This window comes from Pseudoalteromonas sp. RWi3 (assembly GCF_054960735.1).
In genome coordinates this window covers 1-115,343 of the sequence record NZ_JBHNYL010000008.1, presented here as the reverse complement: position 1 = coordinate 115,343, position 115,343 = coordinate 1, and the positions used below count along the sequence as shown (strand labels likewise).

Annotated in this window: 101 protein-coding genes, 1 tRNA gene, 1 other RNA gene and 1 pseudogene (1 of these 104 running past the window's edge); 26 read left to right on the top strand and 78 right to left on the bottom strand. The window is 39.1% G+C overall.

What is annotated here, in order from left to right; genetic code table 11:
- The 3 genes from rnr to ACFI4Z_RS12135 all read right to left on the bottom strand — a co-directional run.
- Positions 1–1,525 carry the 5' portion of a ribonuclease R gene (rnr, locus tag ACFI4Z_RS12145; protein ID WP_462670812.1) on the bottom strand. The gene continues 974 nt to the left of window position 1, outside the view, so only the first 1,525 of its 2,499 coding nucleotides appear in the window; its start codon is at positions 1,523–1,525; its stop codon lies beyond the left edge, outside the window.
- Positions 1,526–1,644: 119 nt separating this feature from the next.
- Positions 1,645–2,247, bottom strand: coding sequence for a response regulator transcription factor (locus tag ACFI4Z_RS12140; protein WP_462670811.1), 603 nt, complete (start codon positions 2,245–2,247; stop codon positions 1,645–1,647).
- On the bottom strand, positions 2,244–3,356 hold the full coding sequence (locus tag ACFI4Z_RS12135) for a sensor histidine kinase (protein WP_462670810.1): 1,113 nt from the start codon (positions 3,354–3,356) through the stop codon (positions 2,244–2,246). Before ACFI4Z_RS12135 ends, ACFI4Z_RS12140 begins: the two co-directional genes overlap by 4 nt.
- Positions 3,357–3,642: 286 nt before the next feature.
- Between ACFI4Z_RS12135 and ACFI4Z_RS12130 the strand changes: the two genes are divergently transcribed.
- The 4 genes from ACFI4Z_RS12130 (at position 3,643) to queG (ending at position 7,696) form a co-directional block, all read left to right on the top strand.
- Positions 3,643–4,506, top strand: coding sequence for a DMT family transporter (locus ACFI4Z_RS12130; protein ID WP_462670809.1), 864 nt, complete (start codon positions 3,643–3,645; stop codon positions 4,504–4,506).
- Positions 4,506–5,201, top strand: a complete 696-nt coding sequence (locus ACFI4Z_RS12125; protein WP_462670870.1) for a glycerophosphodiester phosphodiesterase — start codon at positions 4,506–4,508, stop codon at positions 5,199–5,201. Before ACFI4Z_RS12130 ends, ACFI4Z_RS12125 begins: the two co-directional genes overlap by 1 nt.
- An 83-nt stretch (positions 5,202–5,284) precedes the next feature.
- Positions 5,285–6,502 carry a methyl-accepting chemotaxis protein gene (locus tag ACFI4Z_RS12120; protein WP_462670869.1) on the top strand — a complete coding sequence of 406 codons (1,218 nt, stop codon included), beginning with the start codon at positions 5,285–5,287 and terminating at the stop codon, positions 6,500–6,502.
- Positions 6,503–6,565: 63 nt separating this feature from the next.
- Entirely contained in the window at positions 6,566–7,696 is a 1,131-nt protein-coding gene (gene queG, locus ACFI4Z_RS12115; RefSeq protein ID WP_462670808.1) for a tRNA epoxyqueuosine(34) reductase QueG, read from the top strand.
- Between the two features lie 4 nt (positions 7,697–7,700).
- On the opposite strand, the gene ACFI4Z_RS12110 is transcribed toward queG, so the two are convergent.
- The 3 genes from ACFI4Z_RS12110 to ACFI4Z_RS12100 all read right to left on the bottom strand — a co-directional run bounded on the left by ACFI4Z_RS12110 (position 7,701) and on the right by ACFI4Z_RS12100 (position 11,443).
- Positions 7,701–8,834: a response regulator gene (locus ACFI4Z_RS12110; protein WP_462670807.1), complete on the bottom strand. Its 1,134-nt coding sequence runs from the start codon at positions 8,832–8,834 to the stop codon at positions 7,701–7,703.
- An 87-nt stretch (positions 8,835–8,921) separates the two neighbouring features.
- On the bottom strand, positions 8,922–10,835 hold the full coding sequence (locus ACFI4Z_RS12105; RefSeq protein ID WP_462670868.1) for a PAS domain-containing sensor histidine kinase: 1,914 nt from the start codon (positions 10,833–10,835) through the stop codon (positions 8,922–8,924).
- 119 nt (positions 10,836–10,954) lie between these two features.
- A complete protein-coding gene (locus ACFI4Z_RS12100; protein ID WP_462670806.1) occupies positions 10,955–11,443 on the bottom strand; it encodes an N-acetyltransferase family protein in 489 nt (162 codons plus the stop codon).
- 104 nt (positions 11,444–11,547) lie between these two features.
- Between ACFI4Z_RS12100 and ACFI4Z_RS12095 the strand changes: the two genes are divergently transcribed.
- From ACFI4Z_RS12095 to ACFI4Z_RS12070, 6 genes are all read left to right on the top strand, one after another.
- Positions 11,548–12,123, top strand: a complete 576-nt coding sequence (locus ACFI4Z_RS12095; protein WP_462670805.1) for a glutathione peroxidase — start codon at positions 11,548–11,550, stop codon at positions 12,121–12,123.
- 92 nt (positions 12,124–12,215) lie between these two features.
- Entirely contained in the window at positions 12,216–12,497 is a 282-nt protein-coding gene (locus ACFI4Z_RS12090; protein WP_462670804.1) for a peptidylprolyl isomerase, read from the top strand.
- 63 nt (positions 12,498–12,560) lie between these two features.
- The gene (locus ACFI4Z_RS12085; RefSeq protein ID WP_462670803.1) at positions 12,561–13,139 is read left to right on the top strand and encodes a glutathione S-transferase family protein; all 579 of its coding nucleotides are present in this window, start codon (positions 12,561–12,563) and stop codon (positions 13,137–13,139) included.
- Positions 13,140–13,156: 17 nt separating this feature from the next.
- The gene (locus ACFI4Z_RS12080; RefSeq protein ID WP_099296181.1) at positions 13,157–13,507 is read left to right on the top strand and encodes a DUF2750 domain-containing protein; all 351 of its coding nucleotides are present in this window, start codon (positions 13,157–13,159) and stop codon (positions 13,505–13,507) included.
- 87 nt (positions 13,508–13,594) lie between these two features.
- Positions 13,595–14,275, top strand: a complete 681-nt coding sequence (locus ACFI4Z_RS12075) for a site-specific integrase (RefSeq protein WP_462670802.1) — start codon at positions 13,595–13,597, stop codon at positions 14,273–14,275.
- 89 nt (positions 14,276–14,364) lie between these two features.
- A complete protein-coding gene (locus tag ACFI4Z_RS12070; RefSeq protein WP_462670801.1) occupies positions 14,365–16,935 on the top strand; it encodes a M1 family metallopeptidase in 2,571 nt (856 codons plus the stop codon).
- 62 nt (positions 16,936–16,997) lie between these two features.
- On the opposite strand, the gene ACFI4Z_RS12065 is transcribed toward ACFI4Z_RS12070, so the two are convergent.
- Both ACFI4Z_RS12065 and ACFI4Z_RS12060 read right to left on the bottom strand, forming a co-directional pair.
- On the bottom strand, positions 16,998–17,363 hold the full coding sequence (locus ACFI4Z_RS12065) for a hypothetical protein (RefSeq protein WP_462670800.1): 366 nt from the start codon (positions 17,361–17,363) through the stop codon (positions 16,998–17,000).
- A gap of 68 nt (positions 17,364–17,431) precedes the next feature.
- Entirely contained in the window at positions 17,432–18,301 is an 870-nt protein-coding gene (locus ACFI4Z_RS12060) for a hypothetical protein (protein ID WP_462670867.1), read from the bottom strand.
- Between the two features lie 282 nt (positions 18,302–18,583).
- On the opposite strand from ACFI4Z_RS12060, the gene ACFI4Z_RS12055 reads away from it, so the two are divergent.
- From ACFI4Z_RS12055 to yjjG, 3 genes are read left to right on the top strand one after another with little or no spacing between them, the layout of a single operon-like run.
- Positions 18,584–19,483: a phosphoribulokinase gene (locus ACFI4Z_RS12055; RefSeq protein ID WP_462670799.1), complete on the top strand. Its 900-nt coding sequence runs from the start codon at positions 18,584–18,586 to the stop codon at positions 19,481–19,483.
- 56 nt (positions 19,484–19,539) lie between these two features.
- Positions 19,540–20,094: an inosine/xanthosine triphosphatase gene (gene yjjX / locus ACFI4Z_RS12050; RefSeq protein WP_462670798.1), complete on the top strand. Its 555-nt coding sequence runs from the start codon at positions 19,540–19,542 to the stop codon at positions 20,092–20,094.
- Positions 20,095–20,769: a pyrimidine 5'-nucleotidase gene (gene yjjG / locus ACFI4Z_RS12045; protein WP_462670797.1), complete on the top strand. Its 675-nt coding sequence runs from the start codon at positions 20,095–20,097 to the stop codon at positions 20,767–20,769.
- Positions 20,770–20,847: 78 nt separating this feature from the next.
- On the opposite strand, the gene lpxC is transcribed toward yjjG, so the two are convergent.
- The 16 genes from lpxC to mraZ all read right to left on the bottom strand — a co-directional run bounded on the left by lpxC (position 20,848) and on the right by mraZ (position 38,582).
- Positions 20,848–21,759, bottom strand: a complete 912-nt coding sequence (gene lpxC / locus ACFI4Z_RS12040) for a UDP-3-O-acyl-N-acetylglucosamine deacetylase (RefSeq protein WP_058560362.1) — start codon at positions 21,757–21,759, stop codon at positions 20,848–20,850.
- A gap of 96 nt (positions 21,760–21,855) precedes the next feature.
- Complete coding sequence (gene ftsZ, locus ACFI4Z_RS12035; protein WP_058560363.1) at positions 21,856–23,100, bottom strand: cell division protein FtsZ; 1,245 nt, start codon at positions 23,098–23,100, stop codon at positions 21,856–21,858.
- A 21-nt stretch (positions 23,101–23,121) separates the two neighbouring features.
- Entirely contained in the window at positions 23,122–24,354 is a 1,233-nt protein-coding gene (ftsA, locus tag ACFI4Z_RS12030; RefSeq protein WP_462670796.1) for a cell division protein FtsA, read from the bottom strand.
- The gene (locus tag ACFI4Z_RS12025) at positions 24,351–25,130 is read right to left on the bottom strand and encodes a cell division protein FtsQ/DivIB (RefSeq protein WP_462670795.1); all 780 of its coding nucleotides are present in this window, start codon (positions 25,128–25,130) and stop codon (positions 24,351–24,353) included. Before ACFI4Z_RS12025 ends, ftsA begins: the two co-directional genes overlap by 4 nt.
- Position 25,131: 1 nt before the next feature.
- A complete protein-coding gene (locus ACFI4Z_RS12020) occupies positions 25,132–26,052 on the bottom strand; it encodes a D-alanine--D-alanine ligase (RefSeq protein WP_462670794.1) in 921 nt (306 codons plus the stop codon).
- Positions 26,049–27,458: a UDP-N-acetylmuramate--L-alanine ligase gene (gene murC / locus ACFI4Z_RS12015; RefSeq protein ID WP_462670866.1), complete on the bottom strand. Its 1,410-nt coding sequence runs from the start codon at positions 27,456–27,458 to the stop codon at positions 26,049–26,051. The genes ACFI4Z_RS12020 and murC overlap by 4 nt, the downstream gene beginning before the upstream one ends.
- Before the next feature lie 50 nt (positions 27,459–27,508).
- A complete protein-coding gene (gene murG, locus ACFI4Z_RS12010; protein WP_462670793.1) occupies positions 27,509–28,591 on the bottom strand; it encodes an undecaprenyldiphospho-muramoylpentapeptide beta-N-acetylglucosaminyltransferase in 1,083 nt (360 codons plus the stop codon).
- Positions 28,588–29,763, bottom strand: a complete 1,176-nt coding sequence (ftsW, locus tag ACFI4Z_RS12005; RefSeq protein WP_462670792.1) for a cell division protein FtsW — start codon at positions 29,761–29,763, stop codon at positions 28,588–28,590. Before ftsW ends, murG begins: the two co-directional genes overlap by 4 nt.
- On the bottom strand, positions 29,760–31,085 hold the full coding sequence (gene murD / locus ACFI4Z_RS12000; RefSeq protein WP_462670791.1) for a UDP-N-acetylmuramoyl-L-alanine--D-glutamate ligase: 1,326 nt from the start codon (positions 31,083–31,085) through the stop codon (positions 29,760–29,762). Before murD ends, ftsW begins: the two co-directional genes overlap by 4 nt.
- Positions 31,086–32,168, bottom strand: coding sequence for a phospho-N-acetylmuramoyl-pentapeptide-transferase (mraY, locus tag ACFI4Z_RS11995; protein ID WP_099296164.1), 1,083 nt, complete (start codon positions 32,166–32,168; stop codon positions 31,086–31,088).
- A complete protein-coding gene (locus tag ACFI4Z_RS11990; RefSeq protein ID WP_462670790.1) occupies positions 32,162–33,550 on the bottom strand; it encodes a UDP-N-acetylmuramoyl-tripeptide--D-alanyl-D-alanine ligase in 1,389 nt (462 codons plus the stop codon). Before ACFI4Z_RS11990 ends, mraY begins: the two co-directional genes overlap by 7 nt.
- Positions 33,547–35,025 (bottom strand): UDP-N-acetylmuramoyl-L-alanyl-D-glutamate--2,6-diaminopimelate ligase, encoded by a 1,479-nt coding sequence (murE, locus tag ACFI4Z_RS11985; RefSeq protein WP_462670865.1) that lies wholly within the window; start codon positions 35,023–35,025, stop codon positions 33,547–33,549. The genes ACFI4Z_RS11990 and murE overlap by 4 nt, the downstream gene beginning before the upstream one ends.
- The gene (locus ACFI4Z_RS11980; protein WP_394193808.1) at positions 35,018–36,835 is read right to left on the bottom strand and encodes a penicillin-binding transpeptidase domain-containing protein; all 1,818 of its coding nucleotides are present in this window, start codon (positions 36,833–36,835) and stop codon (positions 35,018–35,020) included. Before ACFI4Z_RS11980 ends, murE begins: the two co-directional genes overlap by 8 nt.
- Positions 36,832–37,158 carry a cell division protein FtsL gene (gene ftsL / locus ACFI4Z_RS11975; RefSeq protein ID WP_099296160.1) on the bottom strand — a complete coding sequence of 109 codons (327 nt, stop codon included), beginning with the start codon at positions 37,156–37,158 and terminating at the stop codon, positions 36,832–36,834. Before ftsL ends, ACFI4Z_RS11980 begins: the two co-directional genes overlap by 4 nt.
- A complete protein-coding gene (gene rsmH, locus ACFI4Z_RS11970; protein WP_462670789.1) occupies positions 37,155–38,093 on the bottom strand; it encodes a 16S rRNA (cytosine(1402)-N(4))-methyltransferase RsmH in 939 nt (312 codons plus the stop codon). Before rsmH ends, ftsL begins: the two co-directional genes overlap by 4 nt.
- Before the next feature lie 30 nt (positions 38,094–38,123).
- Positions 38,124–38,582 carry a division/cell wall cluster transcriptional repressor MraZ gene (gene mraZ / locus ACFI4Z_RS11965; protein WP_462670788.1) on the bottom strand — a complete coding sequence of 153 codons (459 nt, stop codon included), beginning with the start codon at positions 38,580–38,582 and terminating at the stop codon, positions 38,124–38,126.
- A 497-nt stretch (positions 38,583–39,079) separates the two neighbouring features.
- Here mraZ and ACFI4Z_RS11960 point away from each other — a divergent pair, with 497 nt between their 5' ends.
- The 4 genes from ACFI4Z_RS11960 (at position 39,080) to ACFI4Z_RS11945 (ending at position 40,803) form a co-directional block, all read left to right on the top strand.
- Positions 39,080–39,421: a DUF883 domain-containing protein gene (locus tag ACFI4Z_RS11960; RefSeq protein ID WP_099296157.1), complete on the top strand. Its 342-nt coding sequence runs from the start codon at positions 39,080–39,082 to the stop codon at positions 39,419–39,421.
- Positions 39,422–39,429: 8 nt separating this feature from the next.
- Positions 39,430–39,879, top strand: a complete 450-nt coding sequence (locus ACFI4Z_RS11955) for a hypothetical protein (RefSeq protein ID WP_462670787.1) — start codon at positions 39,430–39,432, stop codon at positions 39,877–39,879.
- Positions 39,876–40,133, top strand: coding sequence for a hypothetical protein (locus ACFI4Z_RS11950; protein ID WP_462670786.1), 258 nt, complete (start codon positions 39,876–39,878; stop codon positions 40,131–40,133). The genes ACFI4Z_RS11955 and ACFI4Z_RS11950 overlap by 4 nt, the downstream gene beginning before the upstream one ends.
- Before the next feature lie 94 nt (positions 40,134–40,227).
- Positions 40,228–40,803, top strand: coding sequence for an AAA family ATPase (locus ACFI4Z_RS11945; RefSeq protein ID WP_462670785.1), 576 nt, complete (start codon positions 40,228–40,230; stop codon positions 40,801–40,803).
- A 16-nt stretch (positions 40,804–40,819) separates the two neighbouring features.
- Here the strand turns inward: ACFI4Z_RS11945 and ACFI4Z_RS11940 are convergent, their stop codons facing one another.
- Together ACFI4Z_RS11940 and ACFI4Z_RS11935 are read right to left on the bottom strand one after the other, a co-directional pair.
- The gene (locus ACFI4Z_RS11940; protein ID WP_462670784.1) at positions 40,820–41,791 is read right to left on the bottom strand and encodes a glutathione S-transferase family protein; all 972 of its coding nucleotides are present in this window, start codon (positions 41,789–41,791) and stop codon (positions 40,820–40,822) included.
- Between the two features lie 9 nt (positions 41,792–41,800).
- On the bottom strand, positions 41,801–42,643 hold the full coding sequence (locus tag ACFI4Z_RS11935) for a pirin family protein (protein ID WP_462670783.1): 843 nt from the start codon (positions 42,641–42,643) through the stop codon (positions 41,801–41,803).
- 158 nt (positions 42,644–42,801) lie between these two features.
- On the opposite strand from ACFI4Z_RS11935, the gene ACFI4Z_RS11930 reads away from it, so the two are divergent.
- On the top strand, positions 42,802–45,897 hold the full coding sequence (locus ACFI4Z_RS11930; RefSeq protein ID WP_462670782.1) for a bifunctional diguanylate cyclase/phosphodiesterase: 3,096 nt from the start codon (positions 42,802–42,804) through the stop codon (positions 45,895–45,897).
- Positions 45,898–45,939: 42 nt separating this feature from the next.
- On the opposite strand, the gene ACFI4Z_RS11925 is transcribed toward ACFI4Z_RS11930, so the two are convergent.
- Positions 45,940–46,926, bottom strand: coding sequence for a YihY/virulence factor BrkB family protein (locus ACFI4Z_RS11925; RefSeq protein ID WP_462670781.1), 987 nt, complete (start codon positions 46,924–46,926; stop codon positions 45,940–45,942).
- A gap of 253 nt (positions 46,927–47,179) precedes the next feature.
- Here ACFI4Z_RS11925 and ACFI4Z_RS11920 point away from each other — a divergent pair, with 253 nt between their 5' ends.
- Positions 47,180–48,214, top strand: coding sequence for a mechanosensitive ion channel family protein (locus ACFI4Z_RS11920; RefSeq protein WP_462670864.1), 1,035 nt, complete (start codon positions 47,180–47,182; stop codon positions 48,212–48,214).
- Between the two features lie 49 nt (positions 48,215–48,263).
- Here ACFI4Z_RS11920 and rnpB read toward each other — a convergent pair.
- An RNA gene (gene rnpB, locus ACFI4Z_RS11915) (RNase P RNA component class A) lies at positions 48,264–48,641 on the bottom strand.
- 42 nt (positions 48,642–48,683) lie between these two features.
- Positions 48,684–49,541, bottom strand: coding sequence for a 16S rRNA (cytidine(1402)-2'-O)-methyltransferase (rsmI, locus tag ACFI4Z_RS11910; protein ID WP_462670780.1), 858 nt, complete (start codon positions 49,539–49,541; stop codon positions 48,684–48,686).
- 61 nt (positions 49,542–49,602) lie between these two features.
- Between rsmI and ACFI4Z_RS11905 the strand changes: the two genes are divergently transcribed.
- From ACFI4Z_RS11905 to dolP, 4 genes are read left to right on the top strand one after another with little or no spacing between them, the layout of a single operon-like run.
- The gene (locus tag ACFI4Z_RS11905; RefSeq protein WP_462670779.1) at positions 49,603–51,468 is read left to right on the top strand and encodes a penicillin-binding protein activator; all 1,866 of its coding nucleotides are present in this window, start codon (positions 49,603–49,605) and stop codon (positions 51,466–51,468) included.
- A gap of 27 nt (positions 51,469–51,495) precedes the next feature.
- Positions 51,496–51,867 carry a YraN family protein gene (locus tag ACFI4Z_RS11900; RefSeq protein WP_462670778.1) on the top strand — a complete coding sequence of 124 codons (372 nt, stop codon included), beginning with the start codon at positions 51,496–51,498 and terminating at the stop codon, positions 51,865–51,867.
- 1 nt (position 51,868) lies between these two features.
- Positions 51,869–52,456 carry an SIS domain-containing protein gene (locus ACFI4Z_RS11895; RefSeq protein WP_394193794.1) on the top strand — a complete coding sequence of 196 codons (588 nt, stop codon included), beginning with the start codon at positions 51,869–51,871 and terminating at the stop codon, positions 52,454–52,456.
- Positions 52,456–53,022 (top strand): division/outer membrane stress-associated lipid-binding lipoprotein, encoded by a 567-nt coding sequence (gene dolP, locus ACFI4Z_RS11890; protein WP_462670777.1) that lies wholly within the window; start codon positions 52,456–52,458, stop codon positions 53,020–53,022. Before ACFI4Z_RS11895 ends, dolP begins: the two co-directional genes overlap by 1 nt.
- A gap of 46 nt (positions 53,023–53,068) precedes the next feature.
- Here the strand turns inward: dolP and mutT are convergent, their stop codons facing one another.
- The 4 genes from mutT to ACFI4Z_RS11870 form a co-directional block, all read right to left on the bottom strand.
- Positions 53,069–53,464: an 8-oxo-dGTP diphosphatase MutT gene (mutT, locus tag ACFI4Z_RS11885; protein WP_462670776.1), complete on the bottom strand. Its 396-nt coding sequence runs from the start codon at positions 53,462–53,464 to the stop codon at positions 53,069–53,071.
- Positions 53,465–54,137: 673 nt separating this feature from the next.
- A complete protein-coding gene (gene secA, locus ACFI4Z_RS11880) occupies positions 54,138–56,846 on the bottom strand; it encodes a preprotein translocase subunit SecA (RefSeq protein WP_462670775.1) in 2,709 nt (902 codons plus the stop codon).
- Between the two features lie 411 nt (positions 56,847–57,257).
- On the bottom strand, positions 57,258–57,737 hold the full coding sequence (locus tag ACFI4Z_RS11875) for a DUF721 domain-containing protein (RefSeq protein ID WP_462670774.1): 480 nt from the start codon (positions 57,735–57,737) through the stop codon (positions 57,258–57,260).
- A gap of 478 nt (positions 57,738–58,215) precedes the next feature.
- Positions 58,216–58,674 (bottom strand): REP-associated tyrosine transposase, encoded by a 459-nt coding sequence (locus ACFI4Z_RS11870; protein ID WP_462670773.1) that lies wholly within the window; start codon positions 58,672–58,674, stop codon positions 58,216–58,218.
- Between the two features lie 152 nt (positions 58,675–58,826).
- On the opposite strand from ACFI4Z_RS11870, the gene ACFI4Z_RS11865 reads away from it, so the two are divergent.
- Positions 58,827–60,200: an MBL fold metallo-hydrolase RNA specificity domain-containing protein gene (locus ACFI4Z_RS11865; RefSeq protein ID WP_462670772.1), complete on the top strand. Its 1,374-nt coding sequence runs from the start codon at positions 58,827–58,829 to the stop codon at positions 60,198–60,200.
- 137 nt (positions 60,201–60,337) lie between these two features.
- Here the strand turns inward: ACFI4Z_RS11865 and ACFI4Z_RS11860 are convergent.
- The 43 genes and pseudogenes from ACFI4Z_RS11860 to ACFI4Z_RS11650 all read right to left on the bottom strand — a co-directional run bounded on the left by ACFI4Z_RS11860 (position 60,338) and on the right by ACFI4Z_RS11650 (position 109,128).
- Positions 60,338–61,500 (bottom strand): IS3 family transposase gene (locus ACFI4Z_RS11860; protein ID WP_462670771.1). Its coding sequence is split into 2 segments (ribosomal slippage): positions 60,338–61,245 and positions 61,245–61,500, totalling 1,164 coding nucleotides; the frame shifts between segments, so codons are not numbered across the junction.
- 379 nt (positions 61,501–61,879) lie between these two features.
- Complete coding sequence (galU, locus tag ACFI4Z_RS11855) at positions 61,880–62,791, bottom strand: UTP--glucose-1-phosphate uridylyltransferase GalU (RefSeq protein WP_462670770.1); 912 nt, start codon at positions 62,789–62,791, stop codon at positions 61,880–61,882.
- A 425-nt stretch (positions 62,792–63,216) separates the two neighbouring features.
- On the bottom strand, positions 63,217–64,224 hold the full coding sequence (locus ACFI4Z_RS11850; RefSeq protein WP_462670769.1) for an NAD-dependent epimerase: 1,008 nt from the start codon (positions 64,222–64,224) through the stop codon (positions 63,217–63,219).
- A gap of 459 nt (positions 64,225–64,683) precedes the next feature.
- Positions 64,684–65,850, bottom strand: coding sequence for a nucleotide sugar dehydrogenase (locus ACFI4Z_RS11845; protein WP_462670768.1), 1,167 nt, complete (start codon positions 65,848–65,850; stop codon positions 64,684–64,686).
- A gap of 179 nt (positions 65,851–66,029) precedes the next feature.
- Positions 66,030–66,986 carry a DHH family phosphoesterase gene (locus ACFI4Z_RS11840; RefSeq protein WP_462670767.1) on the bottom strand — a complete coding sequence of 319 codons (957 nt, stop codon included), beginning with the start codon at positions 66,984–66,986 and terminating at the stop codon, positions 66,030–66,032.
- A 53-nt stretch (positions 66,987–67,039) separates the two neighbouring features.
- Positions 67,040–67,639 carry an adenylyl-sulfate kinase gene (cysC, locus tag ACFI4Z_RS11835; protein WP_462670766.1) on the bottom strand — a complete coding sequence of 200 codons (600 nt, stop codon included), beginning with the start codon at positions 67,637–67,639 and terminating at the stop codon, positions 67,040–67,042.
- A 73-nt stretch (positions 67,640–67,712) separates the two neighbouring features.
- Entirely contained in the window at positions 67,713–69,440 is a 1,728-nt protein-coding gene (locus ACFI4Z_RS11830) for an SLC13 family permease (protein ID WP_462670765.1), read from the bottom strand.
- 69 nt (positions 69,441–69,509) lie between these two features.
- The gene (cysN, locus tag ACFI4Z_RS11825) at positions 69,510–70,916 is read right to left on the bottom strand and encodes a sulfate adenylyltransferase subunit CysN (RefSeq protein ID WP_462670764.1); all 1,407 of its coding nucleotides are present in this window, start codon (positions 70,914–70,916) and stop codon (positions 69,510–69,512) included.
- Between the two features lie 108 nt (positions 70,917–71,024).
- Entirely contained in the window at positions 71,025–71,930 is a 906-nt protein-coding gene (cysD, locus tag ACFI4Z_RS11820) for a sulfate adenylyltransferase subunit CysD (RefSeq protein WP_462670763.1), read from the bottom strand.
- A 235-nt stretch (positions 71,931–72,165) separates the two neighbouring features.
- Positions 72,166–74,115, bottom strand: a complete 1,950-nt coding sequence (locus ACFI4Z_RS11815) for a polysaccharide biosynthesis protein (protein WP_462670762.1) — start codon at positions 74,113–74,115, stop codon at positions 72,166–72,168.
- Positions 74,116–74,322: 207 nt separating this feature from the next.
- Positions 74,323–74,670 carry a four helix bundle protein gene (locus tag ACFI4Z_RS11810; RefSeq protein ID WP_462670761.1) on the bottom strand — a complete coding sequence of 116 codons (348 nt, stop codon included), beginning with the start codon at positions 74,668–74,670 and terminating at the stop codon, positions 74,323–74,325.
- A gap of 67 nt (positions 74,671–74,737) precedes the next feature.
- A complete protein-coding gene (locus tag ACFI4Z_RS11805; protein WP_462670760.1) occupies positions 74,738–75,913 on the bottom strand; it encodes a DegT/DnrJ/EryC1/StrS family aminotransferase in 1,176 nt (391 codons plus the stop codon).
- Positions 75,914–75,916: 3 nt separating this feature from the next.
- On the bottom strand, positions 75,917–76,762 hold the full coding sequence (locus tag ACFI4Z_RS11800) for a 3-hydroxyacyl-CoA dehydrogenase family protein (RefSeq protein WP_462670759.1): 846 nt from the start codon (positions 76,760–76,762) through the stop codon (positions 75,917–75,919).
- Entirely contained in the window at positions 76,762–77,397 is a 636-nt protein-coding gene (locus ACFI4Z_RS11795) for an acetyltransferase (RefSeq protein ID WP_462670758.1), read from the bottom strand. Before ACFI4Z_RS11795 ends, ACFI4Z_RS11800 begins: the two co-directional genes overlap by 1 nt.
- Positions 77,394–77,993 carry a sugar transferase gene (locus tag ACFI4Z_RS11790; RefSeq protein ID WP_462670757.1) on the bottom strand — a complete coding sequence of 200 codons (600 nt, stop codon included), beginning with the start codon at positions 77,991–77,993 and terminating at the stop codon, positions 77,394–77,396. Before ACFI4Z_RS11790 ends, ACFI4Z_RS11795 begins: the two co-directional genes overlap by 4 nt.
- Positions 77,986–79,212, bottom strand: coding sequence for a glycosyltransferase family 4 protein (locus ACFI4Z_RS11785; RefSeq protein ID WP_462670756.1), 1,227 nt, complete (start codon positions 79,210–79,212; stop codon positions 77,986–77,988). Before ACFI4Z_RS11785 ends, ACFI4Z_RS11790 begins: the two co-directional genes overlap by 8 nt.
- Before the next feature lie 113 nt (positions 79,213–79,325).
- Positions 79,326–80,126, bottom strand: a complete 801-nt coding sequence (locus tag ACFI4Z_RS11780) for a glycosyltransferase family A protein (protein ID WP_462670755.1) — start codon at positions 80,124–80,126, stop codon at positions 79,326–79,328.
- Positions 80,123–81,241 (bottom strand): glycosyltransferase family 4 protein, encoded by a 1,119-nt coding sequence (locus ACFI4Z_RS11775; protein ID WP_462670754.1) that lies wholly within the window; start codon positions 81,239–81,241, stop codon positions 80,123–80,125. Before ACFI4Z_RS11775 ends, ACFI4Z_RS11780 begins: the two co-directional genes overlap by 4 nt.
- A complete protein-coding gene (locus ACFI4Z_RS11770; RefSeq protein WP_462670753.1) occupies positions 81,231–82,490 on the bottom strand; it encodes an O-antigen ligase family protein in 1,260 nt (419 codons plus the stop codon). Before ACFI4Z_RS11770 ends, ACFI4Z_RS11775 begins: the two co-directional genes overlap by 11 nt.
- A gap of 2 nt (positions 82,491–82,492) precedes the next feature.
- Positions 82,493–83,194 (bottom strand): sulfotransferase family 2 domain-containing protein, encoded by a 702-nt coding sequence (locus ACFI4Z_RS11765; protein WP_462670752.1) that lies wholly within the window; start codon positions 83,192–83,194, stop codon positions 82,493–82,495.
- 27 nt (positions 83,195–83,221) lie between these two features.
- The gene (locus ACFI4Z_RS11760; protein ID WP_462670751.1) at positions 83,222–84,484 is read right to left on the bottom strand and encodes an oligosaccharide flippase family protein; all 1,263 of its coding nucleotides are present in this window, start codon (positions 84,482–84,484) and stop codon (positions 83,222–83,224) included.
- Positions 84,485–84,745: 261 nt separating this feature from the next.
- On the bottom strand, positions 84,746–86,986 hold the full coding sequence (locus ACFI4Z_RS11755) for a polysaccharide biosynthesis tyrosine autokinase (protein WP_462670750.1): 2,241 nt from the start codon (positions 86,984–86,986) through the stop codon (positions 84,746–84,748).
- A gap of 14 nt (positions 86,987–87,000) precedes the next feature.
- On the bottom strand, positions 87,001–87,435 hold the full coding sequence (locus ACFI4Z_RS11750) for a low molecular weight protein-tyrosine-phosphatase (protein ID WP_462670749.1): 435 nt from the start codon (positions 87,433–87,435) through the stop codon (positions 87,001–87,003).
- Between the two features lie 8 nt (positions 87,436–87,443).
- A complete protein-coding gene (locus ACFI4Z_RS11745) occupies positions 87,444–88,562 on the bottom strand; it encodes a polysaccharide export protein (RefSeq protein WP_462670748.1) in 1,119 nt (372 codons plus the stop codon).
- A 278-nt stretch (positions 88,563–88,840) separates the two neighbouring features.
- Positions 88,841–89,020: pseudogene (locus ACFI4Z_RS11740) on the bottom strand (four helix bundle protein); the annotation flags it as partial.
- 88 nt (positions 89,021–89,108) lie between these two features.
- Positions 89,109–89,303 carry a four helix bundle protein gene (locus ACFI4Z_RS11735; RefSeq protein WP_462670747.1) on the bottom strand — a complete coding sequence of 65 codons (195 nt, stop codon included), beginning with the start codon at positions 89,301–89,303 and terminating at the stop codon, positions 89,109–89,111.
- Between the two features lie 537 nt (positions 89,304–89,840).
- Complete coding sequence (gene rfaH, locus ACFI4Z_RS11730) at positions 89,841–90,329, bottom strand: transcription/translation regulatory transformer protein RfaH (protein ID WP_462670746.1); 489 nt, start codon at positions 90,327–90,329, stop codon at positions 89,841–89,843.
- Positions 90,330–90,623: 294 nt separating this feature from the next.
- A complete protein-coding gene (locus tag ACFI4Z_RS11725) occupies positions 90,624–91,223 on the bottom strand; it encodes an SDR family oxidoreductase (RefSeq protein WP_462670745.1) in 600 nt (199 codons plus the stop codon).
- Positions 91,220–91,669, bottom strand: a complete 450-nt coding sequence (locus tag ACFI4Z_RS11720; RefSeq protein ID WP_462670744.1) for an adenylyltransferase/cytidyltransferase family protein — start codon at positions 91,667–91,669, stop codon at positions 91,220–91,222. The genes ACFI4Z_RS11725 and ACFI4Z_RS11720 overlap by 4 nt, the downstream gene beginning before the upstream one ends.
- 146 nt (positions 91,670–91,815) lie before the next feature.
- Positions 91,816–92,460, bottom strand: coding sequence for an HAD family hydrolase (locus ACFI4Z_RS11715; RefSeq protein WP_462670743.1), 645 nt, complete (start codon positions 92,458–92,460; stop codon positions 91,816–91,818).
- Entirely contained in the window at positions 92,457–93,143 is a 687-nt protein-coding gene (locus ACFI4Z_RS11710) for an acylneuraminate cytidylyltransferase family protein (RefSeq protein WP_462670742.1), read from the bottom strand. The genes ACFI4Z_RS11715 and ACFI4Z_RS11710 overlap by 4 nt, the downstream gene beginning before the upstream one ends.
- Positions 93,144–93,149: 6 nt before the next feature.
- Entirely contained in the window at positions 93,150–94,775 is a 1,626-nt protein-coding gene (locus ACFI4Z_RS11705) for an aldolase catalytic domain-containing protein (RefSeq protein WP_462670741.1), read from the bottom strand.
- A gap of 123 nt (positions 94,776–94,898) precedes the next feature.
- A complete protein-coding gene (locus ACFI4Z_RS11700; protein WP_462670740.1) occupies positions 94,899–96,311 on the bottom strand; it encodes a phosphomannomutase in 1,413 nt (470 codons plus the stop codon).
- Positions 96,312–96,324: 13 nt separating this feature from the next.
- A complete protein-coding gene (locus tag ACFI4Z_RS11695) occupies positions 96,325–97,734 on the bottom strand; it encodes a mannose-1-phosphate guanylyltransferase/mannose-6-phosphate isomerase (protein ID WP_462670739.1) in 1,410 nt (469 codons plus the stop codon).
- A 14-nt stretch (positions 97,735–97,748) separates the two neighbouring features.
- Positions 97,749–98,765 (bottom strand): glycosyltransferase family 4 protein, encoded by a 1,017-nt coding sequence (locus ACFI4Z_RS11690; RefSeq protein WP_462670738.1) that lies wholly within the window; start codon positions 98,763–98,765, stop codon positions 97,749–97,751.
- On the bottom strand, positions 98,758–100,050 hold the full coding sequence (locus ACFI4Z_RS11685) for a hypothetical protein (protein ID WP_462670737.1): 1,293 nt from the start codon (positions 100,048–100,050) through the stop codon (positions 98,758–98,760). The genes ACFI4Z_RS11690 and ACFI4Z_RS11685 overlap by 8 nt, the downstream gene beginning before the upstream one ends.
- Positions 100,044–101,210, bottom strand: coding sequence for a polysialyltransferase family glycosyltransferase (locus ACFI4Z_RS11680; protein WP_462670736.1), 1,167 nt, complete (start codon positions 101,208–101,210; stop codon positions 100,044–100,046). The genes ACFI4Z_RS11685 and ACFI4Z_RS11680 overlap by 7 nt, the downstream gene beginning before the upstream one ends.
- Positions 101,211–101,212: 2 nt before the next feature.
- Complete coding sequence (locus ACFI4Z_RS11675) at positions 101,213–102,673, bottom strand: MATE family efflux transporter (protein WP_462670735.1); 1,461 nt, start codon at positions 102,671–102,673, stop codon at positions 101,213–101,215.
- Between the two features lie 76 nt (positions 102,674–102,749).
- Positions 102,750–103,718 (bottom strand): exopolysaccharide biosynthesis polyprenyl glycosylphosphotransferase, encoded by a 969-nt coding sequence (locus ACFI4Z_RS11670; RefSeq protein WP_462670734.1) that lies wholly within the window; start codon positions 103,716–103,718, stop codon positions 102,750–102,752.
- A gap of 5 nt (positions 103,719–103,723) precedes the next feature.
- Positions 103,724–104,638 carry a Wzz/FepE/Etk N-terminal domain-containing protein gene (locus ACFI4Z_RS11665; RefSeq protein WP_462670733.1) on the bottom strand — a complete coding sequence of 305 codons (915 nt, stop codon included), beginning with the start codon at positions 104,636–104,638 and terminating at the stop codon, positions 103,724–103,726.
- Positions 104,639–104,655: 17 nt separating this feature from the next.
- Entirely contained in the window at positions 104,656–107,325 is a 2,670-nt protein-coding gene (locus ACFI4Z_RS11660) for a polysaccharide biosynthesis/export family protein (RefSeq protein ID WP_462670863.1), read from the bottom strand.
- A gap of 126 nt (positions 107,326–107,451) precedes the next feature.
- Positions 107,452–108,222 (bottom strand): DUF481 domain-containing protein, encoded by a 771-nt coding sequence (locus tag ACFI4Z_RS11655; protein ID WP_462670732.1) that lies wholly within the window; start codon positions 108,220–108,222, stop codon positions 107,452–107,454.
- A gap of 87 nt (positions 108,223–108,309) precedes the next feature.
- Entirely contained in the window at positions 108,310–109,128 is an 819-nt protein-coding gene (locus tag ACFI4Z_RS11650) for a mechanosensitive ion channel family protein (RefSeq protein WP_462670731.1), read from the bottom strand.
- 280 nt (positions 109,129–109,408) lie between these two features.
- Between ACFI4Z_RS11650 and ACFI4Z_RS11645 the strand changes: the two genes are divergently transcribed.
- Positions 109,409–109,484 (top strand) — tRNA-His (locus tag ACFI4Z_RS11645).
- Between the two features lie 669 nt (positions 109,485–110,153).
- On the top strand, positions 110,154–110,609 hold the full coding sequence (locus tag ACFI4Z_RS11640; protein ID WP_462670730.1) for an REP-associated tyrosine transposase: 456 nt from the start codon (positions 110,154–110,156) through the stop codon (positions 110,607–110,609).
- Positions 110,610–110,982: 373 nt separating this feature from the next.
- Here ACFI4Z_RS11640 and nagP read toward each other — a convergent pair whose 3' ends face one another.
- Positions 110,983–112,272, bottom strand: a complete 1,290-nt coding sequence (nagP, locus tag ACFI4Z_RS11635) for an N-acetylglucosamine MFS transporter NagP (protein ID WP_462670729.1) — start codon at positions 112,270–112,272, stop codon at positions 110,983–110,985.
- 242 nt (positions 112,273–112,514) lie between these two features.
- The gene (locus ACFI4Z_RS11630) at positions 112,515–115,163 is read right to left on the bottom strand and encodes a family 20 glycosylhydrolase (RefSeq protein WP_462670728.1); all 2,649 of its coding nucleotides are present in this window, start codon (positions 115,161–115,163) and stop codon (positions 112,515–112,517) included.
- Positions 115,164–115,343: the final 180 nt, after the last annotated feature.

Here is a 115,343-nt window from a genome sequence, read left to right as displayed (position 1 = left end):
ACTCAATACCAAGCTCTGACAAGAACTGCCTAAAGTTACCGAGCTTTTCGCCATCAGGCTCATCGTGCACACGATAAAGCGCGCTGGCTTCGTGTTTTTCAAGCATTTTAGCCGCAGAGACATTGGCTAAAATCATACATTCTTCAATTAACTTATGCGCATCGTTACGTACCACTGGCACGATTGATTCAATTTTACGTTGGGCATTAAATACAAAGCGGGTTTCTAATGTTTCAAACTCAATAGCCCCACGCTGTTGGCGCGCTGATTTGAGTGCCATATACATTTGCTGTAAATCAGTTAAATGCGGCACTACTGCTGCGTATTCTTTACGTAACTTTTCATCGCCTTGCAAAATGGCATTGGTTTTGGTGTAAGTTAAACGCGCATGCGAGTTCATTACCGCTTCGTAAAAACGATAACCAGACAGCTTACCTGCTTCTGATACCATCATTTCCGCAACCATACATAAGCGGTCAACTTCTGGGTTTAATGAACATAACCCATTAGAGAGCACTTTTGGCAGCATTGGAATAACTTGCTCAGGAAAGTACACTGAGTTACCGCGTTCAATCGCTTCTTTGTTAAGCGGCGTATTCATACCAACATAATGCGATACGTCAGCAATGGCCACCCATAAGCGCCACCCACCAGATTTTTTACGCTCACAATAAACCGCATCATCAAAATCGCGGGCGTCTTCACCGTCAATCGTTACTAATGGTAAATCGCGTAAATCTACGCGGTTTTGTTTATCGGCTTCTTCTACAAATTCACCTAAATGAGCAACTTGTTTTTCAACGGCTTCAGGCCATACATGAGGAATATCATGGTTACGCAGCGCAACTTCAATTTCCATTCCTGGTGCTAAATGCTCACCTAATACATCAACAACCTTGCCTACCGCATTCATATTACGGCTTGGGTTTTGGGTTATTTGTACTTGCACCATTTGGTTATGGCGAGCGCCTTTTTCTGTACCGGGTAAAATAATAATATCTTGCGTAATTCGAGGATCTTCAGCCACAACTACAGCAATACCGTGTTCAACAAAATAGCGGCCAACAATTGGTGCACGTTCATTGGTCAGCACTTTAATAATGCGTGCGTCACACTTACCGCCAGAGCCCCGTTTAGTGCCTTTAGCGAGTACAATATCACCGTGCAGTACCATGTTCATTTGGTGCTTGGCGATAAACCAATCTTTACCTTCACCTTCAACTTCTAAAAAGCCAAACCCGTCTCTATGGCCTATTACTTTACCTTTGGTCAGGCCTGCTTCGTCAATTAAGGCGTAGCATTTAAACTTATTAAAATATAGCTGACCATCGCGCTCCATAGCACGTAATCGACGCTTAAAAGCAATCTGGCGCTCATCATCGTTGACAGCTAACTCTTCACATAGCTGCTGAAAATTGGCAGGTTTTGCACGGTCTTTTATATGAGTAAGTATAAACTCACGGCTTGGGACAGGGTTTTCGTACTTTTCTTGTTCTCGACTGAGATTAGGATCTTGGTTTGACATTCACTATCTTGTTAATTGGTTATGTTGTTATTTTAACCCATAACCGAACAATGAGACAGGCAAAAGCTATGAAACTTTTAAGAAAGCCCATTTAGATGAGCTAAATTAACTCAAAAGGGCTATAACCAGCCTTTTTGCTTGGCTATACGTGCTGCATCAACTCGATTACTGGCATTCAGTTTAGCAATGGCATCTGATAAGTAATTACGTACAGTACCTTCACTTAAGAATAACCTTGCGGCAATCTCTGCAGTTTTCAACCCTTCACTGGCTAACTGCAATGCTTTTCGTTCTTTATCTGAAAGTGGATCGTTATCTTCAAGCGCGTTTAAGGCAAGCTCTGAATCAATCACTTTTTGCCCTGCCATCACTTTTTTTAGGGTTGCGATTAAACTTTCACTGGGCGCTTCTTTTAGCACAAACCCTTTTACACCCGCAGCCATAGAACGGCGAATATACCCTGAACGTGAAAAAGTAGTCATGATCACTACTTTGATATCAGGAAAGTCAGCATGTAATTTTTGGGCAAGCTCAATACCAGTCATGATGGGCATTTCAATATCAGTTATTACAATATCAGGCTTTAAATCGGCTATTTCTTGTAATGCTGTTTGGCCATTCGTTGCTTGACCTACTACCTCAATACTGATATCCAAACTTAATAAAGCTGCTACGGCGCCACGAACTAGCCCTTGGTCTTCGACTAAATAAACTTTGATCATATCAGCGCCCCTACCTGTAGGTATAAGGGCAAACTCACATTTAACTTAAAACTTTGCCCAGTTTGAATATGCGCCGAGCCACCTAGCTGCTCAGCCCGCTCTTTAATGCCATTTAAACCATTACCCATGGCTATTTTGTCGCACGCATCTGGATTAATTATGAAAATATTAAGTTGCTCAGTAGTTTGCTCTACATTAATTTCACATTGCTTACTAACGCAATGACGCATTAAATTTGTAACCGCTTCTTTAATAATTAAGTTAGCAACGCCCTCAACAGAGGCGGGGAGCTTATCGATATCCACTTTGAATATGACCTCAAAGCCATGTTCAAGTAAACGCTGATGAAGCGCATCAAGCTGACTATGAATGTTCAGCTGCTTTAAATCGCTTACTGCATTTCTAACATCACTCAGTAACTGTCTCGCCAACTCTGCAACCTGATCAATTTCACTATTTGCTTGCGCGTAACGCTCAGCGTGATTGAGCTTACTCGCCAGCTCTGATTTTAGCGCAATAGATGATAACGAATGACCTAATATATCGTGCAAATCACGAGCTATACGCTCTCGCTCTGCAATCGCTGCTAATTGCTCTAATTGCTGCGCACTTTGATGTTCACGCATTTTATGAATATGCTCTTTGCGCGCAGCTGCACCAAAACTAAACAGCGCAATACTTAAAATGAGTGAACCACCTAAGAAGTACTCTGGGTTGTTCACACCGGCAAAATAAGCACTTAGTAGAATGCCTAAAAAAACACAGCCAATTGCCATCCACTTAGCAAGTTTAGTAAAACTAAAGCCAGCGATATAAGCTGCAAACCCAAATAAAGTCGACGTCCCTGCTGTAAAGAAGCTAGCACTTACACAAACTAAAACCATTGCACCAAACAGTGGAGTTACGTTACCTAACTTCTTATTCACAGCCAAAATATATAGCACAATAAAAGCAATATAGAATATTAAGGTCACTGTTATATTTAGCGCACTTAATTGTGAAAAATTAAAAATTGTAGGTAGCAAATAAAAACCAGTAAAGAGTAAAGGTCCCCAGCTCCAAAAGGATTTAGTTTTAATATATTTATCTAACAGTTTATTCAAACTCATAAAAACCTACGTTACATCCAAAAAGCAACTGATATCACAGCAATATTCTGTATGGTATACATCCAAAAAACTTCATAATGCTGTGCAATTTGTAAACTAAATAAAATAGCATCATTCATACATTACTCACATTAATGCGGTTATTTGATAGATAAACTATCGCTTTTAATCTACACCCCGTGTAGTGTAAATTGTCACTAATTGAGCTGACAAATGTCATATAGACATGTTGTAAAGGCTGTATTTAGCGGCATGCTTGAACAAGTATTAATAAATAAGGGGTTGAATGCAGCCACAACAACAAAGCTTACTCTACTTGCATATTGCTGTCTTGTTATTCGGCGGTACGGCACTGTTTGCTAAATTGATTAACTTAAATGCGTTAGATATCACAGTTTATCGCGCTGCAATTGCAGGTATTGCCCTTTTATTGCTGCTCTTAATCCAAAAGAAAAACATTAAGCTTCACACCAGAAAAGATTATCTCATTGCCCTTTTTTTAGGTGTTACCGTAGGCATACACTGGGTCACATATTTTGCAGGCATGCAAATGGCTGGCGTCGCTGTAGGTATGATTGCATTTTTCACTTACCCTGTAATAACCGTGTTTATAGAGCCTTTTTTTCATGGCAATAAACCGAAGCTAAAAGACTTATTAAGTGCAGCTGTAGTTATGCTAGGGATATACTTGCTGATCCCTGATGGAGATTTTGGTAACGATGTCACCTTAGGCGTATTAACAGGCATTGTATCGGCGTTTTTTTTCGCTTTTCGAAATATCATTCATAAGCGTTATTTTAGTCAATACGGCGGACCACAAACCATGCTTTATCAAACGGTAGTGGCAAGCTTATTGTTATGTGCTTTTATTGAAGTACCTGTGATGCAAGTATCGCATTATGATTTAGGACTATTGGTCGTGGCAGGTATTATATTTACAGCCACACCGCACTCTTTGTTTGCAGCAAGTTTACAATATTTATCGGCGGCAACGGCAGGACTTATATCTTGCTTACAACCATTATATGGTACATTTTTAGCCTTTTTATTATTACATGAACAACCTTCATTACTGACTTTAGTCGGTGGAGCTTTAGTGATCAGTGCAGCGTTTTACGAAACCTGGTCAGTGACACGGAAACACAGATGATGAAAATTTTTGCTCACCGCGGCGCAAGCGGTTCATATCCTGAGAATACACAAAGTGCAATAAAAGCCGCTGTTGACATACATGTTGACGGGATTGAGGTCGACGTACAAAGCTGCTTAGATGATTACATGATAATTCATGATACGTGGCTCGATCGCACCACCAACGGTCGTGGCAAGGTAAATAACTTGACGCGTGAGCAGATTCAACAGTTTGACGCTGGCAATGGTGAATACGTGCCCACATTGTCTCAATTACTCGATTGGGTAAACAACAACACAATGATCAACCTCGAGCTTAAGCATACCTTTTCTCTTGATAAGTTTGTTACCTTGATTGAGGCTAGTGTGGCTGCGAATAAACTTTCTCGCGATAACCTTTTAGTGTCTTCATTTGATCACCATCAACTCATGTGGCTTAAACAGCAGTTACCATGGGTAAAGATCGGAGCTTTAACGGCTTCAATCCCTATTAACTATGCAGAATTTGCCCAACGACTTCATGCTTACAGTATTCATATTGATAAAAATTTTATTAACCATGAATTTGTAGCTGATGCTAAAAAACGTGATTTACAAGTTTATGCTTACACAGTCGATAAACAAGAAGATATAGAGCAAATGCTTAGGTATGGTGTCGATGGCGTTTTTACTAACTACCCTTGTAACACCAAAATGATTTTAAACTCACTATAATTATGACAAGTCTATATGCTTGAATTAAAATATAATTGAACGATACTGAGTAAAACACTATGCAACAGCCAAGTGGAACGTTAATGAGTGGGTATATGCGTATTTATAACTTTATTGAACAAAGCTTTTTTTTTACATTAACCCGAAAGATCATTGGTAACCTGAGTTTTGTATTTGCTTTTCAAGCAATTACACTTATATGGTTATACCAAAGCCTAACAACTCAAGCATCTGATACAGGGTTGTTTTGGCTGCTCACGGCGGTCATTATTATCGGCTTTATTTTTACTGTTTTTTATATGCGTTTCTTAATCGTACGCCCAGTCAAAGCTATGCGTGACACATTAACGCAAATTAATCATCAAGACGCGAATCTAGCAGCTAAGTTGCCACAATTTACTTACGATGAATTTCGTGAAATTAGTGAACAATACAATGTGTTTACAACCCACTTAAGTGAACTGCTTGCTACGACTTATCAAAGTGCCCAAGCCAGCGCGCAAAGCAATAGCGATGTCACCCACTCGATGCAACAAACAGCCTCTTTAAGTGAACAGCAAATTGATTTTAGCCAAACTATTACATCAGCCAGTAACCAAATTACCGATAGCCTGCAAGCAATCGTCGGTAACACTGACAGTGTGCACGAAATCAACTCAGAGCACCTAGGCTTTGTTAATCACTCAGCAAACGAATTAACAGAGCTTGTTACCCAAGTAAAAGCCATTGGTCAGGTACTTGGTAAGTTTTCAGAAACTATAGCCGGCCTAAAACAAAATAGTGAAAATATTCGTAGTATTTTAAAAATGGTTGAAGAGTTTTCAGATCAAACCAATCTACTAGCTCTGAACGCTGCAATTGAAGCTGCGCGTGCAGGTGAAGCCGGCCGAGGATTTGCTGTAGTCGCAGATGAAGTAAGAACATTATCAGTCAAAGTAAGTGATGCCACACGTCAAATCAGTGACTTTATTAACCAAATGGATTCATTAGTTGGGCAAACAAATAAAGAGTCAGAACAACTAATGAGTTATTCAAATCACGCGGAAGATACAATAAGTAAAACATCTCATGGTTTTACGCAAAGATTGGTCGAATTTGAAAAAAACCAGCAACAACTTCAACAAATTGTGAGTGCTGTACATCTACTCGAAAAAACACAAAACCAAACACATCAATCAGTTGAACAAATAGTTGAATTAGGTTCGCAAGCCAAAGCGCAAATCGACATTGCACTGGCAGACTGTCAACAGTCACAACAATTAAGCGAGCAAACACAGCATCAATTAAAGCGTTTTGTGTAGCCTGATGATATTTATTTGCCATTGTGTTAAGTTACGCAGCCCTTAAAACCATGATGTGCCCGCGTGACTAGCCAAACTTCAGATTACAAACAACTTGCCTTAGATATTAAACGATGGGGTGAAGAACTTGGCTTTAGCGAAGTAGGCATCACCGATATTGATTTAACTAGGCATGAAGCGCAACTACAGCGCTGGCTTGATTTAGGTTATCACGGCGATATGGAATATATGGCAGCGCATGGCATGAAACGCGCTCGCCCCGCAGAGCTTGTGCCTGGTACTCAACGGGTTATTTCGGTCAAAATGAACTACCTTCCCCCCGACGCACGCTTTGCTAAAAACCTCAAAGAAAACAATAAAGCCTATATTAGTCGTTATGCGCTCGGTCGTGATTATCACAAATTAATGCGTAATCGACTTAAAAAGCTAGGTCAAAAAATAGAACTCCATGTTGATCAATTAGGCTTTCGCCCCTTTGTAGACTCTGCACCTGTGTTGGAGCGACAATTCGCTGAAAAAGCAGGGCTTGGTTGGCAAGGAAAACACAGCTTACTCATCAATAAGGAGGCTGGATCATGGTTTTTCTTAGGTGAGTTGTTTGTTGATATCCCGCTACCTATTGATAAGCCAAATGAGTTTGAGGGCTGCGGTAAATGTGTTGCATGTATAACTCTTTGCCCAACAGGAGCCATTGTTGAACCCTATGTAGTTGACGCACGTAAATGTATTTCATATCTAACCATTGAATTGCAGGGACCTATCCCAGAGCAATACAGATCATTATTGGGTAACAGGGTATATGGCTGCGATGACTGCCAATTAGTGTGTCCATGGAACCGCTATGGTCAAATTACCGATGAAGCTGACTTCCATCCACGAAAACAACTAAAAGACAAAGAGTTACTTGAGCTATTTGCATGGGATGAAACAACGTTCTTAAAGAATACAGAAGGAAGCCCAATCCGTCGAATAGGCCATCAACGTTGGCAGAGAAATTTAGCTGTAGGGTTAGGCAATGCAAACTTTGACCAGCGCATTATTGATGTGCTCAATGACGCCCGTCAACATGCAACTGAGCTTGTTCAAGAGCACATAGACTGGGCACTAGCACAGCAGTTAAAAAAACAAAAACAGCTTCGCAAAACAGCTCGTTTAATTCGCATTGTTGAAAAAGGGCTCCCTCGAGACGCTTAAACTCTTATTTATTACTGGTCAGTAATGCTAGATCTTGTTCAATTTCGTTGAATGCTTTTTTTACATCCTGTACTGCTTCTGCTCGAGCAACTGATTTTTGAATTGTCTGATCTACTTTTTGATAAATAAACACCTCTTGATCCTCATCTAACCCCATGCTTGGAATACGCTCTTCTAACTCTTCTTGCAACTGTTTAAAAACAGCTTCATTGCTTACACGGTTAGTATTGAGTAAATCGATCAGATCATGAAATTTTCTATGAAGCATTTCAACAACATCATTAAATTTAGCTTGTTGAGACTCTAATTTCTGCCGGGTTAATATCGCGCGGAATTGCTGCTCAGTCACACTGACTAAAAAACAAACATGGTCACGAATACGGCCATGTTTGTCAGGGTCATGGTCCGGCATATTTAAAATCAGCATACTGATCAATTCGTAATTAACTAAAATGCGGTGGGAAAACTCATGTAACCGCCCTTTATTTTTAAGCATATCAAATAGCTCAATTACAATCGGAGAGCAATTACCATATGATGCAAAGTGTTCTGGCGGCGCATCATCAAACCTAAACTCTAGATTGCTTTGTAAATCAAAAGTCTTGAGGCAACTTACCAATGCACGCCCAAGTTCTGGCACATTATCAATTAACGCTATACTCTCTATATAATTGACGATTTGACCCATTTCACTGCTATTTGCCATCGCATTAAAGGCCGTAGACGTTGCATCTTCAACTTGTTGTTCTAAGTTTTCTTTTTCCAAAATCACTTGGTTTAAGTGCTTGAGCTTTGCTTTTAGCTCATTTTGCCCAAATGGCTTAACAATGTAATCTTCAGCCCCTACTGAGTATCCTTCCATACGCTCTTCAACAGTGCCTCTGGCAGATACAAACATAACAATGATATGAGATGTGTTAGGGTTATCTTTCAAGGCTTTACATACTTCATACCCATTCATTTTAGGCATACTTACATCCAGTAAGATGACCTGTGGTGCAAAGTCTTCAACAACGGCTAAACACTCTGGTCCACTGTTTGCTAACTTTAATTCAAACTGTAAGTCTTCTAATATCTCTTCAATAATTTCAAGATTATAAGGCTCATCATCTACAGCTAAGACTCTCGTTACAGACATAATAATTCATCATCCATTATCATTACATGTTAATAGTCTAGTCCCTATATTCATTCTTACAACAAGACTATCATATTTGTTTTTTGCTCAATCTATACTTACAATTTTTAAAGGCAACATAATTCGGATTGTTGTCCCCCCGTACTCATTATTATGTGCAGAAATCGTTCCTTTATGAAGTGAAATGAACTCTCGGCACAGTGCAAGCCCAAGTCCAGTACCTCCCGAACCATTATCGGTTTTACTACTTTGTACAAATTTAGAAAAAACGTGCTCTAACTCATCTTCAGGTATCCCTACACCACTATCTATTACCTCTATCACTGCCATATCCTGCACAAGATTGAGCGTAATAGTGATAACACTGTGCGAATCACTAAACTTTAATGCATTACCTAAAATGTTTCGCAGCAGTTGGTTTATTTGCTCTTCATCACATTGCGCCGAGACTTGCGTTATAGGGCTCTGGAATTTAATGTCGATACCCTTTTCCATTGCCGTACCTGATACATCATCAATCGCGGTTTTAATAATATAGCTCAGTTCATGTTCTTTAGGATTAAATGGAAACTTACCTACATCTAACTTAGATAAATCAAGTAAGTTATTTAATAATGAAAGTAAGCGCTCCCCACTGGACTCAATTCGAGTAAAATACTTGAGTAATTTATCGACCGCTAGCTCGCCTTTTTTAAGCTTATCCAAGCCAAATCGGGCAAAACTAAGTATTGAATGCATAGGTGTTCGCAGCTCATGAGACATGTTTGCTAAAAACTCTGACTTACTGTGGTTTGCCGCTTCTGCCAAATTTTTAGCGTGCTCCAACTGTGATGTTCGCGCTCTAACCTCTTCCTCAAGCATATCTTTGGCTTCGAGTAACAAATCTTCTTTTTGTTTAAGATGTGTTACGTTTTTAAAGATAACAGCTAATGCAATCTCACCATGGTGATCAATTTCGTTAAATGAGCCAACTAATGGAATGCCAATTCCCTCTCCTCTGGGCAAATACAAATCGCAACTAAACTGGCGGTTAACATTAAGCGTAGAAATTTTTTTGCTAATTTCCTCAGCAGAAGGCTTATCCAATAGGTTAAACACATTGAGCCCCTGAAAATCGTTACTAGCTAAGCTAAATAACGAGCAACATGCATCATTAGCCTCTATAATTTTGCCATTTAGTTCGAAGAGCATGATCGCATCAGGTGTGTGTTTATAAATGACTCTCAGTAGACTATCTTTTTCGATTAATGCATCAACCGTGTCTTGAAGCCGCTCAACTAGCTCAGTATTGTGCCGCTTTAATAACTCTGTTTGCCAAAGCTTGTGAACTGACTGCAATAATGCATTTTCATCAATCGGCTTAACTAAAACATCCTCAACACCTTGGCGTATCGCTTCAATCATAGATACTTGATTAGGCTTCGAGGTAAATAGTAAGCAACGGCATTGAGGCTGAGTTTGCTTCATTTTCGCAAATATTTCGAGGCCAGAGCCATCTGGTAAGCTAAAGTCGCTTAGTAAAAGGTCAAATTTATGCTCTTGCGCTGATGCGATTGCTTCTTTGTAAGTATTAGCTGATATTGTTTGTATATGCGCCCCGATAAGGCTACTTTTTACTTTTTCAAGCCGCTCAGGTAGGTGATCTACAAGCAACACTACTGGCAGTTGTAGAATATAATCAGGGCCGAGATCTAAAATACTTTCAAGTAACGAACTAATCTCTTTATTGGCAAAAAAGGGGTAAATAACGACTGCATTAGGAATAAGCTGGTTTAACTCGCTAAACGCATTTAGTTGATCACCGTTTTCAGCCTTTGGCGCCAAAAGTAAATAGTTATTATTAGTTACTTTGTGAAGGAATGAATTGACTACATTAAGCGGAACACCATGAGCGATAACCGTTAAATCATAATAATCATAAACAATCTCTTCGCTTAGCATTGAGTAATGCACAAGATCAACGTCACACTGGATCAGCTCTAGTAAAACCTTTAGCCGCATTGCTATAACACTGCTACTATCGACAATTAAAATTTTACGCACACTAGATCCTTCTTATGAATAAACTATATGTAAAAGCGTAGCTTAAAAATATAGATTTAACATAAATGTGTGTGTTTTTAATCCAGACGCTTACCTAATATAGACAGGCTGTAAGCATTCCCGTCCATGATTGCTACGTTAGGCAACAAGCCCCATTGCTCATAAGCAAACTTTTGGAACAAATAAATACTAGGTAAGTTATGACTGAATATGAAAGCGAGTAGGACTTTTATATCTAGTTCTTTTGCTTTGTGCTCTGCAAAGTTTAGCAACTTTTTACCTAGCCCCTGCCCTTGAACTGTTGAGGTGATATAAATACTTATCTCGACGGTGCCATCATAAGCAGGGCGGCCATAAAAAGATTTAAAACTAAGCCATGCAACAACAGTGTTATCTTGCTCATACACGTATATTGGGCGTTTATTAGTGTGGCTGTCAAACCATACCTGTTTGTCTGATACACTCACCGGCTGAGTATCTGCTGTTACCATCCGACTTGCTATCGTTTCGTTATAAATCGCTACAATCGCCGGCAAGTCATTTTTATTAGCAATTCGAGTTATCATAAGGTTTACTTGTTGTTGATCTGTTTATCGCATAGTAACGTAAGATTTCCACTGACTCTAGCGCAAAACGATGGCTTTTATACGTACCTTAAAGGAATCTAAAAATGGTAAAAAACATACTACTGAGTACCGCAATAATTAGTTTTAGCCTGCTGGCTAATGCTGAGCCGATACAAGTCACTAATATGCAAAATGTGCAAGGCTGCAATGACTTTACCAATGTCAGCATACGTAAATTACGCTCAAAAGAGACTTTAGATTTATGTCAATTTAAGGGCAAACCATTATTAATTGTAAATACGGCAAGTAATTGCGGATTTACTTCTCAATTTAAAGGGTTAGAAGAGGTTTATCAGAAGTATCAAGATCAAGGCTTGGTAGTGCTGGGTTTTCCATCCGATGATTTTTTTCAAGAAGAAGACGATGAGAAAGATGTCGCAAAGGTTTGCTACATTAACTATGGTGTAACCTTCCCAATGTTTGCAACCAGTGAAGTACGTGGTAGTGATGCCAACCCAATATTTAAGCACTTGAACGAGCAAACCAGTTCACCTAACTGGAACTTTTATAAATACGTTGTATCGGCAGATCGCACTAAAGTTGAGCGTTTTAACAGTAAAACAAAGCCAAATTCAGAAGAGTTAACCCAAGCAATTGAACTTGCTATTTCAAAGATTTAAAAAATTTATACTAGTACTAATGGTTGAATATAGACTAGACTAGAAAGCATACAACCTTGTTTGAAAAAAATACAATTTTACCGGGAGATTTTATGACAGTAGCAAGTGCAAGACACATATTAGTTGATAGCGAAGCGCAATGTTTAGATTTAAAAGAAAAGATTGAACAAGGCGAAGATTTTGCCGAATTAGCCAAAGCACATTCAAACTGCCCTTCTGGTCAAGATGGTGGTGCACTGGGTGAATTTGGTCCAGGGATGATGGTACCTGAGTTCGACAAGGTCGTATTTTCAGCACCAATCAATCAAGTACAAGGGCCTGTTCAAACTCAGTTTGGGTATCACTTACTTGAAGTAACCAGCCGCACAGAATAAAAGAGTCTGTACACATTAGAACATATAAAGCCGCTCATGCGGCTTTATTTTTAAGGATTGAAAATGCAGCTCATAGGTTCAACTACTTCACCTTACGTTCGTCGTATACGAATATGGGCCTTACTTCATGACCAGCCTTTGGAGTTTACTAATTTAAATATTTTCTCAGAGGAAGATCGCCAAGTACTCATCAATAATAACCCAGCTCGTAAGGTGCCGATACTAATTGATAATGAACAAACCATCACCGACTCAAACTCAATCATGCGTTATTTACTCGTCAAACATCAATGTGCACCATTGAATTGGCAACAAGAAGGTCTACTTACTATTATTAATGCCTGCAACGATTCGCTAGTCGAGATATTACTTTGTCATCGCTCTGGGTTTGATACCTGTGAAGATAAATTATTTTTTAATCTTCAAAACGAACGTATTGTTGAAACATTAAGCTATTTAAATAGTCATTTAACTGATGAGCAATTTATTAGCTGTGATTGCCTTGTCATCAGTTTATACTGTTTACTTGATTGGATTTATTTTCGTGATTTGCATGATTTAACGCCTTTTACTCAACTGGTTGCGTTTCATCATAGATACAGTTTCCAAGCAAGTGCCAAGCAAACCGATCCACGTAATTAATATTAAAAGGTAAACACATGAGCGATATCGAAATTGAATCAGAACTAGTTAGTTTTGTAGAAAAAGCACGTCAAACTGAACAAGTTTGGGCGCTAGGCGCTGAAGACGGCGGCTTTGTTGTTTGTGAATCTAACCAGTTTGAGAACACCGATGTGTTACTCCTGTGGGAAAGTGAAGCAGCAGCAAAAGCACAATGTAAAGAAGAGTGGACTGATTACAGCCCAGTTGAAATAAACCTTGATGAATTCTTAGATGATTGGGTTGAAGACTTAAAAGAAGACGATGCACTAATCGGCCTAAATTGGAATGACGATCAAGTATGTGTTGAAATCGAACCTGTTGGCCTTGCTCGCGCATTAAGTGAGTAAATTTAAACACATAGTAAACACGCTAGTTTATTTGCTGGGTAAAATTTGCTATAAACTAGCGTAAATCCATAGTCTCAGGGTATTACGTTGAAATCCCATTTAGGTCGGCGCCCATTTTCTGCAATGGAACTACATACCCTTTCTCATGGCTATATCTATGGTGACCACCGTATTCCTAGAGAACAGCCGAAGCATTGGCATTTTTGGCTTCCTTTACTGGCCTACTATACAGGCGCATATAGCGACGAAATAGGCCACTTACAGCTAACAGATATAGTCAACCATGATGGCATTTTATGCTTTGACTTCCATACCCATGGAAAAATAAAGCATCGTATAGTGCCTGTTCACAAAGCTTTATTGGAAGCTGGCTTAACAGATTACATTACATTATTAAAACAACGTAATGAAACACGACTGCTGTTTGACTTACCCTCAAAGTCAGGACGGTATAGTGAAAAAGTGCGTATTTGGTTCTCTGGTGAAGGGGAGCGAGCTGGCTACCTACAAAAATGCGATATCCCTACCGTTGATCAGCTTGGAATGAAAACCGCGATGAGCAGTCTACGGCTCAACTTTGAGCAACAAATTCGTATTTTTGCCATGCAAGCAAACTCCAAAGATGCTTTTAATTACTTGATGGGCTTTATTGACTATCCAGAAGACTCTTTTGCTAACATTCAGTTGTTAGACACTGTGTTGCAACAAGTACGGAATATTAACCCTCATGTTCATTGGGAACGCTTTACTGCCCGCTTAAGCGCCTGACAAACTTTGTTACTATCTAGTCCATTACTCTGTACGTTAAAACTGCTAGGATGTAGTAAAATTCTAACAAGAACAGTTCAGGGACTCTTATGTTTATAAAAAGCTTACTCACGCTTAGTGTGGCTATTGCAGTAAATGCAGCTCATGCTAATGAATACGTCATCGAAAAACTCGCCAAGCCAAGTTCTCAACAGGTTTCACTGACCTTAGACCCAGCTCAAGATACCTTTAGTGGTCAAACCGAAATAGCACTAGAAGTACTTAAGCCGACTAAATATATTGAGCTCAATGGTGTTGACTATGCAACCCAAATGGTGCAGCTACTGGGTAAAGAAAACTGTGACTTAAATGCTCAAATGCTAAAAACTGGCAAAGTAAAACTTGCTTGTGAACATCAAATTCAACCTGGCAAATACACCTTAAAAATTGATTTTACAGCCCCTTATAATCGAAAAAGTGTAGGGCTATATAAAACAATTGATCAAGGCACGCCTTATTTGTTTACACAATTTGAAATGAGTGACGCTCGTCGTGCATTTCCAGTATTTGATGAGCCAAGTTATAAAATTCCATTTCAGTTGACCATAACAGCACCAAGTTCGCAAAAAGTTTATGCCAATACGCCAGAACTAAAAACCACTATAAATGGCGATATGACGACGCACTTTTTTGATAAAACACCGCCAATTCCATCATACCTTGTTGCGATGGCTGTAGGGCCATTTGAAGAGCGTGAAGTCAAAGGCATGCCTATCCCCGGGCGTATAATTACACCGCAAGGCAAAATACATTTAGCCGAATATGCTGAACAAAATATGCCTCGCGTATTAGCAGCACTTGAAGAGTATTTTGGTAGCCCGTACGTTTATAAAAAGCTGGATTCTGTTGCAGTACCTGAATTCCCGTTTGGCGCAATGGAAAACTCAGGCCTTGTTACCTACCGTGAAGACATTTTATTGGTCGACCTTGCAACTGCAACACGCAGTAAAAAGCAGCGCAACGTGTCTATAATAGCCCACGAACTTGCACACCAATGGTATGGTAACTTGGTTACTATGAAATGGTGGAATGACTTATGGTTAAATGAAGCGTTTGCAAGTTGGATGGCCGCTAAAATCACCGCACAGTTAAACCCTGAATTTGAATCACATTTAGATTTACCACAAAATCGAGTGATGGCTCTAGATGCCCGTTTAAGCACTAAACCAATTCGCAAACCAATTAAAACAGAAGCTGATATTATGGATGGCTTAGGTCTTGCCTACAGTAAAGGCAGCGCTGTGCTTTCAATGGTTGAAAATTGGATTGGCGAGGATGCATTTCAAAAGGGTATTCAAACCTATTTAAAGAAATTCTCTTACAAAAATGCAGAAGCAGCTGACTTATGGCAAGCATTGGGTGATGCCTCAAATAAGGATGTGGCAGGTGTATTAAAGTCATTCATTGAGCAATCATCGTTCCCACTTATTAAAGTAAGTCAGCAAGGTAAAACAATTACGATAAACCAAAGCAGATTCACTAATGCGGGTGTTGATGCGCCTGAACAATTATGGAATGTACCTGTTGCAATTAAATATGGTGCGGGTGATAAAGTAAGAACATCCAATGTACTGCTTAATCAAGAAACACAAAAGATCAAACTAGACTTTACCCCTGAGTGGATCTACCCAGATCAAGGCGCTTTGGGTTATTACCGCTGGGTGCTAGACGATAAGCAATTTGCTGCTTTAATTGAAAATGCGGCCGAGCAATTATCTGTTCGCGAACGTCTTGCTTTATTATCTGCTGCGGATGCACTTTTAGATGCTGGTGTAATTTCTGCTGCACATTTAATGCAAACACTTGAAACCTTTGTTAGCGACAAACATCCACGTGTTGCCAGTACTGCCCTTGGGTATCTTGCATCACAGAAACGCACATTTGAAGATGAAAGTAATAAAGAGTTATGGCCTGCTTTTATTCGTAAAAGCATCACACCAGCAGCTAAACAGTATGGCTTAACAGCTAAAATAAATGAGGATGCAGCGATTGCTCAATTGCGCGCACAAGTTGTTTCACGTCTAGGTTTTGATGGCGAAGATCAAAGTGTAATAAACACTGCAAAAGCGCAAGCACAGGTTTATTTAAACAATCCTGAAAAAGTAGACCCTTACTTAGCCTCTACCTATTTAAACTTAGCGGCATATCATGGTGATAAAAATCTTTTAGACGCCTACATAAAGACCTTTAAGATCACTAAAGATCCACAAGTGCGAACTAAAATGCTTGCTGCGATGAGCTATTTTGGCAACCCTGAACTACAAACTATGGTGCTTAATTACAGTTTAACAGATGATGTAACTGCATCTGATATGCGTACAATTATGTCTGGTCAAAAGTACACTAACGCTCGCGACGCACTCTTTATTGAATGGATATATGCAAACTACGACAAAGTAGTTGCTAATTTACCGCCGTTCTTTGTGCCTAACCTCCCGTATTTTACAACGTCAGGATGTGATGCAAGTAGCTTAAAGAAAACCAACACATTCTTTAATGATAAAATTGCCGATGTGCCAGGTTATGCGCGAACATTAAGTAAATTATCAGAAAGTGTGGACAATTGCATAGCGCTTAAAGAGCGAGAGCTTTCTTCAGTAAACAGCTTTTTAAAACGTTAATTTATACCAAAAACAAAAACGGCAAGCGATTAACTTGCCGTTTTTATTGCCTGTCATTAAAGCTAGCCATTAATGATTTTAACCAGTTGAGTTATAAACGTTTTAGCTCCTTCAACGCTTGTCATTTTAAAACCAATACCGTAATGAATAGGATTTGCACTTTTAAAGATACGCGTCGGAAAGCGGGTCATCTCACTGCTGTGAAAAAAGCCTACAATTCGGCTTACTCCATCCATTGCATCAAAATCATCGCTAAACACTTCAAGTGCAGGACGCAGCACTAATTTTGTCTGCCCAGCTTCAACATGTAAATAAATCGCCTCTTTTGAATTAGGTAACATGTATTCAGAGATATTTTTTATCTTAAAGTTACTTCGGCATGCCAATGCAACAAGTTGTTCATGAATTTGCTCAGGTGTAGCTGTCATGGATATCCTTAATTCTCAGTAGATTGTTAGCTATCTGTGATTTTACAACTGGAGGTTAACCCCCAAAACTATTGACTGCACACGAATGCAAGCTGGTCATTATTATAACTTAAACGGGTGATCTGTGTGGTGCAATAAGGCGTCAAATCAAGCCACAAAGATACACTGTCAGGCTCGCTGACGCTGCGTTTATAAATACGATTATGGAGTGAATAAATAACGGTATCATCATTGGTAAATGCATAATCTTGTACACTATCTGGTAAACGAAATATATCACTGACAGCTTGAGTACTCGGGGAGTAGCTGGCTAGCCAGTTCTGACCCTCTTTGTTGTAACTAAAAGTAAACGCAGACAATGTTGTGTTAAACGTAAGTGTTCGACCTATATCTTTTGCAACTACGTTACCTTTAGCAGCTGCCACTTTAGTATATTGCAATGTATGTGGTTCGCCTAAAATGAACATCACCACATCATTATCACGCCCCCATGCATGGTAGCCAACGGGCTCTATCCATTCAAAAATACGGCGTGGCTGTTCGTTTGACTCAAGCGGGTATTGCCACAATTTTTGCTGACCACTCGCTTCCACCACAATCGCGGATAAGGCGTCACCTGAAGGGGTTAAAGTTGGCGAGTATTCGCTAACTGGACTATTGGTAAGGTTATAACTCTGCTGATCCGCAAAACTATAAAATACTAAATCAGTTTGACTTAACTCTTGCTCTTTAACTTCTTGAGTAAAGTAAATGCCTTTTTCAGTCAGCAGGGGTTGGTTGTTATAACGGTCTGCCGATGTAATTCGGCTTACCTGTAAACCATATTCAGTATTTAAAGTTGCGAGTAATATTTCACTTTTCGGCATCGCACTGTTTGCAACTAATGGTAATAACAATGCCGTCAGGGCAAGTCCTTGTCGTACTAAAGTCAATTTTATTGTCTCTTTGGTTATTATTATGGGTTCTATCATAGCGCTATTTTGGGCCAATTCCCAAATCTGTTGCTCATAACCCTGTTCAAGTCTCTTCTCCTTTGCTTTTATTATAGTGCTGGGTATTCATCGTCATTTTTCAGTTCGAGGCTTTTTCCGAATAAACACATTATAGTCAATGTGTTGAGCTTTACTGGTGGACATAATAGATTCACTTAGCTATATGCTACTTGACCTACCCCCTTGCTACACTTTATAACTAGGGGGCTACTTAAAACGAGAATAACTATGTCAGCTAAACACCCTATCATTGCAATCACAGGTTCATCTGGTGCGGGAACCACCACCACAACAAATGCCGTGAAGCATATTTTTCGCAGCTTAAATATTGCTGCAGCTTTTATAGAAGGCGATAGCTTTCATCGCTACACACGCCCAGAAATGGATAAAAAAGTACGCGAAGCACAGCAAGAAGGTAAACATATTAGTTACTTCGGCCGTGAAGCAAATGACTTTGGCGCACTAGAAGATCTATTTAGTAACTATGGTGAAACAGGAGCAGGTAAGCTGCGTCGATACCTACATACCTTTGACGAAGCGGTACCGTATAATCAATTACCCGGTACCTTTACACCATGGCAAGACTTGGAAAACAATACTGACATTTTATTCTATGAAGGATTACACGGGGGAGTAGTAGATCAAGATCACGACGTCGCTAAACATGTTGATTTACTTATTGGCATGGTGCCTATTATTAACCTTGAGTGGATCCAAAAACTAATTAGAGACACATCTGAGCGTGGCCATTCTAGAGAAGCGGTGATGGGTTCTATTGTGCGCAGTATGGATGACTATATTAATCACATTACACCACAATTTTCTCGCACTCACATAAACTTTCAACGTGTGCCTACGGTTGATACATCTAACCCTTTTAGCGCCAAAGATATTCCTTCACTGGATGAAAGCTTTGTGGTGATTCGTTTTAGAGGAATTGATGATGTGGACTTTCCTTATTATCTCCAAATGATTGAAGGCAGCTTTATGTCGCGGATAAACACCTTGGTGGTGCCTGGTGGCAAGATGGGCCTAGCCATGGAGCTAGTATTAACCCCACTCATTAAAGATATCATCTTAAAAAAACGCGCCCTTGCAGACTTATCACCCATTGATATTCCTATTTAAAATATACTTTTAAGTTATATGCGATACACTACCGCTTTGTGATGAAGGAGTAGTGTATGGCACCTAAAACTAAAATACTCAACATTATTGTTGGCTCAAAAAACCCTGTTAAAATCAATGCAGCCAAACATATTTTCACTGCACTTTTCCCTGAGCACGAAATCAAGTGCATTGGTATACACGCCCCTTCTCAAGTGCCTGATCAACCCATAGGCGAAGACGAAACCCGCACTGGAGCGCAAAATCGCGTAGCGTATGCACAACAACATCATCAATCTGATTTTTATGTCGCTATGGAAGGAGGCGCTGCCAAATTTAGTTACGGACCTGCAACCTTTGCCTTTGTGGTTATCGCCGATTCAACAACCAAAAGTATTGGGCGCAGCTGCAATTTACCCCTACCTCAAGTGCTCTATAATGCATTGTTGGAAGGCCAAGAGCTTGGCGATGTAATGGATGATGCGTTTAATACCCAAAATATCAAGCAACAAGGTGGCGCAATCGGCTTATTAACAAATAATCATGCAACACGCCAAAGTACCTACACTCAAGCGCTCACATTAGCTATGGCGCCCTTCTTGCACCCTGAACTTTACAAAAAGGAGGTGTAAATGAAATACACCCATGTTTTATTTGATGCCGACGAAACGTTATTTAGCTTCAATGCATTCGAAGGCCTAAGACGTATGTTCGCAACCCACGATGTAGATTTTACTCAGGCAGATTATACCCATTACCAATTAACGAATAAGTCTTTATGGCTTGATTATCAAAACAACAAAATTTCAGCAACGTACTTACAAGTCACACGGTTTAGTGAATGGGCCGATAAGCTTAACGTGCCTGCGCAACAGCTTAATAATGACTTTTTAACTGCGATGGCTGAAATTTGTGAGCCTTTACCAGGCGCTAAAACGCTGCTTAAAAAGCTCAAGCCACACGCCAAGTTAGGTATTATTACCAATGGCTTTACTCAGCTACAAGCACGACGTTTGGAGCACACTGGCTTAAAGGATATGTTTGACTGGCTAGTTATTTCTGAGCAAGTAGGAATTGCAAAACCCGCGGTTGAAATCTTTGATCACACCTTTAAATTAATGGGTAACCCTAATAAAGAAAACATTCTGATGGTAGGCGACACTGCAAGCAGCGATATCCTAGGCGGTATGAATGCTGGTATTAATACCTGTTGGTTGCAACACCCAGGGTCTGAATTACCACCAGCAATTACGCCAACGTATAGAATTACTGAACTGGTGCAATTACAGCATTTATTGGAACTGTAAGAGCTGCGAGTTATTGAAAGTTAAGCAAAAAAAATGACGCTATCAAGCGTCATTTTTTATAACTGTTAGTACAAGCAATTAAGCTGTAGCTACTTCTAAGCCTGGTGCAGGCATAGTTACAGGCGTTTCAAATGTTGCCCACTCCCATGCTGACTCAGTTGCCATGATTTTACGAAGTAGTTTATTATTTAAGTCGTGACCTGATTTATAGGCAGTAATTTTACCTAAAATGTTGTGGCCCGTCATAAACATATCACCAACACAGTCTAGTATTTTATGCTTAACAAATTCATCGCTGTAACGTAGACCATTTGGGTTAAGTACTTTAAACTCATCCAATACAACTGCGTTATCCATGCTGCCACCAAGTGCTAGGTTATTAGCATGCATGTACTCAATGTCTTTCATAAAACCAAATGTACGTGCGCGACTGATCTCTTCAGTAAAGCTTTGCGCCGTAATATCTAAACCGATACGTTGGCGGCTTTCATTGATTGCCGGGTGATCAAAAGCAATTTCAAAGTCGATATGAAAACCATCATATGGTTCAATTTCGGCCCATTTATCGCCTTCTTCAATACGTACTTTTTCTTTAATACGAATAAAGCGTTTAGCAACTTTCTGCTCTTCAATTCCGCCTTTTTGTAACAAGTAAATGAATGGTAATGCACTACCATCCATAATAGGCACTTCTGAGCTGTCTAATTCAACAATTAGATTATCAATTCCCATTGCTGCTACCGCCGCAATAAGGTGCTCAGTTGTTGATAAGCGAACACCATCTTTATTTGTTAAACAGGTACACAACTGCGTATCACCAACGGCTTCAGGTGTTGTTTCAAAATCAACAACCGGATCAAGGTCGACACGACGAAATACAATCCCAGTATTTGCGCTCGCAGGTCGGAGAGTTATTGTGACCTTCTCACCTTTATGAAGTCCAATTCCTATGGCTTTGACTACTTCTGCAATCGTACGCTGTTTAATCATAGGTTCGCTCACTTATAGTTACAGTTAGACGGCGGATAATATCACAGATACGACCAGCTGCCAAATTTGTTCACTTTTTATGCAAATTATTTTTGCTTAATCAGCCTGTTTTCTTAAAAATGCTGGAATGTCGAAGTAATCACCACCTTCTGACTTATCCGATTTATTACCACTTTCAGTGGTTTTTGCACTGCCACTTTGAGCCGTCATGCCTGAATCTTGTTTTTCTGTCGCTGACGCATTATCGATTTCATGGCTACTGCTACCTTGGCTAGCAAAGCTTGGTACATACATACTGCTGCTTGTCTGGCTCGTTGAGCTTGCTACATCAGAACCTGATGCTTTTTTAAAGCCATTATCAACAATACCAAATTGCGGACGACGATCGCCACCTAGACCTGTTGCAACAACTGTTACTCGTAGCTCATCAGTCATTTCTGGGTCAATAACAGCACCCACAACAACCGTCGCATTTTCAGATGCTAATGCTTTTACATGATTACCGACGATTTCAAATTCTTCAATCGCGATATCCATACCCGCAGTAATGTTAACCAAAATGCCTTTAGCACCTGTTAAATCAACATCTTCTAAAAGCGGGCTTGAAATAGCAGCTTCTGCAGCTTCTTGAGCACGATCAGGACCTGATGCTGAAGCAGTTCCCATCATTGCGGTACCCATTGCTGACATTACAGTACGTACGTCGGCGAAATCCACATTGATCAAACCAGAGCGTGTAATTAATTCGGCAATACCTTGTACAGCACCAAATAACACATCGTTTGCTTTAGCGAAGGCATCTAACAGTGTAGTCCCTTTACCTAAAACTTTAAGCAATTTATTGTTAGGAATTGTAATAAGTGAATCTACAATTTCTGACAATTCATTAATACCTTGTTCAGCAGCAGCTGCACGCTTTTTGCCTTCAAAGTCAAACGGGCGTGTAACCACTGCTACCGTTAAAATACCTAAATCTTTCGCTATTTTAGCAACAACAGGCGCTGCGCCTGTGCCTGTACCACCGCCCATTCCGGCTGCGATGAATACCATGTCGGCACCTTCAAGGCTGTTGCGAATAGTTTCTGCATCTTCTTCTGCCGAGCTACGACCCACTTCTGGATTTGCACCGGCACCCAAACCAGAGGTGATTTGCGTACCAAGTTGAACTGTGATGTCTGCTGATGAATTACGTAACGCTTGCGCATCTGTATTCGCAGCAATAAAGCGTACACCTTCAATTTGTTGTTTTACCATGTGCTCAACAGCGTTACCGCCGCCACCGCCCACGCCAATTACTTTTATTACAGCTTCTTCGCTGTGTTGTTCCATTATATCAAACATGTTTACTCTCCGACTTGAGTACTAAAACTCGCCTTGAAACCACTTAGTAATGCGGTTCCACCAATTGTTATCACCTTCAGATTTCGACTTTTGTGCATTCATCGATTGCATTGTACGGCCGTATTGCAATAAGCCCACCGCCGTTGCATATGAAGGATCATCAACATAATCTGTTAAACCAACCATCCCGATTGGCTTACCTACTCTTACTGGCATTTGGAAAATATCTTCAGCTACTTCCATGGCGCCTGCCATTTTTGCACTGCCACCTGTAATAACAAGTCCAGCTGCAATTTGGTCTTCTAATCCTGAACGACGGATTTCTTCCATCGCCAGTTCAAATAATTCTCTAAAACGCGGCTCTACAACCTCAGATAACGTATGGCGCGACATCAATCTAGCTGGACGCCCACCTACACTAGGTACTTCAATTGTATCTTCACTACTAGCCATCTGGCTGCTTGCACATGCATATTGTACCTTGAGAGACTCAGCGTGTGATATCGGCGTGCGGAATATTTTTGCAATATCACCAGTAACCTGGTTACCCGCAACCGGAATAACGGCAGAGTGACGTAAAGCACCATTAATATAAATAGTGATATCCATTGTACCACCACCAATATCAAGTACCGCTACACCCAGCTCTTTTTCGTCATCTGTGAGAACAGAGTAACATGACGCCAGCGCTGTAAATATTAACTGGTCTACCTCTAAGCCACAGCGTTCAACACATTTCTCAATATTTTTAGCCATGTCATTTGAACACGTAATAATGTGAGCTCTGGCTTCCATTCGCACACCACTCATGCCCAGCGGGTTTTTAATCCCTTCTTGCATATCAATGCTGTACTCTTGCGGTAGCGCATGCAGCATCTTGCGCTCGGCCGATATTGGCACTGAACGGGCTATATGAATCACATTTTCAACATCTTCTTCTGTGACTTCGGTATTATTGATAGCAACAACGCCATTTTCATTTTGACATTGGATATGTTTACCTGAAATCCCCAAGTAAACAGAGCTAATACGGCAGTCTGCCATTAACTCAGCTTCATCAATTGCACGACGAATCGATTCAGACACTAAATTAAGGTCATTCACGCCGCCTTTATCCATACCGTGGGATACTTGGCTGCCAATTCCAACAATACTGAGCTTATTATCTGCGGTGATTTCACCAACCGTGGCCACCACTTTTGAGGTGCCAACGTCCAATCCAATCACTAGGTTTCTTTCTGCTGACTTAGTCATGCCTTACTCTTATTTTGTAATTGTGCTTCTTCCAGGAGCTTCCAGCTCACTGCAAGGCCGGTATCATACCGTAAATCCACTACGTCTACTTGTGCATCTGCACGCTTTTCCATACGTGGGTAGACATCTATAAATCGCTGTACCCGCTTTGCTTTTTCTTTTCGGCCTAAATTCAGGCGAATACCATTATCAAGCCAAAGCTGCCAAGAAAACCGTTCCGATAAAGCTAAACTCGTTAACTTTAATTGGTTTAAGCTCAGCATATCATCAAATTGTTGATAGGCTGTCCACGCTTCGTGCTCACTGCCTTCTGGGCCATATAACTGCGGTAACTTTTCATCAAGTTGTTCACTGTTTGCTTGGAATACCTGACCTTGCTTATTCAGCAACAGATCACTATTCCATACAGCAACCGCTTGATGTTCAACTACATACACCTGCAGTGTATCTGGCCACTGCTTTCTAACAGAAGCGGTTGCAACCCAAGGTAACTCTTGCACTAAATGCTGAACGTGGGTCACGTTCAAGTCAAAAAAGCTGGTTAAATCGGCCTTTTTTATTGCCATTATAATGGCTTTTTCATCCGTATACTTTGGTTCACCAAGCACTGCTAAATGCTTTATTTGCGCGTCTTTATTGTCCACCAGCCACTGCTGAACCCCACTGGTGATCCGCACTAAGCTAATCAGCACAATCAGAAAAAAACTAATGCCAAAAATCAGCGACCAATTAAGTTGCTGTTTTAACTGCGTTGCTTTTTCCAAAAGGGGATGCATTTTAAAGTGTTTGCTCCAAAATGCGAACAACTAATTGTTCAAAAGTTGCCCCGTTTGCTTTTGCGGCCATCGGCACCAATGATTTTTCTGTCATGCCTGGTACAGTATTAACTTCAAGCAAGTAAAAATTCCCTTGCTCATCTTGCATAGCATCAACCCTACCCCAGCCACTTGCGCCAACCAAATCAAATGCTTGCAAAGCTATGTCTTGCAATAGTTTGGTCTGTTCTCCAGATAAATCCGCAGGACAATGATATTGGGTTGTTGTTGATTGATACTTAGCTTGATAATCATAGAATCCATTCGGTGTAGTCATTTCAATCACGGGCTGTACGTCATTACCAAGCACTGTTACTGTAAATTCACGACCTGTTATCCATTGTTCTACTAACACTTGGTTATCAAACTTAAACGCTTCTGTTAGAGCTAATTCTAATTCTTGTGCTGTATTGGCTTGTGCCATACCAATACTCGAGCCCTCATGAGATGGCTTAACCATCACCTTCTTAAGCTCGCTCATAATTGCTTTAGTATCAAAACCTCGTTTGCTATCAACAACTGCGTATGGCGCTGTACTTAGCCCTGCTGATTTAAACAGGTGTTTACAACGAATTTTATCCATCGCTAATGCCGAACCTAAAACATTGCTTCCGGTGTAGGGTAAGCCCATAAACTCAAGGGCGCCTTGAATGGTACCATCTTCTCCACCACGGCCATGCAAAGCAATAAATACCCGGTCAACGCCAAGCTCTTTTAATTGCCACAATGGCTGCTCTTTTGGATCAAAAGCAATCGCATCAACACCTGCACCTTGCAAAGCACTCAATACTGCTTGACCCGATCTGATAGACACTTCACGCTCCGCTGAGTCGCCACCCAATAGCACTGCAACCTTGCCAAATTGTGTATTGAGTTGTGTCATACTTCTACCTGCTTTAAGTGTTCAATCGACAACTCTGTTGCCGCTAACTGTTTAACTAATTGACCTATATTACCAGCCCCTTGCGTTAAAACTAAGTCATTGTCTTGTAATATATTCGCTAATACGCCTGCAAGCTCTGAATTACTGGCTATGTGTAATGGCTCTTTGCCACGCTGACGTAAACTTCGGCATAAACTCTTGCTATCAGCGCCGATAATAGGCTCTTCACCTGCACTGTAAACATCTAGCAGTAATAGCTGGTCAACATCAGCAAGTACTTTAACAAAGTCCTCGTACAAATCACGGGTACGACTAAATCTATGCGGCTGGTAAATCATCACTAAACGCTTATCAGGCCACCCTTCACGTACTGCTGCAATGGTCGCAGCAACCTCTGACGGGTGGTGACCATAATCGTCAACGAGCATGACATTACCGCACTCATTTTCAAACGTACCATAGTGTTGGAAACGGCGACCAATCCCTTCAAACTTATCTAAGGCTTGTAAAATTGCTTGATCCGAAATATTTTGATCTTTTGCAACTGCAATAGCAGCTGTCGCATTTAACGCATTATGTATACCAGGCATATTCAGCTGAATCGTTAAATCATTACCTTGCTTGGTAAGTACCGTAAACGTACAGGTATTGCCTTGTTGGCTAAAGTTGAGCATACGGTAATCTGCATCAGCAGACTCACCATAGGTGATCACAGGTCGAGCAAATCGTGGAATTAGTTCTGCCGCAACGTCTGAATCAATACACACCACAGCTAAACCATAAAATGGCAGATTATGAATAAACTCCACATATGTGTCTTTCATCTTCTCTAAACTACCACCGTAGGTATCCATGTGATCTTCTTCGATGTTTGTGATCACGGAAACCATAGGTTGTAAATGCAAAAACGATGCATCGCTTTCATCGGCTTCTGCTATCAAAAAGTCACTTTTACCTACTTTTGCGTTACTGCCGGCACTATTAAGTAAGCCGCCAATAATAAATGTCGGATCGAGCCCTGCTTGGGCATAAATGCTGGCTATTAAGCTTGTTGTTGTGGTTTTACCGTGCGTGCCAGCAATCGCTATACCGTGGCGAAAACGCATTAATTCAGCAAGCATTTCAGCACGGCGCACAACCGGAATACGCGCAGCTTTCGCAGCTATAATTTCAGGGTTTGTTTCGTCAATAGCGCTTGAAACTACAACAACATTCGCATCCTTCACGTTACTTGCATGGTGGCCAATAAACACTTCAGCACCGGCTTTAATTAAACGCTCTGTCATAGCGCTATGAGCTATATCTGAGCCTGTAATACGGTAGCCTTCAAAAGCCAATACCTCAGCAATGCCGCCCATCCCGGCGCCACCGATACCAATAAAGTGGATAGTGTCGATTCGTCGCATTGCTGGTCGTGATGGATTATTTACGCCAACACTTTGTTTATTTAATTCGTTCACACAATTCTCTTTTTATCTGTTACTTGCTCACAGTGCTGTGCAACATGCGCTGTGGCATCAATGGTAGCTAACGCTTTTGCGCGCTGCGCCATCTGATCTATTAATTTTGGCTGTTCTAAATAAGGTCTCAAAGTATCGACAATATTTGCCTGGTTAAATTCCCCTTGCGGCATTAATAATGCAGCTTCAACAGCAACTAAAAATTGCGCATTTGCAGTTTGATGGTCATCAACTGCATGCGGGAATGGCACAAATAAAGCCATTTTTCCAGCAGCAGCAATTTCACTTACCGTGAGCGCTCCTGCACGGCAAATAACAATATCCGCCCAGCTATACGCGGCATCCATATCATCAATAAATTCAGCAGCCCTTACTTGCTCTGGGCTAAATGCATGCTCTTTATAGCCTTGAGTAACCCCATCGAGGTGACCTTTACCTGTTTGGTGCCAAACATTTATCTCGCTTATTTGAGATAATGCCTTAAAGGTCGAAGGCAGTGTGCTATTGAGCACCTGAGCCCCTAATGAACCACCCACAACTAATACGTTAATTGGGCTTGATGCATGTCGAACTGCGACCTTTGCCACACTTTGGCGAACAGGATTGCCAACCACTTCACTTTTGCCACTTTCAAATGCACTAGGAAATGCAGCAAGCACTTTATTTGCAAACTTTGCCAGCCACTTATTACTCATTCCAGCTACTGCATTTTGCTCATGGATCACTAATGGAATTCCTAAGCTTCGCGCTGCAACACCTGTAGGGCCGGTTACATAGCCTCCCATGGCTAAAACCACATCTGGGCTATGCTTTTTTAAAACTTTGCGCGCTTGCATGATGGCATTAATAACCATAAAAGGCGCTTTAATTAAGCGCTTTAAGCCGTTACCACGGACGCCTTTAACATTAATAAAATCAATCGCAATATCATGCTTAGGCACGACTTGCGCTTCCATTCTATCCGCGGTACCAATCCAACTTACCTGCCACCCCTCCTGTTTAAGGTATTGCGCAACAGCAATGCCAGGAAAAATATGTCCGCCCGTACCACCGGCAACGACGATTAACTTTTTACTCATCGCTTACCTCCTCGGGATGTTGCTTGTTTAGTTGCCATCTTTGTTTCAAAATCAACGCGGAATAAAATCCCCGCGGCAATGGTCATTATCAACAAGCTGGAACCACCATAAGATACAAAAGGTAACGTTAATCCTTTAGTAGGCAAAATGCCGGCACTGGCGCCCACATTTACCATGGTTTGAAATGCAAACCATATTCCTATTGCGAGTGAAAAATAGCCTTCGTATTCTTTGCCACACTTCAATGCTTGCTGGCCAATTAACAACGCTCTGAATACTAAAACACAAAAAACCGTTAAAATACTTAAAACGCCAACAAAGCCAAGCTCTTCACCTATAACAGCAAAAATAAAATCGTTATGCGCTTCGGGTAAATATTGTAACTTTTGTACGCTATTGCCTAGCCCTTGACCAAACCAGCCACCTTGGCCATACGCCATTAGAGATTGTACCAATTGATACCCTTTACCAAATGGGTCATCCCATGGCTCCAAAAAGCCAACCACACGTGCCATACGGTAAGGCTCAACAATAATTAACAATACAACTAAACCTATGCCCGTTAAAATTAACGCAAAGAACTGCCATAATTTAGCGCCAGCTAAAAACAATAAGCCCACGGTAGTGACAAACATCACAACAACCGTCCCTAAATCAGGTTGAAGTAAAATCAAGAGCGCATACACTGCAAATACCGCGATAGGTTTTGCAAAGCCTTTTATGTTTTCTTGTACCTCTGCACGTTTTCGCACAAGGTAACCGGCGATATAACTAAAAAAGTACAGCTTAGCAGCCTCAGCAACCTGAAAACCAATAGGGCCAACCGGTATCCAGCGCTTAGCGCCATTTACTTCTCGACCGACGATTAACACAATAACCAGTAGCACCATGCCCAATATTAATAAATAGGGGTTTGATCGCTTCCACCAGTCCATCGGCACACTGCATGCAATCCAAAAAAGCACAAAGCTCATGGCTAAAAACATGCTATGTCGAATAGTGATATGGTAAGGATTATCAAATAAGCGTTCTGCCGTTGGCATTGAGGCACTGGTAACCATCACAAAGCCAACGCCAATGAGCATGATCACGCAGTACAACAAAGGTACATCATACAGTTGTGCAGATTGCTTTGGGGTTAAAGCATCACGGATATCAGCCAGTGCGATCATAACTCACCCGAGTGAACGCACTCGACGAAATGTTCGCCACGCTGCATATAATTATTGTACATATCAATACTTGCACACGCTGGCGCCAATAAAACATAATCGCCGTATGTTGCTAATTGCTTTGCAAGATTCACAGCCTCTTGCATTGAGAGTGTTAAATGCCCTTTATCTGTTAATGCAACAAGCGCACGTGCATCTTTACCAAAACAAATCAGTGCTTTTACTTTATCTTGTAAATGAGGCTTGAGTGCATCTAAATCTGCGCCTTTGGCATCACCACCTGCGATCACAATTAATTGGTGTGCTTGCTCTGATAAACTATCAATAGCAGCAATGGTGGCACCGACATTCGTAGCTTTAGAGTCATTGAAATACTTTACCCCATGGCGTTCCGTAACATACTGACAACGATGAGCAAGCCCTCTAAATGCTGAAAAAGCGTTAGCAAATTGTACCGCTGAAATGTCAAATGGCTGCAATAATGCCATAACTGATAGCGCATTAAGTTGATTATGACTCCCCTCAACACTCAGGCTACTAACAGGCAAAATAGCTTTACCGTGAGCAGTAAAGTAAGGCTCACCGTTTAATGTTGATACACAATAATCCGCGTCAGATAGAGCAAAGCTCACTTGCGGGTTTACATCGGTATGAGTGGCTGAATCATTTTTGTTAACTACAGCCAATGCTGTATTGGTATAAATCGTTTGTTTAGAGTTTATATATGCTTGATAGCTAACATAACGGTCAAGGTGGTCTTCTGATACGTTTAGCACTGTAGCGCTGGTCGGTTTTAAGCTGGTCGAAGTATCGAGCTGAAAGCTTGAAAGTTCAAGTACATACACATCAAAGTCACCTACTAACAAATCAAGTACAGCAGTGCCAATATTACCGCCTAAGCCAACATTAAACCCTGCCGCTTTGAGTACATCATAGGCAAGAGTAACAACCGTTGATTTACCGTTAGAACCGGTCACCGCGACTACTGGTTTATCATTTAAACGCGCAAACAACTCTATATCACCAATCACTTCAACACCCGCTGAAATGGCGTCCGCCACTGCAGGTATTGTTAAACTAAGGCCTGGGCTGATAATTATAATATCGGCTGTTGATAAATTGGCACGGCCTAAATCACCAAAGTGAGTATCAAGCTCAGGTGCGTTGCTGTGTAACCAATCTATACCTGGGGGTGACTGACGGCTATCAACCACTGTTGGTGCAATATTATGAGACAATAAAAAACGCACAATGCCCAGACCGGTTACACCGAGTCCGAGCACTGTTATACGTTTATTTTGTATCTCGTTTAAATAGCTCATTTACCTAATCTTTAATGTTACTAATCCTGCCAGCACAAGTACGATCGATATAATCCAAAAACGTACAATAACGCGGGGTTCTGGCCAGCCTTTTAATTCATAGTGGTGATGAATTGGCGCCATTCTAAATATTCGCTGGCCTCTTAATTTATAGGAACCGACTTGTAAAATAACGGACAAGGCTTCCATAACAAATACACCGCCCATAATCACTAGAACTAACTCTTGGCGAACAAGTACAGCAATAATTCCCAGGGCACCACCTAGCGCTAATGAACCCACATCGCCCATAAATACTTGTGCTGGGTACGTGTTAAACCATAAAAAGCCAAGTCCAGCACCGACAATCGCAGTACAAACAACAACTAATTCACTTGCTAAAGGTAAATGCGGAATATGTAAATAAGCAGAGAAATTAACGTTACCTGTTAAATAAGCAATAATTGCCAAGGCCGCCGCCACTAAAATAGTCGGCACGATTGCTAGGCCATCTAAACCATCGGTTAAGTTCACCGCGTTCGATGTGCCCACCACAACAAAGTAAGTCATTACGATATAAAACAAACCTAATTGCGGTAATACATCTTTAAAAAATGGCACAACAAGCGAGGTTTCATTGGCGTGATTTGCGGTAAAAAACAAGGCACAAGCAACAACCAACGCTATCACTGATTGCCAAAAGTACTTCCACTTAGCAATTAGCCCTTTAGGGTCTTTACGAATAACCTTTCGGTAATCATCCACAAAACCAACAATACCCAGTGAGCCAATAACAAACAGCGTTGCCCATACATACTTGTTAGCTAAATCAGCCCATAATAATGTACTGGTAAAAATAGACGCTAAAATTAACAAGCCACCCATGGTTGGGGTGCCTTTTTTAGATAAGTGAGATTCAGGCCCATCATCGCGCACGACCTGACCAATTTGCATTTTTTGTAAACTACGTATCAGTTTAGGGCCAAAATACAAAGATATTAATAAGGCGGTTAAAATACCGAGTACAGCGCGTACTGTAAGGTAAGAAAATACATTAAATGCACTGTAATATTGGGTTAAATACTCTGCCAACCACACTAACATGTTGGTGCTCCATTACTGCCATTTTGCTGGCTGTTAACTAAATCTTGTACAAGTAATTCCATTCGAGAGCTGCGCGATCCTTTCACGACGATAGTGGTTTTTTGTGATTTCTCAGTTAACCGAGCCTGCAATTGCTGTAACAACTGTTCACGGCTGGAGAAGTGACGATTGGGCTTTTCAAATTCATCACTGGCGTACTTACTCAATACACCTAACGTGTAAAGCTCATCAATACCTTTTTGTTTTGCGTATTCACCCACTTGTTGATGATACATGCGAGCCTCTTCACCAAGCTCCCCCATATCACCAAAAGCTAAAATACGTTGACCTTCAATATCACTCAATAAGTCAATTGCGGCTTTTACAGACTGAACATTCGCGTTATAGGTATCATCGATTACAGTTAGCTTATCGCTTACTTTAATCATATTTACTCGCCCTTTGACTTCACCCATATTAGCAAGTGCATAAGCAGCACTTTTCAAGCTAACGCCAAACTCAGAGGTAAGCGCAGTTGCAATGAGTGCGTTCATTACATTATGTCGGCCAGGTAATGCTAGCTTTACTTTTACTCGCTCAGCAGCAGTGCAAATATAAAATGATGCGTGGGCTTGTTCATCAAGCGACACTTCCTCAGCCCATACATCAAGCTTTTGTGTGCTTGAAAGGCGTTTGATTTTTTCTTTAGGGAGTTTATCTAGCCAGGATTGACTAAATTCACTGTCGCAATTAACAATCGCAATTCCGCCAGATTTTAAGCCGTCGTAAATCTCACCTTTTGCTGTAGCAACGCCTTTGAGTGAACCAAACCCTTCAATATGAGCCGCCGCGACATTACAGACTACAGCCACATCCGGTTTAGTCATTGCTGCGGTATACGCTATTTCACCAATGTGATTAGCGCCCAGCTCAATAACTGCATATTGATGTTGCGGCTCTAATCTTAATAAGGTTAGAGGCACACCAATATCATTATTGAAATTGCCTTTTGTTGCCAGCACCTCACCGTGGCCGTCAAGAATTGCCGCACACATTTCTTTAACTGTGGTTTTACCGACGCTTCCTGTAATTGCGATAGTCTTAGGTGCAACACTCGCCATCACTGCAGCACCAACTTTACCAAGCGCTAAACGGGTATCAGCAACTAAAAACTGAGGAATATCTACATCTACTTTGCGGTGAACAATAGCGCCAATAGCGCCTTTACTTTTTGCTTGCTCTACAAATTTGTGACCATCGAAGTTAGGCCCTTGTAGCGCTAAAAACACCTCACCATCGCACAAAGTACGGGTATCGGTATTAATGTTCTTTATCGTTTTATTATCACTTGGGCTTTGCGTTGCTAACACGTTAGCAAGCCAATCAAAATCCATAGGGATCATAACTGCGATCCTCTTTTTTGTTTTTTTAAGGTGTGTTGTACAAATTTACGATCGCAGAAATCTATGCGCTGAGAACCGATAATTTGATAATCTTCATGGCCTTTACCGGCAATTAAAACAACTTCATTTTCTTTTGCGTTATTAATAGCAAACTCAATTGCAGCACCACGATCCGCTTCTAAATATGCGTGATGCGGATTATCCAACCCCGCTGCAACTTCTGTCATTACTTGCATTGGGTCTTCACTGCGAGGATTGTCACTGGTGATAATCACTTTATCTGCATTTTGTTCAGCAGCGCGTGCCATTATCGGTCGTTTACCTTTATCACGGTCGCCACCACAACCAAACACACAACTCACTCCGCCAGGAACATGTTGCTGTAGTGCTTGCAGTGCTAATGCGAGTGCATCAGGTGTATGTGCATAATCAACAATACACGTTGGTTGGCCTTGCTCACTGAAAGCCTGCATGCGCCCAGCAACCGGTTGTAAGCTAGCGCAACCTGCCGCCAAAGCTTCAAGCGGGTAACCTAAACCTAACAAGGTCGCAATGGCAGCGGCTAAGTTATACAAGTTAAATTCACCAAACAGTGGGCATTGTATCGCGATATCACCCCAACTTGTAGTTAACTGTGCCGAAATACCCGCTTTGTGGTAATTTACATCGGTAAAATATACAAACTTTGCACCGGCTGGCACCAAACCTTTACGGCCATAACAAATCAAGTTTGCAAAATCATATTGTTCTAACCATTGTTGGACTTGGTTGTCATCTTGGTTTAAAACAATCAATTGAGAATCAAAATCGCGAAATAGCATTAATTTAGCTTGTGCGTAACTGGCCATATCGCCATGGTAATCGAGGTGATCACGCGAAAGGTTAGTAAATACAGTCGCTTTAAATCGACTGCCCGATACACGGTGTTGCACTAATCCATGCGATGAAACTTCCATCGCCACCAGTTGCTTTTCCTGTGCCACAAGTTCAGATAAAATTCGTTGTACTTCGACACATGAAGGCGTGGTGTTTATCAATGGTGTTAACGAGTCTGGCTCGCCATATCCTAATGTACCAATAATTGCTGCAGGCTTTGCACAATAGTTGGCTAGGTGAGCTATCATTGCGGTAGTTGTAGATTTGCCATTGGTGCCAGTTACACCCACTAAATCTAGTTGTTTACTGGGCTTTCGATAAAAATGACTAGCTAGGGCTGGAAGCTTTTTATCCAAAGCTGATGTTAAGTATAATTGTTCAAAATCACTGTCAAACTCACATAAGCGATCTGCAATAACCGCTACAGCGCCGTTTTTAATCGCTTGATCTATAAATTGCCCGCCATCTAACTGATGGCCTTTAATAGCAACAAATACATCGCCCGGTTTTACATCGCGGCTATCTAAGCGCAGCTCATTTACCATCAAGCTCGTTGCATCTATTTCAATGTGTTTTAATATTGTGTGTAAATCACGCACCATCATCTTTGCCCTTCACGTAGGCCACAGAACCTTTATCTGGCGCTACGTTTAAAATTCGTAAGGAATTGGAAATTATTTCAGCAAATGCAGGTCCAGCCGTCGCACCGCCATAATAAACATCTCCACCGGGCTCATTGATTAACACTACAACAGCTAAACGTGGATTACTCGCAGGTGCTATGCCTGCAAAATAGCCAACATATTCGTCACCGTAACCGCCTACTGCCGCTTTTTTAGAAGTACCTGTTTTCCCAGCTGCACGATAACCGTCTACTTTGATACGGCTTGCAGTGCCTCCGTCTTCGAACACGCTTTCCATCATATGCACAACGGCTTCAACATCTTTTTGTTGAAATACCCGTTCCCCTTCAGGGATAGAGTCTTGCTTTAATACGGTGAGCGGTCTATTAACCCCCCCCGCACCTAACATGGCATAAAAGCGAGCCATTTGAGCAGTACTAACAGCAATATTATAACCGAATGATAGTGCGGCAATTTCATGATCAGACCAACGACGATTTGGGTAGAATAAACCACTACTTTCACCGACCATACCGGTTCCTGAATCAATACCAAAGCCTACTTTTTGATATAAACCTACAAAGTAATCTTTAGGTACGTCTTGGCTCACTTTCGTGACACCCATGTTACTTGAATACTTTAGAATATCCCGTAGCGTCATATCACCATGATTGCGCGTATCTTGAACTAAACTTCCACCTAATCGCATCCAGCCTGGGTAGGTATCAACGGTATCCTCCGGTTGGATTGTGCCGTAGTCTAATCCAGCTAAAATGGCCAGAGGCTTAACGGTTGAGCCTGGTTCAAACAAATCTGTAATCGCACGATTACGACGCTTATGAGGCGCTGCATCGGTTAGATTATTAGGATTAAAAGAGGGGCTGTTAACCATTGCCAGCACTTCACCGGTTTTCACATCAACTACCATGGCTGAGCCTGAGGTGGCTTTATAAGTCAAAACGGCTGATTTAACGGCTTTGTAAGCTATTGCTTGAATACGCTGATCAATGCTTAGCTGAATATTTTCAGGCTCTACTCGCTCTCTTTCATCTAGTACTTCAACCTCTCGGCCTCGCCCATCTTTACGAATTGTACGGCGACCTTCCTCACCCGTGAGAGCATTTTCATAGAGCTTTTCAATACCTTCAATGCCTTTACCATCGATATTAGTAAACCCTAATACATGGGCGGTCACTTCACCAGCAGGATAATAGCGCTTAGACTCATCAAGTAAATGAATCCCCGGTAAGCGTAAATCACCAATATAATTTGCAACAGCAGGGGTTACTTGGCGCTTAAGGTATACAAAACGTCGAGTTGCATCATCACGTAAGCGGCTGTTTATTTTTTTCGGTTCAATGCGTAATACATCGGCGAGTTCCCGCCAGCGTAAGTCATTTTTGTAATATAGCGCGACACGTTGATTAAGCAGGGCTTTATTTTCACTAAGCGCCTTTTGATCCTCGCCATTTTTGCGTGCCTGCCTAAGCACTTTTGCAACTAAAGATTTATGAAGGGCTTTTGGGTCTGCATACACACTAACCACAGGTACACTGACAGCTAGCTCTTTACCATGACGGTCAAAAATCATTCCTCGCTGAACATGCAGTTTTTCAACTCTCACCGTGCGTTTATTACTTTCAGAGCGTGCTTTATCAGGCTCAATAACCTGAAGATAAGCAGCACGAGACATCAAAGTTACAAAAACAAGCAGCACAACAGAGCACACCAGCATAAAACGCCATGTGATCAAACTATTTACTGGTTTTTTCGCTCTGCTTCTCATGGCAGTGTTATCACCTGTTCATCTTGGCTTGTTGGGCGTTTCATTTTTAGCTGCATAATCGCAATTTCTTCGATACGCGCATGCTGCGAATAAAATTCTTCCTCAACAAGCAAATAGCGCCACTCAAGGTCAAGTTCATCTCGCTCTTGTAGCAATTCATCTTGCTCTATCAACTCTTGCCGAGCGAGGTGGGTAATTTGCACCACACTCAAACTAGATGCGAATATCACAACCAACAAGGCCGAGGTTAGCTTATTTGCTCCTAGGCCTTTTAAAATTTCTAAAAATAAGTTGGGCTGGCGATGATTCGCTTTTGGTTTCATCCCAACCTCTGTGCAACCCTAAGCACTGAACTACGCGAACGTGGATTACGCTCAATTTCATCTTGGCTTGGCTTGATAGCTTTACCCACTGCTTTTAACGTCAGATTTTTATTTATTTGTGCATCTGTTAAAGGCAGACCTCTGGGTAATGCTGCTCCCTTACTCTGTTTTTTAATAAATTGCTTAACGATACGATCTTCTAGTGAATGAAACGAAATAACTACTAATCGACCACCAGGCTTCAAAACATCAATAGATGCTTGTAATGCTGTTTGAATCTCTTCTAATTCACTGTTGATATAAATTCTAATAGCTTGAAAAGTACGTGTTGCAGGGTGCTTAAACTTATCCTTCACTGGCACAGCTTCGTCAACTAAATCAGCCAGTTGCTTTGTTGTTGTAATCGGTGTGTGCTCACGTACTTCGAGTACTTTGTGCGCAATACGGCGACCAAATTTTTCTTCACCATACGTTTTTATAACGTGAGTAATATCTTCAAGTTCGGCCTCAGCAAGCCATTGCGCCGCGCTACGACCGCTGGTTGGATCCATGCGCATATCTAATGGACCATCTTTCATAAAACTAAAACCACGATCTGCATCATCAAGCTGTGGTGATGACACCCCAATATCTAATAAAATGCCATCGACTTTACCCAACAGATCGTTTTGCTGTGCAACCTCGTATATATTTGAAAACCGAGTGTGAGCAATAGCAAATCGGCTGTCATCGGCAAATTTTTCAGCTGCTTTTATAGCTTGTGGGTCTTGGTCAATTGCCTGCAGGCGACCAGTATCACTTAATCGCGCAAGTATTTGCCCTGAATGTCCGCCACGGCCAAATGTACCATCCATGTAAATGCCGTCTGGCTGAATTGCGAGAGCATCGATGGTTTCGTCCATAAGCACGGAAATGTGTTCAAATTGCGCTGTCATTAGTTATTAATTGCCTTTTTTATTAGCTACTCAAAGTGAGAAGTTGTCTAGATCCGGGCTTGATTCAAAATCACCGAGCATTTCAATTTCGGTGTCTTGACGCATCTGTTCATTCCAGCGCTCTTCATCCCAGATCTCAAATTTATTCATTAACCCAACTAACATTATCTTTTTGCCTAAATCAGCATGAGCACGTAATGACGGCGCCAGCAAAATTCGGCCATTTTTGTCGAGTTGGTATTCTGTTGCATTCCCTAATAACATGCGCTGCATGCGCCTAGCTCGTGGATTCATATTAGAAATTTTCGCAAGGCGTTGTTCTATATCTTGCCACTGAGCAAGCGGATACAACCATAAACAAGGCTCATTCAACGCGATGGTACAAATCACAGTGCCCATATCTTCAGACAGCAGCTCGTTTCGATACTTGGTTGGTACCGCAAAGCGTCCTTTGTCATCCATACTGAGCGAACTCGCACCGCGAAACATAAAAGCCTACAGAAAATTTTGTTGTTAACTGGCTAAAATTAGTTTTGATCCAATTTGATCCACTAAAAACCACTTTTTACCACAGTGCTCCAGTTTAGGGCTTGACAAGCCATTTTGTCAAGTCAGCAAAACTCTATAGTTGACTGTGCAAGCCAGAAAAAATAAGGCCTCGCACAAAGCTACTGAATTATGTGGGAAAAAGTGGAATACAATAAAAAAATATTTTTTTCTACTGATCAAGCTAACTAAGGCTCAACGACTGGTTACTGAATAAACGATGAATAATTACAAATAATCAACTTCATTAACGTACCGATTTTATCTGTTGTAAAGATTACTTAATCGACCTGTAATTATTACTGTTAAAAGTTAAATAAATATTAGCAGCCTCACAACAAAAAACCATAAGTCACTGAATGTAAATAATTTAGTTTTTTGGTATGGAAACTGCTGGTAATTAGTCACACTTGTTTTTAATTATTTAAGGAAGGAATATTATGGCTACAGCAGCTACAAACTCAAAAGCGTCAGTTTCAACTAACAGTAAAGTTGATCCTACTTTACCAACAAGCGAAGCTCCGCTCACAGAAAAAGCAACTTCTGCTGCACACAGCGCAGTTGACGCTTTATCAACAAGAGCCGCAACCGCAGAACAAAGTATTCGTGAAGGTGCTACTAGCTCTGCTGAAACGTTATCAGAAAAGCAGCAAATTGCCCGTGAAAAAATCACACAGTACAGTGGTAAAACACGCCAACTAGCCTCTGAGAATCCGCTTGCAACAGCAGGAATCGCATTTGCTGCAGGCATGTTAGTTACTGCATTATTCAACCGTAAGTAAGCTTAATCATGTCTCATTCTCAACACGCAAGTGAGAAACAGCAACATGCCACTGATCAATCTGATACGGCTGATCAGTGGCAAGTTCATCTCGAAAAGATTTCAGACTATTCCAAGCAGCTTTATAGCGATTACAACGCACAAGCAAAAACCTGTAAAAACATTGCTGCTGCCGAATGGCATCTCTCAACACGCTCACTAGCGCTTACTGTTATTTTGTTGGTATGTTTTGCCGGCGGGTTGGTGCTACTTTGGGCTGGGTTACTTGCAACAATAGGCATTGCTATTTTCGCCTTCAGCGAATCTTTATGGTTAACAGCGGGTTCTTTGATTGCATTACAGCTGCTTTGTCTTACTTGGCTTTGGAAAAACATAGGGTATATCAGCGGTAAAATCGGGTTCGATAAATCGCTCCGCAGTCTTCGTCAGCTATTAAATATTAATAAGGATGACTCATGATCATTGATTACTTCATCAATAAGCCACAGCGAAGGGTGGAAAAACTCACTGAAAAGATGGATTTGCGCGATGAACTTAAGCGTCAACATCATCAAGCATTAAACTACCGACTAAAACGCTTCGCAGTTACCAACGTCGGAATTGCAAGTGCATTTACAGCAGGAATGGGCTATCAAGCATTGCAAAACAATGATTCAAACAAAAGCAAACTGAGTAAACTCAGTAAATTCACCTGGCTTTTAAGGTTACTTTAATATGATCCGAATCATTTAAACACACAATTTAGCTTCTCATTTTTGCTCAATTTTATTATCGTAAAGCGATTACGATAGTAAGTGAGTCTTAAAAGTGAAAAAGCGCATTGTATTAACAGGGGGTCCTGGCGGTGGGAAAACAACTGCTATTGATTTATTACGCCGAGAGTTCTCCAAACAAATAGTTGTAGTCCCTGAGTCCGCAACCATGTTATTTTCTGGCGGCATAAAACGAAACGATTCTCCACAACTTATAAATGCACATCAGCAAGCCATTTTTAACCTGCAAAAGCACCTAGAACATATTCAACGCACTGAACATCCTGACCGATTAATGCTCTGTGATCGCGGTAGTTTAGACGGTCTAGCTTATTGGCCTGGCGAAGCTAACGCTTTTTTTGATTGTCTCAAAACAGATTTGCAAACAGAGCTTACTCAATATGATGCCGTTATTTTTTTTGAAACGGCCGCTAAATCAGGGCAAAGCATCCATAGTAATAACCCGGTGCGAAACGAATCTGACAAACAAGCCATACTACTCGATGACAAACTACAAGAAATCTGGTCTCAACACCCTAACTTCAACTTAGTTAAAAGCTCAGAATCTTTTATTCAAAAAGTGATGTTTGGCATCGAAACCATTAAAAAAGTAATGAAAAGTTACAATTGATTTAAAGCCACACAACTTAACCTCTATTATGTGGCTTTAGATAATCAATATTAGGGCCGTTTGGTACAATCTGCGTTGGATTAATCATTGTATGGCTAAAATAGTAATGTCGCTTAATATGATAAAAATCAACCGTTTTCCTCACAGAAGCAATTTGATATAGCTCGCGCAGGTAATTGCTCATTGCAGGGTAACTTTCAATGGTGCGTAAATTACATTTAAAGTGACCAACATACACACTATCAAATCGGATTAGAGTCGTGAATAAACGCCAATCAGCTTCAGTGAGCGTATCCCCCACTAAATAACGGTTTTTTTCTAAGCGGGTTTCTATGTTATCAAGCGCACTAAATAAGTTATCAAATGCGTCGTTGTATGCCTGCTGCGTCGTAGCAAACCCAGCTCTATATACCCCATTATTGATGTTGTGATAAACAAAGTCGTTTATTTCGTCTATTTGCGAGCGCAATTCATGCGGATAAAAATCCAAGGTATTGCCAGTTAAAGTATCAAAGGCTGAATTAAACATACGAATAATCTCAGCAGATTCATTACTAACAATCCGATTAGTTTTTTTATCCCACAATACAGGAACAGTTACTCGCCCAGAGTAATCAGCTTTATGTAAAGCATAAATTTGATGCATATAAGCTTTATCAAATAAATCATCTCCTGAACTGTGGTTAGATTTATCAAACGTCCAGCCATGTTCAAGCATATCAGGACTGACCACCGACACACTAATATAGTCTTCGAGCCCTTTTAAATGACGAAATATAAGCGTACGGTGTGCCCATGGACACGCCAGTGACACATACAAATGATAACGCCCTTTTTCAGCTTTAAAGCCAGCCTCCCCTGTTTTTCCAGCACCGCCATCAGGCGTCACCCAATTGCGTAGTTGAGCTGCTTCACGTTTAAATTCACCTTGGTTGTTATCAGTGTCATACCATTTATCATGCCACTGACCATCGACAAGTAAGCCCATAATAATCTCCTATAAAGTACCAAATTTACCGGTTTGATAATCTCGAACGGCTTGTTGCAACTCAGCTTCGGTCGTCATAACAAACGGTCCCATGTGTGCAATTGGTTGGTTAAGCGGCTCACCCGCAAGCAGTAATACACCCGCGCCCTTGCTTGAGCTAAAAGCAATAGCACTTTTTAGTTGTAAAATAAGCAAGCTACCAGCTTTAACCGTTCCCGCTTGCTCCGTATCAATTTCGCCTGTATGAACATAAATCATCACTTTTGATTGAGCTAAAGGCGGATGTGTAAACTGAGTATTTGCAGGTAGTGTTACATCAGCCAACATGCCATTCGCCGCTAAACCTTGTAAGCTTGAAATTTGCTGATCATCAGCAAACTGCCAACTACCAGCTAATGCAGTTAACTTAACACCTTGCTCATCTTGCTTCACGGGCGCTGGCGAGGTTGTTGTGTCTTGATATTTTGGCGCCCTTAACTTGTCTGCGCTTGGCATATTGAGCCAAATTTGAAAGCCATGCATACCTTCTTTTGCATCTGCCAGTGGCATTTCACTGTGAATTACCCCAAAGCCTGTACTCATCCACTGTACATCTCCCGCACGAATGGCTTTTTTATTTCCCATTTGATCCTGATGTTCAAAACCACCTTTAATGATATAGGTGAAAGTTTCAATCCCGCGGTGCGGATGGGCAGGAAATCCGCCCATAAAGTCATTTTGATCGTTTGACTTTAGCTCATCAATCATTAAAAAAGGGTCTAGGTGCTTGCCATCAAAGCCAGGAATACGACTAATGTTGACTCCATCACCATCGCTGGTAGCGTAACTTGATAGGGTATTTAATATTTGCATGATTGCTCTTATATGCTTAACTTAAGTTAATCTTAGTCATATCAACTCAAAACAACCATTGCATAAATTAGTATCAATCATTCGCTTAAACAGAATGATTATTAACCTTATATTTTATATGGTTATTTTTTAGTTTTTTAGATACAATTTTGCCCCAAATGAAAATAATAAAGAGTATCATTATTTTATCTTTATCATTAAAAACTCGTCTTTATCGCTTATTCATTTTATTAAGCTTACCTGGCATTGTGGCTATTTTATTTAGCCTTTGGTATGCAAAAGAGAATGTACTCAAAGAAAGTCGTATGCAAGCACTTGCTATTGCCCAGCAGCTTACTGCACAGCAAGCAGGCTTATTAAATGAAGTAAAAAATTTTACTGTTCAACTTGCAAGCTTGGATGATTTTTCAGCCCCGCTAAAAGAGGGGTGCCCAGCCTATTTAAAAAAAATAAGTGCGCTCAACCTGGAAATAGCCAATATTGGGATTATTGATTTAACAGGAGAACCACGCTGTTTATTAAGCGGTATGAACAAGAACATCAATATTAGTGATCGTCAATATTTTAAAAACGCCCTTGCTACGAAAGATTTTGCGATCGGTTTTTTTCAAAAAGATCGAAGTTTAGATACCCTCACAGTTAATTTTGCATACCCACTGCTTGATGAAAATCAGACTCCCTATGGCGTAGTAGTGAGTGTTATTACTTTAGATTGGTGGAGCAAAAAACTAGCAAGCTTTCACCTTCCTCAAGGCACACTTGCGATTATTACCGACAGCCACAACCGAGTTTTAGCAAATTTCCCTTATGATGCACAAAGGTTTGGTAATAACATCAACGAATACGGTTTCAGTGATGCAACATCAGGCTTTAACAATATTGTTGATTTTAACGGTGTTAATCACGTACTCCATAAACAACAAATGTACAAAGATGAAGTAAATAACACGCTCAATGCCTATATTGCTATCCCTTTTGATAAAGACATTGAAAATGCAAACCAGCTTTTTATTAATGCCCTAATCACGTTCATTATTATTATTTCGATAATGTGTGTGTTTGCTCACTTACGATTAAAAAAAGCAATACTTACTCCATTAAAACAACTAACTTGCGCCATTCAAGAGCTTGCCAAAGGATATTTACCAAAACAATTTAGCCTAAAAAGCCCTGAGCTCAACTCTCTATACAAACACTTTGAAGAGATGGCGCAAACACGCTTAGCCGCTGAAGCACATGTAAAACGCCAGCATAGCGAGTTAAGTAGCTTACTCAGTGCATTACCTGATACTTATATCCGTATTAATATTCATGGTGATGTGCTTAATTTAGGGGGGCAAGTTTCACGCTTAAATAAACCTGTGTATGCCAATTCCAAACTACATTTACGCGATTTACTCGACGAAGAGAAAAGCAAACAATTACTACAAAACTTACCTACAGGCAAAGAGACAGCGCAATTTGAATTACAAGACTCAGGTGAGAATCCAAAGCACGTTTACGAGGTAAGAATTAGCGCTAAACCTAATAGCAACGAATACACCTTAGTATTACAAGACATCACGCTTAGAAAACGTGCAGAAAAAGACTCTCACCTTGCCTCTTTAGTCTATGCCAATAGTAGTGAAGGCATGGTGATCACCGATCCGAACGCCATTATTTTGGATGTTAATCCCGCTTTTTGTGAGGTCACTCAATACCGCAAAGATGAAGTACTAGGTAAACCCATTGCTATTCTAAACTCAGGAAAGCACAAAAAGTCTTTTTACAAACAAATGTGGCAGATGATTGAGCAATCGGGTCGCTGGCAAGGTGAAATACAAAATAGGCGTAAAGATGGTGAGCTTTTTACCGAATGGCTGACTATCGATACTGTTTATGATGAACACGCTAAGCCTCACCGCCGCGTGGCAATTTTTACCGATATCACAGAAAAAAAAGCCGCCGATGAATTAATATGGCACCAAACACACTTTGATCATTTAACTAATTTGCCTAATAGAGTTGAGTTAAAAGACCGATTAAATCAACGATTGAGTAAAAATTACAGTAAAGATTCGCCGCTGGTTATCATGTTACTGGATCTTGATCACTTTAAAGATATTAACGATACTCTAGGCCATTTTTATGGTGACGAATTACTTAAAATGATTGCGCACAGGCTAATGGAAACAAATCAAGATATTGATTTTATGGCCCGAATTGGTGGTGACGAATTTGTTATCGTGCACACAAAAATTATAAGTGAAGATCACATTAAAAAAGTGGCAAAAGATCTACTTCAAGCTATGTCGCAACCATTTCTGCTCGAAGAAGAAGAAATCTTTATTGCAGCGAGTATAGGTATTGCGATTGCCCCCACAGATGGCGACTCATGTGAGCAACTACTCAAGGCCGCAGATCAGGCCATGTTCCAAGCCAAACAAAATGGTCGCAATTGCTACGAGTTCTTTAGTTTAAAACTGCGTGAACAAGCACAGCATAGAATGGAATTACTAAAAAGCATGCGCTACGGTATTGAGCAGCATGAATTTGAGCTTTATTATCAGCCAATTGTCGATCTTAGTTCAGAAAAAATCCATAAAGCTGAAGGATTAATGCGCTGGCAACACCCAGTTCAAGGCCTTATTAGCCCTGCCCAATTTATTCCACTCGCTGAGGAGTCAAGATACATCAATCCACTTGGTCAGTTCGCATTTATCAAGGCACTGCAAACACTGCAAACTCTTCGCAGCATTGATAACAGCTTTCAATTGAGTGTTAATGTATCCCCCGTACAGTTCAGTTGTTTAGACAGTGGTTTAGATAGGTGGCCACAGCTGCTGCACGAAGCCAACTTACCGCTCAATGCTATCGTTGCAGAAATCACAGAAGGCCTGATGATTTCAAAAGAACCTCTAACACAGCAGCGACTTAAATCATTAGAGCGGTCAGGCATGGAATTAGCGCTCGATGATTTTGGCACGGGTTACTCTTCTCTTGCTTATTTGCAGCAAATGGATGCAGATTATTTAAAAATAGACAAATGTTTTGTTGATGACATAAAAGAAGGGAATCAACAGCTCGCTCTATGTAAGGCCATTATCAATATGGCTCATCAGTTTAATTTAAAAGTAATTGCAGAAGGAATTGAGACTCGCGAGCAACACCACTTATTGCTGCAACTAGGCTGTGACTATGGACAAGGCTACTTGTTTTCAAAACCATTACCTGAGAAAGAACTCATTGCATTAGTGAATAAACAACACAATTAATCATTAGCCGCAGCAAAAATGCTGCGGCTAGGTTATAAAATCTTAATCACCTGCATCCGTATTACGGGCGTGCTGTTTCTTTTGACATTTTGTCAGGGTATCGGCCACATAAGCGCCCCTTTCTCCCAACTCACTTTCGTCACCTTTAGTGCTATCGCATAATGTTTGCTGCTCAATACTGGCATTAAAAGCCGCACCAAAAATAATGATAAATGCACTTAAATATAGCCACATCAGCATGATAACAACACCGCCTAGTGAACCATACGTTTCGTTATATGAGGCAAATTGAGCAACATAGAATGAAAACCCGACAGACGCAATAATCCACAATCCAGTCGCAAGCAATGAACCAGGTGTAACCCAGCGCCACTTAGCTTCACGGCGATGAGGTGCATAACGGTATAAACACGCCAATGCAACATTAAATATCACTGCTAAAAATGGCCATGATATTAGCTGTATTACAAGATCCACTCCTTGAGTAAGCCCAACCAAATTTAAAACAACAGGTAAAATACCGATGATCAATAAGGCGATCACTGCAACCATAATTGCGCCAACAGAAAACACAAACCTAATTAGTAAAGCAATTAAAAACTGACGCTTATTTTGCTCATGATATGTAATATTGCACGCAGTTATAAGCGCTTGAGAGCCTTTACTGCTACTCCATAAAGCCAAGATTAATGTGCTGATCGCGCTAAAACTCAAAGTTGCTTGCGACTTTTCGCTCACAGCGGTTACTTGCTGCAAAATAATGTCGCGTGTGCTTGGCGGTATCAAGGTAATAAACTGACTTAAATGAGCCGTAATTTCAGCCGGTGATGAAAAATAAGCATACACAGAAACTAACGCTGCAATAGCTGGAAAAATGGCTAACAATGCATAGAATGCAACGCCTGCAGCCACGAATGTCAGATTATCTTTCGATGAACTTTTAAATACACGTTTTATGATACTCCACCAGCCACGTACAGGTATTTCACTAGGTGAACTCGCCCCATAACCGTATTTATGTTTCGCCATGATTTACCCTCTACACCCTGCAACTAGTATTACTCGCTTGTTGTATTTTATGGATACATTGCAAACAAACTTGCTAATAAACTTTCATATAAGTACAGCAATATACTTGCCAAGTAATACTGGCCTTTAAATTGCAGTTCTATCGCTTAATAATAACCTTAGAAAGTATAGGAAACAGCAGGTGCATAATTTTTATATTGTTTTAAATCAAATTATTACAACCGCATCTAAAGATGTTTCTACATCATCGACAGTGTATTCATGGCAATCCACTGTCGCTGTTATCCAAAGTCAAATAGTGCAGTTTTTACACGCCGCTGGGCAAATGCTACCCGCTATTTTATTGGGTATTTTTGCTGTCACTTGTTGTTATTTTATTGCCCGTCCTTTGTCTTATGTACTTCTAAAACCTTTAGGATATGTTAGTGAAAGTCGCTTACTTCACTTGGTAGTAAGGCGCTTTATAAGTACGCTTATCATTTTATTTGGCTTGTATATTTTTCTTCGCTTAGCGGGGTTAACCGAATTTGCTGTTGCTGTAATGAGTGGCACAGGACTGCTTGGTTTAATACTCGGATTCGCCTTTAAAGACATTGCTGAAAACTTTATCTCTAGCTTACTACTGAGTGTGCAACGACCATTTAGAATAGATGATGTCATTGAAGTGAATGGTCATTTAGGTGTTGTTAAAAAGGTCACTGCACGCGCAACAACCCTGGTCGATTTTGACGGCAACCATATTCAAATACCCAATGCCACTGTATACAAAAACACGATTAAAAACCTAACTGCAAACCCCAAAATGCGTGGTAGTTTCACGTTAGGTATTGGCTACGATAACAATATAAAACAAGCACAACAGTTAGCACTAACAGTTATTAGCAATCAAAAAGCCGTATTAAACGACCCCATACCACAAGTACTCATCAACGATTTAGGCTCGGCAACGCTTAATTTTACCATCTACTTTTGGGTTAACAGTGAAGAACACAGTGTATTAAAAGTCGCCTCGCAATTAATGCGTGAGTTAGTAAATGAGTTTACTGAACACGGCATTAGCATGCCAGATGATGCCCGGGAACGTGTATTACTCAATAGCCAAGGTGAAGATATATACCCAGCTAAAAGCGAGTCTGGTCAAACGGAAAATGCCCCTTCATCGGCAAAAATACCGCACACTTCACAGGTTACTGCATCAAGTGTTGATGATGTCAGCAGTGACACCGGCGAAATACGAGAACAAGCAGAAAAATCTCGCGATCCAGAGCAAGGTAGTAATATCATTTAATTTCAAACACAAAAAAGCCCGCAGCGTTAACTGCGGGCTTTTTATTGAATGAGTGAGTCAGCCTATAAGCCGGGTTCTGTTCTTTCCGAAGAAAGCGATAATCATTCGTCTAGGCCATAAATCGCTCTATGGCTCAAGCAACCTACCCGGTTCTCACGTGGGCCACGCGTTCATTATTTAAAATGATAGAACCCTATTTGGTCTTGCTCCGAGTGGAGTTTACCTTGCAACCGACTATTACTAGCGGCCCGGTGCGCTCTTACCGCACCCTTTCACCCTTACCAACCGAAGTTGGCGGTCTCCTCTCTGCTGCACTTGTCGTGGGCTCACGCCCCCCAGCTGTTAGCTGGCACTCTGCCCTGTGGAGCCCGGACTTTCCTCCCCCTGCGCATTTTCGTTGCAGGCAGCGATTATCTTGGCTGACTCGGCGCGCAGTATACCTGAGCTTGTAACTCTGTGCAGTAAAGAATTAACCTTTTTCGTCAATAATTGTTTTGTATAAAGCGTTTTTCTTCATTCCAAAGTAGTCAGCCACAATACCGCAGGCTTTTTTCATTGGCATTTCACTTTCAAGTAGCGCAAGCATTTTACGTGCTTCGGGTGGAATGTCGTCAACTAGCTTTGGTTTGCCTGGCAGCATCAATACTATCTCACCACGTTGCTTGGTTGGGTCGTCGGTTAAAAACTGTTTTAGCTCAGTAACGGATCCATTAAAAAAGGTTTCAAAGGTTTTGGTAAGTTCTTTAGCAAATACCACCTGTTGCTCGCTGCCAAGGGCGCTCTCTAAATCATCGAGGCTGGCCATAATACGGTGCGTACTTTCATACATAATACTGGTAATGCCTGAATTAACCGCTTCGATGAAAAAGTCTTGGCGGGCTTTACTTTTCGCGGGAGTAAAACCAATGAACTGAAAACGATCAGTGGGAAGTCCTGAGCAGCACACCGCCGTAATTGCAGCACACGCACCGGGCACAGGTGTGACATGCGCGCCTTGTTCACGGCATAAATTAACCACCGCATAACCTGGGTCACTAATTAAAGGCGTACCAGCGTCTGAAACTAATGCAATATTTAACCCTTGATTTAGCTGGTCAATAATTTGCTGCGCTTTTTGTTTTTCATTATGGTCGTGCAAAGCAAAGGTTTTAGCTTTAATACCAAAGTGACTGAGCAACTTGCCAGTGTGGCGTGTATCTTCAGCAGCGATTAAGTCAACTTGAGATAGTGTCGCAATTGCGCGCTGACTTAAGTCGTCAAAATTGCCAATTGGGGTAGCAACGATGTAAAGAGTGCCGATTTTATCTGAATTCTCCTCATTTAACATTGAGGTCTCCTGCGTCAGTCAGTAATATAAGCAAATCGCGTTAACGTATTGGGAAATCATTGTGCGACTTAAACTTGTTAGTCTATTAATCATATTGTCAGGGTTATCGGCCTGTAGTACAACCGAAAAACCGACTAAAACCAGTGAAAACCTTAGTTCAGCGAATAGTTCTGCACAAATTCAAGCAACTGATGCACGCTCAATGTACCAACTTGCCTTAAATCGCCAAGGTGCAGATAAAATTCAGCTACTTTATAGCGCACGCGATGCTGCAATTACAGAGCAGCGCTGGCCATTATTAGAACAAATATGCACTGACCTTGAACAAACCCCCAGCGTTGATCAAATTCAAAACAAGCTTTACATCGCATTTGCGCAAAAACAACAAGGCAAAAACAGCTTAGCGCTCGAAATGCTAGCTACTTTAAATAATCAGCTTACTCAAGCTGAGCACTTTGCGTGGCACCAATATTTAACGGGCAGTGTGTATACATCGCAAGAGTTACCTAAAAAAGCCGTGCCTTATTTTTTTAAAGCATCTGAAACAGCTAGCAAAAGTAATTTAACTATTCCAGGCTTAAACCAAGCATTATGGCAAAACTTACAGCAACTATCTTCTTATGCTTTAGAGCGCTTCAATCGTGGTTCGGTCGTTCAACAAGGCTGGGTTAATTTAGCGTTATACCACCAAGTATATTCGGGGGCTCCGGTTGAGCTAGACCAAGCAATCAACAACTGGCAAAGACGTTATCCTGGGCACCCTGCCTCAGCCGTTTTACCAGAAAAAGACGCTGATCTGCTAGCAGCTGAGCCGATAAATATAAAACGTTTAGTGGTATTACTGCCCCAGTCAGGTGCAAATGAGCGATTAGGTGATGCACTAAAAGCCGGCATCCTAGGTGCACTCGATAATAGTGAAATAAATGAAACCACTTTTATTGATGAAATGCTAAGCACACCAGAAATTAACGCCAAATTAGATGAAATACAGCCCAACTTTGTAATTGGCCCCTTGCTTAAAACAAATATAGATAAACTGACAAACGAGCAATCGTTGAAAAGCTATCCTACGTTGCATTTAAATGCGATTGAAGGCGAGCGAACCTCAGCTCAACATTACTTTTTTGCACTCAACCCAGAGCATGAAGTACAACAAGCGTTAGAACACTTTTTAGCGCAGGGCTACCAAAAGCCTATGCTCCTAGCACCGGATAACAGTGCAGGCCAACGCTTGGTTGATTACTTTAATGTTCAATGGCAGCGCTACAGCGAAACCCAACCACAAGTGGGTCTTTATAAAGACAAAAAAGACATGCCAAATACGATCAAAGGCTTGCTCGAAGTCGCTGAGTCTAACGAGCGTATAAAAGGTGTGAAAGCATTATTTAAAACAGAAGTAGAAAGCGAAACGCGTTCGCGCAGAGATATCGATGTAATTTATATCTTAGGTGATGCGACTGAAACACGCTTAATAAAACCCTATTTAGATGTGAACGTGAGTACCTTTGCCGATCGTATTCCTCTTTATGCAAGCTCTAAAAGTCATAGTAAGCAAATAGATAGAACTGACAAAGGTGACCTTGATGGTCTATATTTCACTGAGTTACCTTGGATGCTAAGTGGTCAAATTGCAAATCAGACACTGCGTCAACAATATAACTCACTGTGGCCTGAGCAAGTAGATATTAGCCAGCGTTTATTCGCGATGGCGTACGATTCAGTCGCCTTGCTTGATGATCTAAACCAGCTGAGAGTGTTTCCTGGAAAACAGTATGCAGGTTTAACCGGCCAATTGAGTATTACCAGTGACGGCCAAATTAATCGCCAATTAAATTGGGCGCAATATAAAGATAAGCAAATAAAGCCTGTAAAACTTAAAACACAAGCCCCCGTGCCTTTGTTTATGCAAGTTGCAAGTGGTGAATAATTTGCTAAAACCAACAAGGATGTTGTCATGTCGTGGTTTAAGCAGTTGTGGCAAAATAGCCGAGAAAAAGGTCAATACTACGAGCTAGAAGCTCAAAAATATTTACAACAGCAAGGGTTAATTCCCATAGAGCGCAATTATAACTGCCCCTATGGTGAACTAGATGTGATAATGCGTGACGGAGACACGCTGGTATTTATTGAAGTTAAATTTCGTAGTAGTAACGCAAAAGGCGGCGCTATTCATGCGTTAGGAAAACAAAAGCAGCAGCGCCTAAAGCGCACTATTTATCATTATTTAGCGGCCAAAAAGCTAATAAATCAGCCGCTTAGAATCGACTTTGTCGCAATAACTGGCGACACATCGCAACAACTTAATTGGATAAAAAACGTATTCTAATATGCAAGATACTATAAAAGAAATTTTTAAAGAAAGCATTCAAGTACAAATTGCGGCAGGTGAAGTACTACCGAGCGCATTGGAATCCGCTGCATTTACAATTGCACAAAGCCTTATCAATGGTAATAAGTTGATTTGTTGTGGCACTGCAAGTTGCCATATGCTGGCACAGCATATGGCCGGCGTACTAATCAACTTTTATGAAACTGAACGCCCGTGCTTGCCTGCAATTGCGCTCTCGCAGGAGCAAATTAACTTAGGCCAAAACAACCAAAGTGAAGACCACGAGACATTCGCACGTCAAATTAGAGCATTTGCACACCAAGGTGATTTATTGTTGGTGTTAGCAAGCAACGGCAACGAAAAAAATATAATTTCTGCCGTCGAAGCTGCACTTACCAAAGATATGAAGGTCATAGTTATGGTAGGCGATGACGGAGGTGAACTAGTCGGATTATTAGGCGCTAATGACGTAGAAATACGCGTTCCCTCAAAACGTCCAAGCCGTATTATTGAATCTCACTTAGTGAATTTACATTGTTTAAGTGAGCTTATCGATTTAACCCTATTTCCTCAGGATGAAAGTTAATGCTCAAGCAGTCTCTTATTATTATTAGTACCGTTTTATTGTTACAAGGTTGTGCCGCCGCTGTTGTTGTGGGTACCGCAGGCGCCGTGACGGCTGCAAATGATCGCCGTACCATAGGCTCACAGATTGACGACAGTAACATTGAAATTAAAAGTGGTATTGCCATCAACGACGTACAGCGTTTAAAAGATCATGCAAACCTTAACGCCATTAGTGTTAACGGAATTGTATTGCTGATTGGCCAAGTGGCTACGCAAGAAATGAAAAACGAAGCCATGCAAGCGATTGAGAAAATTCAAGGTATTCGTAAAATTCATAACCAAATCAGAATTGGATCTAATATTAGTATTAGTACAAAAACGCATGATTCGTGGTTAACATCAAAAGTTAAAACTCAGTTACTAACTGCTGAAAATATCAGTAGTAATAATATTAAAGTGGTAACAGAAAACAGCGAAGTATTTTTAATGGGCTTAGTCACAGATGCAGAAGCAAATGCTGCAGTGAGTATCGCTCGAAATGTATCTGGCGTAGAGCGCGTTATCAAAGTTTTTGAATATTTATAAATTAATTTAAAGCCACAAGTAACTCGTTACTTGTGGCTTTTTAGCTTTAGCCAAGTGACTTAATCTTATTGATTATATCAACATTAGCGGCTGGAAAGTTGTATTCATCTAGTTTGTCTATTGCAACCCACGCACTTTTTTGGCCTTCAGCGCCATGAGCATCGCCACTAAAATCTGTTACTAAATGCACATCTAACTTTACACATTTATCACCATAGTCATGCTCTATGACCATTAGTTCGCTTGAGCTGTTTATGGTAAGCGCAACCTCTTCGTGTAACTCGCGTTTAAGCGCGTCAAACACGCTTTCGCCACTTTCAACCTTACCACCTGGAAATTCCCATAAACCGCCTTGATGTTTGTCATCTGGTCGTTTACAGATGAATAATGTATTGTTCGCTTTAATCACACCAACAGCTACATGGACAATTTTTTTGGTCATTAGACACCCTTTTTCTTTAATTATAAAAACCTATTGGCGTTAAGCTTGCTGACACACAAACACCCTAAAACACTTGCACAAAGAGAAGTGAATGAGAACAAAATGAGGTAAAGCCAAATAAACCTAGCGCCTAGTTACTTCCCTAGCACCTAGAGCCTTACCCCTTGCACCTTATAAGCGCAGCGCCTCTTAACCTCTTTTTAAACAAATCACTTAAAAACGCGATATAAAATCGCTGCTACAAAACACTTCCGCGGCGGCAAGCCACTCGCCTACAAAACAATTTTTACCACCGAGGGCACCGAGGCGCTTCGCTGCACAGAGAAGAGAAAAACAAGTAAAATCACTGTTGTTTCCTCTGTGAACTCTGTGCTCTCTGTGGTGAACTTCTACTTTTTTTCGTTTTAAAACGCGATATAAAATCGCTGCTACAAAACACTTTCGCGGTGGCAAGTCGCTCGCCTACAAGTGAAATATTAACCTCAAAATTAAATATTAACACCCGTAGGCGTTAAGCTTGCTGACGCAAAAACAGCTTAATAGCTGCACCGATAAGAAAGAATTATGCCTAAGCTCCTAGTCACTTCACTAGCTCCTAGCCCCTAAAACTTTCTCCTTAATTAAAAAACAAAAAAGCGACGCATGCGTCGCTTTTTCAAAGTTTAAACTGGGGTTACTTTAATTTACCACAACACTGTTTAAACTTTTGGCCAGAACCACATGGGCATGGCTCGTTACGGCCTACTTTAGGCTCCGTACGGGCTGATACAGTCGCACCTGCTGGAGTTTCACCACCAACGTGCTCAGCTTCTTCATGCTGGTACTGACGAGGTGCATTTTCGCTGCGACGATGCTGCTCTTCAACTTTTTCAACGTCTTCTTCTGCACGTACTTGAACCTTACTTAAGATGCCTACAACATCAACTTTAAGGTTTTCAAGCATTTCAGAGAACAACTCAAATGACTCACGCTTATATTCTTGCTTTGGATTCTTTTGCGCATAACCACGTAAATGAATACCTTGGCGTAAGTGATCCATCGCAGCTAAGTGATCTTTCCAATGCTGATCCAAGCTTTGTAGCATAATTGCTTTTTCAAACTGGCGTAACACAGACTCACCAACTTGCTGCTCTTTTTCTTTATAAGCATTAGTAACTGCTTCTTCTATACGATCACGTAACTTTTCTTCGTACAGCTTGCTGTCGTCGGCTAACCACTGCGAAATTGGCAGTTCCAATAAGAAGTCTTGTTTTAAGCGTTCTTCAAGACCCGGGATATCCCACATTTCAGCCAAGCTTTGCGGCGCAATATACTGGTCAATCATACCGTTAAGTACATCACCACGAATTACCGTAATTGTCTCAGAAATATCGCCTTCAACAAGTAATTCGTTACGCTGTGCGTAAACAACACGACGTTGATCGTTTGCTACATCATCATATTCAAGTAATTGCTTACGAACATCAAAGTTACGTGCTTCTACTTTACGCTGTGCGTTTTCGATAGCACGGTTTACCCATGGATGTTCAATGGCTTCACCACGTTGCATACCTAGTTTACGCATCATGTTAGTCATGCGCTCACCAGCAAAAATACGCATTAGTGCATCATCCATCGAAAGGTAGAAACGGCTTGAACCAGCATCACCTTGACGACCCGAACGACCACGTAGCTGGTTATCAATACGACGCGACTCATGACGTTCCGTACCAATAATATGTAAACCACCGGCTGCAATTACAGCATCATGACGAATTTGCCATGCAGCTTTGATTTCAGCTATTTTCTCATCCGTTGGGTTATCAAGTTTTTCAACTTCGCTGTTCCAGTTACCACCTAACACGATATCCGTACCACGGCCTGCCATGTTGGTAGCAATGGTTACTGTACCAGGTAAACCAGCATCAGAGACAATATCCGCTTCTTGAGCATGGAATTTTGCATTCAATACGTTGTGCTTGATTTTTTCTTTACGTAAAAACTGCGATAAATACTCAGAACTTTCAATCGAGATAGTACCGACCAATACAGGCTGTCCGCGCTCTTGGCAATCTTTGATATCTACTAAAATGGCTTCGTATTTTTCATCTTGTGTTAAATACACTAAATCAGCACGATCATCGCGGATCATCGGCTTATTTGTTGGCATTACAACGGTATCTAAGCCATAGATTGACTGAAACTCAAATGCTTCAGTGTCTGCAGTACCAGTCATGCCGGCAAGGGTATCGTAAATACGGAAATAGTTTTGGAAGGTAATTGAAGCCAGTGTTTGGTTTTCGTTTTGAATTTTTACACCTTCTTTTGCTTCAACAGCTTGGTGTAAACCTTCAGACCAACGACGCCCTTCCATTGTACGGCCTGTGTGCTCATCAACAATGATTACTTCGTTTTCTTTAACAACGTAATCAATGTCTTTTTGATAGAGCTTATGGGCACGTAACGCAGCATAAATGTGGCTAAGTAACGTAATGCTACCTGCTGAATAAAGCGAATCGCCCTCTTCAATTAAGCCGCGCTCTGTAAGTAATTCTTCAACTTTAATTTGACCACGTTCAGTTAAATGAACTTGTTTGGCTTTTTCATCAATGGTGAAATCGCCATCGCCTTCAACACCTTCTTCGTCTTCTTTTTCTTGTAGTTCAAGTAAAGGAACGATGGTGTTAATTTCAGTGTAAAGCTGCGAGCTATCTTCAGCAGGACCTGAAATAATAAGCGGTGTACGTGCTTCATCGATTAAGATTGAATCCACTTCATCCACAACAGCAAAGTAAAGCGGGCGCTGTACGCGTTCATCAATACTGAACGCCATATTATCGCGCAAGTAATCAAAACCAAATTCGTTATTTGTACCGTACGTAATGTCTGCTGCGTACGCTTGTTTTTTCTGTTGTGGCATCATGCCTGGCACATTACAACCCACTGTTAAGCCTAAAAACTCAAACAATGGACGGTTAGTCTCAGCATCACGCTTGGCAAGGTAGTCGTTCACCGTAATAACGTGAACACCCTTACCTGTTAAACCACGAAGGTAAGCGGGTAAACTTGCTGTAAGGGTTTTACCCTCACCAGTACGCATTTCTGCGATGCGGCCTTGGTGTAAAACCATGCCACCTAAAAGCTGAACGTCAAAGTGACGCATGCCATTAACACGTTTTGACGCCTCACGTACGACAGCAAATGCCTCAGGCAAAATGTCATCAAGACTTTGCCCGTTATCGTAACGCTCTCTAAATTCTGCTGTTTTGGCTTTTAAATCTTCGTCTGAAAGCGCTTCTAGTTGCGTTTCAAGCGCGTTGATTAGCGCGACCGTCTTTCTTAAATTTTTAATAGTGCGGTCATTGCGACTACCAAAAATCTTGGTAAATAAATTAGATATCATGATAAAACCGTTACAATGTATTCTTTGTTAGCTGAACATCAACTAACCCATTTTATGCACCCATGTGATGGGGATGTTATTACTAATTAATATACTGCTCGTAAAAAGAACATATTAATTAATAATTTTGGTAAACGCTGTAAATTTCAGCGTTTATCTCGTGCGCCACTATACCAGACTCTGCGATACAACGAACTATCAGTTGATAAAGTTAGCCATTTTTAAGAGAAAAAATTCAAAAATGCCGTAAAGATAACTTTAACCCGATAAACGAGCCTGCAATTACTAGAGTGATATGGAGATGCGTGAATAAAAAATCAAGAGGGGTGTGGGAACTTAGGTTCTAGGTTCTAGGTTCTAGGTTCTAGGTTCTTCAATACTGCTGCAAACTGAATATACTTGGCACAGCGTTTATTTTTTACCATGCTTGGCTAGGCGCTCTAACTTCTCACGTAGTGACGGCGGCGCATTTTGTGCAATTGCATTGAGGTAATCAGCCGTTTGCTCACTCATAGCCAGTTTTTTTGCTGTGGTATTATTTGCAGGCTTTGCGGCATTATTTTGAGTTAATCGTTGGCTTGATTGCGGGTTAGCGGTAATTTTAATTTGCCCAAGCTCAGCCATCCCTGCACCACGAAAATGTGACAGCATATCCATTTTCAAATAATTTAAACGAAGTGCAATTGGCGCAGATACAGCCTCAATCATTAATGTACCGTCTCGATAATTGCTCACTCTGCACTTATCAGCCAAATTAGGGCTTAAAAACTCAGTTAAAAGTGCTTGCTGTTTATCGAGCGCTTGGCTTTTCCCCGCATAATTAGACAAGCGGCCACTGAGACCAGCCATAATATCGTTCAACGGTTTTGGCGCGTATTTATCTTTAGCCATCACAACACCAATAAAAAAGTTAAGGGCTAGATTTTAATTCAATACAGCGCTTATTACCACCAAGTAAACATTAACACCCGTAAGCGTTAAGCTTGCTGACGCACAAACACCGATAAAAAGCTAAAACGCGGTGGCAAGCCACTCGCCTACAATTAAATATTATCACCCGTAGGCGTTAAGCTTGCTGACGCAACAAGCACCATTCAAAACTTATAAAACGCGGTGGCAAGCCACTCGCCTACAATTAAATATTAACACCCGTAGGCGTTAAGCTTGCTGACTCAATAAGCACCATTTAAAACTTATAAAACGCGGTGGCAAGCCACTCGCCTACAATTAAATATTATCACCCGTAGGCGTTAAGCTTGCTGACGCAACAAACACCATTCAAAAATTATAAAGCGCGGTGGCAAGCCACTCGCCTACAATTAAATATTAACACCCGTAGGCGTTAAGCTTGCTGACGCAACAATAAAAATTAATCCAAATAACAACAATCCCAAAATGGATAATCACCAATATATTTAACCAACCCAGCCCTTAAGGGGTTAGCAACGATATACCGAGCCTGCTTAATTAAGTCACTTTCAGCTCTAATTTTATGATCGTAAAAATTGGCTTGCCATATCCGCCCGCTTAAACCTCTTTTTCTGTTAACTTTTAATGTGGTTGTACTTTTAAACTGCCCGATCAAGCGCGACAAACTCATGGTTTCATCTTGTAACTGAAAGAGCCAATGTAAATGATCCGGCATTAATGAAAAGCAAATAGTTGATACATTCTTATTTTTGCTAAATTCATATATCTGTTTTGAAACAATATAAGCGATTCCAAAGTTTGCAAAAATGGGAATTCGTTGCTCACAGCAAATCGTTACTGAATAATAACTATAGCGCGCTGAATGTCGCCCCTTCACTCTTTTATTACTATCACACATGAATCCCTCCATTAGACACATTTAATAATAGTAGTATGTGAATAAAAGCCAAACTCTCATAAACGCGTTGGCAAGCCACTCGCCTACAGGTTAATTAGGTACAAACAAACCTTTGGTGCTACACTTTTCAAACCCAATTAAAGGAATGAATCATGCAAATAAAACACCACGGAGCGGTGAATGGCGTTACAGGCTCATGCCATGAACTACAAATTAGTAAAAGTACTTCTATATTAATTGATTGCGGGCTATTTCAAGGCGAAGACGCCGGAGTCGACCTATCTATCGACTTTGATTTATCAACCGTTACGGCACTCATTGTTACCCACTGCCACATTGATCACGTGGGCAGAATACCCTACTTGCTTGCTGCTGGTTTTACCGGGCCTATTTTTACCTCTATTGCATCGGCAAGCTTACTCCCTCTTGTGATTGAAGATGCACTAAAGGTAGGCGTTACCCGGGATCAAACCATAATCAATGCGTGTTTAGAACTACTGAAAAAGCGCATCATAAAAGTGGAATTTAATACATGGTTTGAGTTACCCGTAAATAATAACCACGAGCTAGCGAAAGCCCGACTACAAAGAGCAGGGCATATTTTAGGCTCTGCTTATGTTGAGATAGATATTGGTAAAAAACCATCAAGCCATAGAGTGGTCTTTTCCGGTGATTTAGGTGCGCCATACACACCACTACTACCAAGCCCAAAAGCCCCCTATAAAGCAGATACACTGGTTATAGAATCAACCTACGGTGATAAAAACCATCAAGGCCGTAAACATCGCACACACACCTTAAAGAACATAATCGAAAAAGCAGTGTCGGATAACGGTGTAGTGCTTATTCCCGCATTTAGTATAGGCAGAACACAAGAACTTCTATATGAATTAGAGCAGTTAATACATCACTCAGGTAAACAATCCCCGTGGCGCACAATTGAAGTCATTATAGACTCCCCCATGGCCGCAAATTTTACCCTGCAATATCGCCAATTTAAAAACTTATGGGATGTTGAAGCCAAACAACGATTAGCAAGTGGCCGACATCCTCTCAACTTTGAAAGCCTTCATACCATTGATAGCCATAAGGAACACCTAGCAGTTATTAACTATTTACGAAGCCGAAAACAGCCCGCTATTATTCTTGCTGCGAGTGGCATGTGTACTGGAGGCCGAATCGTAAATTATTTAGATGCATTTTTAGCAGACAAAACCACCGATGTAATTTTTGTTGGCTACCAAGGTCGTGGCACTCTTGGGCGAGATATTCAAACTTACGGTCCCAAAAATGGCTATGTAGAAATTAACGATAAAAAGGTAAATATAAACGCTAAAATTCACACTATAAGTGGCTACAGCGCTCATGCTGATCAAAATGGTTTAATTAAATTTGTAACCGGCATGCGTAAAAAGCCCAGCCATATAAAAATAGTGCATGGTGATGAAAATGCTAAACAGGCACTGGCAGATAAATATAAAGAGGTATTGGGGAAAGGAGTAAAAATAGAAATAGCGAAAGGTTAGGTTCTAGGTTCTAGGTTCTAGGTTCTAGGTTCTAGGTTCTAGGTTCTAGGTTCTAGGTTCTAGGTTCTAGGTTCTAGGTTCTAGGTTCTAGGTTCTAGGTTCTAGGTTTAACAAATTATAAAGTATGACTGTTGTGGTCAACTAATTCCGGACAGTGAATTAAGTTTTTCTTCTGCTACAGCAGGGGCAACCATTTGATTATAGCTATGTGGTCTGTGCCAGTTATAGTAATTCATCAAATAATAGCTAATATCTTTTTCAGCATCTTGATAATTACTATAACCTAATGATGGAACCCATTCCGTTTTTAAACTTCTAAATAGGCGCTCCATCGGGGCATTATCCCAGCAATTTCCTCGGCGGCTCATGCTTTGTTTTATACGGTAACGCCACAGCCTTTGTTGAAACCTTTTGGCGCTGTACTGACAGCCTTGGTCTGAATGAAACATTAGCCCAGATGGCTTGCCCCGTTGCTCGTATGCTCTATCTAATGCTTTAATAACTAAGTTAGTATCAGGCTTATCAGACATTGCCCAGCCAACCACGCGACGAGCAAATAAGTCGATAATAACAGCCAGATAAGACCATTTATTACCCGTCCAAATATAGCTTATATCTCCACACCAAATGTGGTTTGGACCATCAACGTCAAACTCACGATTGAGTATGTTTGGAATGTCTGCTCGCTCCACCGTCGCTAATTTATATGAATGAGGCCCTGGTTGTTTACAGACTAATTCCAGGTCACGCATGATACGGCGTACCTTAAAGACACCAACAGGTAAGTCTGCGTCCTTTAGCATCGCCACCAACGTGCGGCTACCGGCAGCTCCACGACTGAGCGAAAATAACTCATTAATCGTCGACCTAAGTTGCACCTCTTCAAGCTTAATTGATGTCTCACGCTGCTTAAAATCATAAAAGCTCGAACGCGGAACATCAAACACGCTACAGACCATTTCTACAGACTCATGCTCACTTAAATGGCCAATCAACGAATATTGTTCATCTCGTCTGACATTAAGAGAGCGGTAGCCTTTTTTAAAATTGTTTTTTCTCTTTCAAGTCGATTAACTTTAGCTTCAAGCTCCTGAATTTTTTGTTGCTCAGGGGTAAGCGCTTTAGAGTTTGGTGTTGTGCCACCACGCTCATCTTGTAATTGCTTAACCCAGCGACGAAGGGCTGTTTCACCGACTTCTAGTGAGCGAGCAGCTTCTGGGAATGAATATCCTTCATCAAGGACTAATTTTGCTGAATCAAGTTTAAACTCTTGAGAAAAAGAGCGACGTTGTTTTGTCATAGAACACCTCTGTTTGAGTGGTAATAATACCACCTAAATTGGTGTCCGGTTTCATTGAATCACAACAGACACAAAAAAGCTACGAGCCGCAGGTATCGAGCTACGAGATAAAAAGCATCTAAACCCTAGCACCTTTACTTATGCCTTAATTTCTAGCTCTGTGCTCTTAGTGATCTCGGTGGTTAATTAATCATTAAAAAATTTTTACCACCGAGAACACCGAGAAGAATAAGTTGCATCTAGTGTCTAGTCACTCCAAGAACCAAGTTTCTTCCCTAGTACCTTTAACCTTTCAGCCTCATAAGCGCAGCGTCTCATTATCTCTTTGTTAATAAATCACTTAAAATCAACATGACATAAAGCCGCGCCAACGATTAACTTAAACAGCCTTTAAATGGCTTGGGTTTTGCGGATTAACCAATTCAGATACAAAACTTGTAAAGTCAGCACCTAAGTTTTCATCACGCATGCTGTATTCAACAATTGCTTTTAAATAGCCAAGTTTGTCACCGCAGTCATGAGAGCGACCACTCATATGGAAAGCTTCAACCGTTTCAATATTCATTAGCATATCAATAGCATCAGTCAGTTGAACTTCATTACCAGCACCTACAGGAGTTTTAGCTAACAATGACCAAATAGCTTTTGATAATACATAGCGACCAACAACAGCCAAGTTAGAAGGAGCTTTATCAACTTCAGGCTTTTCTACCATGGTTTTAATTTTTGCACTTTCACCTGCCCCAATTACAACACCATCAATATCAGCAATACCGTATTTACTCACATCTTGCTGTGCAACTGGCTCGAGCATAATTTGACTTGCTTTAACATCATTAAAACGCCTGATCATCGCAGCTAAGTTTTCAGTTTTTTGGTCAGCAGTATAAGCATCCAAAATGACATCAGGTAAAACAACAACAAAGTCATCATCACCAATAATTGGCTTAGCACATAACACTGCATGCCCTAACCCTTTAGCTTCGCCTTGGCGAACATGTAAAACGGTCACATCAGGCGGGCAAATTGAACGGACTTCGTCTAATAACTTACGCTTAACTCGTTTTTCAAGCGTAGCTTCTAACTCAAAACTAGTATCAAAATGGTTTTCAATCGCATTTTTTGAACTATGCGTTACTAACACAATCTCTTTAATACCTGCTGCAACGCATTCATTCACAATATATTGAATGAGTGGCTTATCAACCAAAGGCAGCATTTCTTTTGGGATAGCTTTTGTCATTGGTAACATACGAGTACCAAGTCCAGCTACTGGAATTACAGCTTTCATAATTAATCCTTTATTATATTTATTTAATTCAATTCAATTCAATTCAATTCAATTCAATTCAAGTTTAAGTTTAAGTTAACAACACTATTTGCACAAAGAGAAGACAATGAGCATAAATGAGAAGAAAAGCTTCGAGCAACGAGTTCCTAGTCACTTATCTAATACCTTTGACCTTTAACCTCTAAAGCACAGCGTCTCTTAACCTCTTTGTAAGTAAATCACTTAAAATATTCGCGGCTGAAGCCAGCTCCTGCGATAAATTTAAACTTGTAGAAATAGCTTTAGCCATGAATTTTAAACCGCGCCGCATAAATCTAAACTCCGATGCCAACCCGTACCAACCCGTAGGCGGGAGTTTACCTCGCGCAGCTTTTAGCAGTATTGGTCGAAGCACACAACTCTACATCTAACACATTTATTATTTATTATTTATTATAAAACTCTTTATACCAATCAATTAGCTCTTTAACGCCTTGCTTAACACCTACCGCAGGCTTATAGCCTGTTGCTGCAAATAAATCTTGCGTATCGGCATACGTTTTATAAACATCACCAGCTTGCATTTCGCGGAAGTTCTTTTGAGCCTCTATGCCTAAAGCAGATTCTATTGATGAAATAAACTCCATTAGATTAATAGGGCTACCATGGCCGATATTATAAACTTTAAATGGCGCTGAGCTTGATGCTGGTGAACCTGTTTCTACCTTCCATGAATCATTACGCTCAGGCACTACTTCAGCAGCGCGAATTACACCTTCAACAATATCGTCTATATAAGTAAAGTCACGCCACATATCACCATTGTTATTTATATCTATAGTGTCGCCGGCAAGAATTTTTTTAGTGAAAATATATGGAGCCATATCTGGGCGGCCCCACGGACCATAAACAGTAAAAAAGCGTAAGCCAGTTGTTGGTAAATTATATAAATGAGAATAGCTATGTGCCATTAATTCATTAGCTTTTTTAGTGGCTGCATAAAATGACACCGGATGATCAACGCTGTCTGTTGTTTCAAATGGTGTTTTCTCATTTAACCCGTACACAGAGCTTGAAGATGCATACACTAAGTGCCCAACTTTATTATGGCGACAGCCTTCTAGCACATTTAAATGACCAACGAGGTTAGAGTCAGCATAGGCATCTGGGTTTTCAATTGAGTAACGAACACCTGCTTGTGCAGCTAAATGGATTACTCTATCGAACTTTTCAGTTTCAAAAAGCTCACCCATAGCTGTGCGATCTGCAATATCCATTTTAATAAAGGTAAAATCAGGGTGTTCTTTAAACTGCTCTAGTCGAGCCAGTTTTAAATTTACATCATAGTAATCATTTAAATTATCAATACCTACAACAGTATGATTTGTCGCTAATAATTTTAAGCATGTGGCAGCACCAATAAAGCCAGCGGCACCAGTTACTAAATACTTCATGTTAATCCTTTTTTAATTTTGGGTTCTAGGTTCTAGGTTCTAGGTTCTAGGTTCTAGGTTCTAGGTTCTAGGTTCTAGGTTCTAGGTTCTAGGTTAATCAGTTTTAAAATAGCTACAGGTTTTGTGCAACGAGCACCGAGCTAATTAACCTAGCCATATTTTACCACCGAGGGATTCGAGGCTCTTCCCTATAACCTGACACCTACTACTTTTATTTGCCTAGTACCTAATACCTTTATTTACCTCATAAGCGCAGCGTCTCTTAACCTCTTTGTGAATATATCACTTGACACTGTCGCGGCTAAAGCCTGCTCCTACCCAAACACTATTTGCACAAAGAGAAAATAATGAGAGTAAATGAGAAAAACCACGGGCTACGAGCTATAAATCCTAGCCCCTAGTCAATTCCCTAAAACCTAGTACCTTTGCCCTTTCACCTTGCAACTAAGCACTCTGCGCCTAATCACTACCAAATAAGTCGCGAGTGTACACTTTATCACTCACATCAATTAACTCTTCAGCCATACGGTTTGATACAATTACATCTGCAAGCTGTTTAAATTCGTTTAGATCTTTCATAACGTGTGAATTAAAAAAGGCATCCTGATTTAAAGCGGGCTCATAAATTACAACTTCGATACCTTTAGCTTTTATACGCTTCATAATACCTTGAATAGCAGATGCCCTAAAATTATCAGAGCCAGTTTTCATTACTAAACGGTATACACCCACTACCTTAGGACTACGGTTGATAATAGAATCTGCAATAAAGTCTTTGCGCGTTGTATTTGCATCAACGATTGCACCAATCATATTATTTGGTACATCTTTATAGTTGGCTAAGAGCTGCTTGGTATCTTTAGGTAAGCAGTACCCACCATATCCAAACGAAGGGTTGTTATAATGTCTACCAATACGAGGATCTAACCCTACACCTTGAATAATTTGCTTGGCATTTAAACCATGGCTTTCAGCGTAACTATCAAGCTCATTAAAGTAGGCAACTCGCATTGCAAGGTATGTATTAGAGAATAGCTTAATTGCCTCAGCTTCTGTTGAGTCTGTAAATAACACATCAATATCAGTTTTAATTGCACCCTGAGCTAGTAAATTGGCAAAGGTTTTAGCACGTTCACTTTGCTCACCAACAATAATGCGAGATGGATGCAAGTTATCATAAAGAGCTTTGCCTTCACGTAAAAACTCTGGCGAGAATATAATATTATCAGTGCCGAACTTTTCTTTAACTGATTGGGTGTAACCTACAGGTACAGTCGATTTAATCACCATAGTAGCAGTTGGGTTAATACTCAAAACGTCTTTTATTACAGATTCAACAGAACTGGTATTAAAATAATTTGTCTCGGGATCGTAATCTGTGGGAGTTGCAATTATAACAAATTCAGCACCAACAAGGGCTGAGTCTTTATTAATAGTGGCAGTAAAATTAAGTTGTTTGTTTTGCAAAAAGTCACTAATTTCAACATCAATAATAGGGGATTGTTTGTTTTTTAATAAAGCTACTTTTTGTTCATCAATATCAAGTGCAATAACTTTGTTATTTTGCGCAAGTAACATAGCGTTTGAAAGGCCAACATAGCCAGTACCAACCACTGCTATTTTCATGTAAATCCTTTAATATTATTTAATTGTTAATGTAAAAATTTATTTCATGTTTGAAAAGTTAGTAATTCCTTCAAGTTCAAAGAATATTAACGAGCATATAGAGAAGTGATTATAAATTTCAAATCCAAATACGTTTAACTTATCTCCATTTAAACCTGACATATGCCATTCAATAAAAATCATCGATAATAAGTGATAAGTGCTGAAATCAAGCTCTCTAATGATAATTTAGGTAACTCATTAATGCCAGCTGCTGCTGCTCTACCACCACCAGTTGGAAATTGACTACATACATCTACGGCTCCAAATTTGTCATTTAAAGGCGCTCTCACACTGATCGTGTAACTTCCTTTATTATTATAGGTGACAACTGCATGGGCCTTATTGGGTGATTGATTTGCGAGGTCATTTCCTAGTACTCCGCTGACTCTGCGTGCCCATGCTGCATCTTCAAGTAGAATTACTTTCGCAACGTCACAATCATGTAGCACTTGTGCATTAGCAGCTTGATCCATATCCGCTAAATACGCACTTTGTAGAACATAAAAAGGAGACCCTTTATCAGCAATTGCATCCAATGGCGATTGATAGCTTAGTAGCTTTTCATAGAGTGCTTCTGGAGCAAAGTGAAGGTCGGCAACTTCACTACCATAACCATTATAATTAATATATGTACCAAACGCTTTAAGTTGCGATTTTTCAGTTTCAGAAAGCCCTAATGCGTCGGCTTCACGATCCGCTTTTGCAAATAAGTTATCACCATAAGCCGCTGTAATTGCCCATAAATGATACTTTTTATCTATTAAATTACTCACAATTAAACTAGTACACATATCTGGATCAAGATCTAAATGTGAAAATAAATTTGTATGATTAGGAATTGTACCTGCTTTATGGTGATCTATATACATTACTCGTGCCCCAACACCTAGTGCATCGTGCAACGCAGCCATGTTTTTTTCCATTGAGATATCAAGTACACGAATGCAATCGCCTTGTTTTGGAGTTATCTTTTGTAAAAGATTAATATCTCTTTTGACACCCGTTATTTTTACTGTATCAGTAGGGTTGGCTAATTGAAGTTGAAGCAACGCAATTATGCCATCCGCATCACCATTAAAAATATCGTATTTCATAATCTCTCAAACATATCATTTTATTTACAGCTAAAGGTTATTATATCTAATAACTATAACTTCACTATATTTTTGTCTAGTAAATATTTAACTATTTGCTCTGTACTTTGCTCAATGCTTTGTTCAGCCGTTTGCACATGTATTTCTGCAGACTCAGGAATATCAAACGCTGAGCTAATTCCTGTAAAATTAGGAATCTCTCCGGCCCTTGCTTTTTTATATAATCCTTTGGGATCGCGGCTTTCACATATTGCGATAGGTGTATCGATAAACACTTCAACAAACTCACCTTGTGCCATAATGCTTCGTGCTAGTTGGCGATCTTTTGCGAAAGGGGATATAAAAGCTGTAGACACAATTAACCCTGCATCAACAAATAGTTTGGCAACCTCGCTAATACGCCTAATATTTTCAACGCGGTCTTCATCACTAAAAGTTAGTCCTTTATTTAAACCTATTCTGACATTGTCGCCATCAAGCAAATAGGTATGACAACCCATCTCAAATAACTTTGCTTCAACGGCATTTGCAATTGTTGATTTACCAGAACCACTTAAACCTGTATACCAAAGTAAAACGGGCTTATGCCCTTTGTGCTTTTCTTTTTGTTCACGCGATACAGTTTGTGCGTGCCATACTATGTTTTCAGTCATTATTGTTCCAAATATGATATTTAGCGATAAGTTAAATTCGCTTTTCAATAAGTTAGATAATTAAGTTACGTTTTTAAAACGGAAAAAATACCGGCACAAAGCTCAGCACGATGGCGGCATAAACAATACTCACAGGAAGCCCCACTTTAATAAAGTCATTCATTTTATAGTTACCCGCGTTAAACACCATTAAGTTTGTTTGATAACCATAAGGACTTATAAAGCTACCACTGGCTGCAAAAGCAACAACCATGACAAAAGGAAGCACATCGACACCAAACCCCGTCGCGATGGTATAGCTTATCGGAAACATCAGTGCAGCGGCGGCATTATTAGTAACAAACTCAGTCATTAACCAAGTGGCCACGTACACCAAAATAAGCGATAAATAAATATAGCTTGGATCGTTAAACTGATTCAAAAAGTTACCCAAAATCAGTACAACACCGGAGTTAACCAATGCCGTTGAAAGCAAAATCGCTGAAGAAACAATAAGCCAAATATCTATCGGAAATCGGCGAATAATTTCATTGGTTGTTAAACACCCAGCGAATAGCAAACCGCCTAAAAATAACACCAAGCCTTCTAATAAATCCACAACGCCTAAAGCAGCGCATGCAATCGTCGTGATAAACCCACCTACAGCCAGCCATGCACGCCATCCATTTATTCGGCTTTCGGGTTCAACTCCTGACACAACTAAAAAGTTTTTATTAATATTCGTTCTGGTTTTATAGTCATCACCCACCGCTAAAACTAAAAAATCACCAGAACGGATCTCAACATCTCCAAGTTTTCCTGAAACTTGCTCGCCATCACGCCTAATAGCAACAACTGCGGCATCAAATGAAGCCCTAAATCCCGTTGTTCTTAATGTTTTCCCTACAATGATACTTTCTTGCCTAACAACAACTTCAGTTAAATTATTGTGTAGAGAACCGTTTTTTTCAGCAAAAATCTCCAATCCAGAGAACTGACTCAGTTGAAGAACTTTATTAATATCGCCACAAAATATAAGCCGGTCTCCCGGTTGGATAACTTCAGACGGTGAAACAGGGCTAATTAAATGTTTATTACGCACAATTTCAACAAGAAACAGCGACTCTAAATGCCTTAAACCATTCCCTTCAACGGTTTTACCTATAAGCTCTGAACCTTGAGCTACTTTTGCATCTATAAAGTACCCTTCTGAAGACGCTTTACTTTGTTCAATATCGGGTAAAAATCGCTGACAAAAAAACAACACGGTACCGCAACAAACAACCAAGATCATGCCAATGGCAGTAAACGAGAAAAAAGATAAAGACTCCCCTGTTGACTCCATAAACATAGAGTTTACGATTAAGTTTGTAGACGTACCTATTAACGTTAAAGTACCACCAAAAATAGAGGCGTATGATAATGGCAATAATAGCTTACTAGCATAGTGATGGGGGTTATTTCTAATAGGTGAAAGTAACGTCGCAACAACGGCAGTATTATTCAAAATAGAGGAAAAAAAGGTCGTCACACCAAACAGTCGAAACCACGTAGAACGATAGCTTCTAACAATGATTTTAGCCGCTAATAACCTTAATAATCGTGTTTTTTCTATTCCCAAAGAACAAATAACCAACAAAATGAGCGTTACTAGTCCAGGGTTAGAGATACTGCCTAGAAATTGCTCTTTAGAAACCAAACCAAAGGCAATTAACGACAGCAGCGTACAACCAAAGATAATAGCAGGTTTAGTTTGTAAAACCACTAAACCTAATATGGTGCAGGCAAAAATAGCAAGCGTTAAAAAAGCATCTAATGGCATAAATACACCAGCCATCCTTAGTAAAAGTAAAATGTGCGGGCAAATAAGCCCGCATTCCATAAAAGTAATTTATCTAATTACTTTTGCTCCCCAATGCGGGAAGTGTTTACGAACCAAGGCATTAAACTCAACCTCAAATGCAGAGTGATCGCTTGACTGTTGCTTTGGTAGTGACTCAATAGGTTTGCGGATCATACCCGCTCCAACCGTTACATTTGATAAACGATCAATAACAATAAATGCACCTGTATGCTTATTTACATCATAGGCATCAAATTGAACAGGTGCAGTTAGGGCAAGCTGGCAGCGGCCTATTTCATTTAAGTTAAGTTGGGTCGCGTGTTGGTGTTCTAACGTGTTGACATCGACTTTATAATTTATCGCTTCAGCATAACCAAATACCGATTTACTACCCACTTTAATTTCGTATTCACGATCTACATGTAATGGTTCTTCTGTCATCCACACGATGTCAGCTTCAAAGCTACTTGTTGAAAACGGCTTTTCGTGTGGGCGTACTAACATATCGCCACGACTTATATCGATTTCATCTTCAAGCGTTAGCGTTATAGCCATTCCTGCCGATGCTTTTTCTAAATTACCATCAAAAGTAACAATTTCTTTTACTTTACTTTCTTTTCCTGATGGCAAAGCACAGATTGTGTCACCAACTCTAATATCACCCGCAGCAATCGTGCCGCTAAAGCCTCTAAAGTCAAGATTAGGACGGTTTACATATTGTACCTGTAGCCTAAATGCATCATTTTGTGCACGTTTAACTTGTACTGTATTAAGTAACTTCATTAATGTAGAGCCAGGATACCAGCTCATAGCTTCACTTTCATTAACCACATTATCACCACGCAATGCCGAGATAGGCACAAATCTTACGTCATCAAATGAAAGGTCTTTTGAAAATTCACGGTAATCTTTTTTGATATCTTGGTAAACAGATTGCTCATAACCGACAGCATCCATTTTATTAATCGCAACAACGACATTTTTAATACCAAGCAATGAACATATATAACTATGACGGCGTGTTTGTACTTGAACACCATGACGAGCATCAATCAAAATAATAGCTAAATCACACGTAGAAGCTCCCGTAGCCATATTCCGCGTATACTGTTCATGCCCTGGGGTGTCGGCAATTATAAATTTACGTTGTTCGGTTGCAAAGTAACGATATGCAACATCAATAGTAATGCCTTGTTCGCGCTCAGACTGCAGCCCATCAACGAGTAGCGATAAATCAAAATCATTATCGGTGGTATTAAAACGTTTAGAGTCTTTTTCTATGGCCGCCATCTGATCTTCAAAGATCATTTTGCTATCGTAAAGCAAACGACCTATTAAAGTTGATTTACCATCATCGACGCTACCGCAGGTTAATATGCGCAGCATGTCTTTATTTTCATGTACTTTTAAATATGCTTCTATATCAGTAGCAAGTAAGTTCGTTTCTTGTGACATAATTTTCCCTACAATTTGGTTCAATAAGTTAACGGCTATCAAGTGTATTCAACATATAAAGTAAGCATGTTGTGCACTTTATAAAATTTTTTAAGCCTTATAATATGGCTAAAAATAACCTTCCATTTTCTTTTTTTCCATTGAACCAGCAGAGTCATTATCAATCACTCGTCCCTGACGTTCAGAGGTAGTACATAACAACATTTCTTGAATAATTTCTGGTAATGTTTGCGCTACAGAACCAACAGCTCCTGTTAGTGGGTAGCAACCTAGCGTTCTAAAACGGACCATTTTATTTTGAACTTTTTCATTTTCTTCAAGTTTCATACGCTCATCATCCACCATGATCAACGTTCCATCACGCTCTACCACAGGGCGTTCTTTAGCAAAGTATAAAGATGGAATATCAATCCCTTCAAGGTAGATATACTGCCAAATATCAAGCTCTGTCCAGTTGCTTAATGGGAATACACGAATACTTTCACCTTTATCCACTTTGCTATTGTAAACATTCCACAGTTCAGGCCGTTGACTTTTAGGATCCCAACGATGATTTTTATCTCTAAATGAATAAACACGTTCTTTAGCTCGTGACTTTTCTTCATCACGACGAGCACCACCAAACGCAGCATCAAACCCATGCATATCAAGCGCTTGCTTTAAACCTTGAGTTTTCATAATATCGGTATGCTTTGCGCTGCCATGAACAAATGGGCTACATCCCATTGCAATACCTTCAGGGTTTTGGTGAACAATTAAATCAAACCCATATTTTTTGGCCATATCATCTCTAAACTGGATCATTTCTTTAAATTTCCAATTAGTATCAACATGCATAAGCGGGAAAGGTATTTTTCCTGGGTAAAAAGCTTTACGTGCCAAATGCAGTAATACAGATGAGTCTTTCCCTACAGAGTAAAGCATTACCGGATTATCAAACTCCGCTGCAACTTCTCGCATAATTTGAATGGACTCTGCCTCAAGGGCTTTGAGATGAGTTAATTTAACAGTCATAATATCAACTTATATTATTAATTTAAAAATTTAAAAATATACTTACGAAGTAACATTTCTATTAATCGAGGTTCTAAGCTAACTTAAAGGTATACCAATTATTTCTAATAATCAGCTTAGAGTTAGCCTATCAAAACCTCATCGGGCTAGATTTAGCAAAATTAATTGTTATTTGAGCTATATCTTAGTGAGAACGCCTCATATAACTCATTAAAAATATAATAAAGCAAAATATTTAATTGCATATATTCACTATTTTTTGTTTACCATCATCAGATTGTAACTTTTTAGCATTCCATACTAAATCACAAATACCATCGGTCGGGTTAAAGCCTGTTGGTGCATCAAGTAATAACTGGCGGATTGTTTCATGATCAAAGTTATGACAAGCAATATCGAGCGCTTCTAAAAACACATTTAGCTCAGCAAACGGTAACATTACTTCGCTCGCGGTCATGATACGCTCATGTGTGGTTTCGCCAACGTTATCGCCAATTAATAGCTCTTCAAATAGCTTCTCTCCGGGGCGAAGGCCAGTGCATTTTATTTCAATATCGCCATGGGGATTGTTTTTGTCTTTAATCTCAAAGCCGGATAAACGTACCATTTTTGATGCTAAATCTTTAATTTTAACTGACTCGCCCATATCTAGCACAAATACATCGCCACCTTTACCCATAGACCCAGCCTGTATAACAAGCTGTGCAGCTTCTGGTATGGTCATAAAAAAGCGAGTGATATCTTGGTGAGTAAGCGTTATCGGCCCCCCCTCTTGTATTTGGCGTCTAAATAAAGGCACTACTGAGCCGGATGAGCCAAGTACATTACCAAAGCGCACCATACAAAAACGAGTTCGATGCTTAGAGCCTTTATTTTGAGCAAGGCCTTGTAATACAAGCTCTGCCATACGCTTAGTTGCACCCATTACATTAGTTGGGCGCACCGCTTTATCCGTAGATATTAAAACAAAGGTATCAACACCAGCATTTACAGCGGCTTTTGCGGCATAATATGTACCAAATACATTATTACGCACGCCCTCTACCACATTGTGTTCAACTAAAGGCACATGTTTGTATGCCGCAGCGTGATAAACCGTTTGTACACTAAAGGCAACCATTACGGTTTCAATGCGATTAATACGTTGTACTGAGCCCATTATTGGTATCAGTTCTATATCTAGCTGATTATTAACTATGTATTCATTGAGCTCTTTTTCGATTGAATACAAACCAAACTCAGATATTTCAAACAATACGAGTTTGCTTGGCTTTTGTTTAACTATTTGCCTACAAAGTTCAGAGCCTATAGAACCACCGGCTCCGGTTACCATAACTACTTTATCAGCTATATTCGCCTTCATAAGCTCTGGTTTTGGTGTTACAGGGTCACGGCCGAGTAAATCTTCAATTTCAACATCTCTAAATTCAGAGAGCTTAGCTTTGCCTTCAACTACATCTGCCATGCCGGGGATCGAAAGCACTTTAATTGTAAGTGGTTCAAGCTGAGCTAAAACTTCTTTACGCCGGGCGCGTGTAGCACTCGGTAAGGCTAATAAAACCTTTGTAGCCTTGCCTTTATTTATTAAATCGTAAATTCCTTTAAAGCTAATTACCGGTATCCCCTGAATAATTGAGCCTTCTTTTGTTTCATCATCATCTACAAAGGCACGCACAAAATATTCAGGGCCAGCACCTAGCGCGGTTGCTAACTGGCGACCAGCAGAGCCAGCACCATAAATAATAACCGACTCTTTATTGGCAGTAGCCATTTTACCAATCATGGCGCGCACTAAAATACGTGAGCCACCTACGGTCAACAAACAAAGCCACGCAAATATAAATGGCATGGTACGCGGTATGCTCACACCAACAAAAAATGATAACAGCACTAATGCTGCGGTAGTAATTACAGTGCCAAGCACAATAGCCCACAGCGCTTGGGAGTTCATGTACCTAAGTACAGCACGGTATAAACCTAAATTAATAAATGCATAAAGGCCTGTAGGTATAAGTAAAGCAAGTAGTAACCAATTACTCGGCTCATTAAAAGGAGTAAGGCTGTCTAAGCGAACAATTAATGCCAACCAAAAGGCTGCTGCAATAAACAATGCATCAATAAATAAAGTAATTGCGCGTTTTTTAGCACGCGATGCACCCAAGATAGAACGAATGAAACTATCCACAACAAGTTCCCTTTTTCTTGTAATATGTTGATTCAAAAAGTAAGAGTAATAGTAAACTATTACTTTGTTAAAATTTTATGAATTATAGCTTATAAATTGCGTAGGGGCTAGGAGTGCCCAAAGGTCAAAGGTCAAAGGTCAAAGGTCAAAGGTCAAAGGTCAAAGGTCAAAGGTCAAAGGTCAAAGGTCAAAGGTAGATTAATGACCCTAACCCCATGACTCAATCGATTTCATTAAACCTGATAGCATCTTGGAAAGCTGCTTTGTCTCTTCGATCCAAAGTTCTGATGTTTTTATATCAATCTCGCCAATTTTGACTGCTATATAAATTTGAGAGCGTAACTCACCACAACTACCTTTAGAGTATGAAAGAAAACGCGCATAATCTTTAGGGGTCTTCCTCTCGTACCCCTCTGCAATATTCGAAGAAATAGATAAGGCTGAGCGAGTAATTTGATCCTTCAACCCAAACTCTTTACTCGCTTTAAACTGCATATAAACCGCACAAGCTAAATCAGCTGAGCGCTGCCATACGGTTAAATCTTCAAATTGCATAATAACTAAATCCTTGTCTGTTATTTTTCCTTAACCTTTCATCTTTTTCCTTTAAACTTTTACCTTATTACTTTGACGCTAACCCAAACACTTCTTTCATTACTTGAGCCGTTTTGGCTATTTCAGTCTCAGTTAAAGTTGGGTGAACTAAAAACATAATTGATGTTTCGCCTAACTCAACAGCATTTGGTAAGCGTTTTTCTGGGCGCCATGGGGTGTTATCAAAGGCTTTTTCTAAATACACTTCTGAGCAACTGCCTTGAAAACACGGCACGCCGCGCTCTACAATAGTGTTTACAATCCGGTCGCGATCCCAGCCTTCGGCTAAGCACTCTGGTTTAATAAACATATAATGTTTATATTCAGCGTGTTCGCTGTATTCAGGAACCTCAACTAAGCGAACACAATCAAAATCACTTGCGGCTTTATCAAGCTCTGCACCGTATGCTTGGCGTTTAGCAGTCCAATCAGTCATACGTGTTAATTGAATACGGCCTATTGCGGCTTGCATTTCAGTCATGCGCCAGTTGGTGCCAAAGCTTTCATGCAGCCACCTAAACCCTGGTGGGTGTTCACGGTTATAAATTGCATCAAAGCTTTTACCGTGGTCTTTATAGCTCCACATAGCTGACCAAAGCTCTTTAGAGTTAGTAGTCACCATGCCACCTTCGCCGCCAGTGGTCATAATTTTATCTTGGCAAAAACTCCACGCGCCAACATGGCCAATACTACCAACAGATTTACCTTTATACTTAGCGCCATGAGCTTGAGCACAATCTTCAATTACATAAAAACCATGCTCTTTGCTGAGCGCCATTATTTCGTCCATTTCAGCTGGCATACCCGCTAAATGCACAACAATAACGGCTTTGGTTTTTGGTGTAAGTACTGACTTTATAGATTTAGCAGTAATGGCTTGGCTATTTAAGTCAACATCAGCAAATACGGGCGCAGCCCCAGCTGTAACAATACTAGATGCAGATGCTAAAAAAGTACGTGGTGTAGTAATAACTTCATCGCCCGCACCTACATTTAACGCTTTAAGCGCCACATCCAACGCAAGCGTGCCGTTACCAAGCGCTATTGCGTATTCACTATCAGCCCAAGTAGCAAATTCTTTTTCAAATTCACGGCCTTCAGTGCCCGTCCAGTAGTTAACTTTGTTTGACAAAACAACACGGCTTACAGCATCAGCCTCTTGCTGAGTAAAGCTAGGCCAAGGAGAAAAAGGGGTGTTTAACATATATTAATACTCAAAAAAACCTTTCTTAGTTTTGCGGCCTAAATGGTTAGCTCTAACCATTTTTCTTAAAAGTGGATGCGCTCTATATTTAGGATCTCCAGTTTCACTATAAAGAGTCTCCATTATAGATAAATTAACATCATTACCAATTAAGTCAGCTAATGCTAAAGGCCCCATAGGGTGGTGTGCGCCAAACTTCATTGCTCTATCAATATCTTCAGCGGTTGCTACACCTTCGGCTAAAATACTCACAGCTTCATTAATCATTGGAATAAGCATTCGATTAACAACAAAACCCGGAGCTTCTTGAACAACAACAGGCGCTTTACCTAAAGCTTTAGTCAGAGCTTGCAGCTTATCAACAATCACAGGATTAGTTTCATGACCTACAACTATTTCGACTAACTCCATAATAGGAGCAGGATTGAAAAAGTGTAACCCGATTACATTTTGAGGGTTAGGTAGTACACTACCAAAAGCTGTAATAGATAGAGATGAAGTGTTAGAAGCAACAATGACTGATTCACTAATAAATTCAGAAAGCTTAGAAAAAAGCTCCATTTTAGCAACAAAGTCTTCAGCAATCGCCTCTATAACCAAATCAGAATTAGATACTGTGGCAAGCTGTGTACAACAGAATACTTTCTCTATTGCTATATTTGACTGCTCAGTTGAAATTTTCCCTTTGCGAGCAAGTCTAGATATATTTTTTTCACAGGTACTTTTTGAAGCAATCGCTTTATCATCAGTTCTTGCGATTAAATTTATTCTTGTAATTTCATTACTCACACACAGCACTTGGGCAATACCTGTAGCCATTGTGCCAGAGCCAATTATTGATACTTCCATTACTCAGCTATTTCCTTTAATTTCTTTGCAGGGTTACCAGCAAAAATCGTTCTTTCAGGAATGTTTTTAGTCAAGACTCCTCCCATACCAAGCATAGAGCCTTTCTGAAGGTTTAAACCTTGCCTAATTGTAGCACCCGTGCCAATTTCAACTAAATCATCTAATAACACATCTCCAGAAACAGCCGCCATTGGTGCAATAGTTATAAAATCACCAAATTTGCACTCATGACCAACCGTCACATTAAGGTTTAATATATTGTGAACACCCAGCTCTATATCTGCTGTGAGTATGGAGCCGGCACAAATAATAGTACCCTTACCAATGCTAACCGTATTCGAATATTTAACACCCGGGTGGATCAATGTTGCAAAATTAGGTTTTCCTAATAGTTGCATTTTATCTAAAACAGCTTTTCGCGTCCTAGGACTACCAATAGCTATTATGAATTCACAGTCTTGCGAGTAATCTAACCAGGTGTCAACTGAACCTAAGACGATTGCTCCTTGGACATCTGTGCCATGTGTCGAAGTATTATCATCTAAAACACCTCTCACCTTCCGGTTGCAATCATGGGCTAGCCAAACCACTTCTTTAGCAAATCCACCACCACCAATAACTATAATTTCTTTCACTTCTTATCACTCCCTTTAAAAAGAGACATTGTCGCCTCACCTTCAGCACTAATACCTTCACGAACAAATACTTTTTTTACGGTAAGTAATAGTATTTTAAAATCCAGTAACAAGCTTTGATTCTCAACATACCACACATCAAGCTTAAACTTTTGTTCCCAACTAATCGCATTACGACCATTTACTTGTGCCCAACCAGTAATACCTGGGCGTACATTATGGCGGCGCGCTTGCTCTGCACTGTACAAAGGCAAATAATCCACCAATAAAGGCCTTGGCCCTACTAAACTCATATCGCCTTTTAATACATTAAACAAACCAGGTAACTCATCTAAACTGGTAGAGCGTAAAAAAGCACCAAATTGAGTCATCCGCTCATCATCTGGCAGTAAATTACCTTGCTTATCTTTACCGTCAAGCATGGTTCTAAACTTCATCATTTGAAACACTTTACCATTCAAACCAGGTCGGTCTTGGGTAAATAAAATAGGCGAGCCCAGTTTAAAACGAATCAGCACAGCAACAATAAAAATTACAGGTAGAAAAGTGAGTATTGCACAAAAGCTAACAAAAAAATCAAAAGTACGTTTAATCATTGATAGCTTCCATTAATGTTTTCTCTATTCGTTTAGCCATTATATCTCGTGAGAAATATTCATACGAAAGCACTTTACAGCTTTCAATCGCTTTAGAATATTCATTTTCATCGTTTAAAAAACAAGAGATACTTGTAGATGCTTTCTCATAATCATAAGCATCTAATACTAGGCCGCAATTATGCTCATGAATGAACTCTTGTTGCCAGCCACCGTAATTAATTGCAATTGGGGTCTGAGATGCTAATGCATCAAACAATTTATTTGCCGAGTTATGCCACATTTCTTTCACAGGACCAAATAAAGATAACGATAAGTCAGCAGCAGATAGCAAATCAACTATCTCAGTTTTAGGTACTGGTGGTAATATATAAAGATTATTATTTAAAACCCCTGCTTTTTCAGCATCAGCAATCACTTGCTGTTTTTCCATACCATCTCCAATAGCCACAAAACATAAACTAGGGTCAAGCTTCTGGGCCGCTTTAGCAAGCTCAACGATATAACCGACCTTATTAATTAAACCAAAAGTACCAGTATAGGTAACCAATTTTCGGCCATTTACAAAAACTAGTTTAGTGTTTAAGTAATTACAGCCAACACTATTATCAACATCAAATAAATCGGTGTCGCAGCTATTGGTAGCTAAAGTAACATGCTCAACGGGAATACCGTGCCTCGTAATGCCATCACACATCCCTGGCGATAAACCAATAAGGCGCTTGGAATTTTTATAAGTATATTTTTCTAACCAAGTAGCAAACTTAATAACCAGCTTATTTTTAATAACGCCTGTTGCTACAGGTAACTCAGGCCAAAGATCGCGCACTTCAAACACTAGAGGTACATTTTTCAATTTTGAATAAATTAAACCTGGGATAGCAATTGTTAATGGTGTACTGGTTGCAAACACAACATCAGCCTCGATTTTAAGAGACTTTAATGTTGATCGAATTGAAAAACTTATAAACTTGCATATACGTTTTATAAAACTATCTTTATTAGAGTAATTAAGATGTAACACATGCAGTTTAATGCCATCAATTTCTACAAAGTTCCACCCTGTTTGTAAATTATAATCATCAGAAAAGTAGGCCGAACTAGTCACAAACGTGACTGTGTGTCCATTATTAGTGAACCTCTTCGCCATTTCATATGAACGCGTGCCCGCATTAGATTTTGGAGTTGCGAAATACTGATGTAGGTAAGTAATCTTCATGTCAAAACTTTCACTTTTTAGAATTATTAAATGATTCAAAATTACATTTTTATACTAAGCTTATTGATTTTAAACCATATTTAATTGATATATTTACTAATAAATAGTTTAACCTATTTCTTAGTATCTATTTCACCTTTCAAATAGGTCCTTAACATAAGATAAAAATTCTTTAATCTTTTCTCATCTGTTTTAATAGTTACGGACCAACGTATAATTAATAAAATAGACAAAAAAAATGGGAACGTTTTTAACATATTACCACGTGCAATAAACCTATTTTTATAGTCAATATTTCTATTTTCTAATAATGTAGTATGATAACAAACAACGAGATCTAAATAGCCTACTTTTACAGTAGTATCAAATATGTTTTTTACGAAAATATTCTCTTCACAACAAGGTAGGTTGGAACCAAGTCCGAACCTCTCATCAAAAAAAACCTCATTACTTTTAACAAAATCCACATCAATTATTATTTCAATTGATGATACTTTCATACAATTTAAGAATGAGTGTTTACTATGAAAACTATAATCCTTGTAATATTCATTACGATTCTCTAAGCTTCCAATTTTTGGAAGTATTATTTTATTCTTAGTTTTATCTAAGTAAGCTAGTAACACTTTGACATTAGATACATTCAATATAATGTCATCATCTTGAAACCATAACCACTTTGTATCACATCTTTTTATAACTTCATTGCGGCTAATACTGAGTCCTTTACTAATAACTTCATAAACCTTAATATTTCTTGAATTATTGAATAAGTACTCTTTATTAGAAGTTGAAGATTGCGAAACAACTAAAAAATTTACCATATTGTCAAATGTACTTACACACTCGAATAAATATGGTAAAAGCTTACCTAAATTAGAAGACACGGTAGAAATACCAATAGTTAACATCATGAATCTCCAGTAAAGGTTTCATCAGTAAGCGACTTTAAATATAACCTTTCAGTTTCTCGTGCGATGAAACTAATATCGAATCTTTCAACCCTACCCCGTAGAGCATTTAGTTCTCGGATTCTTAATAAGCTCTCTTTTTTATAAAACCCTGAATTACTACACTTTGCTTCATTTAACAAATTTAAACATTCTTTACCAATAAGCCATTTAACAACTTCATTATCATTGCTGAATAAGATTGGACAGTTATGTGCCATAGCTTCAAGAACAACATTTGGTGTACCTTCTCTTTTAGAGAAAAAAAGCATTGCCTCTGCTTGAGTGTAATACCTTGCTAATTCAGTTTTATCGACTTTCCCTACAATTTCAATATCATATTCCTTGTAAAATAAAATTTTATCTTTAATAAGATTAAAGTACTCTGAATCAAATTCATTTAAATTCTCACCAAAAGGTCCTATCAATTTTAACTTTACATCCGAAGTGAAATTTAGAGCAAAATAGTCCAACGTCTCTAAAACCCCCTTTCTAGGGATAAGCGCTCCTACAAATATAACATATCTTTTTTTATCAATATTATTATCAAATGCGATTCGGGGTAAATCCACCCCATTTGGAATAACCACTCTATTACTAACTGCAATAAATTTAGAATTTATCAAATCAATTTCTGGGTTTAAACTATTTATTTTAAATGCATGTTTTATTAACCAAAGTTTGAAAGTACCAAAACTTTTAGCTTGAATCGAAGATAAATCATCAGCTCCCAACAATGTACATTTAAAAATAAATTTCCTACGGAAAAGAACAAGTAAAACAAGCTCAATAAAATGAAAGCCATGGACATGGTGAACTGTATTCATCCTCGGTAGTCGTAGAATAATATTTATGAAATATAAAATTTTATAAAATGGATTTTTTGGAAGATCAATCACATTAAAACAATCTGGCATAGCTCTATTTTTAACTGAACTTTGACTATTGATAAATAAAAAAATAAATTTTTCTGTATCCATTGACCTTGTTAACTTTATCGCTTGATCCGTAGCACCTGAATATCCAAAAAAGTTATATACATGATGTACTATATTAACCTTCTCACAACTAGTTTTCATATGACTTTCTCTCCATATTTTCCTTTTCACTATAATTATGAATGAAAAATATAGTCATCCAAAACATAAAGCTAAATGGGTAATTTCTGATAACATCATTTGCAAGTGATGAAATACAAAACACGAATAAATTAACAAACAAAAATATACGAATATTAGTGTTTTCGATTTTATATAATTTAACAATTGAATAAATAAGTATAATTAAGAACAGAGATAAACCAATAAAACCTAAATCAAGAAATATTGTTAAAAAAGAATTTTCAATCGTAAACCCTAGACTATCGCTAGATGGATTTGATGTACCTAAGCCTAACCCCATAAGATAGTATAGTGGGTTATCTATCTTCTCTAAAGCCTCTATCCAATGATGAACACGAGTATTACTAGCATACGTTTCGTTAGACAAAAGACCTGCAAACCTATCTATAAGCTTATCATCTAGAGAAGAAAGTATTAATGGCATTTGATATATCAAGATAAATAAAAGCCCAGTAAAAACTAGCCAAGATGTAAAGTTATTTCTTTTAATTAAAATAAAATAAAAAATTAAAAGCTCGAGAAGTAAAACGATAAATACAGTTCGACTAAGAGTAAAGAATCCACACCAGATCGCTACTGATATTACGATCCAAAAAAGAAACCAATGACTTCCTTTACCACCCTTTTCTAAATGAATGAAAAATATTGATGAGGCCGTAAAACAAATAAATATACCAAAATTTATAGGGTTAGAAAATATTGAAAGCAGCCTCGTACCAGCAGCTAACTCCGTATGCTTCATTTCATATTTGGGTATTCCTCGAATTGACTCTATAATTGAATCATCAAAATATTCAATGAACCCTAAAGTAATATAAATAAAACCAAAAAAGTACATCAAAATAGAGTACTTTTTTATATCTAAATAATCTTTAAAATCTCTTGGAAGAAGTAATAATGAAAAACACAATAATGGATATAGAAGGTAATACCTTAAACCATTTAATCCTTCCACTATTCCAACATAACTAATAAACCTTGGAAAGATATATAAGCAAAAAACTAACATTATTAATGCAAATGGAGTTATACTGCGAATTTTATTTTTTACTGCATAAAGTAAAATTAAAAATACACTTGCTATTGTAACAAGATCTTTTAAAGCAGATAAGAAAGAGCTTAACCCTATTCTATCGAGTAAAATCACTAATAAAGGGAATGTTATTGAAAATAAAAAGGCACCATAAATTAATAGCCTAGTAAGCATTATTAAAATAGCCTTCTTAAAAGTTTGTAAAAAGCAACATTTGTCTTTGCACAATAATACCTTACTAATGATTTAAATTTAGATGATTTTTGAACGTTATTCGGCTCAAATTCATAACCAAGTTTCAAATAATCACATTTATAAAAGCTATGAACTTTATCCAATACTAAAGGGGAAATATTCATATCAAAATCACCTTTTGATACATTATCACTTCCTATACTAGAAAGTTCATAAAACCATAACTCTCTGAGTTTACGTGATATTTCATTCATCCCATCCTCTAACTTAAATATAACTGTTTTATCAAATAAGAAATCACACTGAGGTTTAATATGATTATCGAAAAGGTACTCATTCTTGTGATATTCATCGAAACTATATAAGGCAAAAGCATCAAAGCTTAATATATTATTAATTAGTCGGCTATCTCTGCAACGGTGTTTATATTCACTAAACAATCTATCTAAAGGGTTTCTTACAACAGTGAAAGATCCTACGCAAAGTTGCTCCAAACCGTAGTGGATGTAAAGCTCACGATCAAAATGCTGAGCTGTTATTGCCAACTTCATCTTGCTATTTTTTGGGGTCTTAAAATAAAATTCAAAATTTTCACGGAGAGCATTCTCGATTGAGGTTCCACCTGTTTTTGGTATATGAAGGTAGAGAACTAATTCATTAAGCTTATTTTTAATGATTGGCATTTACAATTCCACTTTAATCAATATTAATCAATGTAACCAAGGCTTTAGTCTGGTTTTTTTATATATAATAGCTGCCATTAAAAAGTTCCATAATATTAAGCTTGCAGAGCTAACACAAGCCGCGCCTAACGCCCCGTAGTAAGGTACAATAATGACAATCATTATTATTGTTATAATAAGTGTTGCCATTAATATTTTTAGAGCTTCTTTCTCCATCCCAATCATATTTAATATAAGGTGAACAGAACCCACTATAATATTAAAGACCTGACCAACTAGTAGTATATACAAGATATTAGTAGCGCTACTGTATAAAGTTCCATACATTGTTGTAATAATGATATCTCCAAACATAATTAATAAAATAAAAAAAGGAAATGATACTAAGCAGCTTAATCGTACAGAATTCTTTAATACTTTTTGAGTTTTTTCAATATCTTTTGGGTCATATAAACTAGCAACTTTAGGTCCTACTATTACATTAATCGATGTTAACGCCAACTTAATTATTAAAACAGTTTGCATAGCAACTTTAAAATAAGCTAACTGCTCCTTACTTACCATCCCCCCTAAAAATATACTAATTAATTCAGTATTTAATGTTCCAATAATCCCCATTATACTCAATGGTATTATTGCTCCATTCCATTTATTAAATTCAAAAAACCTTCTTTTAACTTTAGTCCTGCAAACCAATAAGAAAATTATTGTACTTATAATTAAAGTTATAATTGTTGATAGAAGAAGTAAAACCAATAAAACATTACTATTCATGGTTCGAAAAAGTTGATAATAACCAACTGTTAAAGACAGTAGTGTTATTGGTAAAACAATATTTATAGATATTTGAGATTTTTCTGGTTGAGAAAACCCATTAATAAATGCTGACTGCTGATTCAAATAAGCATTGAGTATAGCTACAATAGATATTATAAATAACAGTAGAAAAGATGATATGCCAAACAAATTGAAATATCCAGTTGTTAAAATCACAACTGAGCTTAATATTCCACAAAAGAAAATATAACAAGTCGACCATACGAAAATACCATTCACTTTATCTAACCTTGACTCTTTTATATAACGGGAAACATCCCGAATAATTAGATTAGGTAAACCTGAAATAACAGGAATAGAAGCTATTGTTATAATAGATATAATATATGAATAAGTACCAAAATCCTTAACGCTCATTATGCGTGTAAACAACATCATTGATAAAACCACTATTAGTTTACCTAGATATTTTATCATTGCAGTGCCAAGAAATTGCTTAAAAAAGACCTTCAATTTTTCACCTTCATCATGCCATATTTTATTAATTAAATTTTTAATTAGTCACGCATTAAAAACGAGAAACATAAATTAATGGAACACGAAAATAACTTACATCAATTTCATATAAACATGATTACAAGCTAAATAAATAAACTATTAAATTTATTACTAACTACAAACCCACTTTTAGAGTTTTTTATTTTAAATTAAACTTTATCTATGACATAACAAAGGCTAATTAAAACTTAGGTTCTAGGAACTATGCTATAGTTTTTATTTGTCCGATTTATATTCGTAGTTGTAATAGCCATAATAGCCGTATGCGTTACTGGCTTTTTTAACTACGCCGTTAAATACCACGCCTTTTACATCCGTTCCATTTTGTTCAAAGCGACTACGGGTAATTTCAATTTCTTTAATATGGTTTTGACCAAAACGTGTGACTAATAATGTTGTGCCCGTATGGGCACTCACAATTGCAGGATCGGTTACTGCTAGAATAGGCGGTGTATCTATTATTACTAAATCGTACTCGGCGCTTACTTCTTCAACTAAATTACTAAAGTTTGAGTGCATTAGTAATTCAGATGGGTTTGGCGGTATTTGGCCACGGGTAATTACGCTTAGCCCTTCAACGGGAGTTGGCTTAGTCACTTGGCTTAAGTTTAAGCGCCCTGATAAGTAATCACTTAGTCCATCATCCCACTTTATGCCGAATTGAGTTTGCAGGTAACCTTTACGCATATCGGCATCAATTATCAATACTTTTTTACCACTTTGCGCTAATACCGAGGCTAAGTTTACCGATATAAATGATTTACCAACACCCGGGCTTGGGCCCGATATCGCAATGAGGTTATTTTTAGACTCCATCATTGCAAAATGTAAACTGGTACGTAAGCTACGAAGTGCCTCTATTGATAGATCCGCTGGGTTATCAAGCGCTAAAATTGATTTTGGTTTATCTTTACCTTTACGGGCTTTACTAAAGCCAGTGAGTTTATCTTGGTAATCTGAGTACGGTACGCTGGCGTATACAGGTAGGCCAATTGCCTCAATCTCGTTTGGATCTTCAACGCCTCTATGCATGGCTTTTTGTACTAAAACAATAGCTACAGCTAGCATACCACCTAACATGGTTGCCATCACAACTATTAACGCTTTTTTAGGTTTAACCGGTTTTGAGGTATTTACCTCTGCGTAGTCAATAATACGTACATTACCTACAGTACCTGCACGCACAATATCAAGCTCTTGGGTTTTAGCTAAAAGCAGAGTGTAAATTTCGTTACTTACTTCTACATCACGCTTTAAACGCAATAATTCTTGCTGTGTTTCAGGTAGGTTACCTACCTCGCCAACGAGCCTTTGTTTTTGTTTTTCAACCGCTTCAATTTGCTCAAGTACCCCTTGGTAAGTTGGGTGGCTCTCTTTAAATTTACGGCTCATTTCAAGGCGCTTTAGTTCAAGCTCTTGTAGTTTAGTTTCAAGCTCAACAACTTGCTCAAGTACACCTTGGGTTTCAAGCGTGATATTGATTGATTGGCGTTTAATTTGGTATTCGTTAAAACGCTCTTCAGCGTATTCCAACTGCTTTTTAATTTCAGGGAGTTGCACCTCTAAAAAATCGAGTGACTTTTTAGCCTCGGCACTATTGCGCTCAACATTACGGCGCACATAAATAGCCGCTACTTTATCAAGTACTTTTTCAGCATAACTAGGCTTAGCGCTTTGCAAGCTTAAATTAATAATGCCTGAGTCTTTGCCTTTTTCGCTTGCGCCAATGGCTGCTTGTAAGTCTAAAATAGTATTTAAGCGGTCTTTGCGAGTAATTATAAATTCAGTACCAGCACGGGCGTTTAGACTACGTACTGTTAGGTTAAATTTACCGTTTGTGAGCTCTTGCCCTACCTTGCCTGCTAATATTTGTTCGCCATCATCGTTTAGTAAAGCGATGCTATTATTTTCTTGTGCTTGTAGAATAAAATCGGCACCAACCGCGGATTTTGGTACATCAAACCTAAATACATCTATACTTTCCCCGCCCCATGCGTACGAACTTGCACCAAAGCTAGGTTCAGCTAAATCGCCCTCGTTCATTGGGGTAAATTTACGAAATGCGCGACCACCAATAAAAGGATATAGTTTCGGTTCTACTGTAACGTCAAGTTTTAATGTATCTACCGCTTCACCAATGATTGAGCGTGATTTTAAAAGCTCAATCTCTGTCACTGCGGCAGATGTGCTTTCAAACATACCTGCCATGTCGTCAAACCCAGGGACTGAGCCGCCGCTTTCTTCAACCTGAATCATCGCAGTTGCTTGGTATATAGGGGTAGAGAACACGGCATACACCACGCCTATAAACATAAATAAAGCGGTGATTGTTATAATAAAAAATTTACGGTCAAGCAACGCACCTAACAGTGCCATTAAGTCAATCTCTTGACTTGCGCTTTGCTCGTTTGTTCGGTTTTGCTTATTTGCTGCTATTGCAGTGGGCTGAGCATTCATGTACTAGCCTATCCTTATAAATACTTTTGCCAAGCGCTACAGGCGCTGTCGATTAAATCGTAAACGTGTTCAAACGCTTCTAAACTTTGTCTGTATGGATCGGGGATTTCTTTGTCGCCTAACCATTTACCGAGTAAAAATGTTTTTCCGCGGGCTTCTGGGTAACGGCTACATAGGTCTGTTAAATGGCGTTGCTCCATCACTAAAATCACGCTGTTTTTCGCGACGAGACTCGAGTTAAGCTGGCGGCCTTGGTGTTCATCCATATTGATGCCGTGCGGCGCTGCTATTTGTTTTGCGGTTGCATCGGCTGATTTACCTTCAAGAGCAGTCAACCCTGCAGAAGAGACCGTTATATTTTTACCTTCAAGCTTACTTTTAAGCACATATTCGGCGGTTGGACTGCGGCAAATATTACCCGCACACACCACTAAGATAGAATCAAACATCGTAACCCTTACTTAGTTGCTGCTAAATCGTCGATAGAATCAACTGTTGCGATAGAGGGTAATAATAAGCTTATTACGCGGTTCCAACGGGCAAGTGGCGCAGAGGTTACATACACAATATCGTGTGGTTGTAATTCAAACTGCTCTGCTAGCACTAATGCAGCAATATTTTTAGCGTGCAGTTGGTACACATCAGCAATAACACCATCACGATCTAAATCACGTTTGCGTAATACAAATACACCGTTAGCGTCTGCGGTGTTTTCGTTTAGGCCGCCCGAGTTTGCCAGTGCTTCAGCTAAGTTTAAGCCATAGCGATTTAATTCTACTGAGCCGGCTTTTTTTACATCACCCAATACAAATACATTTTGCAAGTCGTTGCGACTTACATGCACTATATCGCCATGCTGTAACAAGCGGTTTTGTGAAATATCACCACGCGCATAAAAATCATCTAGCTTGATGATTTCAGTTTTGTTTCCGCGGGTAAAAGTAACTGTGCGCCAATCTGCGGCCTCGGTTAAACCGCCTGCTTGGTTTAATGCATCAATTAAAGTAAGTGGGATTTCAGTAACAGGAAGAACACCTGGTTTAGTAACCTCACCTGTTACATAAGCTTTTTGGCTTCTAAAGCCGACTATTTTTACATCTATTTGCGGGTCTTCTATTACACGGCTTAAGCGCTTAACCAGCTCACTGTGTAGTTGTTGAACTGTTTTCCCTGCCGCTTGAATATTGGGGGCATAGGCATAAGTAATAGTGCCATCGGCTTGTACACGAAAGCCATCAAATTCAGCGGTACGTTGAACGGCTGCGGGTATGGTTAACTCAGGGTGATCCCATACACCAATGGTAAGCACATCGCCTACACCTAGTTTATATTGGTAATCACTGGTGTTTAAGCCATTGTAGCTAGAACGTGCTTCATTTTTTGTTTGAGCTTGCTTTTCTTTGTTAATTAAAGCTGAGTCAATGATTTGGATATTAACCTTTTCAAGGTCTTGTTCAAGGTTTTTAGTTTGTTCACCCGACTCGATTCCTTCGAAATGGCTACCGGGGATGATTGTACAACCTGTCATTGTGAGCAAAGTAAGTGATGCTACAAGTGTTTTACAGCTTAGCGCCATTGTTTATTCCCAAATATTATAAAATTCTAAAACTTTCAGCTTAGTTATTTGAAATTCGCTGTTATTTTTTTGCTGGCTAATTAAAGCATGGCTCCGTTTACTGTGCAAGGTTGGTTGTACAGTAAACGAGCAGGTGAGTAATTATTTTGTAAAATTAGTTAAGGTTCTAGGTTCTAGGTTCTAGGTTCTAGGTTCTAGGTTCTAGGTTCTAGGTTCTAGGTTCTAGGTTCTAGGTTCTAGGTTCTAGGTTCTAGGTTCTAGGTTCTAGGTTCTAGGTTCTAGGTTCTAGGTTCTTCAATATTGTAATTAGGTTCAACATCTTTAATGTAACCTTTTCTGATTTTGATTAATGACGCGAGCATCGCTGCAACCTCTTTCGCTTCACATATTAGCTCTAAGCCTAGAGACTTTTCAATAATGCCTACTTCTATTCCTATATATATTTGCGTTACAAGCTCGCCTGCTGAACCTTTAGCATAATATAGAAACCTAGCTTGATCTGCTTGAGAATCACGTTCTACCCGTTATTCGATAAGTCCGTTTATCTCACCTCTTCGAGGCGGCGCTAGCGCGTTCAAAATTTGCTCCTGCAATTTTGTCAGCAATGTTAGAAGGTATAGATATAGCAGCACGTGTAACTTGATCTTTAAACCCAAAGTCTTTGCATTTAGTTATCGCTTTGTAAGTATTACATGCTAACCGAGAAGCCCTTTTCCATACATCTAACTGTTCAAACCTCATAACCATACCTAAACACGCCAAAACTCGTAAATTAACTATAGCTGAGAGTATGGTTTTTCCTAGAGCCTAAAACCTTTGTCTTCCTTAAGCCTATCGTTTCAGGCACGCTTCACGTTCCAGTTCGTCGTAGAGCTCCTCTCGCTCCAGCTTGAAAGCAAAACTATTTGCTTGTCTAGCCCTTCGGGCACGCTTCCGCCCCTAGGTTGCAGTTCCTACGTACTGATACAAATTAGGTTCTAGGTTCTAGGTTCTAGGTGAAAGATGAAAGCCTTTCGCGGCTAAAGCCAGCTCCTACAAAAACTTTTTTACCACCGAGGGCACCTAGGTGCTTCGCTACACAGAGAAGACATATAAAATGAATCACTATTATTCCCCTCTGTGGACTCTGTGCTCTCTGTGGTGAATCTTTTACTTTTTCGATTTAAACGCGATATAAAATCGCTGCTACAAAACATTTTTGCGGTGGCAAGCCACTCGCCTACAAGGCTGCCTTGTAGCTGCCCTAGCTCCTAGTCTCTTCCCTAGAGCCTAGAGCCTTTAACCTACTTTTCTTATGTCGTTATTATCTACTGTGATTTCTATTTTTTTATTGAGTAAATTCACGAGTAATATGCTGCGCATATCGCCGTCGGGTTCTTTAAATATGGCTTGTACGTCTTTAAATGAGCCGTTATTTAGATACACTAAATCGCCTGCATTTGGCAGGTCGTTTGCTTCTAAGTTAGGCTTAAGGTTTTGTAATGTATTAATTAATTGCTCGGGTACAATTTGATATGATGCGCCATATGAGACAAAACCGTTGACTCCGCGGGTATTTTTTACCGCAGCAAAGTTACAGTTTTGTGAATTTAAACGAACGAATAGATAATTTGGAAATAAAGCAGACTCTTTAAATGTACGGCGACCTTTAATGAGCTTTTCTGTTTTTAATAGAGGAAAAAATGCTTCAATCCCTTGGTTTTGTAAATTGATTTTTGCACGCTCTTCTTGGCGCGGTTTACAAAATAATAAGTACCAACTATCCATATCAATCCCTAAAATACTGACTTCTTTGCTTTTGCTATTTCTACCTGAAATATAAGCATGGGGATTATACGCACTGCACTATGGGCTGTCTATAAAAACCCCATTAAATATATTCATGTTCAATGAGGTTCTATTAAATCAATAAGTCTTAATTAGGGGAGCTAAAATTACATTGAATTCTTAACGTAATAAATGATGTATTAAATATGGGAGAGCTGATGAAGAACGATTGATTAATATAGAAAATAGGTTTTGCTGCGTCACTTAACTTAAGTAGTAACGCAGCGAAGTATTTTATAATTCTTCTTCTCGGTGTTCATTTTTTCTATAAAACACGAGCTTGCCATTTTGATCATTAATCACAGCATCTAATATAGGAGCTGCACCTTCTGCTATTGTCATTACATTTGGGTTATCGATCGTTAAACCATTACGTAATTTGGTTTCTATCGCCCCCGGGCACAACACAGTAACACTATAGTTATCTTTATAAAGCCCTTTTGATAGGGTTACTACTCCCGCCTTTGCAGCGCAGTATGATGTCCAGTCTTTGTAGCTATTAAATGCAGCGGTTGACGCAACATTAATTAACTTAACTGATTTATTCGCTTTAACTGCGGCTCGGCATATTAAGTAACTGCCAATTAAGTTAACTTCAATGTCTTTGATCCAAAGGAGTGGGTCTGAGTCAGCAACTAAACTTGAGTAGAGTGTACCCGCAGCATTAACTACCACATCGTAATGTTTAGTCTCAAAGAATGTTGTTACAGAGTCGACTGATGAAACATTCAGTTCATGCCTTGATGGTGCATCTACAGTGTGACCCTGCTCAATTAATGTGGCAGTTATATATTTAGCCAGATCGCCTTGGCCACCTGTTACTAATATATTCATTTTTTAGGTTCCGGTATTGGGTGAACATCACTTGGCTCAATCAGTTTTTTGTACTGATCGTAGATTTTCTTTTTCAAGTTTGTAGAGCTAACACCTGCGCCGTATGGAAAGTAAAAAACCTGTACACCTTGATCTTTAAGGTAGTCGTACTTTCCTTTCCAATCATCGCCAATCACAAAAATGTCGATATTTAAGTTTTCAACCGTTTCATTATGATCTAGCGTGCGCTGCGGTATAACTACGTCGGGATCTCTTAATCCTTCAACAATGGCAATTCGCTCTTCAAAAGGCACCGCAGGTGGCTTTTTATATGAGCACACAAGCTCATCTGTACTCACGCCTACAATTAATGTATCACCTAAGCCACGGCCATAATTGATCATTTTTAAATGGTTACTGTGAAATAAGTCAAAAGTACCCGAAACGTACACAATTTTATTTTTCATAATACTAACACCCATTGATTTTGTCTGAACTATTTTAAGCACTTATTAAAATTTAAAACCCACGATAATAAGACTACTGCTTGTATAAAACTCAAATTATGCTTTTTTTGTTATCAACAACCAGCAGTATCTGTGAGGCTGTAAAATCAATCGATTAATTCATTTACTGACTTTTTATAAGTAATAGAGTGTTCTTTTAACCACTCTTGTAAACCTTTAACTTCAGACCAGTTAGTCATAAATACAAAGTCTATATTCGCATTAGTTGCGGCTTCAAAGTCGTATTTGCTGTCACCAATAAAAAGAGCTGGTAATTTAATATTACCGTTAGCGATTTCACGAGATAAAATTTCATCTTTCGTATCTGGGCTGCCAAATATTCCTCCATCATAAAACGGAGTTAAGTCTCTTGCAGCAAATACTTCTCTAAGTTCATGTTGCGCACCACCAGAAACAATTAGCCAGTTGGCGTCCTGAGTAAGTGTTCTAAGCTGCTTTAATCCCGCAGTGATATCACAGCTTAACAAACCACTTTCAACTTCTTTAGCATAACTAGCTAACAACTCATCTAATGATGGGCCGTCCAAACCTTTGCACTGCTCGATTAACCATTCAAATTTTTTATAACGAGAAACCCCTCCGCGAGCCACATGGTAATCAACTAAGCTCTGAGCTATTTTTTCACCGTATGGCAGGGCTGCCTGATAAAACGCTTGTGTTTTAACTTGATTTGAATCTAGAACAACGCCATCGCAATCAAATACGATTGTTTTATAGTCTGTTATTTTCATAATTTGGCAAGTCCATTTGCTTCTATTGCTTGGGCTATAATGAAGTCTTCAGGCCAATCAATATCATGAGCAATAATTTTATCTAAAGGATACAAGTAAGGAGATTTACCTATTCGATCATTTAGTGCTGCATAATTCGCGGCACTACTTAAAAATACAGCACTATTGATCTCGTGTATTGGCTCTATTGTTTGTGTGCGAGGCCATTTTTCTTTGCTGCGATCATAGTTTATTGGCCCTTCTTTATTCCATAAAAAGCCATGAATTAAAGAGGTCGTCATTAAAGAATCATAGCCACTTTTTAATCTGTCAAAGTAGTCTTGTATAATTAGCTCATATTGTTCACTATTAATAAATGGTGACGTTACATGTGTCCATAAAATATGACCTTTCGGGACTAAACTTAACGCATGTGCAACTAACTCATCGGTACTAGTAGAGCTAGTACAAAGAGCATCATCACGCTTATGCACAATAAGCTTTTCATTCTCTAAGGTAGCCGCATAATCAAGTATTTCTTCATCATTAGTTGATAAAATAACTTTGTCGATCGAAGAACAGGTTAGTAGCTGTTTCAGCTTTAGCTCTACCAAACCATTAGCAAACTGGCCGAATGGTTTAATATTCTTTTTAGGGACTCGCTCACTACCTTTTCTACATGGCAAAAATGCATATACAGCCATACTTATTTACTCCACTAAGCCATATATACTTTGAGATTTTATTTCGTAACGAGTTGGAGTTACCGAAAGTAATTCTATTGCTTGCTCTTGTGAAGCATAAAGCTTAAGGAGCTTGTTCATTTCAGAATTACGTGGATCATCAGCACTATAACCATCAAAACCTGCCATTAGCAAGTTGGCAGCTTTACCGGCTGTAATTGCTGAAAGTGCATAGCAGATAACTAAAGACGTGGGTAACGTGCTTGAGTGTTCACCAAAATTAAATTTATCGTTCTCAATTGATAAACCATAATCTAGTAACTTTTTCCCCTTAAGTGAGTGCTGTACATCTTTCGGTAACATAGAAGCTGGTGTAATTAGGGGCTGCGGTAACTCGGCATGTGCACTGCAATCAGCAAGTAATCTCACTGGATGACAAGCAACTCGGTAGTCAATTAATGACTGTGTAATTGATGACTGGGTATTAAGCGCAATAACAACAGGGTTATTCTGGGCAATATAACTTTCTATTGCTGTTCTATGCTCCGCTACACCCGGACCCGTTCCTAGTAACAACACCTCTTTACCTTCGAACACATCCGAAGGATTCCAAGAGCCTCTTGGCTCACCATTATAGAATTCACGTGAAGAATCTAATGTATCAAGCTTGAATTTTTTTCCACCTTCAAGTTTAAGGTGTTCGATTGCTGCCAAAATATCTTCTTCGCTATAGCGAGAATCACCCATCATTTGTTGAATATAAGTTGGGTGGATACCGTATTTCCCTGATAAATAATAATATGGATTAGAGCCCCAACTACATTTATTTTTCAGAGGTTGAAAAAAGCCACGTATGATTCCCATTAAAGGTACCATATTGATATTTTTTGATTTTAAGTCAGCAACTTCAATTACTAACTCTTCAGTTCTTGCATTACCTGGGCCTCTCCCCATACCTGTTACGGTAGCATCTAACCATGTAACACCATCATTTACTGCTTGTAATGTATTTTGTAAAGCTAAGCCCATGTTATCATGAGTATGTATACCCATAGGCCCCTTCCAGTATTTACGTAACCAACTGATGATTTTAGAGGTTTGCTGTGGGTTCATGCTTCCCATACTGTCAGCAAAGTATAGCGAATCAATGGGGTATTTACTCGCTTCAAGCGAAAGCGCTTCAACTTCTTCTTGCGAACGCTCTGCCACTTGCATGAGATTAAAACCAACGATGTAACCTCTCTCTTTGAGCCAGTTACAAGCAGGGAGTGAATTAACAAACTCATGTACATGACATGCGATTCTTACAACATCAACAGGTGAATCAGCTGCTTTTAATGGGAAAAGTGTTGCTAAAACTTCCTCCAGCGGTGTATCTCCTACCAGCTCTGAACCATTGATCATCACGCCAACACTTAGTTGCTTAGGTATCTCTAAAGAATTGATAAAGTTATCAGTAGTATAAGCACTTGCGCCTTTAAACCCTTTATTGATTAATGAACGTAAACCCAATTCAACAATATCAACACCTGCGGCTTGCATTGCTTCTAAATATTGATTTATTAAATCAGTAGGGAAATTCCAACTGTTATAATAACCACCATCACGTAATGTACAGTCTAATACCTTAATGCTTTTATCATCTTCGAACATTTCAAAGACTCCTTAAAATTTAGTTGGCAAGCAAATGCCTGATTTTTAATTTTGTGCACTGTTGAGCTCAAAGCTATATAAGACAACGCACCTTTTAACTGTTTCAATAAAGCTTTGAGTAAGTCAAACCTCAAAAGCACGAGCGAAATCTAAGGCTCTTGATACGATGACTTGAGCACTTTGAAGCGAGTTGGACTCCGCATAGCAGCGCAATTCAGGTGCATTTCCTGATGGTCTAAGATGCACAACATCATCATTTAAAAGTGTTACCCTCAGCCCATCTGTAATATCTATTCTTTTATGTGCCCCAAAGCCACAAGAGGTTGTTAGTATCGAAACATTATCAATTAATCTTGCCAGCAACGCTTTGCTTTTGCTTGTAGGGAAGTCTTTAACACGATTGCTAGAAACAAAACGTTTAGGTAACTCTGCTAATTGCTGACTTATTGGTACAGGCTGAGAAAGCGCTATAAGCGCCGGGAGTAATGCATCACGCGTTGGTAAGGCCTGAATTGTTTTATTATTGAAGCTAATATCACTCGCTAATAAATACCCGCCATTAGCCTCAAAACCAGCAACACGTCTAGAGTTTTTTAATAGAGTTTCAAACTCAGCTATTACATAAGGAGAGCCAATTTTCGTTCTATTAACTTGCTTAAATAACACTGACTTTTCTATCGCTGAGTTACAGCTTACAGGAACAGCCAAAGAGTCTACTTCTAAAATCTTACTACATAACAGGCCTAATAAATCACCATTTAACCAGTGCCCGTTTTCATCAGAGAGCAAAGGACGATCACCGTCTCCATCAGTTGAAAAAATAGCATCGAATTTATATCTCTCAGCCCATTTGATAGCTTTTTGCTTATCTTCATCCGATACCGCTTCTGTATCTATAGGAATGAATTCATCACTTCGCTCTAAACTGATAACCTCTGCACCTAGCTCAACAAAAAGTTGCTTATATATGTCCCTACCTGCACTTGAGTGCTCATATATGCCTATTTTTTTCCCTTTTAGTGTTTCGGCATTAAATAAGCTAGCATAACGTTTGGTGTAGGTATCTTGCGCTGATTTGTCGATATCTAAATCTATTAGATCATCTGGTAACGGCTCTATAACCACGGAACTATTATAAATTGCAGTCTCGTCTAATTTACTTATTTCTCCATCAGGGCGATAAAACTTTAGCCCATTTCTATCAAATGGAATATGACTGCCAGTTACCATTATTGATGGCATGCTGTCTTGCATAGCTTTAAAGGCTAAGGCTGGAGTTGGTATTACGCCATAATACTTAAAGCTGATATTGAGCTGTTTTAACGCAACAGCACAAGCTTGTGCCATAGCGTAACTACTTGGTCTGTTGTCAATCGCAATAGCCACTGTATCAAATTCAAAGTCTTGTTTTATTGCTGATACAAAAGCCAACGTAAAAGCTGCACAAACCTCAGCTGAAAAGTCTTCAACTAGGCCCCTAGCCCCGCTTGTACCAAATAAAACACCACTTTTTTGTATAATAGTTTGAGCTTGCATATTTAAGTCCCTATTAATTATCAAGTCTTCCATAACGATCTTCAAATCTAACGATATCATCTTCACCAAGGTAAGAACCTGATTGAACTTCAATTAATTCAAGATCAACTTTACCCGGGTTCTCTAGGGCATGAACTGCTGTAATGGGAATGTAAACCGACTCATTTTCAGTAATAAACTGCTCTGTGTTATCTATTTGTACTTTAGCCGTACCCGACACAACAATCCAGTGTTCAGCTCGATGGTGGTGCATTTGAACAGACAATTTGGCGCCTGGCTTTACGGTTATACGCTTTACTTGGAAACGCTTTCCACTATCTACAGAGTCATATTTACCCCAAGGTCTATAAACTTCTCTATGAAAAGTAACCTCCGAACGATGCTCTGCCTTAAGTTGATTTACAATTTTTTTAACCAGTTGTGATTCAGATTTTTTGGCGACTAACACAGTATCTTTCGTATTCACTATGACTAGCTCATCAACACCAACAGTTGTTACTAATTTATCTTCGCTAAATACAAGAGTATCTTTAGTGTCAACAGATCTTACATCACCGATAAATGCGTTTCCCTCACTGTCTTTTTCTGACACGTCCCAAAGCGCTGAAAAACCGCCAATATCATTCCACTTTGCATCCATAGGGATAACAACGGCACTTTTTGTTTTTTCCATCACAGCATAATCAACTGATTCATCTGGGCAAGAGGAAAAAGCCTGTTTATCAATTCGTACAAACTCCATATCATTAGATTGCACTTTAATTGCAGCTTCACAAGCAGTTAAAATATCTGGACGAAATTGCTTAAGCTCTTTTAAGTAATTGCTCGCTTTAAACAAAAACATCCCACTATTCCAATAATATTCACCGCTATCGATGTATTGACGAGCAGTATCTAAATCAGGTTTTTCAACGAAGCTATCTACGATAAAACCGGTGTTATTCGCAGCACCTCGCTTTATATAGCCATAACCAGTTTCAGGGGTGTTAGCAACAATACCAAATGTTACAAGCTTATCTTGTTCTGCTTGCTCTTTAGCTGCTAACACACTTTGTTGAAATGCTGGTATATCTTCAATGATATGATCAGCTGCTAATACAAGTAAAAGAGGATCATCACCATTTTCAATAGCCTTTAAGGCGGCTAATGCAATTGCTGGGGCTGTATTTCGACCCACTGGTTCTAAAAATATTCCATTATGAGACACATTCATTTGGCGAATTTGCTCAGCGGCAATAAATCGATGCTCTTCATTACAAATAAACATTGCAGGCTCATGTGACAACCCTTCAAGGCGAGCAATAGTTTGCTGTAGCATTGTTAAATCACCATCTAACTTTAAAAATTGCTTGGGGTAGTTACCACGTGAAAGAGGCCAAAGACGAGTACCTGAACCGCCTGCCATTATTATCGGTAAAATCATTTAACACCTATAACTTAATTAGTTTTTAACTTTGTAAAAAGTTCTTGGTACTGCCGTTGAAGAGCTGCATTATCATATTTGCTAAACTCAATTTCGACACCCTTTTTATATTCAAGTTCTTTAACCCGAATATCAAACATACAAGCGGCAAAGTGATTTATATCGCCATGCTTTACCAAGCAACCACTTTCTCCTTGTTTGATATATGCGGCTAGCTCACCAACATCAAATGCAACGACGGGTTTACTGTAAGCATAAGAATGGAGAATGACACCACTTTGGGTAGCGCTATCATACGGTAGCAAAGTGGCTATAGCTCCTTTTAACAGAACATCTAGCTTTGTATCATCTATAAAATAATTCATTAACTCAACATTAGGTAGTGACTGCAGCTCGGCTAAAGCGTGATCATTTCCTTTGCCTGCAATTACTATTTTTTCACTTTTACCAAGGCGAGTTAACTCTTTTGCGAGCTGAACTAGGTATTTTAACCCTTTATAAGGCTCAATACGACCAAAAAACAAATAATAATCATTAGCGGGTCCAGTTGAATATTTGTCAAAACCAGAAAGATTTAATTGATGAACAACTTTATCTGAGTTAACTTTAGAGAATACAATAAACTCGTCAGCTAGCCTTTTTTTGGCAAACTTATTATACAACTCAACTGCTTTTTGCTGCTCCCCTTCATGAGGGTTCCAATCATGTATGGTAAAAACAAGCTTTATCCGAAATAGCTTACATAAGATAGCAACGGGTAAGTTTGAAATATGTGCTGTGTCAAATACAACCACGTTAATGCGTTTAATAAGCAGTTTAAACAAAACAAAAAACGATAAAATACAATCGATAAAAATACGCCAAGAAAAGCCAGAAACTTTAGAATAGGATGATTTGGTGACACCCAGTTCATTTGCAATTTTTTTATTTGCAAAAAAAGTTACATCACTTTTAAAAAAGTTATATTTTTTTGTAAAATACATAGCTAAATCAGGATTTGTAGAATTACAAATCACAGCTACTTTATTCATTATTTAATACCTTATTTCTGTTCTTAGCAAAATAAAAACCTAAAAATATCCACATAGCATATAAGGGGAGCCTTTTCCTCATATAACTCCCTACATGGGATTCATAATAAACCGAAAGTAGCGCTAAAATAATAGATATAACGACTCCTAAAATCAGTAAAGAATTACCTTTTTCAACCTTTTTATGTAAAAACAAACAAACTAAAAATGGGATGATAAAAAAGAACACAGGCTCTAACATCATCACCTTCCATAATACATTTGCTTTTAGTGCATAAATAGATATGGGTGCGAATAAATAAAAGTAAAAAGATGCGCCTATAGTTTTGTAAATACCAAGTATCGAGTCATAGTCAACTGCAATTATATCCGTCGCACCAGCTAACACTGAATAGCTCTTAATTGCGACAAGCAGCATAAATACTTCTGGGAAATAGCTTTTAAGTAAAATTAGTGGCACAGGAATAATAGCTATCACGATCATAAGTTGTACAAAGAAGACTTTGAATTTTTTAGTTTTAAAGAAAACTAAGTACAAGTACGTAAATAACAGTACTAATGAAAATTGCGGCCTATAAAAAATGAGGATCACTACAATTAATAATAAACAGATACTTTTAAACAAGGTTCCTTTGCCAATTACCTTATGAAACAGACATATAAAACCTAATGAAAATAGTGAAAATAAAAAGACATCTTTTTCAATTTGGACCATACGAATAAACAAAGTCGGGTAAAAGCACATGAAGATTACAAATATAAATGCATACCAACTAACTGCTACTTCACCTTTTCGTTGCATCCCATATGAGTTCCTATCAAGTAATTCTCTGGCCAAAAGTAGAACTGCAAAACTAAAAAATAATACATTGAGTGATTTGAATGCTATTGTGCCAGCTTCCGGAAACAACAAATAAAGAGGAACAGCCAGCGCTGAAAAATACAATGACTTTGGCGAATCATAACCAAACTCAGCAGTTTGAAACGAGAAAATCAAATCTTGGTCGATGTAGCCTAAGCTGAGTAATTGCTTAGCCATTAATTTTGCCGTGTAAAAATATAGCTTATCATCAATCAAATCTTTTTTAACAAAGATAGAAAAGCCATCTCGGCCCATGTTGACTGAGATTAGATGAACAATAAAAAGATAACTAAGCGATAAAAAAACAATAATCCCTGCTAAGTAATATATCTGTTTATTACTCAACTTAAGGTACATAAGTGTACCAAAAAGCACAGAAAGAACTAAAAGAACACTTATGAAATCGTGTGTAATAGCTAGCATTTGTAGCTCTGTAGGTATGCAACTACATTTTGTACTGAATCTAAGCTCGGATCACCAAACACATTCTCTAACTTAGCCTTATTTTGCTCAATTATAGCTTCAGATTTAACAAGCTCTGCTGCTAAAACTTCAGTTATTTTGTGATACTCATTATAATTGATTCTGTTTGCCGCAATAGACTTTATATACTTAGGAATTTCATGACCAGGGAAGTCGATCAGTAAAATTTTATCGGTTACAAAAGCAGCTTTTGCGACTAATGAACTATAATGCCCAACATAGATGTCGGATATAGGAAAACACTTGCTCTCAAAAATAATATTACCTGCTAACCCAGCATATATACTCGTATCACTTCGAGGATGCAATTTAATAGTTAGTGTTTGCTTGTTTATTTCACAAATACGAGACAAGTTTTCTAAAAAATCTATTAAAATTTTTCTATCTAAACGCCCATCTTCAACTAGTGTTTGCGTTATATAACAAACTCCTGGAGCTGTTATATTTTCATTCTCATTGGTTAAACTTTTTAACTCTGGATAGCCAACTATATCCTGCTGTTCAATAGCGTAGCCAAATACATTTTTATGGTATTTTTTCCAATATTCTCCGTAAACTAATACACGGTCTACATTTAATGCCTCAAATGGTAATGAGGTTTTTGTAATGTTTTTTCCTAGAAGAAATACTTGAATATAGTTGTATAAAGTAACGGCAAAGTTTTTACTAATTAAAGTAGAGACGGCATTTACGTAGCATATAAACCTAAATACTTTTTTTACCTGGTTAATTAGTAATGATGTCTCTCGTTTTATAAAAGGAATATATAAACCATGTTGATACATAACAGTATGAATACCTAGGCTCTTTGCAGCTAATACAAATGCAGTGTCAGGAATTCTTTGTGCCATTACAGTTAAAGTTTTTAACTGATATTGAGATAAAATTCTCTTCAAAGATCGCCCACTCACTGTGGGTACTTTTATTAGAGTTGAGTTTTTAGGAAGAACCTCTAGAACCTCAGATTCAGATAGACTACCAGCCTGTTCATAATAAAATACAAAAGATGAATCTGGGTTTTGCTGAGCAATATCTTGAGCAATTAGATTTGGGTATCGAGATATACCCGTTAAGTTCATATCAAAAAAACCATAATTCATATTTATTCAACTTTTCCTTTATTGCGCAGTAACCCTAGCATATTTAAATATCTATCTTTATTTTTACCATGAGGGAAAAATAGCATTATAGAAAGTGCAATAGTTAATGGGGCTTGAATATAAAACTCAAAGTCTACACTTAAAAATGTAAATGCAACTATAAATACAGTTTTATATAATAGCGCGAAATCAAACCTTTCTTTAGTTACCTTAAACGACATATAACTATGCAGCACGATAAACTCTAAAGCAGCTTTAACAGAGAACAGAGTGGCAATCGCAGCGACAGAGAAACGATTAGAAAGATAAATACTTAAAAGCAAGTAGAGCGCTGAAAAAACGATGTATATAAGCGCGACAGGCTTTTCAAAAACAGTAGCAGTTAGCACTCTAAGAGGAACAACTGCTAGTGCCTGAAATAACACCCCTACGGATAAAATATTTAGTAAAAATGTTGAGTTTTCAGCGTATTCTGAGTTAATCCAAACAGCTAGAATAAAATCAGAAAGCAACAGCGTTCCCACAACAACAATACCCATTAGTAGTGTTATTAGCATGTATAAAGCATTTATAGCTTCTTTTAGTTGAATTAGTTGCTGATTTTTGAACCAAAAAGAAAATGCCGGGAAAAAAGCTGCGCTTAAAGAGCCATATACAATACTCGTTCTTGAAATAAGATCATACGCTGCGACGTAATAGGCAAGTTCTACAAGCCCTATATTAGCACTAATGATAAATTTATCGGCGTAAATAAGAACGATCGATGATAAGGATATAACAGTTAGCCAACCACCACTTGTAGTTAAGCTTTTAGCGATAGAAGGATTAAACTCAAATTTAATATTAGAATAATAATGTATGACCCTATTTAACAAGAAAAAGAAGGACAGAATATGAATAGCAACAGAGAAATATAAGGCATAAAAAATATTAATATCTAATAGGTAACAGATTGAGGGTGATAAGAATAAAAAGGAGTTTAGCAAAGCTCTGTTTGCCGCTGTAATCGCAAACAATAATTTTGCTTCTAAAACGGCTCGAAGTAAAATAATCAATAAAAATAAAGGTGAGCCATAAAGCACAGCAACCAACATTTTATAAGCTGTATCGTAGTTATTATTAATTGGATCAATAAATAAACTGACTATTTCGTGTGAAAAGAAATAGGTAGAGATACTAACACCAGCCCCTATAAATAACATGATTAAAAATGATGATGAAATAATGCTATTTATAGACTTTTGACATGACTCATGAGCCAAAAGGCGATTAACTGATTGAGCCACACCAAAGTTTAAATAATTAAATAAGACTACAATACTAATTGATAAAGAAAAGACAGCGAACAGCTCTGAACCAAACCATTTAAGTGTTAAAGGTACTGATAACAAAGCACTTATTATAGGAAATATTTGTAGGCCCATATTTATAAATGAGCTCTTCATTACATTGCTAGTTTTCACTTTAGTCAATCTTATTAAAAATTGAGGCTATGATAAGATCAAATAATGACTTATAAAAAAGAAAATACGCTTTCACTTATTGGCCCATGCCTAATAAAACAACTTTAAAGGTTTTGAATAAAATCTTTATATCAGTCCAAGTGCTATGATTTTTAATATAGTGGATGTCATATTTATGCTTCCACACAGCATCATCTAACGATGCTCCATAAGGATAAGAAACTTGCGCTAACCCGGTAACACCTGGTTTAACAGCATGGCGGAAACGATAATAAGGTATCTCCTTTTCCAATTCTTTAATAAATACTTCACGCTCTGGCCTTGGCCCTACGATAGACATATCACCACTAAGGATATTTATAACCTGAGGTAATTCATCTATTCGTGTTGCCCGTATAAACTTACCTACTCGTGTTATTCTCGAATCGTTTTTATCTGCCCACTGAGCACCATTTTTCTCAGCTTCACTGTGCATAGAACGAAACTTGACAACTTTAAATACTTTGTTGTACAACCCTGTTCTTTCTTGCTTATAAAAAACGGGTCCTTTTGACTCTAACTTTATTAATAAAGCAACAACCAACCCTATAGGTAAAGTCAAAGTTAATAGTAGCAGCGCTGAAAATATATCTACAAAGCGTTTTACGAACTGTGTTCTTTTATTTGATAGAATACCAAACGCTTTCTGGTGTAAAAAGTAACCGCTGTTAAGCAATGAAACTTCAGTATAACCAACGCGCAACTCGATATAGTCAACTAATGACTCAACCCAACCGCCATACTCTAAAGCACGGACTAATAACATTTTGTCTTCAATCGATAGGTCAGAGCTACCATAGTGGCAAATCACTTTACCTTTATAACTTTCAATGCTTCTATCGTTTATAACAATAGAAAAGTTATGAGCACTCTCGATTTCTTTAACTTTCTCAATAAGCGAGTCAGGGCAATATACGTAAATCGTCTTGCATGTAAAAGCTCTACTTTTCAATAGACTATATTTTTTAGAATTTGAGTTTCTAAGAGACTCTTTAACTTCGATCATTTAACTTAACTCTCATCACACTTCGCTTCGTTAGTAACAAAGCGAGTTAGTGAAACTAAAAACCCAATAAGACCACCTAGCACAAGCCCAAGCACACACATTAAAATACGATTAGGTGAAAACCTTTCTTCAGCAATGTAAGGCATATCAATCACTTTGAATACATAATTATCTTTAACTTTTGCTAACATCTGTGTTTGGAGTTGCTGCTCCATTAAGGCAAAGATTTGCTGCTTTATCTCTGTAATATTTGTATTTTCTAATGCATCGGTTAAAAAAGTAAGTGTCTTATTACTTAACTCGATGTCTCGCTGTCTAATTTTTTTATTTACTTCTAAAACCAAGTTTTCAGCTATTTGCTTTGCTAAAACAGGAGAATAATGCATAATTTCAATTACTGTATAGCCTGTATCTGCAATAGTATTAATCGAAAGGTTATTCTTTAAAAAATAATCACTTACTTCAAATAGACTGGGTTCATCTTGTTTAGGAAATTTAACGTCTCTTTGCCATTGCTGAGTTTCAGGGTCATATTCGTCAGTGTAAATAGGCGTCTCATTTACTATATCCCAACCTTCAACTCCCATTATAAATACTTTTAATTTGTATTTATCAATAAACTCATTTAAGAATGCTTTGCTTTTCAGGGTTTCAATTGCCTCTATTGTTTTGTCCGCACCACCAGCTCCGAGGTTTACCCCAGCTAAAGATGCTACACCACCCAGTTGAGAAGCTAACCCTGACAGCCCACCTGCGGAGCTTTGCTCTGCAGGAGCTAAAAGCGCCTGAGATCTAAATTTATCGGCAGTATTAAAAGCAATAAATAGCATAGCGAGTGTAAGGGTAAAAGAGATACCCGCTATAATGTACCAATCACGCTTTAGGTGCTTATAAAATCTTAAAATATTAAAGTCGTTCAAATCAATTTCCAATATGCTTAAATACTACTAATAGCAGCAACAGCTACACCAAGTTGATAAACAATCTGTGTTGCAGTGCTCCACAGTGTTAGGTTATCCATATAATCAGAATTAAGTGGAACTACAATGGTGTCGCCTGCTTCTAATACTTGAGCATCATTCACTGCAAACCAACTACCTGCATCAGGTATTTTCACTGAACCATTCGCTTTAATTATATATATTCTTTCATCATCCGCTCGTTCTTTTAAACCACCACTTAACGTTATGTAATCTTTATAAGATATACCTGGTTTATAAAGGTGTGACGTTGAATAGTTAACTTCACCAATTACACTAATGGAGTCACGTTTACTAGGAACATACAAGGCATCACCATTTTGTAAAACTAATGATTGCTTATCTGCAACAATTAACGGTAAATCTATTACTAATCGACCTACGGCTTCTACATCCGCTAAATCGGTGAGTAATTTATTCATTTCGTCATAAGAAAGTGACGTGCCACCGACTGAATTTTCAAAACTTTTTTGTGCAATATCTCGGCGTAAATCTTCTGACAATTTAGCTAACTGCTTTTGTTCTTGCAGACGAATTGATTCACGGGTGAATATTGCTGCATTTTCTTCTGCGAACTCAGAAAAACCGCCAGCTCTGGCTAGAAGGTTTGTAAGTGTTTCACCACGACGTATCGTGTAAACACCTGGAAATTTTACTTCCCCTTTAAGTTCTACTTTTACATTTTCTTGCCAATTCGGAATTGAGAAAACATTCAGACTATCTTTACTCTTAAGTATGTGGTTATGACCATCTTCTTGTAATATTGCTTTTTCCAAATTAAATTTAATATGCTCAACTTTAGAAGAGTCATTAGCAACTATGCGAGTTATTTCAGCTTGCTCAGTATATGCTGACTCCAACAAGCCACCTGCTGCCATTATTAACTCATTTACACCCGAGTTTATTGTTAAAGGGTAAACACCAGGGTACGTCACATGGCCATTAATTTCGACTAACTTCATAGCATTTGCAACTGATGCTTGCTGCTTTAATTTTGCCTTGATTGGTTTCAGTAAATTATGTCTACTAAATAAAGCATAGTCTTCAGGTTCTAATTCTTTGTCTTCTATTTTAGCTCGCTGCTTTGCAATTTGTGCTAATGTTAAGTTTTCCTTTTTATCCACTTGCTCAAATGGGTCCTCGTTAAGAACCCCAATGTATCGCTCGAACTCTTTTTGTTGATATACATGCCATTGCTTAGCTTTTTCCTGAAGCTCTTGCTGCGCCTCTGTTAACGCTAGATTTGATAAGGCAAGCTCTTCTACCTCTTTTTCTTCATAACGGCTAAACACAAGTATTTTGTCATTTTCATGAAGCTTTAAATCATGTTTAGGCGCTTTTACAATTGCTTGTGCTATGTCAAATTGATACAAATCAATATCGCCAGCAACATTAACTTCTCTAACTAATAAGGCATAGCTTAAATCCGCTTGAGGAAGTAAATCACCTCTGACTGAAGTAAACACATCTGAAATACGCTTACCTGCATGCCATTGATAATGGCCTGGGCGCGCAACAGCACCAATTACGCTAATGGAATTGTCATATTGTGAGCTGATAGGGTTGAAGCGAATGCGGTCACCGTCTTGTGGTATATATCGTACATTTTTAGCTGTAAAATCAACTGAAAGAACTTCTTTTCTGTTATGGTTGTTAAAGCGCTCTATAACGGCTTTTTTGGCATACGCCTCAGGCTTAAGACCGCCTGCCATGTTTAATAAATCATGTGCGTTTTCGTTTTCTTTTAGTTCAAAAATAGCAGGACGCTTAACCAATCCATCAACTGCTACTTGCGAACCCACAGAAGGAATGAATACCACATCGCCCGGCTTCAATATTATATCGCTACTGCTGTCGCCTTTAATCAACAAATCATAAAGGTCAAAGTTAGCGACAACTTTACCCGCTCGTTTCACTTGAATATTACGCAAAGATGCAATATCAGAAACACCACCACTTATAAATAGAGCATGCGATACAGTTGTTAATGAAGAAACACTGTAACTTCCAGGCTTATATGCTTCACCTAATACTAAAATACGAATGCTGCGCAACTGCCCTATTGATACAAACGCTTTTATACCGATAGCTTCTTGTTCTACTTTTGCTGTGATTAACTCTTTTACTTCCGCAAATGTTAACCCTGCTACTTGAACAGGGCTTAAATTTGGAATGCTAATACGGCCTTCTCGATCGACTACAACTTCATGACTTTCACTTTCTTTGCCATAAAAGTTGATATTCAACTGATCGCCACGCCCGATTAAATACGTATCAGGAACAGCTGCGTTTTCATTTGGCATAAAAGTAGTGGGTTCACCAGCAAACAGTTCATAACCGAACGGTTTGAGTTCATTTTCTTTAGGCTTAAAGCGCTCATCGTCAGTTAATACTTTGTCTTCGACTTGAAGTCGAGGCTGTATTGTTGGCTGCTCTTGGTCTGTATTCTGTGAGCTACCTTTGCCTGTAATACTAGAAAGGTCTACGCCGTATTGCTTAGCGAGGGCTTCTTGCTGTGCTTTTGGTAACTTTTTAAACTGCTCTATTTGCGCAGCACTCGGTGTGAATGCCCACGAAAATGCAGAAAAGAAGAGTAACAAAGTTATTAATATTCGATTAAATAGCATCACAAGTCGGTGCGCCCTTAGTTCTACGGCCAAAAAGATTGGCTATTCTACATTATTTCAGCGCAAATAAAAAAGGGACCGAGGCCCCTTTATTGCAGTTAAATGTCATTTTAACTAAATAAAATGTTAAAAACTGTAAACTAAAGTCAATGAAGTTTCTGTATCTGTACTTTCTTTATCATCAGCAACCTCTGAGTTGTTGGTGATGTTATAGGCTACTTTCATTTGTAACGAGCCATTAATTTTAGCTAGCAATGCCGTTTCTGAACGTGTTTTGGTGTTTGTGTCACCATACTCTACAGAGACCAATTGAGTAAATTTTGCGTTATCGGAAATTTGCCAATTGTAATCTAGTTTACCTAATGCGATAACTTCACTGTCTGTGTCGCCCGCATTTGGAATTCCGTTTTCATCCACGCTGCCTTCTGGAAATTCGAAATACTTGTAACCAGGACCAATCTCTGCATTTAACCACATATCTGAACGGTCAATAAAACGTTGACCGTAACCTGCCGAAATTACGGCTTCGTTTCTGTAAGCACCAAAGTAGTCAGAAACATACGAACCATAGATATATAAGTGTGAGTGATCTTCATTTAACTTATAATTACCTTGCGCTGAAAGCGAGTACTTTTCATTGGTGCGTTGAGTTTCTTTAGCGCCAGCTTCATTTTCAACTTCGTCTTCTTTATAAAGACCATCAATCTTATATTCATTATTCCAGTTTTCTAAGTTGTGTAACGCTTTAATACCACCTTTTAGTGTTGTGGTCTCAGTATTACCGCTAGTGATAATTGCACCTAACTCACTAGTTATGTCCCATGTTTGGGTTTCTTCAGCGAATGCGTTAGTTGCAGTTGTTGCGGCAACTAAAATTGATAAAAGCTTTAATTTCATTAAAAAATAACCTTGCTACTTAACGTTAAATAAGAGCACGCTGCTAAAATCGCGATGGGCTGCAATTTAGCCTGCGTGCTTTATGTATTAATCTTCTTTGTGGAAATGTACATCCATTTGCGGAAATGGAATACTAATGTTTGCATCATCGAGTGCGATTTTGATGTTTTCCATTAAATCAAAATACGTTGGCCAATAATCTGTTGAGTTAACCCAAGGACGAACTACGAAGTTTACGCTTGAGTCTGCAAGTTCACTGACTGCTACTGTGTAAGCCGGATCTTTTAAAATGCGTGATTCTTTGTCTAATACAGATTTAAGCACGGCTTTAGCTTCACGTAGGTCTGCATCATAACCAACGCCGATTACTAAATCGATACGACGTGTTTTTTCTCGTGAAAAGTTAACGATTGGACCTGACATAATTGACGAGTTAGGCATGATGATTACTTTGTTATCAGGAGTACGAAATTCCGTTGAGAATATTTCGATTTTTTTAACTGTACCTGCTTTTCCGCCTGCTTCTACGTAGTCACCTGATTTGAAGGGACGAAGTAGAATAATAAGCACACCTGATGCAAAGTTTGACAAAGACCCTTGAAGTGCTAAACCAACTGCTAAACCTGCAGCACCTAAAATAGCGATAAATGACGTTGTCTCGATACCAATTTGCGATAGCGCCATTAATATAGTCGCCATGAATACAATAGCGTAAACAATGCTTGATACAAACGAGCCTACCGCTTTATCAACTTTTTTCTTATCGAATGCTTTTTCAGTTAAGCCAGCACAAAATTTTGCAACGCGTCCACCCAATAGAAAGATCACGAGCGCGATAACAGCTTGTATGCCGTAATGCAGGATCAACCCTGAGTTTTCGTTTATCCAGTTTAATATTGTATCCATTTTCACTCCTGATGTGAGGTTAAGCAGTTTGCTGGTTAAATTATATCTGATTTGAATCGTTTTTTTATATTAATTTATTGGCTAGTATAAAAGTACGTAGTGAAATACGAATTTTCTGAGCGCGAAAGTTTAGCCTTACAACATGAACACAGTATGAAAAGAATGATTTTTATGCAAAATGATTGATATTCTACTTTTTTTCAATTTTTTTACGCTTACCCCTTCACAAGATTTATAATTTTATGTATTATCCGCGCCACACCAAACAAGGTGTGTTGTGGCGGTTGTAGCTCAGTTGGTAGAGCCCCGGATTGTGATTCCGGTTGTCGCGGGTTCAAGCCCCGTCAATCGCCCCATCTTTTCCCTCTTAGTAAAATATTAATTTCAATTTACATATTATTTATAAACCTATCTTAATATATTTAGATGATATTCTAACCTCTTTGCAAATTATCTCCGATTAGTTTTGATTCGATTTAAAACTTTAATATCCCAAACCCTAAACATAATCACGGCTAAAGCCTGTTCCTACAACACAAATCACGCACCTACCCCGTAGGAGAGCGCTTTAGCGCCGATAAATTTTAGCGCCAATTTCTTTTTCACATATCCCAAATCCTAAACATAAAAACACAATCACGGCTAAAGCCTGTTCCTACAACATAAATCACATTCCGAAACCCCGTAGGAGAGCGCTTTAGCGCCGATAAATTTTAGCGCCAATTTCTTTTTCACATATCCCAAACCCTAAACATAAAACACAATCACGGCTAAAGCCTGTTCCTACAATACAAATCACACACCTACCCCGTAGGAGAGCGCTTTAGCGCCGATAAATTTTAGCGCCAATTTCTTTTTCACATATCCCAAACCCTAAACATAAAAACACAATCACGGCTAAAGCCTGTTCCTACAACACAAATCATATTCCGAAACCCCGTAGGAGAGCGCTTTAGCGCCGATTGGTTTCAATTCCAAAATTTAATCTATACTTTAGTAAACCGTTTTATATTTAAGGGATTAAAATGAAACCGCATTCTTATAAGCTACGTCAGCATCGCCACTCGAATATGAATTCTTATTACTCTGTGACCACATGCACATATCGAAGAAGTGAGTTATTCGAAGATTTTTGTAATGCGAGAGCTTTAATAAGCTCACTTAAATATTCTGATTTAAAGGACTTAACACAAACAATCTGTTTTGTAATAATGCCTGATCATATGCATTGGCTATTTCAGCTGAAAACACAAAAATCATTATCTTCAGTGGTGGCCGAAGTAAAAGGGCGTACATCATTTCTTATACACAAAACTAAGAAAGAGGAAATTTGGCAAGCTGGTTTTTACGATTCATTAATTAAAGATGAGGAACACCTATTGCATCAAGCCCGGTACATAGCTGCTAACCCAATAAGAGCCGGTATTGCGGATGACCTTGGAAGTTACCCACATTGGGATTGTATTTATTTAAATAAATAAAATCACGGCTAAAGCCTGTTCCTACAACAAAAATCACACACCTACCCCGTAGGAGAGCGCTTTAGCGCCGATAAGCTTCAGTGGCAGTTAACTACCCTCGCTAACTTTACCCTCGCCTGCTCGTAAACTGCTTCACTTTCTTACAGACAAAAAAATGCCACCTTTCGGTGGCATTACACACGGGATTATTTCTACATTATAGAAATTCTTTTCGATAATTAGGTTCTAGGTTAATCCGTTTCAAGGTACGAGGTTAAAGGTCAAAGCCTTTCGCGGCTAAAGCCGGCTCCTACGTTTAAAACATAGGTTCTAGGTGTTAGGAGTTCTAGTTACTTCCCTAGTACCTTTCTCTTCCTAGTACCTAGATAGTCATTTACTTCCAGCTTTTCATCTTATGGCCTTTAACAGCATAGAAAAGGATAAATAAATAACAAGGTAACATTACAATATAGGCTGCTTGTTGTGCGTCAGCAGAATCAACACCGCCACTGGCAAGGCCCCAAAATAATGGACCAAATGCACCACCGGCAATACCCATTACCAATAAACCAGAACCAACACTGGTTAGCTTACCTAAACCTGAAAGTGCCAGTGGCCATACAGCAGGCCAAACAATTGCATTAGCGAATCCTAACACAGCAATCATTAATAGTGTATCTGGTAATTGCACTTCTAAACCAAGCGCGCTTGCAACGACCACTGAGCTTGAATCACTCACTACAATCGCCACTGTTAAAATGCTACCTAAAATGGCTGATACACTCAAAGCAGCTTGCTGAGATATTACACGTGGAATGAGTGCTATACCAATAATATAACCTAGCACCATACAAGCCATGGTATAAGAGGTCATTACACTGTATTTTTCAACACCTAACGATAAAGCAAAAGTACCAATTGTATCACCAGCGATAACTTCAACAGCAACATATACAAATAATGCTACAACACCAAGCGCTAAGCTAGGATGTGCTAAAGCGGCCTTCACTTGACCTTTTTCACCTTGCTCTTCATCATCTAATAGTTCTGGTAACGGCATTTTTGTTACCGCAAAACCAAGCGCACCGATAAATAAAGCCATACCTAAATAAGGATAGATCAAGCTGTTTGCCATTGCATCGATTTCTAGCTGGGTTAATTCTTTACCCACAGAACCTGTGAAGTCACTTAAAATTAGGGCTGTAAATACAATCGGGGCAATTACACCGGCACCTTTATTCAAAATACCCATTACACTAACACGTGCCGCAGCAGACTCTTCTGGCCCAATACGAACCACATATGGGTTCACCGCCGTTTGCAATAATGTTTGCCCAGCCCCCATTACAAGTTGAGCGAATAAAAACAATGCGAATACTTGCGTTTTTGCCGCAGGAATAAATAATAGACCTGCAACCATCATGGTGCCCATACCTAGCGCCATACCATTTTTATAGCCGACTTTACGAATAATCATCGCTGAAGGTACGGCAGTAAAAGTTACTGCAATATAAAAAGAGAATAAAATCAGCGATGCCTGAAATGGCGTTAGTTGCAATACTTGTTTTAAGTAAGGCATCAATGAACCATTTAACCAGGTTGCAAAACCGAGTATAAAAAATAGAGTGGCGACTATCGCCATGGGTATAAAATTACTTTGCTTATTCGACACGGTGGCTTCCATAAAACATTCTCTTGTTGCGAGCTTTAGTTATAGTTATCTATATTTTAGTAAGTATCTTAACTAGATTTACTTCACATAGCTTCATTCTTGAGAGTAATTTATAACATTACCCTAACAAAAATGACAGCGCTGCCATAAAACTTTACGTTAATTACAGGCATATTACTAGTAACTATTTATTTTACAATTGGCATAAAAAAGGGCCTTTAGGCCCTTTCAATTTAAAACTACGTACTAATATATTAATTTATATAGGTAATTCTGCTATACAGCTGTTCATTTAAACGGCTTCTTAAAGCGATTTTCTGCGATTGAGAAACACTGATCGGAGCTGTGTAGCGCTGCCAAGTTTGGCCATTATCCAAGCTGAACTCTACTTCTAAGTAAGCAAAAGGGGTATTAACCTTTAATTTACTATCTTCAACTACTCCGCCTGGGACAGGTAAATTAATGCTTACATCAGCATTGGCAAGTTTAGTTAACTCTTTAAGGCCCACCGCGGCGGCAAATTGTGACCAATCTTTAGTGCGCTGTTTTGTATTAACTTGCTCGCCTTCCCATGGAGCTTTATGCCAAGCACGCTCAGCAACAGATAAAATACGCGGGAAGATCATGGCTAACACTTGTTCTTCGGTACGAATCGTCTCAGACCAAACCTGACCTTGCATACCTAATATATTCTCAGGTTTTTCAAGTTGCGGTAATGGGCGACCAACTAGTGCTTCCAAATTGTCAATTGGCTCACGAGTACGGGTATAATCAGCATTAGCGTATACATCATCTGGCATATAATTAAATGTTTTTGCCGTATCTGTATAACGCGTTGCCCAATAATAACCACGCTCTTCTGGATGCGCTTCGTATGGGTGATCAAAATATAAATGCGTGCCATGAGATAAAACCACTTGATAGCCTGCATTCGCTAAGCGGTATGCTCTATCTGCTACCCCCCACTCCCAAATGTTGTCCCACACATTGGCGGTAAAGGTTTTATTAGGGAATTCATCACGTTTGAAAGGGGTTGTACGGTCATACATTAACCCATCTTCCCAAGCGCCTGGCGAAATCCCACGCTTTTCTAGTAGTTTAGCTACACGCTGAGTAAAGTAAGGTTTCAAGTCAGCAGCACCGGCTACACCGTTATTTGGATCAGCAAACATAGCTTGGCATATTGGCGAATCAACCCATGACCCTGCGCCAACTTCATCGCCACCAAAATGTAAGTTTGTTAATCGCACACCCGCTTCACGGTACATTTGCTGTAGTTCGTAAGTCACTTTATCTAAAAATGCGTAGGTTGAATCCATGCATACATTCATTGAGTTATCTTTATAATTTTGCACCGTCATGTACACGGAGGTGTCATTCGGATCGCTCAATAGATATTGTGTAGCTGCACTGATATCAACTTGCTGTACTTCTTTGTTGGCTTGTCTTTTATTAGTTAAATTATTTTTAGCCGTTTGCTTAGCTTGATCGCTGAGTTTATGGTATCGCGCTTCCATAGCTTTAATAGATGCTCGCGCGTGACCTGGGCCTTCTATTTCAGGAATAATTTGAATATGGCGGTCTTTAGCAAACTTTAACAGCTCTACAAATTCACTGCGAGTAAGGTAACCGTTACCTGAGCCTGATTTAAAAGGGCCAGTACCAAGCTGTGTTAATAGACATTCGCGCTCTTGTAAGTCAAAACAACGATAGCCACCAATATCTGTCAGCTCTGGTAGTCCCGGAATTTCTAAACGCCAGCCCTCATCTTCAGAAAAGTGCCAGTGCAACTTATTCATCTTGTAACGCGCCATTTGTTCAACTAATTTGAACATGGCGTCTTTACCATGATAGTTACGCCCGTTATCATAATGCATACCACGCCATCCGTAACGCGGACTGTCTTCAAGCTCTAACTGCGGCACTTCAACCGCACCTTGGCTATTTGCAGGTAATAAATTAAGCAAACTTTGCATGGCATAAAATACACCAGCATTGTCGCTACCAACGATCTCAATTTTATCATCGTCGATTTCAAGGGTGTAACTTTCGCTTTTACCATCAGCAAGATTTGGGTTTACTTTTAAGCTGATCAGCTTTTCTTTATTAGCTTTAATATGATCAGGCTGCGCTTTTAGCGCTAAACCGTAGTCATCTTGCAAGTCTTGCATGAAAACCATAACTTCGCTTTTCAATTGGCCTTGAAAACGAATTTGCCAGCTGTTATCAAGTTTGGCTACACCGCGATTAAATTCAATATTTTGCGGTTTTGGAATAATGCGTTTAAGTGCATCTTCTTTAGATACTTTTACAGACGCGGCCTGATTACGCTCATAGCGCACTTGTGGTGTAATTAATACAGTGCGATCTTTAGGCTCGTTATAACGACGCAACTGATTTTCACGCTCGAATGGCGCAACAAATTGAGTCATATCTTCTGTATCGGTATTCGCAAAGATAGCGGGCGTATTATCCCCAGATACAAAAAACGCACGCGGCATAAAATCGGTATAAGCCACAACCCATACTTGTGCATCAAATTCGATATCTAAGCTTTTGCCTGCTGCTAAACCTTTAAAATCTTTAGTTGGTACAATACGATGTAAATCACCATTAACGTGCTCAATATTTAAACCAGCAACATGCTCAGTGTTAATTTTACGAACAGAGTGAATGTAAAGCTGCCAATCACTTTCACCAGCAGGAAGTGCAACGTTTGATTGGTTATTTAAGGTGATTTTTCCTAAAAAACCAGAGTCTTTGTTATGAAAGTTGTCGACGACTGCAAATGTTAATGTAGTTTGTTTTGCAAAGCTGTCTATATCACTTTGCGAAAACTGCGCTTGCACCATAAATGGCATTGCAGCAATCAAACCTGCCAATGCGTGCTTTTTTAAATCCATTACTCTCTCCTCGTTTATACCCTAAGACTACGCATTTCCCCCCGCATAATCTCTTATTATTGTTTATAAATTCCCCCCCATCATATAAAAACTAAAATGACAGCGCTATCATTAATTGAAATAAAAGCGGTAAGCGGTAAGCGGTAAGCGGTAAGCGGTAAGCGGTAAGCGGTAAGCGGT

What these genes read in the sequence shown, in the direction of transcription:
- ACFI4Z_RS12140 (WP_462670811.1), bottom strand. Translation starts at nt 2,247, where the DNA reads ATGATCAAAGTTTATTTAGTCGAAGACCAAGGGCTAGTTCGTGGCGCC.
- ACFI4Z_RS12135 (WP_462670810.1), bottom strand. Translation starts at nt 3,356, where the DNA reads ATGAGTTTGAATAAACTGTTAGATAAATATATTAAAACTAAATCCTTT.
- ACFI4Z_RS12130 (WP_462670809.1), top strand. Translation starts at nt 3,643, where the DNA reads ATGCAGCCACAACAACAAAGCTTACTCTACTTGCATATTGCTGTCTTG.
- ACFI4Z_RS12125 (WP_462670870.1), top strand. Translation starts at nt 4,506, where the DNA reads ATGAAAATTTTTGCTCACCGCGGCGCAAGCGGTTCATATCCTGAGAAT.
- ACFI4Z_RS12120 (WP_462670869.1), top strand. Translation starts at nt 5,285, where the DNA reads ATGAGTGGGTATATGCGTATTTATAACTTTATTGAACAAAGCTTTTTT.
- ACFI4Z_RS12110 (WP_462670807.1), bottom strand. Translation starts at nt 8,834, where the DNA reads ATGTCTGTAACGAGAGTCTTAGCTGTAGATGATGAGCCTTATAATCTT.
- ACFI4Z_RS12105 (WP_462670868.1), bottom strand. Translation starts at nt 10,835, where the DNA reads ATGCGGCTAAAGGTTTTACTAGAGCTGATCCAGTGTGACGTTGATCTT.
- ACFI4Z_RS12100 (WP_462670806.1), bottom strand. Translation starts at nt 11,443, where the DNA reads ATGATAACTCGAATTGCTAATAAAAATGACTTGCCGGCGATTGTAGCG.
- ACFI4Z_RS12095 (WP_462670805.1), top strand. Translation starts at nt 11,548, where the DNA reads ATGGTAAAAAACATACTACTGAGTACCGCAATAATTAGTTTTAGCCTG.
- ACFI4Z_RS12090 (WP_462670804.1), top strand. Translation starts at nt 12,216, where the DNA reads ATGACAGTAGCAAGTGCAAGACACATATTAGTTGATAGCGAAGCGCAA.
- ACFI4Z_RS12085 (WP_462670803.1), top strand. Translation starts at nt 12,561, where the DNA reads ATGCAGCTCATAGGTTCAACTACTTCACCTTACGTTCGTCGTATACGA.
- ACFI4Z_RS12080 (WP_099296181.1), top strand. Translation starts at nt 13,157, where the DNA reads ATGAGCGATATCGAAATTGAATCAGAACTAGTTAGTTTTGTAGAAAAA.
- ACFI4Z_RS12070 (WP_462670801.1), top strand. Translation starts at nt 14,365, where the DNA reads ATGTTTATAAAAAGCTTACTCACGCTTAGTGTGGCTATTGCAGTAAAT.
- ACFI4Z_RS12065 (WP_462670800.1), bottom strand. Translation starts at nt 17,363, where the DNA reads ATGACAGCTACACCTGAGCAAATTCATGAACAACTTGTTGCATTGGCA.
- ACFI4Z_RS12055 (WP_462670799.1), top strand. Translation starts at nt 18,584, where the DNA reads ATGTCAGCTAAACACCCTATCATTGCAATCACAGGTTCATCTGGTGCG.
- yjjX (WP_462670798.1), top strand. Translation starts at nt 19,540, where the DNA reads ATGGCACCTAAAACTAAAATACTCAACATTATTGTTGGCTCAAAAAAC.
- yjjG (WP_462670797.1), top strand. Translation starts at nt 20,095, where the DNA reads ATGAAATACACCCATGTTTTATTTGATGCCGACGAAACGTTATTTAGC.
- lpxC (WP_058560362.1), bottom strand. Translation starts at nt 21,759, where the DNA reads ATGATTAAACAGCGTACGATTGCAGAAGTAGTCAAAGCCATAGGAATT.
- ftsZ (WP_058560363.1), bottom strand. Translation starts at nt 23,100, where the DNA reads ATGTTTGATATAATGGAACAACACAGCGAAGAAGCTGTAATAAAAGTA.
- ftsA (WP_462670796.1), bottom strand. Translation starts at nt 24,354, where the DNA reads ATGACTAAGTCAGCAGAAAGAAACCTAGTGATTGGATTGGACGTTGGC.
- ACFI4Z_RS12025 (WP_462670795.1), bottom strand. Translation starts at nt 25,130, where the DNA reads ATGCATCCCCTTTTGGAAAAAGCAACGCAGTTAAAACAGCAACTTAAT.
- ACFI4Z_RS12020 (WP_462670794.1), bottom strand. Translation starts at nt 26,052, where the DNA reads ATGACACAACTCAATACACAATTTGGCAAGGTTGCAGTGCTATTGGGT.
- murC (WP_462670866.1), bottom strand. Translation starts at nt 27,458, where the DNA reads ATGCGACGAATCGACACTATCCACTTTATTGGTATCGGTGGCGCCGGG.
- murG (WP_462670793.1), bottom strand. Translation starts at nt 28,591, where the DNA reads ATGAGTAAAAAGTTAATCGTCGTTGCCGGTGGTACGGGCGGACATATT.
- ftsW (WP_462670792.1), bottom strand. Translation starts at nt 29,763, where the DNA reads ATGATCGCACTGGCTGATATCCGTGATGCTTTAACCCCAAAGCAATCT.
- murD (WP_462670791.1), bottom strand. Translation starts at nt 31,085, where the DNA reads ATGAGCTATTTAAACGAGATACAAAATAAACGTATAACAGTGCTCGGA.
- mraY (WP_099296164.1), bottom strand. Translation starts at nt 32,168, where the DNA reads ATGTTAGTGTGGTTGGCAGAGTATTTAACCCAATATTACAGTGCATTT.
- ACFI4Z_RS11990 (WP_462670790.1), bottom strand. Translation starts at nt 33,550, where the DNA reads ATGATCCCTATGGATTTTGATTGGCTTGCTAACGTGTTAGCAACGCAA.
- ACFI4Z_RS11980 (WP_394193808.1), bottom strand. Translation starts at nt 36,835, where the DNA reads ATGAGAAGCAGAGCGAAAAAACCAGTAAATAGTTTGATCACATGGCGT.
- ftsL (WP_099296160.1), bottom strand. Translation starts at nt 37,158, where the DNA reads ATGAAACCAAAAGCGAATCATCGCCAGCCCAACTTATTTTTAGAAATT.
- rsmH (WP_462670789.1), bottom strand. Translation starts at nt 38,093, where the DNA reads ATGACAGCGCAATTTGAACACATTTCCGTGCTTATGGACGAAACCATC.
- mraZ (WP_462670788.1), bottom strand. Translation starts at nt 38,582, where the DNA reads ATGTTTCGCGGTGCGAGTTCGCTCAGTATGGATGACAAAGGACGCTTT.
- ACFI4Z_RS11960 (WP_099296157.1), top strand. Translation starts at nt 39,080, where the DNA reads ATGGCTACAGCAGCTACAAACTCAAAAGCGTCAGTTTCAACTAACAGT.
- ACFI4Z_RS11955 (WP_462670787.1), top strand. Translation starts at nt 39,430, where the DNA reads ATGTCTCATTCTCAACACGCAAGTGAGAAACAGCAACATGCCACTGAT.
- ACFI4Z_RS11950 (WP_462670786.1), top strand. Translation starts at nt 39,876, where the DNA reads ATGATCATTGATTACTTCATCAATAAGCCACAGCGAAGGGTGGAAAAA.
- ACFI4Z_RS11940 (WP_462670784.1), bottom strand. Translation starts at nt 41,791, where the DNA reads ATGGGCTTACTTGTCGATGGTCAGTGGCATGATAAATGGTATGACACT.
- ACFI4Z_RS11935 (WP_462670783.1), bottom strand. Translation starts at nt 42,643, where the DNA reads ATGCAAATATTAAATACCCTATCAAGTTACGCTACCAGCGATGGTGAT.
- ACFI4Z_RS11930 (WP_462670782.1), top strand. Translation starts at nt 42,802, where the DNA reads ATGAAAATAATAAAGAGTATCATTATTTTATCTTTATCATTAAAAACT.
- ACFI4Z_RS11925 (WP_462670781.1), bottom strand. Translation starts at nt 46,926, where the DNA reads ATGGCGAAACATAAATACGGTTATGGGGCGAGTTCACCTAGTGAAATA.
- rsmI (WP_462670780.1), bottom strand. Translation starts at nt 49,541, where the DNA reads ATGTTAAATGAGGAGAATTCAGATAAAATCGGCACTCTTTACATCGTT.
- ACFI4Z_RS11900 (WP_462670778.1), top strand. Translation starts at nt 51,496, where the DNA reads ATGTCGTGGTTTAAGCAGTTGTGGCAAAATAGCCGAGAAAAAGGTCAA.
- ACFI4Z_RS11895 (WP_394193794.1), top strand. Translation starts at nt 51,869, where the DNA reads ATGCAAGATACTATAAAAGAAATTTTTAAAGAAAGCATTCAAGTACAA.
- dolP (WP_462670777.1), top strand. Translation starts at nt 52,456, where the DNA reads ATGCTCAAGCAGTCTCTTATTATTATTAGTACCGTTTTATTGTTACAA.
- mutT (WP_462670776.1), bottom strand. Translation starts at nt 53,464, where the DNA reads ATGACCAAAAAAATTGTCCATGTAGCTGTTGGTGTGATTAAAGCGAAC.
- secA (WP_462670775.1), bottom strand. Translation starts at nt 56,846, where the DNA reads ATGATATCTAATTTATTTACCAAGATTTTTGGTAGTCGCAATGACCGC.
- ACFI4Z_RS11875 (WP_462670774.1), bottom strand. Translation starts at nt 57,737, where the DNA reads ATGGCTAAAGATAAATACGCGCCAAAACCGTTGAACGATATTATGGCT.
- ACFI4Z_RS11870 (WP_462670773.1), bottom strand. Translation starts at nt 58,674, where the DNA reads ATGTGTGATAGTAATAAAAGAGTGAAGGGGCGACATTCAGCGCGCTAT.
- ACFI4Z_RS11865 (WP_462670772.1), top strand. Translation starts at nt 58,827, where the DNA reads ATGCAAATAAAACACCACGGAGCGGTGAATGGCGTTACAGGCTCATGC.
- galU (WP_462670770.1), bottom strand. Translation starts at nt 62,791, where the DNA reads ATGAAAGCTGTAATTCCAGTAGCTGGACTTGGTACTCGTATGTTACCA.
- ACFI4Z_RS11850 (WP_462670769.1), bottom strand. Translation starts at nt 64,224, where the DNA reads ATGAAGTATTTAGTAACTGGTGCCGCTGGCTTTATTGGTGCTGCCACA.
- ACFI4Z_RS11845 (WP_462670768.1), bottom strand. Translation starts at nt 65,850, where the DNA reads ATGAAAATAGCAGTGGTTGGTACTGGCTATGTTGGCCTTTCAAACGCT.
- ACFI4Z_RS11840 (WP_462670767.1), bottom strand. Translation starts at nt 66,986, where the DNA reads ATGAAATACGATATTTTTAATGGTGATGCGGATGGCATAATTGCGTTG.
- cysC (WP_462670766.1), bottom strand. Translation starts at nt 67,639, where the DNA reads ATGACTGAAAACATAGTATGGCACGCACAAACTGTATCGCGTGAACAA.
- ACFI4Z_RS11830 (WP_462670765.1), bottom strand. Translation starts at nt 69,440, where the DNA reads ATGCCATTAGATGCTTTTTTAACGCTTGCTATTTTTGCCTGCACCATA.
- cysN (WP_462670764.1), bottom strand. Translation starts at nt 70,916, where the DNA reads ATGTCACAAGAAACGAACTTACTTGCTACTGATATAGAAGCATATTTA.
- cysD (WP_462670763.1), bottom strand. Translation starts at nt 71,930, where the DNA reads ATGACTGTTAAATTAACTCATCTCAAAGCCCTTGAGGCAGAGTCCATT.
- ACFI4Z_RS11810 (WP_462670761.1), bottom strand. Translation starts at nt 74,670, where the DNA reads ATGCAATTTGAAGATTTAACCGTATGGCAGCGCTCAGCTGATTTAGCT.
- ACFI4Z_RS11805 (WP_462670760.1), bottom strand. Translation starts at nt 75,913, where the DNA reads ATGTTAAACACCCCTTTTTCTCCTTGGCCTAGCTTTACTCAGCAAGAG.
- ACFI4Z_RS11800 (WP_462670759.1), bottom strand. Translation starts at nt 76,762, where the DNA reads ATGGAAGTATCAATAATTGGCTCTGGCACAATGGCTACAGGTATTGCC.
- ACFI4Z_RS11790 (WP_462670757.1), bottom strand. Translation starts at nt 77,993, where the DNA reads ATGATTAAACGTACTTTTGATTTTTTTGTTAGCTTTTGTGCAATACTC.
- ACFI4Z_RS11785 (WP_462670756.1), bottom strand. Translation starts at nt 79,212, where the DNA reads ATGAAGATTACTTACCTACATCAGTATTTCGCAACTCCAAAATCTAAT.
- ACFI4Z_RS11780 (WP_462670755.1), bottom strand. Translation starts at nt 80,126, where the DNA reads ATGATGTTAACTATTGGTATTTCTACCGTGTCTTCTAATTTAGGTAAG.
- ACFI4Z_RS11775 (WP_462670754.1), bottom strand. Translation starts at nt 81,241, where the DNA reads ATGAAAACTAGTTGTGAGAAGGTTAATATAGTACATCATGTATATAAC.
- ACFI4Z_RS11770 (WP_462670753.1), bottom strand. Translation starts at nt 82,490, where the DNA reads ATGCTTACTAGGCTATTAATTTATGGTGCCTTTTTATTTTCAATAACA.
- ACFI4Z_RS11765 (WP_462670752.1), bottom strand. Translation starts at nt 83,194, where the DNA reads ATGCCAATCATTAAAAATAAGCTTAATGAATTAGTTCTCTACCTTCAT.
- ACFI4Z_RS11755 (WP_462670750.1), bottom strand. Translation starts at nt 86,986, where the DNA reads ATGAATGCTCAGCCCACTGCAATAGCAGCAAATAAGCAAAACCGAACA.
- ACFI4Z_RS11750 (WP_462670749.1), bottom strand. Translation starts at nt 87,435, where the DNA reads ATGTTTGATTCTATCTTAGTGGTGTGTGCGGGTAATATTTGCCGCAGT.
- ACFI4Z_RS11745 (WP_462670748.1), bottom strand. Translation starts at nt 88,562, where the DNA reads ATGGCGCTAAGCTGTAAAACACTTGTAGCATCACTTACTTTGCTCACA.
- ACFI4Z_RS11735 (WP_462670747.1), bottom strand. Translation starts at nt 89,303, where the DNA reads ATGAGGTTTGAACAGTTAGATGTATGGAAAAGGGCTTCTCGGTTAGCA.
- rfaH (WP_462670746.1), bottom strand. Translation starts at nt 90,329, where the DNA reads ATGGATAGTTGGTACTTATTATTTTGTAAACCGCGCCAAGAAGAGCGT.
- ACFI4Z_RS11725 (WP_462670745.1), bottom strand. Translation starts at nt 91,223, where the DNA reads ATGAATATATTAGTAACAGGTGGCCAAGGCGATCTGGCTAAATATATA.
- ACFI4Z_RS11720 (WP_462670744.1), bottom strand. Translation starts at nt 91,669, where the DNA reads ATGAAAAATAAAATTGTGTACGTTTCGGGTACTTTTGACTTATTTCAC.
- ACFI4Z_RS11715 (WP_462670743.1), bottom strand. Translation starts at nt 92,460, where the DNA reads ATGAAAATAACAGACTATAAAACAATCGTATTTGATTGCGATGGCGTT.
- ACFI4Z_RS11710 (WP_462670742.1), bottom strand. Translation starts at nt 93,143, where the DNA reads ATGGCTGTATATGCATTTTTGCCATGTAGAAAAGGTAGTGAGCGAGTC.
- ACFI4Z_RS11705 (WP_462670741.1), bottom strand. Translation starts at nt 94,775, where the DNA reads ATGTTCGAAGATGATAAAAGCATTAAGGTATTAGACTGTACATTACGT.
- ACFI4Z_RS11700 (WP_462670740.1), bottom strand. Translation starts at nt 96,311, where the DNA reads ATGCAAGCTCAAACTATTATACAAAAAAGTGGTGTTTTATTTGGTACA.
- ACFI4Z_RS11695 (WP_462670739.1), bottom strand. Translation starts at nt 97,734, where the DNA reads ATGATTTTACCGATAATAATGGCAGGCGGTTCAGGTACTCGTCTTTGG.
- ACFI4Z_RS11690 (WP_462670738.1), bottom strand. Translation starts at nt 98,765, where the DNA reads ATGAATAAAGTAGCTGTGATTTGTAATTCTACAAATCCTGATTTAGCT.
- ACFI4Z_RS11685 (WP_462670737.1), bottom strand. Translation starts at nt 100,050, where the DNA reads ATGCTAGCTATTACACACGATTTCATAAGTGTTCTTTTAGTTCTTTCT.
- ACFI4Z_RS11680 (WP_462670736.1), bottom strand. Translation starts at nt 101,210, where the DNA reads ATGAATTATGGTTTTTTTGATATGAACTTAACGGGTATATCTCGATAC.
- ACFI4Z_RS11670 (WP_462670734.1), bottom strand. Translation starts at nt 103,718, where the DNA reads ATGATCGAAGTTAAAGAGTCTCTTAGAAACTCAAATTCTAAAAAATAT.
- ACFI4Z_RS11660 (WP_462670863.1), bottom strand. Translation starts at nt 107,325, where the DNA reads ATGCTATTTAATCGAATATTAATAACTTTGTTACTCTTCTTTTCTGCA.
- ACFI4Z_RS11655 (WP_462670732.1), bottom strand. Translation starts at nt 108,222, where the DNA reads ATGAAATTAAAGCTTTTATCAATTTTAGTTGCCGCAACAACTGCAACT.
- ACFI4Z_RS11650 (WP_462670731.1), bottom strand. Translation starts at nt 109,128, where the DNA reads ATGGATACAATATTAAACTGGATAAACGAAAACTCAGGGTTGATCCTG.
- ACFI4Z_RS11640 (WP_462670730.1), top strand. Translation starts at nt 110,154, where the DNA reads ATGAAACCGCATTCTTATAAGCTACGTCAGCATCGCCACTCGAATATG.
- nagP (WP_462670729.1), bottom strand. Translation starts at nt 112,272, where the DNA reads ATGGAAGCCACCGTGTCGAATAAGCAAAGTAATTTTATACCCATGGCG.
- ACFI4Z_RS11630 (WP_462670728.1), bottom strand. Translation starts at nt 115,163, where the DNA reads ATGGATTTAAAAAAGCACGCATTGGCAGGTTTGATTGCTGCAATGCCA.